The following is a 114,953-nucleotide window of genomic DNA, read 5'->3' as shown; positions in this document are numbered from 1 at the left end:
CATGCCCAGGGAGATCCTGGGCATGGCGGGCTCCGGTCAGGGCGTGCAGGGTGTGCAGGGTGTGCACATGGTGCCGCTCACCGATGCCTGGGCGCGGCGGCAGTTCGCCATCTGCTTCAGGGACGGCAGCCGGCTATCGCCTGCGGCGCGCACGCTGGTGGACTATCTGGCCGGGTGCGCCCAGGCGGGCTGAGCCGGCCTTGGGAGTTATCACGATTAATTGAAGTTTGCGTGATACATCCGCTACAGGGTCCCTCCAACAATGGGACCCATGAACACCGCCCTCATCACCCCCCAGCCGGCACAGCCCCAGGATGGCCAGCGCATCCACCCGCTGTGGCTGCGCCTCACGCATTGGCTCAATGCGCTGGCCGTGATCATCCTGGTGACCAGCGGCTGGCGCATCTACAACGCGGCGCCGTTCTTTGATTTCAGCTTTCCGGGCTCGATCACGCTGGGCGGCTGGCTGGGCGGGGCGCTGCAATGGCATTTCGCGGCCATGTGGCTGCTGGCGTTCAACGGATTGCTGTACCTGCTGCTCAACATCGCCAGCGGCCGGTGGCTGCGCAAGTTCTTTCCCGTCAGCGTGCAGGGCGTGCGCCAGGACCTGGTGGCCGCCCTCAAGGGCCGGCTGTCGCACGCCGACCCGGCCCGCTACAACCATGTGCAAAAGCTGGCCTACCTGTTCGTGGTGCTGGACCTGGTGGTGATCGTGCTGTCGGGCCTGGTGCTCTGGAAGTCGGTGCAGTTTCCGCTGCTGCGCGAGTTGCTGGGCGGCTATGAATCCGCACGGCGCGTGCACTTCTTCGGCATGGCTGCGCTGGTCGCCTTTGTGGTGGTGCACCTGGCAATGGTCGCCCTGGTGCCCCGGACCTTCCTGACCATGATCCACGGCCGTGCGCCCAAGTCCCCATGAAAATCTTCAAAGCCCCTTCCCTGCCCGGCGTCGATGGCGCGGCCGTGGTGCGCGAGGCACGCTCGCTGATCGCCCGCAAGCTCGACCAGCCCGCACGCCGCGCCTTCTTGCAGCGCTCGCTGACGCTGGGCGGCCTGTCCCTGCTCACGGGCTGCAGCATCAGCGATGACAGCCACGTCGAGGCCGCGCTCAGCCAGGTATCGCGCTTCAACGACCGCATGCAGGGCCTGCTGTTCAGCCCCACGCGGCTGGCGCCCACCTATTCCGCAGCCGAGATCACGCGCCCCTTCCCCTTCAATGCCTATTACGGAGAGGACGAGGTGCGCGAGGTGGACGGGGCCAGCTGGCGCCTGGAGGTGACCGGCATGGTCGCCGACCGCCATGCCTGGACCCTGGCCGAGCTGCGCGCCATGCCGCAGGACGAACAGATCACGCGCCACATCTGCGTGGAAGGCTGGAGCGCCATAGGCCGCTGGGGCGGCGTGCGCTTTGCCGATTTCCTGCGCCACATAGGCGCCGACATCAGTGCCAAGTACGTCGGCTTCAAGTGCGTGGACGACTACTTCACCAGCATCGACATGGCCACGGCCCTGCATCCGCAGACGCTGATGGCATTGACTTACGACGGGCAGCCCCTGCCGCCCAAATATGGCTTTCCGATGAAGCTGCGCATGCCCACCAAGCTGGGCTACAAGAACCCGAAGCACATCCAGGCCATGTTCGTCACCAACACCTACTCCGGCGGCTACTGGGAAGACCAGGGCTACAACTGGTTCGGAGGCAGCTGAGCGGCCTTCCAAGCCGCTGGGCCGCCAACGAAGGTGCGAGGCCGGGCCCATCCAAAGCCGGCCGTTTTGCAATCCCGCAAACCGCTAATCCAAAGGAAGACTCAAATGACCAAGCTCACCACCACCCTGCTCGCCACCTGCCTCGCCCTGGCCGGTGCCACCACGGCATTCGCTGCGGATGAGATGGCGAAGGACGGCATGTCCAACGGAGCCATGTCCAAGGATTCGATGTCCAAGGATGGAATGAAGAAGGACTCCATGGCCAAGGACGGGATGAAGAAGGACTCGATGTCCAAGGACGGCATGCACAAAGATGGCATGCACAAGGACGGCATGTCCAAGGATGGAATGAAGAAGGATTCCATGGGCAAGGACGCCATGTCCAAATAAGCAGACGGACTCGCCTGATCCGTCTGGTGCCCTCCAGGCGGTCGGGCCGTCGGGGCTGCTGGGGCTGCTTGGGAAGCTACCTGGCGCTGCCGGTCAGGCAACCAGGCACAGAGCCCGGTCCTGCCTGCGCCCCGAATGCCCGCTCTGCAACAGAAGCGGGCCGGCGGGCTTCAGCGGCGCTGCGGAGGACGCGGGCCCGGTGCGCCGGAGCGTTGCTCGATGTGGCGGAACGTGAGGCGACCCTTGTTCAGGTCATAGGGCGACATTTCAAGCGTCACCTTGTCGCCGGCCAGCACGCGGATGCGGTGCTTGCGCATTTTTCCGCCGGTATAGGCGATGAGCTGGTGGCCGTTTTCCAGCGTTACGCGGAAGCGGGAATCAGGCAGCACTTCGTCTACCCGGCCTTGCATTTCGATCAGTTCTTCTTTAGCCAATGGGACTCCTGTGAGTACATGTTGAAAGGGTTGCGTCGCCGCAAGTTGCTGGTGCAGCACCATGCTGCGGCCTTGGGCCAGCGCAGGATGACCGCTGCACGCAGGCAGCGGAGCATCGAAAAAGGGAAAAGAGGACCCTGCAGGTGGCAGGGAGAGTGCGGACCCGGGAGGTGGGTTGGATTCGCGTGGTGCTCGCCGTTGAGAGTGACAGTTGCGGACCTCGTCACAGACTTTGTGACAGTGGGCGGCTAACGGCAGCCCGGAGACCGCGAAGGTGTCAGACGGGCACTGAGGAGGCGAACAACAAGGACAGCACCTCCATCAGTATAGGTGAATTGCCGGCCGCGCGTTGAAGCGGCGCCGGGTACCGCACCTGTACGGGACGGCATTTTCCCTGTCGCGACTGGGGCAATTCGCAGTCGAACCGGAAGTAGTGCCCTCTCTTGGTGGTTGCCGCGGCATCGAAGCGGCCGCCGGCGGCCCGCCTCATGCCTTTCACCTATCCCAGCTTGGGCAGCAGGTTGAACAGCAGCACCATCAGCAGGCCCACAAAGGACACGATGGACTGGACCACGGTAATGGTCTTGGTGGCCTCGCCCATGCTCATGCCGAACGACTCCTTCACCATCCAGAAGCCCGCGTGGTTGGCATAGTTGAAGAACAGCGAGCCGCAGCCGATGGCCAGCGCCAGCAGCGGCACGTTCAGCGAAGGATCGGAGGCCGCCAGCGGCGCCAGCAGGCCCGCCGCGCCCACGATGCCCACGGTGGCCGAGCCGGTGGACACCGACAGCAGCATGGCGATCATCCAGCCCAGCACCAGCGGAGGCATGGCGAACTGCTGGGTCATGTGGACGATGGCATCGCCCACCTTGGCGCTGGTCAGTATCTGCTGGAAGGCGCCGCCGCCCGCAATGATGAGCATGATGCCGGCGATGGGCTTGAGGCTCTGGCCCAGCGCGTCGCGCAGCTTCTCGGCATCGGCGCCGCGGAGATAGCCCAGGGTGATGGAGGCAAACACCACGCCCAGCAGCATGGCCACCAGCGGATTGCCCAGGAAGGCCGCCGCATGCAGCAGGCCCGAATCCTTGGGCAGAAGCACCTCGGCCAGCGCATGCACCAGCATCAGCAGCGCGGGCAGCAAGGCGCACAGCACGCCCATGCCGATGCTGGGCGCACTGCCCTCCCCGCCTTCCTTCTTGCCTGATGTGAACTGCTCCAGCAGGGCTGCATCGGGGCGCGTGCTCATGCGCGGCGTGATGAAGGCGCCGTACAGCGGGCCACCCAGCACCATGGCGGGAATCACGGCCAGAAAGCCGTACAGCATGGTCGGGCCGACCGTGGTGTGCAGCGTGGCAATGGCGGTGAGCGGGCCCGGGTGCGGCGGCACCATGCCGTGCATGGCGGCCAGCGCGGCGATCACGGGCACGCCCACATAGACATAGGCCGATCCCTTGAAGCGCTCATTGCTTTCCAGCTTGCGCGCCACGCTGAAGATCAGCGGCAGCATGACCACCAGTCCCACCTCGAAGAACATGGGAATGCCGATCACGAAGGCCACCAGGGTCATGGCCCAGGGAATCATGCGCTCGGACGTGCGCTGCAGGATGGCACTGGCCAGCCGCTCGGTGGTGCCGGAGTCCGCCAGGATCTTGCCCAGCATGGCGCCCAGGGCAATCACCACGCCCACCGCGCCCAGCGTCTTGCCGGCCCCGTTGGTGAGGTTCTTGACGATCTCGCCCGGCGCCATGCCGGTGGCAAAGCCCACGCCGATGGAAACCACCAGCAGCGCCAGCAAGGGATGAAGACGGATGCGCGAGACGATCAGCGCGACCAGGACCAGCACGCTGGCCAGCGCGATGAGCAGCAGTTGGGTATCGAATGAAGACATAGGAAGCTTGGAGTTGTGATTCTTGGCGTTGGACCCCGCCTGCGCGCTTGCGGCATGCGGCATGCCGCAAGCGGTGGGCGGTTTCCAATCGCTACAAATCGTATGCCTGGGCCTGTCGGCGGGTTGTAGGTTTCAGGCTTGTTCACAGAGTTCGCGCTGGCGCCGGTCCACAATCGTGTCTGCCGGGCAAGCCCGGCGCTGCCATCCCGGAACCCATGCGCATACACCATCCCCCCGTACCGGAGCTGCCCGGAATCTCCCTTCGCCAGATCGAACGCTCGGACATCGGCGCCTGGTACGCCTACCTGAGGCTGCCCGCCGTCACCGAGCACACCAGTTGGAACCTCGCCTCAGGCGACGACCTGCTGCCGCTGTTCGATGCGTTCGAGTCCCCGTCCGCCGACTCCCAGCGCCGCCTGGCCGTCGTCGATGCCCGCAGTGGCCGGATGGTGGGCAGCATCGGCTTTCACACCATCTCCGGCGTGAACCGCACCGCCGAAATCGCCTACGACCTCGCCCCGGAGTACTGGAGACGCGGCATAGCCAAGGCCCTGTGCGCGACAGTGACCCGATGGGCCTTTCAGGAATACGGCTTCATCCGCATCCAGGCTGCGGTGCTGGAGTCGAACCAGGCCTCGGCCAAGGTCGTGCAGGCCTGCGGGTACCGGCATGAGGGGCTGCTGCGTTCGTTCAGGCTGGTTCGCGGGATGCCCAGGGACTATGCGCGGCTTGCGGCAGACGAATGAGCGGGCGATAAGCCCAGGCATCCCCATGCACTCCTGCAGCGATCCTCACGCGACCCGCACTCTGGACCTCATCCCCAACGATCCTGTCCAGCCCGAGTTCCAGCGCCTGGTGGACGATGCGCGCGCAGCCATCGCCAGCGCCCTCGGCGAGGCGCTGGACAGCCTCTACCTGTATGGCAGCGTGGCGCGCGGCTGCGCGAGGGCGGGCTTCTCGGACCTGGATCTGACGATCGTGCTGGCCCGCCCCCTGTCCAGGCAGGAGAGCGCCCAGCTGGAGCAGTTGCGCCAGGACCTGCAACTACGTCACAAAGAAGTCGTGAAGATCGATTTCGACCTGGGCACACGGCAAGAGGTGCTGGACCCGGCCCATCTCTACAGCTGGGGCTACTGGCTCAAGCATGAGTGCCGCTGTATCCATGGAGAAGACCTGGCGCAGCAGTTTGAGGCGTTCGAGCCGTCCAGGGCGATTGCACAGGCCGTCAATGGCGACTACGTGCAGGTGCTGAACAACTACCTGCAGCGCATTGCTGCAACCCGGGACGACATGGAGGCCCTGCGCCTGCAACGCGAAGCCGCACGCAAGCTGATCCGGGCCACCAATGTGCTGCGCCCCTGCTGCGGGGGCTTCTGGCCGCGCACGCTGGAGGAGTTCGCCGATTGCTTTGCGCAGCTCCATCCGGAAATGGCGCAGTCCGTGGCTTTCTTTCTGGCGCAGGCAAGGACGCCCGAGGCACCCAGAGCTCGTTTCAACGCAGAGCTTTCGGCCTTCATCAGCTGGATTCGGCGCCAGCGGGCTGCATCTACGGCAGTCTAGGTACCGGGCAACGCCAGGCCCCAAGCCGCCAAGCACCTGATACGCAACAAAACCTTCACTCCTCCGTCACCGCACCGTCACGCGCAGCGGGTGCAATGTAAACGTTTTCAAGAAATCGTTTACATCCATGAGCATCACCGAGGTTGCACGCCGCGCGGGACTGTCCGTCGCCACTGTTTCGCGGGTTTTCAATTCGCCGGAGGTGGTCAATGCGCAAACGCGCAGCACGGTGCTGCGCGTGGCGCAGGAAGTGGGCTATGTGGCCAATGCCAGCGCCCGCACGCTGCGCACGCGCAGCAGCAAGGTGCTGGGCGTGGTGCTGCCCACGCTCACCAATCCGGTGTTTGCCGAGTGCCTGCAGGGCATTGCCTCGCAGGCGGCGCTGCGCGGCTATGCGATTTCGCCCTGCACCACCGAATACGACCACGCCGGTGAAGACGCGGCCACCACGCGGCTGCTGGCCAGCGGGGTGGATGCGCTGGTGCTGGTGGTCTCCAACCCTGGCGATTCGGCGGCGCTGGCGCGTGTGCGCCAGGCCGGCAAGCCCTATGTGCTGGCCTATCACCACACCCATGAGCATGCCTGCGTGGGCGTGGACAACACGGGCGCCGTCAGGGAGCTGGTGCTGCGCCTGGCTGCGGCAGGCCACAGCCGCATCGGCATGGTCACGGGCCAGTTGCGCGCGTCCGACCGCGCCCAGCAGCGCTGCCGCGGCTATGCGCTGGGCATGCAGGCCGCAGGCCTGTCGCCGCTGCCCGTCTGGGAGGTGCCCTTTGCCGCCACCGCCGTGCAGATGCTGCAGCAGCACCTGAGCGAGCAGGCTCCGCCCACGGCCATTGTCTGCAGCAACGATCTGCTGGCGATACGCACCATCCGCGCGGCATCGCTGGCCGGGTTCCGCGTGCCTGCGGACCTGAGCGTGGTCGGCTTTGACGGGATTGCCATGGCGGGCGATCTCACGCCTTCGCTGGCCTCGATTTCCCAGCCCAACCACGACATCGGCTCGGCCTGCGTGCGCCTGCTGTGCGATGCGCTGGCGGGCAAGAAAACACTGGCCGCGCAGGACAGCCTGTGCCTGCCGCATGGCTGGCGCAGCGGCGAGTCCTGCCGGCTTTGAAACCAACAACAGCGGCCCGCGCAAGCCAAGGCCGCGCCCTTCCCTTCCCAACGCTCCCCCACCTCTTCGAGTACGCACCATGAAACTGACTGCCCTTCCCTTCAAGCTCTCCTTCAAGCCCTCCATCAAGCGCCTTGCCCTGCTGGCCGCCACCACCGCCGTCTGCGGCACGGCGCTGGCCCAGAGCGCCATCTGCTACAACTGCCCGCCCGAATGGGCCGACTGGGGCACGCAGATCAAGGCCATCAAGGCCGATACCGGCATCACCGTGCCGCCCGACAACAAGAACTCCGGCCAGTCGCTGGCCCAGCTGGTGGCCGAGAAGGCCAGCCCCGTGGCCGATGTGACCTACCTGGGCGTGACCTTCGCCATCCAGGCGCAGAAAGACGGCGTGGTCGCCGCCTACAAGCCCGCCCACTGGGACCAGATTCCCGCCGGCCTCAAGGACCCCAAGGGCGAGTGGGTGACCATCCACTCGGGCACGCTGGGCTTCATGGTCAACAAGGCGGCACTGGGCGGCAAGCCCGTGCCTCAGTCCTGGGCAGACCTGCTCAAGCCCGAATACAAGGGTCTGGTGGGCTACCTGGACCCGGCCTCGGCCTTCGTGGGCTATGTGGGCGCCGTGGCCGTGAACCAGGCCATGGGCGGCACGCTGGACAACTTCCAGCCGGCCATCGACTACTTCAAGAAGCTGCAGAAGAACGAGCCCATCGTGCCCAAGCAGACCTCGTATGCGCGCCTGCTGTCGGGCGAGATCGGCATCCTGCTGGACTACGACTTCAACGCCTACCGCGCCCGCTACAAGGACAAGGCCGACGTGGACTTCGTGATCCCCAAGGAAGGCACCGTGGTCATGCCCTATGTGATGAGCCTGGTGAACAAGGCGCCGCACACGGACAACGGCAAGAAGGTGCTGGACTATGTGCTGTCCGACAAGGGCCAGTCCATCTGGGCCAACGCCTACCTGCGCCCCGTGCGCGACGTGGCCCTGCCCAAGGAAGTGGCCGGCCATTTCCTGCCCGGCAGCGAGTACGCACGCGCCACCTCGGTGGACTACCAGAAGATGGCCGATGTGCAAAAGGGCTTCTCCACGCGCTACCTGCGTGAAGTGCGTTGAGCCCGGCGGACTGCATCGTGGGCATTCCCTCCCAAGCGCCAGGCGACTGGCGCGCCCGCGCGCTGCTGCTGGCCTGCAGCGCGCCGGCCGTGGCCTTCTTTGCCGCGTTCTGGCTGCTGCCGGCCGGCCTGCTGCTGGCGCTGCCGGCGCGTGAAGGCTGGCGCACCTACTTCGCCACGCTGACCGACACGCTGTACCTGCAAAGCCTGCTGCAGACGCTGGCCCTGTCGCTGGCCGTGACCCTGGCCACGCTGCTGATCGGCGCAGTGATGGGCATTGCGCTGGCGCGCCACCGCTTCACGGGGCGCGGCCTGCTGCTGTCGCTGCTGACGCTGCCGCTGTCGTTTCCGGGCGTGATCATCGGCTTTTTCATCATCCTGCTGGGCGGTCGCCAGGGCGCGCTGGCCGATCTGTCGGTGGCCCTGGGCGGCGAGCGGATCACCTTCGCCTACGGGCTGCTGGGCCTGTTCCTGGGCTACCTGTACTTCTCGCTGCCGCGCGCCATTGCCTCCTACACGGCAGCGGCCGAGGCGCTGGACCCGCACCTGGAAGAGGCCGCGCGCTCGCTGGGCGGCAATGGCTGGCGCGTGGCGCGCGATGTGTGGTGGCCGCAGCTGCTGCCCACCACGCTGGCCTGCGGCGCCATCGTTTTCGCCACGTCGGTCGGCGCCTTCGGCACGGCCTTCACGCTGTCGAGCAAGTTCGAGGTGCTGCCCATCACCATCTACAACGAGTTCACCAACTACGCCAACTTCGCCCTGGCCGCCAGCCTGTCGATCAGCCTGGGGCTGATCACCTGGCTGGTGCTGTGGCTGTCGCGGCGCTGGGCGGGTCCCGCCGCCACAGGAGTCTGACCATGCGGACCACACAAAAAATGCCACCGCTGATGTGGCTGGTGACCGCCACCGTCACCCTGTTCATGCTGGCGCCCATGCTGCTGTCGGTGCTGGCCGGCCTGGTGCAGAACTACGGCCAGGGCCTGGCCAGCGGATTGACCACGCGCTGGTTGGCCGAGGTCTGGGCCGGCTACGGCAATACCGTGCTGATGTCGCTGCTGCTGGCCTGCGCCTGCGTGGCCATGACCTTGGTGCTGGGCGTGCCCTGCGCCTATGCGCTGGCGCGCAGCCGCTCGCACTGGGCCCGGCATTTCGAGGAGCTGCTGACGCTGCCCGTGGCGATTCCGGGCCTGGCCAGCGCCCTGGCCCTGCTGCTGGCCTATGGCAGCGTGGCCGCCTTCCGCCAGAGCTTTGCCTTCATCCTGGTGGGCCATGTGGTGTTCACCCTGCCCTTCATGGTGCGCATGGTGGGCTCGGCACTGCGCCGCCAGGAGCTGGTGGCGCTGGAGGAGGCTGCGCGCAGCCTGGGCGCCTCGTTCACGCAGCGCTTCCTGGGCGTGCTGGTGCCTGCCGTGCTGCCCGCCATCGTGGCCGCCTGCCTGATGGTGTTCACCCTGTCCATGGGCGAGTTCAACCTGACCTGGATGCTGCACACGCCGCTGACGCGCACCCTGCCCGTGGGCCTGGCCGACAGCTATGCGTCCATGCGCATCGAGGTGGGCTCGGCCTACACCCTCATCTTCCTCATCGTCATCCTGCCCGTGATGTGGCTGCTGCAGGCGCTGGGGCATTTCATCGAGAAGCATTATGGAAAGTAACAGCGTCGCCATCGACATCCGGCAGTGCGCCAAGACCTATGCCGACGGAACGCGCGGCCTGCAGGCCACCGACCTGCGCGTGGAGCCCGGCGAGGTGCTGGCCCTGCTCGGCCCCTCGGGCTGCGGCAAGACCACGCTGCTGCGCATCATCGCGGGGCTGGAGACGCCGGATGCGGGCAGCCGCATCGCCTTCGGCGACACCGACGTCACCCGCGTGCCCATAGAAAAGCGCCAGGTGGGCATGGTGTTCCAGCACTACGCGCTGTTCCCGCAGATGAGCGTGCAGGCCAACATTGGCTACGGCCTGCGCATACGCGGCGTGTCCGAGCAGGAGCAGCGCCGCGTGGTGGGCGAACTGGTGGACCTGGTGCGCCTGAACGGCCTGGAGCACAAGCGCCCGGCCGAACTGTCCGGCGGCCAGCGCCAGCGCGTGGCCCTGGCCCGCGCCGTGGCCTCGCGCCCGCGCGTGCTGCTGCTGGACGAGCCGCTGACCGCGCTGGATGCCAAACTCAAGGAAACCCTGCGCGACGAGCTGGCCCAGCTGCTGCGCCAGCTGCGCATCACCGCCGTCCACGTCACGCACGACCAGCAGGAAGCCATGGCCATTGCCGACCGCATGGCCGTGATGCAGGCAGGCCGCATCCTGCAGGTGGGCGACGGCGAGAGCCTGTACCGCCGACCGGCCCATCCCTTTGTCGCCACCTTCCTGGGGCGCGTGAACCAGGTCGAACGCAGCGAAGACGATGCGCGCAGCAACCGGCTGGCGCTGGCCGGCATGGAGCTGGCCTGCCCGGCCGAATGCACGGGCGCGGCCCGGCTGCTGCTGCGCCCTGAAGACATCGAGGTCTGCGCCGCCGGCACGCCGGGCGCCGTGCCCGCATCGGTGGCGCGCCGCGTCTTCCTGGGCGACCGCCTGCAGCTCACGCTGGAGCTGGCGGGCCACACGCCGCTGATGGCCGACGTGGCCCGCGACCACGCCGCGCAATCGGGCGACCGCGTGGCCTTGCGCATCGCCCCCCACCAATGGATGCCCAACCATGCCCAAGCCTGAAAGCCATCGCACTTCCCGCCCCTCCATGACCACCTTCCTGGCCCAGCTCACCGACCTGCATATCCGCGAACCCGGCCGCCTGACCTACCGCCGCATCGATACCGCCCAATACCTGGAGCGCACGGTGCAAAGCGTGCTGGCCCTGCCGCAGCAGCCGCACGCCGTCGTGATCACGGGCGACCTGACCGACTTCGGCCGGCCCGCCGAATACGCCCACCTGCGCAGCCTGCTGGCGCCGCTGGGCGAGCTTCCCATCTACCTGCTGCCCGGCAACCACGACGACCGCGACGCGCTGCGCACCGCCTTTCCCGAGCACACCTGGCTGCGCAGCGAAGGCTTCATCCAGTACGCCGTGGACATTGGCGATCTGCGGCTGATCGCGCTGGACACCGTGGTGCCGGGCCACAGCGAGGGCGCGCTGTGCGAGGAGCGCCTGCAATGGCTGGAGCTGCAGCTGGCCGCCAGCGAGGGCCGCCCGGTGGTGATCGCCATGCACCACCCGCCCTTCGAGACCCTGATAGGCCACATGGACAAGATCGGCCTGCTGCAGGGTGCCCAGGCACTCGAAGACCTGGTGCGCCGCCACCCCAACGTGCAGCGCGTCATCTGCGGCCACCTGCACCGCAGCATCCAGGTCGGCTTCGGCGGCACGGTGGCCATGACCTCGCCCGCGCCCGCCCACCAGGTCTGCCTGGACCTGGCGCCCGACGCCGCATCGGCCTGGACGCTGGAGCCGCCCGGCTTCATGCTGCACGCCCTGCCGCACGGCGGCCGACTGGTCAGCCATGCCGTGGCCAGCGGGCAATTCGACGGGCCGCATCCGTTCTGGGATGCGGACGGGCGGTTGATCGACTGAGCCCGGGCCGGCGCGCCCTGGCCGCGTCAGCGGCCCGCGCCGACCCGCTGGCGCCGCCCCAGCCCCATCCATCCGATGGCTGCAGCCAGCAGGCTCAGGACCACAAGGGCTGTGTGCTGCAGCGTCGGCACGGGGGTCACCTGGCCACCGCCGGGGGGAGCCGCCACCGTATTGATGGACGCGGAAGCCATGCACGGCACCGTTCCCACGACCTGCCCTGCTTGCATGCACTGCACCGACGGGTCCCCGGCATCCACCGTGGCCACATTGGTAATGGTTGCGGGCGCCGGGTTGGACACGCTGGCCATCACGGTGAAAACCAGCGAGTCTCCTGCCGCGAACACGGGCACCGTGACTGCCAGCGATCCGGAGCCTGACGCCACGGGACATGGCGTGCTGGCACCGGGCGTACAGGTCCAGGTGGCGCGCTCCAGGCCGGCAGGCAGGCTGTCGGCAATCTGCGCCTGGGTGGCGGCCACGGTCCCCGTATTCCTGACGGTGATGGTGTAGCGCACCTCCTGCCCCGCCTGCACCTGGCCTGCGGGCGAGATGCTGTGGGTCAACGACAGGGCAGGATGCACGGCCTCCCTGTGCCAGGACATGACGTTCTGGTTTTGCACGGGCGCCCCGGTCCACGCAACGGACACGCCGTTGCCGGGTATCTCGTAGGTCCCCAAACAAGTGTCGCTCTCACCCGAATAGCTGACCTGCTGGGATGTTTCCGAGAACAAGGAAGCGCACATCGCGTTGTTCATGGCACCCACCTGTTCCGTGGCCATTTCAAACCGGCTCAGCATATCCACATCATTGGGAGATCCACCCGGGCCAATTTGATTGATGGAGCGGTGCGGATTGTTCCCCGTCAGCCAGCGTTGAAGGTGGATTCTGTTTCTCACGATATTGGACCCACTGTCCGTGGAAACCCTGAATATGAATGCGCGCACATCCGGATCGGAACTGCTGTAGGTGTTCAATCCGTCCGAGAAACTATAGGAAGTCACCAGCGCCCTTATCTCGCTCTCGTCCAGATTGGGCTGCAAGGGTGCGGCCGTTTCAAACCAGCCGGCCAGGCGGGCGGTCCTCGGAAAATCCTGGCATGAGCCGTGAGACCCCAGGGGACAGGCCGTGCGATCCTGGAAATCCGAGTAGGAGGTTCTCATCTCCCCGTAGTAACGGGTCACTTGCGCGCTGGCGGGGGGGCAGGCCGAGAGTGCTGCGCCGGCCATCAAGGCAGCCATGAGGGCGTGATTTTTCATAGAACTCCCAGTGATAGATAGATTTACGCTATCAAGGTATCACTGGTATTGAACTTTAAAAATCACCAATCCCCTACAGCCACCATCCAATGACAAATATTTGCAATCCCACCATTGGAATTGAACTCCAGGTTGTCGTCCTGTTTACTTTTCAACGGAGAGCGCCGATGAATGCGGAACTGCATAACAACCCATCTGCCGCCCAATATCTTTCTTGATTGGAATGCACAATACCCAATTTGAATCGAATATATTGTGACAAAAGTTTCAAATAGTAAATGACAGTGATGAATGGCGGTAGATCCGAACCTGGAACGCCGAGGACGGCGCCCTCACCGGTCCACAGGCAGCGCCAGCGTCTCCTTGACCTCTTCCATCACCACATAGCTGTGCGACTCGGCCGGCACGGGCAGTTTCTTGAGGATGTCGCCCAGCAGGCGGCGGTACTCGCGCATGCCGCCCAGGCGGGCCTTGACCAGGTAGTCGAAGCTGCCCGAGACCAGGAAGCACTCCAGCACGTCGGGCACGTGCAGCAGTTCCTGGCGCACCTTGTCGAAGACCTCGCCCGACTTGGACGAGAGCTTGATCTCCACGAACACCAGCAGCGTCTTGCCCAGCGCCTCGGGCGACAGATGGGCGTGGTAGCCGGTGATCACGCCATCGCGCTCCAGGCGGCGCACGCGCTCCGAACAGGGCGTGGCCGAGAGGCTGACCTGCTCGGCCAGTTCGGTCATGGAGATGCGGCCGTCCCGCTGCAGGATGTCGAGGATCTTGCGGTCGGTGCGGTCGAGCACGCGGTTTTCACTTTTGGCGGCCATGGCTGCGATTCCCGGGGCTTATCAATCACTGGAGAGTAGCAATATTTCAGTGGTTTCCACTGCCTCATCGTCAATAGACTTTGATTTCATCTTGTTGACCTGGCGGTGAATCGTATGAAAGTCCTTGTTCTTGGCGGCGGTGTCATCGGCGTGACCAGTGCGTACTACCTGGCGCGGGCCGGTGCCGAGGTCACAGTGCTGGACCGGCAGAATGCGCCCGCGTCCGAAACCAGCTTTGCCAACGCAGGCCAGGTATCGCCCGGCTACTCCACGCCCTGGGCGGCGCCCGGCATTCCGCTCAAGGCCCTGAAGTGGATGCTGCAGGAACACGCGCCGCTGGCCGTGCGCCTGGACGGCAGCCTGTTCCAGCTGCGCTGGATGGCGCAGATGCTGCGCAACTGCTCTGCCCAGCGCTATGCCGTCAACAAGGAACGCATGATGCGCGTGGCCGAGTACAGCCGCAGCTGCCTGCAGCAGTTGCGCGCCGATACCGGCATCGCCTACGAGCAGCGCACGGGCGGAACGCTGCAGCTGTTCCGCACCCAGGCCCAGCTGGACGCCGTGGAGCGCGACGTGGCCGTGCTGCGCGAATGCGCCGTGCCCTTCGAGCTGCTGGACCGCGACCAGCTCGCCCAGGTGGAACCCGCCCTGGCCCAGGCGCGCGACCGGCTGACCGGCGGCCTGCGCCTGCCCAAGGACGAGACCGGCGACTGCCACCGCTTCACCAATGAATTGGCCCGCATCGCCACCGGCCTGGGCGTGGAGTTGCGCTTCAACCAGAACGTGGATGGCCTGGTGGTCGAAGGCGGCCGCATTGCCGGCGTGCGCGTCAATGGAGAACTGCTGACCGCAGACCGCTACGTGATGGCCTTCGGCAGCTACTCGCGCCAGGCGCTGGAGCCGCTGGGGCTGGACCTGCCCGTCTACCCCGTCAAGGGCTATTCGCTCACCGTGCCGCTGGGCAACCCGGCGCTGGCGCCGCAGTCCACCGTGCTGGACGAGACCTACAAGATTGCCGTCACCCGCTTTGACGACCGCATCCGCGTGGGCGGCATGGCCGAGCTGGGCGGGTTCGACCTGCGCCTGGACCCGCGCCGCCGCGCCACGCTGGAGCTGGTGGTCAACGACCTGTTCCCGGGCGGCGATGTGGCGCGCGCCAGCTTCTGGACCGGGCTGCGGCCCATGACGCCGGACGGCACGCCCATCATCGGCGCCACGCGCTATGCCAACCTGTTCCTGAACACCGGCCACGGCACGCTGGGCTGGACCATGGCCTGCGGCTCGGGCCGGCTGATCGCCGACCTGATCACCGGCCGCAGCCCGGAAATCAGCACCGACGGCCTGGCCCTGGACCGCTACACGCACCGGCCGGCCCGGCACCTGGGGGGCAGTTCCACCCCCGTCTCCGCCTGAGCGCAAGACATCTTGAACACTTGAGGCAGCCTGCCCCGGCCCTGCTGAACGGGCCGCTACCCCAGCGTCAGGTCCCGCAGCGCGGACATCAGCGGCGACCAATGGGCCTTGGGGTGGCTGATGAGAAGCCAGCTGCGGCGCGTGCGCAGCTCGGGGATGGGCAGGGACTGCAGGCGCTCGGGATTGCTGCGCAGCACATGGCTGGGCACGTAGCACAGCAGGTCGGTCTGGCCCACGATGTCGATGGTGGCCTCGGTGTTGTGCTGGATCTCCAGGGCCACGGTGGGCGCGCCCAGGCCCTGGGCCGCGAAGGCCTCATCCACCACCTTGCGCACGGCGGCGCCCGGTGCCGGCAAGGCCCAGGAGTAGCCCTGCAAATGCCCGAACCTCAGGCCCTGCTCCAGCGCCAGCTGGAACAGCGGGTGGCGCGGCCGTGCGGCGGCCCATAGCTCATCCTCGCCGATGACCACCTGGGCGCAGCGCGTGGCATGGCCCGGGTAGGACGGCACCACGGCCAGGTCCAGGCTGCCGTCAAGCAGCGCGCGCTCCAGGTCGTCGGACTTGCCCACGGTCAGCCGCACGCGCAGGCCGGGGCGGCGGCGCAGCAGCTCGGCCACGGCCCGGGTGGCGCGGCTTTCCGAGGTGGCCTGCGTGAAGCCCAGGCGGATCAGGCCCACATGCTGGGCCTGGATGTCGCTGGCGGCGCGCATTGTCTCCTCATGCCGCAGCACCAGTTGACGCGCGGGCTCCATGAACAGCTGGCCGCTGCTGGTCAGCGCCACGCCATGCGTTCCGCGCGTGAACAGGGCCGCTCCCACGCCCTGCTCCACGCGGCGCACGATCTTGGAGACGGCCGGCTGGGTCAGTTGCAGGGCAGCGGCCGCACGCCCGAAATGGCCATGCTCGGCCACGGCCAGAAAGCAGGCCAGCTCGTTATAGGCAAATCCCGTCATGCCATTCCTTGTCAACGAAGAAAAACGAGAAAGCTTGCTACCTTGCCGAGCAAAGCCATTCCAGATGTGCATCGATTTTCGCTGGTTTGGTTATCACCAAGACAGGGCTTGTGGCTAGAGTTTTGGCATGGAAACTTTTTGAGCCACATCATGAACCCACCAAACATCGTGCTCATCGTCGCGGACAACCTGGGCTGGGGCGAGCTGGGCTGCTACGGCGGCGGTGCGCTGCGCGGCGCGCCCACTCCGCGCATCGACCAGCTGGCCTGCGAGGGACTGCTGCTGCAGAACTTCAATGTGGAAAGCGACTGCGTGCCCACGCGCTCGGCCCTGATGACGGGGCGCCACCCCATCCGCACGGGTGCCCTGCAATCGGTGCCGGCCGGGCTGCCACAGGGCCTGACGCGCGGCGAGACCACGCTGGCCCAGCTGCTGTCGGCCCAGGGATATGCCACGGCGCATTTCGGCAAATGGCATCTGGGGGACATTCCGGGCCGTTATCCCTCGGACCGGGGTTTCGACGAGTGGTACGGCATTCCCCGCACCACGGACGAAAGCCAGTTCACCGCGACCACGGGCTACGACCCCCTGGTGGCGCCCCTGCCCCACATCATGGAAGGCCGCGCGGGCGCGCCCTCGGACGATGTCAAGGTCTATGACCTGGAATCGCGGCGCAACATCGACGCCGAGCTGGTGGAGCGCTCGCTGGACTTCATGCGCCGCAACCACGCCCGGGACCGCCGCTTCTTTCTGTACCTGCCCCTGGTGCACCTGCACTTTCCCACGCTGCCGCATGCGGATTTCGCGGGCCGCACCGGCCAGGGCGACTTTGCCGACTCCATGGTGGAGATGGACCACCGCGTGGGCCAGATCTCGGACGAGATCGACCGGCTCGGCCTGCGCGAGGACACCCTGTTCATCTTCTGCAGCGACAACGGCCCCGAGTTCCGCCAGCCCTACCGCGGCACGGCCGGCCCCTGGCGCGGCACCTACCACACGGCCATGGAGGGCAGCCTGCGCGTGCCCTTCATCGCACGCTGGCCGGGCCGCATCCAGGCCGGGCGCACCAGCAATGAAATCATGCACGTGACCGACATCTTCTCCACCCTGGCGGCGGTGGCGGGCGCCGCCGTGCCGCAGGACCGGCCCATCGACGGCCTGGACCAGACGGCCTTCCTGCTGGGCGAGCCCCGGTCCGCGCGCGAGGGCTTTCTCTTCTACATCAAGGACCAGCTGCGGGCCGCGAAGTGGCGCGACTGGAAGCTGCATTTCTACTGGGAGCCCGAGGTCAACGAGAGCAAGGGCAAGCTGGAGTCCCCCTACCTGTTCAACATCGTGCGCGATCCCAAGGAGGAGCATGACGTGCTGATCTTCAACACCTGGGTGCTCAACCCCATGCTGACCATGGTCCAGCGCTTCAACGAAAGCTGCAAGGCACACCCCAACACCGCGCCCGGCGCCCCCGACCAATGACCTGCGCACCCCTACCCGCCCCGCAGGCCAGCGGCCGCCTGCCGACCACCCGCCGCCATGCACTGCGCCCCCTTGCCGCCGCAGCCCTGCTGGCCCTTGCACTGCCCACGGCCCGCGCGGCCGATTCCCCGGCGCACGCCCCGCAGGGCAAGCCCATCACCTGGATCGTGGGCTTTGCGCCCGGCGGCAGCCTGGACGTGCTGACCCGCCATGTGGCCCGGCAACTGGAGGCCAGGGCCGGTGTCAGCGTGGTGGTGGAGAACCGGCCGGGCGCCTCGGGCGCGATCAGCCTGCAGGCGGCGGCCAAGGCGCCTGCCGATGGCCTGACCCTGGTCTCCGTGCCCGGACCGCAGCTGTCCGGCCCACGCCAGCCCGAGGTGGGCCGCGAGCTGACCGCCGTGGCCGTGATGGCCCGGGGCGCCATGGTGCTGGTGGGCCCTGCCCCGGGTGCGGCCGGCAGCCTGGGCGAACTGGTAGCCGCCATGAAAGCCAAACCGGGCCAATGGAGCTACGCCAGTTCGGGCACGGGCACCTCCCAGCATCTGGCGGGCGAACTGCTCAACGCCCTGGCGGCCACCAGCATGGTGCATGTGCCGTACAAGGGCGGCGGGCAGGCCGTGACCGATGTGGTGGGCGGGCAGATCCCCCTGGCCATGCTGGGCGTGACGCCCGTGCTGCCGCACATCCAGTCGGGCCGGCTGAAGGCCTATGCCGTGACCAGCGCCACGCGCATAGACAGCCTGCCTGATGTACCGACCATGCGCGAGGCCGGCGTGCCCGGCTACGAGGCCACCCAGTGGTATGCCGTGGCCGTGCCCTCCGGCACGCCCCCCGAGCGGCTGGCCCAGCTCAACCAGTGGATCAACCAGGCCATACAGTCGCCCGAGCTGCGCCCCACGCTGCAGGCCGCCGGGGCCGTGGCCACGCCCATGTCCCTGTCCGAGATCCAGCGCTTCATGTCCCAGGACAACGCCAAGTGGAAGAAGCTGGCCGCAGACCGGCGCCTGGCGCTGGACTGACCCCACAGCGCCGGGCCGCGCCAGGCCGGGCCACGCCAGGCCGGGCCACGCCGGGCCGGGCCGCCACCCCCTTTCAATGCGCCGAGAACCCCAGCAGGTACTCGTAGCTGAGGCTGGTGGTGCGCGCATCGCCTGCCACGGGCAAGCGCACGATGGCCAGCAGCTGGTTCATGCCGGCACGCGGTGTGACGGTCACCAGGCCGTCGGCATCGGTTGCCAGTGGGGGGCCGCTTTCTCCCAGCGACACGCGCACGCCGGCCCGGGGCTGGCCGTCCAGCAGCACCTGGAATTGCTGGGGCTCGCCCGCGTGGGGCGAGCGGCGGGTCCTGGCGATGATCTCCAGGGTCTGGCCCAGCTTCTCGCGGGTGACCGGGCCCCATTCGAGGATGGTCTTGTGGAACTTGAGCGCATGCACGCCGCTGGTGGCACCGGGGTTCTCGGTCATGGGCTTTTCGACCATCGGCCCCTCGCCCACGCGGCTGAAAAAGCCGTTGTCGAAATGCGCGGCCAGCAGCGCGGCCTTGCGGGCCGGCGTGGCGCGGGCGCCGCCGGGCACGGGCTGCACGGCCACGTCGATGCGGCGGCCGCGCGCGTCATAGGCCTCAACGCTCTTGAGCTTGCCGGCCGCAAAGTTCTCCAGCTGGCCCTCATGACCGCCGAACTGCACGGTGTAGGCGCCGTCGGCATCGGGCTCCAGCCAGACGTTGTGGGCCTGGGCCAGCGGCGCGCAGGCCAGCAGGACCACGAATGCGGCGGTTGCAACGGATGCGAAACAGGGGTTGGATTTCATTTTTTCCTCCTCAAAACTGTGTCTGCACGCCGACCTTGAGCGTGCGCGGCGCGCCGGGCGCGAACAGCGGCACGCCGCGGATGACCGAGGCCGACGTGGCATAGGCCTTGTCCCCCAGGTTGGAGACCACGGCGTAGATGCGGCTGCGCGCCGAAGGCAGGCGCCAGCTCAGGCCCAGGTCCCAGGTGGCGTAGCCGCCGTAGAACGCGCTGTTGTCGGCCGTGACGGCATAGCGGCCCACGCGGCGCCAGGTGAGCGTTCCCTCCCACTGCGCCACCGGGCGCCAGGCCAGGCCCACGGTGGCGGTCTGCCGGGGCACGCCGGCCACCTGGTTGCCGACAAGGGCCGGGTTGCCGTTTTCGGTCACGCGCGAATGGGCGCTGCCCCAGGCCAGTTGCAGGTCCAGGTTCTTGCGCACGGCCCACAGCGCGCTGGCCTCCACGCCCGTGCGGCGCGTGGCGCCGAAGTTCTCGTACACGCCAGGCGCCACGTTGCGGATCTCGCCCGAGGACTGCAGCCGATAGGCCGCCACATCCAGCACCAGGCCCGGCATAGGCTTGATCTGCGCGCCCACTTCAGTCTGGCGGAAGATGTTGGGATCGAGCTGCGCGGCGCCCAGCGCGTACTTGGCGAAATCGCTGGCCAGCGCAAATCCTTCGGACCAGCTGGCGCGCAGCAGCACACCCGGCGCCACCTGCGAGCGCAGGCCCAGCTTGGGGCTGGCATGCGCCGTGCGTGCCAGCGGGCCGCAGGGGTCGCTGCCCGCCTCAGGGCCGTTGGGACGGCAGCCGCCCGTGAAGCGATCCCAGCGCAGGCCGGCGGACAGCTGCAGCAGGCGGTGAACGGGCGCATCCACCTCTGCAAAGGCCGAGAGGGTGTTGAGCCTGGAATTGCGGTCATCCAGGGCAGCGCCGGTGCGCTCGCGCCACTGCAGGCCATCGTAGAACTGGTAGTCGGTGGACTCGCGCACGGCCTCCAGCCCAGCCACCCAGTTGATCGGGGTCAGCGCCGTGACATGGCGGCCATTGAGGCTGGTGCCGGCACCGTAGACGGCGCGGTCATAGCTTTCCTCGCGCTGGCGCCACTGCAGTGCGTCGATGGGCCGGCTGAACCAGCGCGTGAAGCTCTGCTGCGTGGTGTAGGCATGGCCCAGCCAGGTCAGCCGGGGCGAAAGCGCGTACTGCACATCGGCGCGCAGCGTGGCGAAGTTCTTGCGCGTGCCATCGTTCATGGCGCGCGGGTCCATGCCTTGCGGATCGCGCGCGAACTGCCCCGCAGTCAGGTACGAAGGCGAGTCGCCCTCACCATGGTGCAGCCGTGCCGACAGCGCCACCTCCAGCTGCGACGAGAGCCGCTTGCTCCAGCGCAGGGATGCCGTGCTGCGCTGCATTTGCGACTGCGCGCGGAAACCGTCCGTGCGGTAGTGCTGGGCCGCCAGGTTCAGGAACTCGCCATCGCCCGGCTTCAGCCCCAGCGCCGCCTGAGCGTCCAGCGTGCCGTGCGAGGCCAGGCTCACGTCGGCCTCGCGGTAGGGGGTGTAGTCGCCCTGCTTGCGCGTCTCTATCGCCATCAGCCCTGCGCGGTTGAAGTTGCCGTACAGCGCGGACACGGGACCCTTGTAGATGCTGATGCGCTCCATCTCCAGCGGCACGATCACGCCCAGGTCCACATAGCCATCGGCATGCGACATGGCTTCGTTCAGGGGAATGCCGTCCAGCACCACGCCCACGTCGCCGCCATGGCCGCCACCGCCGAAGCCGCGCATGACGATGGCGTCACCCACGCCGGACAGCTGGTAGTTCTGCACATTCATGCCGGGCACCTGGCGCAGCAGCTCCTGCGGATGGCTGGCATGGGCGTTGGCGATGTCCTCTGCCTCGATCACCGTGGTGGTGTAGGCGGCCGAGGCACCACGCGCGGTCTGGCCCTTGACCTCGACGGGCTGCAGGCTGGCCGCGGCATCCGTCGCCTGCTGTGCACCAGCCTGGGGAATGGCGGCCAGGCCCAGCAGGCCGGCCGCCGCAATCTGGTGCAAGGCGCAGGGCCGAGAAGGAATTTTCAGAGGATGTGTCATGCGGGTCCAGGAGTTGTATGAAGAAAAAAGCAAACTTCATACCGACCTGCGTGACAGGGGCTGCGCAAGGCGCCCGGCCCCGGGCTGGCTCAATCGTCGTGCGAATGCGGATGGTGGTGCGCGTGATCGTGCCCGCCAGGCTCTGCCTTGCGCGCCATCACCACGTTGAGCTGGCCATGGTGCACGCCGCGCTCGGCCGTGATGGTGTCGGCAAATCGCCGCACGGCGCTGGCCGGGCCGCGCAGCATCACCGTCTCTATGCACTGCTCATGGTCCAGGTGCACGTGGGTGGTGGCCATGTGCAGTTCGTGGTGGTCATGCTGCAGGCTGGCCAGGCGCTCGGACAGGTCGCGCTCGTGGTGGTTGTAGACATAGGACAGGTTGGCCACGCACAGGCCGTCGGCGTCCTCGCGCTCGCGCACCTGGGCCAGGTGGGCGCGCAGCACGTCGCGGATGGCCTCGGAGCGGTTGTCGTAGCCGCGCGCGGCGATCCATGCGTCGAAATCACGGGCCAGGTCGTCGTCGATGGAGATGGTGAAGCGTTCCATGGGCAGCAGAAGTGGGGGAAACAGGTGGCGGGAACAAAAAAGGTCGGCATCACGCAGGATGTGCCCGGCCATTGTCCGGCCATCCAGGCCGGTGCCCTGCATGCAACACCCGCGCCAATCACTGTCGGCGCAGGCTGGCAATAGCGACAAACCACCACGGTCATGCTTTGTTCACATTCGCGCAATATCCGGTTACCCTGATCGAGGTTGCGCAGTGCGCACCGTCGATCGCTGAAAGGGGCGCGGCATGCAGTATTCATTCGATCAGCTTCTGGACATGCTGCTGTCCCTGCTGGAGGCTGCGCCCGCCTGTTCCTCGCGCGAACAGTCCTTCGAGCAGCTGCGCACGCTGTGGCTTCAGACCCACAGCTATTTCGCGGCCCCCGAGACCGAGCTGCGCCGCATCAGTACACGCCGGCTGGAAGACTTTCACGGCTGGAAGGACCTGGACAAAGACCCCTGCTACCTGGACCACGATCCCGGCAACGGCAGCGCCCTGCGCATCTACCTGCACCGCGATGGCGGCATGGTGATACAGCGCCTGCAGGGCGATGGCCGGCAGATCCTGTTCTCGCGCCTGGGCGTGCAGTTGCAGCCTGCTAGCTGAGCCTGCGCCCGGCCTGCGGGGCCAGTTGCTCCGGGGAAGACACGGCCCGGCCCTTGCGCTCCAGCAGCCACAGCACGGCCAGCGCCGTGACCACCGCCAGCCCCGCCAGCAGCAGCAACAGATCGTGGAAGGCCGCGCCGTATACCTGCGCAAGCAAGCCGTCCTGCCCCGGCAGCGCCTGGGCGGCGCGCGCCAAATCGGCCTGGGCCAGTTGCCCGGCCATCTCGCGCCGCAGGCCCGCATTGGGCGACAGCCCGCCAAGCTGCCCCTCCACCAGCACCGCCAGCACGGCGCCCGCCACGGCCAGGGCCACGCCGTCCGCCGAGATGCGCACGGTGTTGAAGATGCCCGTGGCCATGCCCACGCGGTCTGGCGCCACGGTGCTCACGGCCAGCCCGTCCATCAGGCCCCAGGGCAGGCCAATGCCGGTGCCTATCAGCAGCAATGGCAGCGCCAACGCCGGACCGGCGCCCTGCCCGAAGGCAGCCGCCAGCCACCACAGGCCCGCCGCGGCCAGCAGCAGACCGGCCGCCGACAGTCGGCCCGGGCTGATCCAGCGCGCCAACAGGCCCACCAGCAGGGCCGCCAGCAGCGGCACCACCAGCAAGGGCGCCGCCAGCCAGCCCATCATGCGGCCCGCCGCCAGCGGGCTGAGGCCCTCCACGCCAATGAAGCGTCCGGGCAGCATGACCACCAAAGAGATGAACAGAAACGCCGGTGACGCCGCCAGCAGCTGCACGCCCAGAAAGCGCGGCTGCGAGAACAGCGACAGATCCAGCAACGGACGGGCCACGCGCCGCTGCACCGCCACGAAGACCACGAACAGCACGGCGGACAGCGCCAGCGGCCCCAGCACCTCGGCATGGAACCAGCCGCGCTCGGGCACCATCAGCACGCCGTAGGTGAAGCCGCCCAGGGCCAGGGTGAACAGGGCTGCGCCCAGCCAGTCGGGCCGGTCGCCAGAGACGGCTTCATCGCGCCGCGCGCTGGCCATCACCATGGGCAGGCCCAGCAGCGCCACCAGCCCCGTCCCATGGAACACCCAGCGCCAGCCCAGGCTGTCCACCATCAGGCCCGACACCCAGGGGCCGAAGGCCAGGCCCAGGCCAAAGGTCGTGCCCAGCAGGCTGAAGGCCCGCATGCGCGCCGCGCCCTCGAACAGCGGCGCCAGCGAAGACATGGCCGCCGCAAAGGCCACCGCCCCGCCCAGCCCCTGCAGCAGGCGCAGCCCATCGGCCCAGCGCAGATCGGTTGCCAGGCCCACGCCAAAGCTCAGCAGGCCGAACCAGGCCAGCCCCAGCAGCCACAGGCGGCGCCGGCCATGGATGTCGGTCAGGCTGCCGGCCACCATCATGGCGCTGCCGTAGCTCAGGATGTAGGCATTCATGATCCAGCCCAGCTGGGAGGGCGTGCCGCCCAGCTCGGCATGGATGGTAGGCAGGGCCACGGCCGGGCCTGTGAAGCTCAGGGGAATCAGCAGCCCCGTCAGGCAGACGGCCAGCAGTTGCAGCCATTTGAGGGGGCTGCCGCGAGAGAGGGAAGACATGGTTTGTGCGCCATTTCAAGAAACGACCGCCAGCGTAGGCCCGCCTTCATCTGAGACAATCCATCTTCATTTCCGAACACTTGAGACACTAGAGTCTCAAATTATCTTCTTCACACACCTCTTCACACAGCACATGGAAATAGACAGCCTGGGCAGCATCGGCCTCTTTGTGCGCGTGGCCGAGCGGCTGGGCTTCTCTGCCGTGGCGCGCGAGCTGGGGCTGTCGCCCTCGGCCGTGGGCAAGGCCGTGGCGCGGCTGGAGGAGCGCCTGGGCGTGCGCCTGTTCAACCGCAGCACGCGCACGCTGGCACTGACGGCCGAGGGCGAACGCTTTCTGGAGCGCTGCCGGCGCATCCTCTGCGAGGTCGAGGCCGCGCAGCAGGAACTGCGCCATGCGGGCGAGCGGCCCCAGGGCCGGCTCAAGGTCAGCCTGCCACGCCACTGCGGTTTGTTCGAGCAGGCGCTCTCGGACTTCCTGCTGGAGTACCCCGAGGTCGAACTGGACCTGAATTTCTCGGACCATCTGGTCGATGTGATCGGCGACGGCTTTGACGTGGCCATACGCGCCGCGCCGCTGCAGGACTCGGGCCTCAAACACCGGCGGCTGGGCGGCTTCCGGCGCGTGCTGGTGGGCTCGCCCGCCTATTTCCAGCGCCATGGCAGGCCGGCGCAACCTGCCGACCTGGCCCGCCACCAATGCCTGCACTACCGCTATCCGGCCACCGGCCGGCTGGAGCGCTGGCCCTTGGGAAATGACGACGACACCGCCCCGCCCGCGCTGCCCTCCAGCGTGGTCTGCAACAGCGTGGAGATGCGCATCTTCCTGGCGCTGCGCGGCCAGGGCATTGCCTGCCTGCCGGACTTCACCGTGGCCCGCCAGCTGGAGCAGGGCCTGCTGCAGACCGTGCTCGACCCGTTCACCGCCAACGCCCAGGGCACGGTCTGGATGGTCTGGCCCCCGGGCCGCGACCTCTCGCCCAAGGTCAGGGCCTTTCTCGAATTCATGGCGCACAGGCTGTTTGCCTGAACCGGGTCAGCGCATCCGCTCAGCCCCGCAGTTGCGAGACGGCCCAGGCCGCGATGAACAGGCCCAGACCGAACACCGTGTGCGCCATCAGGCTGCGCAGCCGCGCCACGGCGGGCTTGGGTGTCTTGCGGGCAAACAGCCCCGCCCCCATGCACGGCTGCAGCGCCAGGAAGGGTGCGGCCACGGTGAACACGCCCCAGGCCAGGGCCGGCCACAGCGTGGGCGCCCGGGCCCAGCCCTCACCCGCCAGGGCCATCAGGGCTGCCGCAAAGGCCACGCCGATCGCATAGTGCGCCACCCAGCCCAGGGCCTTCTCACCCGCCACCGGCGCGGACCGGCCGATGCCGGCATGCACCAGCCGGCCGCGCGGCAGATGGCCCAGCCAGCGGCCCACCATGGCGTAGTCCAGCGAAGGCACGCCCCACAGACGCTGCAGCAGCAGCGCCCACACATCCATCACCAAGGTCGCGCCTGCGCCCGTCAGCACGGCGCGCAGCAGGAATTCCGACACATCCAACATGTCTTTTCACTCTCTTGCAGGTTTGCAGCGGCCTCCTTGGATGCCACCGCATGCACAATGAACAATACATTCAATTAATTGATTGAATGTTTGCGTGATGCTAGGCTATCCCCCATGAATTCGTCAAGCAGCCCTGTACCGATCGAGGCCTTCCCCGACCTGGCCGACCTGGCGCGCATCCTGGGCCATGCCCACCGCCTCACCTTGCTGAGCCATGCGGCCGAAGGCGAGCAGCCCGTGGAGCGCCTGGCCGAGCTGTGCGGGCTGTCCGTGGCCAACACCTCCCAGCACCTGCAGCACCTCAAGCGCGCGGGCATGGTGCTCACACGGCGCGAGGGCAAGCATGTGCTGTACCGGCTGGGCGACGGGCCCATCACCGGCATCATCGATGCGCTGCACGACTATCTGCGATTCCGCCACGCCGAGATCCGCGCCGTGGTCTCCGACAGCCTGCGCCAGCGTGACCGCCTGCAAGCCGTTGCGCTGGACGAGCTGCTGCAGCGCATGCAGATGGACGACACCATCGTGCTGGACGTGCGTCCTCCAGCGGAATTCGCCCAGGGCCACCTGCCCGGGGCCCTCAACATTCCCCTGGAAGCGCTGGAAGGCGAGCTGGACGCGCTGCCGCCCGACAAGGACATCGTGGCCTATTGCGGGGGCCAGTACTGCGTGCTCTCGGCCAATGCCGTCACGGCGCTGCGCGCCAGCGGCCGGGAGGCGCGGCGCTTCGAGGCAGGCTTCACCGGCTGGCAGCAGGCCGGCCTGCGCGTGGAGGCCGGCGCCTAGCGCAGCAGCCGCGCCAGCCCCTGCTCGAACCGGCCATGCAAGGCCTGCGCGCCCTCGCCCGACAGGGCCAGAGCCAGCGCATGGCCATGCGTGTAGTCGATCAGCAGGTCCAGCAGCACGGCGGCATCGCCCTCGTTTTCGCCGGGCTCGCACTGCTGCACCTCGCCGCGCAGCCGCTGCGTGAAGGCGGCCAGCGAATCGGTGAACAGGGCCGGGTCGCCCAGAATGCAGACCGTCAGCGCCGGATGGCGGCGCACGCGCTCCATGTAGCCCACCAGCAGCGCCTGCACGCGCTGCGCCGGCGCAAGCTCGGGCTGCGGTTCGGCCAGCGGCTGGCCATGCACGCGCTCCACCAGGCTGCGCATCAATTCCTGCTGGTCGCCCACATGGTGGATCACCGACATGGGCGTAATGCCCAGCTGCCGCGCCAGCGGCCGCAGGCCAAAGCCCTGCGCGCCCACGGCCTCCAGCAAGGCCAGCCCGGCATCCAGCACCTGATCACGGCTGAGCGAGCGCCCGGCCGAGGGGCGCCCGCGCCGTGCAGCCTGTGCAGTCGGTACAGCCCCTACAGCCGGTACAGCCGGCTCACTCATCGCCGCCACCGTTGCGCACCATGACCCGGCCGCCCGCCTCCACGCGGTAGCGCGTGCTCACCATGCCGCTGGGATAGGCCTGGGAGGCCAGGCACGTCAACCGCAGATCGCAGCCAATATCGCCAAACAGCGGCCGCCCCGCGCCAATCAGCACGGGCACGCGGGTGATAGTCATCTCGCCCACCTCACCCGCCGCCAGAAACGCGCGGATCACGGCTCCGCCGTCGATATAGGCGCTGCCCCAGCCCTCGGCCCGCAGCTCGGCCACCAGTTGGGCAGGCTGGGCGGACGTGATGCGCAACTTGCCGCGCAGGTGCACAGGCACATCGCCCGAGCCCAGCGTGCGGCTCATCACCACCACGGGCTTGTCGAACGGCCAGGACTCGAAGCCGAGCACGCTTTCATAGGTGGAGCGGCCCATGACGATGCCGTCCACCGTCTTCATGAAGGCCGCATAGCCGTAATCCTCGCCGCCATCGCCCCCGGCCGGCAGCCAGTCCAGCGAACCATCGGGCCGGGCAATGAAACCATCCACCGAAGTGGCGATGAAGACCTTGCCGAATGCATTGCTGAGGGCTTTTGCGGGTGCCATGGCGATCTCTCCATCCAATTAAACATACACCGTATGATAAATAATCCGCAGCCCCTTGCCAACCGTTCCCATGCTCAGGCACCGCGCGAAGCAGACCACTGCACCGCCAGCACGCTGGCCAGCACCACCAGCAGGCCCAGGAAAGACATGCCCGTCATGGACTGCGACAGCAGCGCCCAGCCCAGGACCACGGCGGTGAGCGGGCTCAGCAGGCCCAGCGAAGACACGGCCACCGAAGGCAGGCGCCCGATGCCGCGAAACCACAGCACATAGGCCAGCAGCGCGCCGGCAAGACACAGGTAGGCATAGGCGCCCAGCTGGGTGAGCGACAGCGCGGGCAGCGGCGCATCCACCCACCAGGCCAGCGGCAGCAGCATCAGCCCGCCAAACAGCAGTTGCCAGCCCGTCAGCGCCAGCACCGGCAAGTCCACGCGCCAGCGCCGCGTGAGCCAGGTGCCGGCCGCCATGCACACCGCACCCGCCAATGCCGCCGCCATGCCCACGGGCTCGAACACCGTCTGCGGCGACAACAGCAGCACTGCCATGCCCGCAATCCCGGCCACGGCGGCCCACAGCGTCAGCCGCGCGGGGACCCGCCCGTCCACGCCCCAGGCCAGCGCCATCACCAGCAGCGGCTGCACGGCACCCAGCACGGCCGCCAGCCCGCCCGGCAGCCGGTAGGCCGCCACGAACAACAGCGCCTGGAACACGCCGATGTTCAGCGCGCCCAGCACCAGCAGCCGCCACCAGCCCGAACCCGCTGGCAGCCGCCGCGTGAACAGCACCAGCAGCAGCCCGGCCGGCAGCACACGGATCAGCGCAGCCGTGAACGGACGGTCTGGCGGCAGCAGTTCGGAAGTGACGATGTAGGTGGAGCCCCAGATGGCGGGCGCCAGCGCGGTGAGCAGGATGTCGCGCCAGGACATGGCGGGGCTGGCCGAGGGTGCGGAAGAAGAGGATGGCGAGGAGGACATGGCATTTATCTTCAATTCAAGACAAATCCATTATGCACGACTTATCTTAAAATCAAGACAAATGCCGAAACCCACCCTCCCCCGCCTTCCCGACCGGGTAGACACCATCCTCGAACAATGGGCGCGCGAACGCCCCGACCTGGACGCCAGCCCCATGGGCCCCATAGGCCGCATCAAGCGCTGCGCCGCCCTGCTGGAGCAGCGGCTGGAAGAGTGCTTTGCCCGCTTCGGCATGACCATGTGGGAATTCGACGTGCTGGCCACGCTGCGCCGCTCGGGCGCGCCCTTCTGCCTCACGCCCACGGCCCTGTTTTCCACGCTCATGGTCACCTCGGGCACCATGACCCACCGCATGAAAAGCCTGGAGACGCGCGGCCTGGTGCAGCGCCTGCCCAACCCGCAGGACGCGCGCAGCATGCTGGTGCAGCTCACCGACCAGGGGCTGGAGCTGATAGACCGCGCGGTGGAAGCGCACCTGGACAACGAGCGCGCCATGCTGGCGCCCATGCCCGTTGCCGAACTGGCCGCGCTGGACCAGCGGCTGTCCCTGCTGCTGCGCGTGCTGGAGGGCGGGCCTGACGAGGGCACCCGCCCGGCCCCCTGAACTGGCGATGGTCGTGGTGCTCAGCCCTTCGTCATGACCCGGGAACGCTTTTGGCAAAAGATGTGCTTCCCTTGAAGCACATCGCAGGCACCCAGCCGCTTCTCGATACGCCATGGCAGGAATTGCTTACCCGCATGTCTCAAGACCTGCGCAACAGCCCGCATCCTGGACTCGGCTGGGCAATGCCAGAAAATCCTGATCACGCAAGCGCGATCCACAGAAGACCATTGGCTTTCCCACAATCTGCTGCAAAAACCTTGGCGTCGAATTTTGTAGCCAGATGTAATGATTTCGCCAGAGATTTCCACTAAGATGTCCATTCCAACGGTGAAATGGCGATAACAGATTCTCAAACGACTTTGATACTCCCTCAACGCACTACACCATCTTGATAATGGTTTACTAATCTCCCGCCTTGGATACAAAAAGCTGCCACAGGCTGAATGCGCGCGATTTTTAATCGTCCAATGTTCAGGCTTTTTCCGGCTGATCCTTTACCGCACAATTTTCACACGAATGGCATGACGTCAGTTTACTCAGGCGGTAAACAGGCGGTTTAGCGAGTTATTCAATCTTTCAAACGGCACTGTGCAAAGCAGTCTCGCCGAGGCTTCGGCGTGGAATAGCCCTATGGCATCGGCACATAAAAAATGGGAGACATACCATGGATAGATCGGAAATAGTTTTAGCAAATAGCGAATGCCATCTCGATGCTGCGCATCCAATAGCAGATGAAGTCATCGCGTCTGCACTCACCGCGCGCGAAATCGATGTACTCGAAGCGATGGCCAAGGGCCTCGGCTGCAGGGACATTGCGCACACGCTGGGCATCAGCGAACACACGGTACGCAAGCACCGCAGCAATATGTGCACGCGGCTGGGCCTGCGCAATGCCGTAGAACTCGTCACGCATGCCAAGCGGCACGGCTGGTTGAGCGCTGCCCGCTCACCGCTCCCTCTGTCTCCCCGCGAGCAGGAGGTGATGGTGCACGTGCTGGCGGGCCAGACCAGCAAGGAGATCGCACGTTCGCTTTATCTCAGTGACTTGACCGTGCGCAAGCATCGCGAAAACATTCTGCGCAAACTGGGCCTGACAAGCACCGCCCAGTTGCAGACATTCGCGCCAACGGCAACTCGCAATGGCGGCAGCATCTGATATCCAGGCCAGCGTGCATCGCCTGTCCGTACTCACCGAATACGACATTGGAAGTATTCCATCCTCCTGATGCAATTGGGCATGATGAGTCCAACGAATACTTATGACGGCTTCAGCAGGCGCCAGTGCATTCCAGGTTTGCGCGGTTGATATGGAATATCCGCGCGAGCCTTGAAAGGCTGCAAAGGCTCATATCCCTTCACCTCTTCGCCTCTACGGTCAGCGTCCGTCGAGGCATCTTCCCGGCGCCCACGTGTCGGATTCCTGCACGCAACTCAAAGGAGTATCCCGCCATGAACCACTCTTCGCGGTCACCACCTGAGATTTCCCCCAAGCACCCCATGCCTTAGGCCCAATACCGGGCAATCATTCTCATTGGCAAAGAAAAGCGTTCATGACTTCAAACCTCATGCCGCTCCCTATCCACTCAATTTCAGGAATTGCACGCCATGTCAGATCAAGCCATGTTCAGCCAGTTGTACAACGCCCTTGTCGATAACCTCGGCACCCCGAATTTCCAGTTGCTTGGCACCCCCAAGGACTTCAGCTGGGGCACGGCTCCGACCGGGCAATGGGACGCGGCGGCCTATCAGGTCGTCAGCGGCATGCCGCAGTGGTCTGCGATCGGTCAGTACGGCAGCCTTGATGCGACGCTCTTCGACGCCGTTCGCCAGATCTTCGGTCACGTGACATTCAAGGTCAGCCCCGAGCAGCAGGCCGATCAGACAGCGCTGGCCAACCTGTGCGTCCAGAAAAGCAATGCGATCGTCAAGGCCAACAGCGACATGAACCAGGTCTACCTGAGTTCAAAGCAGAACGGCGGCTTGATATTCGCGGCCCGCTACCCTGACATCAACACGTGGATCAGCAACGCGCCGGAGGCTACTGCCTACGTTGCCACCATCCAGGCGGCCACCAACGCCTACAACCAGGCGGTCAAGATGAAGATGGAGCTGGAGCGGGCCAGCATGCCCAGCGATCTGCAGCGCGCCATCGACATGATGCAGACGCCGTCGGGCGACCCCGCCACGAACAACGCACCGGCAGGCTGGACCAAGGTGCCGGATGGCGCGGGCATCCTGCGCTGGCAGCCGGACTTCCACATCGACACGAACGGCGCGGACTGGCGCGCATCGCTCAGCAACGGCAGCGCAGGCGCGTTCTCGATCGCGATGAAATCTTCGCAATCGAGCAGCGACTTCAAGTCCTCGTTTGCCAAGGGCTCGACCAGCGTTGGCAACTTCTTCTGGAGCGTCAACGCATCGGGCGGCTGGAGCAAGTCCGACCTGTTCAACCAGGACTCGAGCTCGGCCGTGAAGATCAGCTGCGAGTCCTCCACCCGCGTGAAGGTGAATCCGGGCGACTGGTACCCGGGCGGCTTCATGAGCGAACTGGCCAAGGCACAGCAGGGGCCGAACGGCCAGGGCTACACCATCGTCGCCCCGTGGGTGGCAAACGGTGGCCCGGGATCGAGCTCCCTGTTCGGCCCGAACGGCATCGTCGCGGCACGGGTGTCCGAGCTGCTGGTCGTCTACAAGCCTTCGTTCGAGATCACGATGAGCGCCAACACCTATCAGCAGAACAAGCAGGCCTTCGAGGCCAGCGCGGGTGTGCGTATCGGACCCTTCACCTTCGGTGGCACGGGCGGTCACCAGTCCGAGTACACCAAGAGCACCGCACAGGCCAATACCTTCAAGGGAAGCAGCACCTCGGTGAACCCGCAAATCATCGGCGTGATCGTCGACTTCCCGGGCATCCACTGACCTGAAGACCAGCGGGTGGGCGGGACTGGCGGGTCCCGCCCACCCCGCTCACCCCCGTCAACCGGAGACAGCGTTCATGAACGTGATCCATCAGTTCCTCGGCGGCCTGGCTGATCTGGTGCCTCCGCCCCCAAGGGCCCCAAGCGTACCGAGCGGGCCGAAAACCGGCATGGTGTTCAAGCGCTCGGCATCCATTTCGGCGCCGCTGGTGCGGGGGCAGATGCTGATGCCGGTGACCGCGTGGAACTGGCCGGATCCAGTGACCGGCACCATGGCCGACGCGCAGTTTCTCTTTGCAGACACGGTGCCCCAGTCCGCTGCCAATGGCGCGCTGTACCAAGCGTCGGGGCGCAGCTTTTCGCAGGGATACAAGACCTTTCTGCAGGTACTCGAAGCCTGCAAATTTCCCTATCAGTCGATGCTTGCAGGCGCCATGCAGAAGATGGCAACGCCTGCGGGCGAACCTGCATACTCGCCCACTCCGGTGGGATGGACCAAGGTGTACGAGACCGGCTACCTCCAGTGGAAACCGATCTGGACACTGCCCAAGAGTTCGTCGGAGTGGAGCGCAGCAGTGGCTGTCGGCACGATCGCAAACCCCGGCACCTTGCGCTTGAATCTCAACGACACATCCGGCGCAGGGCCGCAGGCTCCGGCGTCTTTGCAGGCCCTGGACGCTTCCGGCCGCGTCCTTGCGCTACCCGCAGCTTCGCTGGAGACGGTCACGATCACCTCTGAATGCTGGGACCAAGTGCCGATCTACCCCGGCAGCTGGTACGACGCCTCGATGGTGGCGCTGGGTCGCGGCCTGGTGCCGGATGCAGGCGTATTCTTCGGGCCTGGCGGCCTGATGGCGTGCCGTGTGTCAACTTTCTACGTCGCGTTGAAACCCCGCTTCGACTTCACTGCCGCAGCGCCGATACCCGCCTCGCTGCGCCAGACGCTGGACGAGGCTGACACCGTGCAGGCCATGGGTGTGACGGTTCAGCGAGCAAGCGGAGACGGACAGCCAAACCAGGCCTTGCGCCTCGTGAACACGGACCCTGCCCCCGTCATCGTGGCCGTGAGCCTTGAAACCTTGGCGTGATTCGTCACGTCCACCGCCATATCCACCGTCATGTCCACCGTCATGTCCACCGTCACCCCAGCCCCCGTCTACCAACGATAGGTGGCCGTGGCCACTGCCTGCCGCAGCTCGCCGTAGCGGCAGCTGCCTGCGCTGCAGTTGCTCAGATAGGCCTTGTTGCCCAGGTTGCGCAGGTTCAGCGCCAGGCTCCAGCGCTGCAGGTCGTAGGCGACCAGGGCATCCACCACCGTGTACGAAGGCAGCGGGGCCGCTGCCGACTCCTGGTAGCCGCGGTTGGAGCCCATGTAGCGCGCTCCAATCCCCACCCGCAAGCCGGTTGCAAAGCGGTAGTCGGCCCATACCGACAGCTGGTTGCGCGACACCGCCTGCATCTGCTTGCCAACCTCCGAAGGTGTGCTGCTGGCCGTGACGATGGCCTTGGGCGTATAGGTATAGGCCGCGATCACGTTCAGGTTCTTCAGCGGCTGGAACGCGGCCTCCAGCTCCAGCCCGCGCACCGCAATCTCGCCGGTCTGCCGGGGCAGGAACTCCGGCGTGTAGGTGATGTAGTTCCTGCGGCGCAGATCGAAGATGGCGGCGCTGTAGCGGCCTTTTCCATCTGTCGGCACATAGCGCACGCCGGCCTCGTACTGGCGCCCGGTTTCGGGCTTGAGCGGCGTATTGGTCTCCGGGTCCATGGTCACCGTGGGCGAGAACGACTCGGAATAGCTCACATAGGGCGCCCAGCCGCTGGGGTGCAGATAGACCAGCCCCGCGCGGCTGGTGAACTTGTGGTCGTTGATGCGCGTGCGGCTGCCGTCGATATGGCTGCTCACCGTGGCCGAGGCGCTGTCATACCGGCCCCCCACCGTGGCCACCCAATCGTTCCACTTGATCTGGTCCTGCAGGTAGATGCCCGTCTGTGTCAGCCGCGTGCGGGCGTCGAACCAGGGATCACCGGGCACCACATCGTTCGTATACACCGGCGCATAGCCGTCGATGCCCGACACCGTGCCCGCGTTGTAGGTGCGCTGGTCATTGCGCGAGCCCTGGTAGTCCAGCCCCGCCAGAAACGTGTGCTGCCAATCGCCCAGCCGCAGCTTGGCCTGGGCCTGGTTGTCTATGGTCAGCAGCCGCGCCCGCTCCTTGCTGCCGAACGGAAAGCGGTTGAGCCGCCGGAAATTGGCCGGGTCCAGCGGGTCGGCAGGGTTGACGATGGCGAAATCGCTCTGGTTGTAGACCTGCTGGTAGTCCACCTTGATGGCGCCGTAGCGCGCGTTCTGGCGCAGCGTCCAGGTGTCGTTCAGGCGGTGCTCGAACAGATAGCCCAGCATCCACTGGTCCTGATTGAAATGGTCGAATCCCGGCTCGCCCACATAGGTGCCCGGCGAGAACTTGCCGTTGGGATTGGGCAGCAGCGTGCCCACCTCGGGAAAGCTGCCGTAGGAGCTGCCATCGCGTATGCGCAGATAGTGCGCCAGCACGGTCAGCGAGGTATCGGTGGAGGGCTTCCACGTCAGCGAAGGCGCCAGGTACACCCGGTCATTGGGCAGGCCGCTGGCCTGCAGCTCGGCATCGCGCACCATGCCGGTCACGCGGTACTGCAGCGTGCCCTGCGCATCCAGCGCCCCCGCCAAATCCCCGCCCACCTGGCGCCGCCCATGGTTACCCACCTGCACCTGCAGCTCACGCAGCGGCTCGCCCGTGGGCCGCTTGCTGACCACGTTGACCATGCCGCCCGGCCCCGTCTGCCCATACAGCACCGAGGATGGGCCGCGCAGCACCTCGATGCGCTCCGTGCCGTAGTTCTCCGTCTGCCACACGGCCCAGCCGTTGTTGTTGCGCAGCGGCAGGCCGTCCAGGTAGTAGCCGGGCGTCTGCGCATCAAAGCCGCGGATGATGGTCCAGTCAAAGCGCGAATCCGCACCCCAGGGCGACACATTGATGCCCGGCGTATAGGCCAGCGCATCCTTGAGCCGCAGCGCCCCGCTGGCGTTGATGAAATCCGAAGTCACCACCGAGATCGACTGCGGCGTCTCCTCCAGCGGCGTATCGGTCTTGGTGGCCGTGGCGCTGCGCCGGGCCACATAGCCGGGCACCGGCCCCGTGGCCGTCTCGGCATCCACCGCCCCGCTCACGGTCACCGTAGGCAGGCGCGGAATCTCCCTGGCTGCCGGAGACACTGCCTCAGGCGCGGGCTGCGGTGCGGCCCGCAGCACATAGCCGCCGGGCGTCCTGGCCAGCGCATAGCCGCTGCCACGCAGCAGTACGCCAAAGCCTTCTTCCACGCCATGGCGGCCCTGCAGCCCGGGGGAGCGCAGGCCGCGCAACTGATTGGCATCGATGGCAATGGCCACGCCCGCCTGCAGCGCAAAGCGGTTGAGCGCATCGGCCAGCGGGCCGGCAGGTACGTCATAGGCAATGGGCTGCGCGGGGGCCTGCGCGACCGCGGCCCCCGTTCCCGTGGCAGCCAGCGCCGCCACCGCAGCGGCGATGGCGATCCTGGCGAACCGCCCGGGCAGCGACGGGGGGCGGCTGCGGCCTGCGTTGATCGGCAATGGCATGGCAGAGGATTCCTTCCTTGGTTCGTTGGTGTCTTCCAGGGCTTGACGCACGAACTGCGGAAAGGCGAACCGGATCGGCAAAAGAATTTTGAAATCGTCCCCTCAGGACCCGGGCGCATCCACCAGCACCAGCCACGGTGTCAACGTGCGAATGCGCAGCTCGGGAAAACTGCTCATCAGCAGCTGCAGCGCGCGGTCCGTATCGTCAAGCGGCAGCACGGCGCTCACGCGCAGGTGGTGGATCTGTGCGCTGTCGTAGCGGATATGGCCGGGCCGGTGGCGGGCCAGCGCATCCAGCACCTCGGCCAGCGGCTGGTCGCTCACCACCAGCTGGTGCTGGCGCCAGGCATCCGCCAGGCCCCGGGCGTCCATGGCCTGCACGGGCCCCAGGCCGTGGTCCGTGATGCGTACACGCTGGCCGGCATCCACCGTGGCGGAGTCCTGGCCGCCCGCAGCGGCCTGCGCCGCCACGCGCGACTCCAGCACGCTCAACACCGTGGCATCGGCCTGCCGGTCCACCACAAAGCGCGTGCCCAGCGCACGCAGGCTGCCCTGCGCCGTCTCCACCACAAAGGGGCGCGATGCATCACGGGCCACATCGACCAGAATCTCGCCCTGCACCAGCTCCACCGTTCGGCGTCGCTCGTCATAACGCAGGTTCACCGCGCTGCCACTGGCCAGGGTGATGCGTGTGCCATCCGCCAGCGCCCGGGTCTGCCACTGGCCTGTGGCCGTGCGCAGGTCCGCCATCAGATAGCCCGGTGGCCAGGCCTGCAATGCCACCCAGGCCGGCAAGGCCAGCACGGCAGCCAGCATCAGGGCCGCGCCGGCACGCCGCGTGCGCCGAGCCCGGCGTGTCTGCCCAACCTGCTTTCTTCCAGCGCTGCCCGACGCATCCAGCGCCGCACGGGCTGGCCGGCTGCCGGCCGGGCCGCTGCGCGCAGCCTGCAGGCGGTCCAGAAACTGCTCCATGTCCAGGGCGGCGGCCGCATGGCGCGGGTCGGCACGCTTCCATGCTTCAAAGCCCGCGCGGGCCGTGGCGCATTCGGCCTCGTCATCGCCCGTCAGCGCCACAAGCCACTGCGCCGCCTGCTCGGCCAGGGCATCGTCATCCGGCCCTGTGCCGGGCATGCGCTCCGCTCTACCGGACATGCTCGGCCACGGCAGGGCAATGGGCGCGGCAGTGCAGCAGCGCCTGCACCAGGTACTTCTGCACCATGCGCGTGGAAACACCCAGGCCCTGTGCAATCTCGGCCTGCGGCTGCTCGTCCAGGTAGTGGCGCAGAAACGCCTCGCGCGGGCGCTCGGCCAGCCCCTCCAGCGCAGCGCCAATCTGCTCCAGCGCCTGCACCGCCATCAGGATTTCTTCGGGCGCCGGATAGCCGGGCAGGCTTTGCGCCACCAGCGCCAGCTCATCCAGATAGGCCTGCGCCATGGCCTGGCGCCGCGCCCGGTCCACCAGCAGCCGCCGCGCCGTGGTCGTCAGGTAGGCCCGCGGTTCCGCCATGCCCAGCAGCGCATCGCGCGACGCCAGGATGCGCACAAACGTGTCATGCGCCACATCGGCCGCATCAAACGCATTGCCCACCCTGCGCCGCAGCCAGCCGCGCAACCAGCCATGGTGGTCGGCATAGAGGGCAGCCATGCGTTGCTGCAGCGCGGATTCGGTGGAAGACACGGTTTCTTCTGCGCTGCGCCCGGGGCAAGGCGGCAGCCGCAGCGGCGGAATTGAGAATGAAACGCATTCTATCGAGACAGAACGCATGCGTATCAGTCTGCGGCGTGGCCACAACGGGCGCGGTGGCAGGCATGGACCGGCGGGCAACGGTGCGGCGGATACGGCCAAGCCAGTCCAGCGCACCGCCATGTGCCCTGCCCCACCCTATCGCAAACCTTCCGCCTGCAGCGACTGGCGCACGGCAGGCCGCTCCCGCATCCGCGCGTACCAGGCTGCAAGATGCTCCAGGCCATCGAAACGAATGCTCGTCTTGTAGACCGACTCCAGCCACGGCGCCTGCCCCCACTGCGTAAGCGCGTACAGATAGGCATCGGCCACGGTGAAGCCATCGCCCATCAGGTAACGCTTGCCGGCCAGTTGCGCGTTCACCCAGGCATACCGCTGCTCCAGCTTGGGCTTGGCCGTCTCCACGCCGTACTTTCCCGCCGCCACTGCATACAGCAGCGGGATGAAGCCCTTGTGGATCTCCGAATTCAGAAAGGCCAGCCACGCCAGCAGCCGATAGCGCTCAAGGCTGCCCTGGACTGGCACCAGAAGCGACGCAGGCCGCAGGTCCGCCAGGTACTGCAGAACGGCGGGCCCTTCCCGCAGCAGGCTGCCGTCGTCCAACTCCAGCAGGGGGACGTAGCCGAACGGGCTGAGCGCAAGGAAGTCCCTGCCGTCTTCCGTCTGGTGGGTCTTGTGGTCCACCCGGACCAGTTGGAAATCAAGCCCCAGCTCGTTCAGGACAATGTGCGGCGCCAGCGAACAGGCGCCCGGCAGGTAATACAGCTTCATGGAGTTTCTCTGGTGATGGAACAAGGGGCCTGCGCGTTCAGGCACAGCCCCTGGCCAATGTCATGCACCAGGGATAAATCTGGAAGAAGGCAATAAAACGGCCCATAGGTTAAAAAAATATACCTGCCGCCTGCCTATGATGAATGTGCTATGAAATCCAACATCTCCGGCTGCTCCGTGGAAGAAGCCATGCGCCTGCTGGGCGGCCGCTGGAGGCTGCTCATCGCCTCCTACCTCATCGACGGCCCCCGCCGCTTCAACGACCTGCGCCGCGACATGCCCGGCATCTCCCAACGCTCCCTCACCCTGGACCTTCGCGCGCTGGAGGAAGCGGGCCTGGTCAAGCGCACGGTCTACCCCACGGCGCCGATCAAGGTGGAGTACGAATTGACCCAGGATGGGGAGCGGCTCAAGCCGGTGGTGGGGGTGATGAAGGAGTTTGGGTTGTGGGTGAAGGGGAAGGCGCCGGCCTGACGAGAACTGCGCCGGCTGGTTGTCTCCATCCGCCCCCCTGCTGACAGGCAGGCCCCATCGCCGCATGCACTGTGATTTGAAGAACAACGACCATGACGAACAAGCCTTCCGAGCAGGCATCCCGCGCCGAGTACGCGCGACGGATCAATCGCGTGCTCAACTACATCGATGCCCACCTGGATCAGCCTCTGGATGGCGCACATCTGGCCGACATCGCCAATTTCTCACGCTTCCACTTTCACAGAATTTTCGCGGCATGGATGGGAGAAACGCTGGGCAGCTATGCGCAGCGGCGACGGCTTGAGAAAGCGGCGTTCCGGCTGTCCTGCGGCAGCAAGGAAACCGTGCTTGAAACCGCGCTGGCCACCGGCTTCCAATCGGGCGAAGCATTTGCGCGCGCCTTCAAACTCAAGTTTGGCTGCACGCCATCGGCCTGGCGCTCCACCACGCTTGAGCGGCTGAAAACCCAGGCGGCCGCCATCGGACAGCCGCAAGGCAGCCAGGAGAGCAATCCTGATCAGGTCTTCGGCAATCTCCATCAGACAGACCCATGCGCGTTCGGCGAACCTCAGGGCTCTTGTCACCTGAAGGAAGAACTCGCCATGGACGTCCGCATCATTGATCTACCCAAAGCACATGTCGCCTATCAACGCTTGATCGGCCCCTATGGGCCAGCCATAGGCCAATTCTGGAGAGGCACCATTGCGCCGTGGATGCACTCCAATGGCCTCAGCGATCAAACGTGCTACGGCATAGGCTATGACGACCCCTCTCTCACACCCGCCAGCAAATGCCGCTATGACGCCTGCGTGGAAGTCCCCGCGCATTTCATCGCCAGCGGCCAGGTGGACACCCAATCCCTGCCGGGCGGCCGTTACGCCGTGGCGAGATTCAAAGGGAAGCCCGAGGGCCTGGCCAACGCCTGGATGTGGCTGACGCGTGAATGGATGCCGTCCAGCGGCATGCAATGCGACGACCGGCCTTGCTTTGAGATGTTTTCTGCGGTCACCGCAATGGATGCCGACACCGGCGAGTTCTGCTGCGACATTTGCATTCCGGTTCGGGCGCTGTAAAGCGACTCAAGCCGGTTGAGGTTTGACGAATGTGTTGGGTTGGCCAGGTGAATCCACTACCCGCTGCAGGCGTTGGACCTTAGCCGTCAGGTGTCGGCGTCTTCCGGCAGCCGAGGACATGCTCTCAATGTCAGCTCTGTGGCAAACAAGCGCCACCCAAAAGTGATGCAGAGAGAACTGCTTTAGTGGGGCAATAAGCAACAGTAGGGACCGAGAGTCAAGGGACTATCTCATGGGCCCGATCGCATGTCAGTTGCCTGCATTTACAGCCCGCCTTGGCAGGGCGTTCTGTCGCAGTCGGAACTGGCCCTATCATCAGCTAGCCTGCGGTCGAGGTAGCCAGCCGCGTGGCGGCTGCCAGTGCCCAAACCGCTCCAGCTTGCAACGCAATCGCAACCGACATGATGAAGCTGGCAACATGATGCCCCATGTCCAGTCCTCCCCCTGATGCAGACAGCCCGTCCGCCGATGCATATTCCGGCCGTCATCATGGCGTTAACCCGCGCAAGATCGGCTCGTCCATCGAGCGGCACCGTGCTTCCCCCGAGTTCAGCTGGGAGCAGCATAGGCGCCGACGCGTCCACGCTTTCGGCCGCAGCCTGATGACCCGCAAGGCGGTGTACCTTGACCTGCGATTCTGGATCGGTTTGCGCGATGCAGCGCGTTTCGAAACGCCTGGGGTGATGATGAGTCTCCTGTGTGCTTTGCGCGGCGCCGTGGCTGCGGGCCAGATGTTTTGCCCGATTACCGATAGCACCTTTCTGGAGATGTTCAAGCAGGCCGATCCGCAGTCGCGCGCCGCCACAGCCGACTTGATCAGCGAACTGAGCCTTGGCGCCACCCTCCTCACTTATGACATGCGCGTAGGCACCGAGATCGCGCACTACGTGCATGCGGCCCGAACGCCGGAGGCGGTCGATCCGCTGCGCGAGCTGGTGTGGTCCAAGCCCGCCTATGTGATGGGCTTCGTCGATCCGGTGTCGATGGCCTTCGACCCAGCCACCAGCCTAGCCATGCGCAAAGCCTTTTTCGACCACATGTGGGACGACGTCACACTAATCCAGGTGTGCGACATGCTCGGCGACAAGTTCGTGGATGCTGACCCGCTGCGCTTTCGCGAGACCACCCGCTTGGTGAACGAGCAGATCCGCACCCATGCGGACAGCCTCAAAAACATGAAGACTGCCTACCAGCACGAACTGGTCGGCGTGCTGGACCTCTTTGCCGGTCAATTGGCCACCATCCTTGCGCCCACACTACCGCCCGAGGCGGGACCCTTGCCCAAGGAGGGAACACCAGAGCGCGCGGAGGTCGATCTGCAGTGCCTGGCGTTCTTGGTGGGCGCCTTTGGAACGGAGGCGGGCCGGAAAGCCCTGCGCACGCTGCACATCAACGCCACCCTGCATGCTGCCGTGCGGTGGAACAAGGGGCAGGCGCTGAAGGCCAATGACCTGTTCGATTTTCAGCACGCCTGTGCGGCGCTTGCCTACTGTGACGCCTTCTTCACGGAAGGCCCGTTATGCACGCTGGTGAGCAGGCCCGACCTGGGGCTTCTTGAGCAGTTCGACTGCTTCGTGAGTGCGGACGTCGCGGCGTGCCTGGCCTACGTCGAAGGCGTGGTTCGCGACACGACTTCCTATGATGAGTTGAAGCCGACTTAACGCCCACCATGCCATCGCCTGAACTCACCGGCGGCGCCGGATTTACCTTTGAGGATGCCGCCGCGGCTTGCTACCTCACGGCCCTCGTCAGCGGCACCACCGCGCCGGGCCTGGATGCACGTGTGGTGCAGCGCGTCGCGCAGCAGCAGGCGGGTGCCGGGGAGCCCCTCGACGATGTGATCGTCGATGCCCTCGCGCCGGCCGACAACTCCCTGATGCGCCTGTCGCTCCAGATCAAGCGATCGTTGACGGTTTCAGACGCTGCCAGCAACACCGACTTCCGCGAGGTGATCCAGCGCAGTTGGCAGACGTTGCAGAAGACTGATTTCCGCGAGCACGTCGACCGGGTAGGTGCGGCCGTGGGAAATATCTCCGATGACGCGTACCGCAACTTCACCACCGTATGCGAGTGGGCGCGCGCCTCCGAGTCACCGGCTTCCTTCTTCCAGCGATTCGGCGGCGGCGGTGGGGCGTCGCAGGCGCACCAGGCAATCGTCGATGCCGTACGTACCTGCGCACTGGCCGATGCCGGCTCGCTGCCGGACGAAGCCCTGCATCGGCTGCTGTCGCACCTGATTCTCATCAAGTTCGATCTGTTGCATGAAGGCTCGACCACGGAGGCGTCCGTCCTCGCCGGCTTGCAGCGAGCGCTGGCGGCTGTGCAGCAGGGACGGGCGCAGGATTTATGGGGCCACCTGCGGCAACTCGCGCGTGATGGAGCGGGCCGCAGGGAAGAGTTCAGCCGCGCTTCGGTGCTGCGGCGCTTGCCCAGCGGCTACCGTTTCGCCGGCGTCCCGGCCTTGGCCGGCGACCTGCAGGTGTTGCGCGAGAGCAGCCGCCACTGGCTGGCGCAGCAGGCTCACGACATTGGCGGCGCGCACGTTGATCGGATCGATCTTCGGGCGGCCTTGGCGGTCGAAATGGGTCGCCACCGATTGACGCTGATTAAGGGTTTGCCAGGCACCGGCAAGACAGTCCTGTTGCGCGACCTGCTGGTGCGGTGCTCCACTGATGGAACCACTCTGTTGCTCACGGCGAACCGGCTTTCCGGTGGCAGCTGGGCCGAAAACGCTGTTGCGATGGGGCTTTCCACCGTCGCCATCGAGCCGCTGCTGGTTGAAGTCGCGGCAACCGGCCACGCGGTTCTGTTCATCGATGGCCTGGACCGCATCGCGCCGGAGCAGCGGGCGGTCGTCACCGACCTTTTGGGGCAGATCCTGGCCAGCCCGGCGCTTGCCGAATGGCGAATCGTCGCGACGGCGCGAGACGCAGGCATCGAGCCGCTGCGCAACTGGGTGCCCCCGGCACTGATCTCGGGCAGCGGTGTCGGCTACGTCGATGTCCGGGACTTGTCGGACGACGAGGCGGCGGGGCTCGTCGCGAGCCTGCCCGCGTTACGCCCGCTCTTGATCGGGGGCGACGACAGGGTTCGGTCGCTCGCGCGCCGTCCGTTCTTCGCTTCGGTGCTGGCCAGGAACCTCACCAGCGCGGCCTACCCTGTGGGCTTTGTGCCACGTTCCGAGCTCGACCTGATCAACGCGTGGTGGGCGCGTGGCGGTTACGACGCGCATGACGCGCAGGTTTTGGCGCGGCAGCAGGCCTTGATCGAACTCGCGCAACGCAGTGCACCCGATCTCGGCCGGGACATTCGAATTCGTACCCTTTCACCGGCCACGCAGGCTGTCCTTCCGGCGTTGCAGCTGGATGGGCTGGTGCAGCAAGTCCGGTCCGGCCTCACGGCGCAGTTCGCGCATGACATCTTTTTCGAATGGGCGCTTCTGCACCTGCTGCTCGACGAAGGTGAGAACTGGATTTCCGTCTTGACGGCCGCCGGAGAGCCGCCCGCGCTGGCGCGAACGGTAGAGCTGCTGTCGCAGACCATGTACGGCGAGCCGGCGGCGTGGGCGCAACAGCTGCAAGCGCTTGAGGCGCCCACCTTGCGACCGCAGTGGTTGCGGGCATGGCTCATCGCACCGGTGTTTTCCCCCGATTTCAATGAGCACGCGGAATCCTTCACGGGGACTCTCTCGGCGCAAGAGCACCGGCTACTGCGCAAGCTGCTGGTGTGGGTGCGGGCCGAGAAGACGACCACGAATCCGCTTGTGCTGTCGGGCCAGATGGGTGGCGAAAACCTGACCTCGACCGATCGCATCCGGATCGCCGACCTGCTCGGGTGGCCATCGGACTTCGGTGCCTGGGGCCGCCTGCTGACCTGGGCGCTCGACCATGCCGCCGAATTGCCGGACGCCTGCCTGCCCGATCTCGTGGCGCTGTTCATGACGTGGCAGGTGCCGCTGATGGACCTCCCTAACCCGATCTCACGGCGGATCGTGGACCAGTGCGCTGTCTGGCTGCACGCGATCGAGGATGTCCGCGCGTCCCCGCGGTGGTACTCGGCAGACGAAGAGGGACCCGAAGCGCCGGCCGTGCGTGCGCCTTCGGGCCTCGATTCGGAACTACGATCCCTTGTGCTGCGTGCAGCGCGCTGCTTCCCCGAGGTGGTTCGCGCCTACCTGGTCAAGATTGAGCCGATCGAGCGGTTCAACGAGTCTTCATTCCAAGAGGTAATGTCGCACGCGCCACTGCTCGCGCAGACCCATCCGGAACTGTTGGCGCAGGTCGCCCGCAGGAGCTTCCTGAACGAGCTGCCGGATGACCAGGCGTCCAGGGAGCGGCAGGAGTCGAGGGATCGCGCGGCCCGTATCGCCGCCATCCGAGCCAAACCGGAGGCAGAGCGGACCCGCAACGAACAACGCGCGCTCGACCACTTGCCGATATCGATCATATCGAGCCGGTCATTTTCGAATCATGATTGGGACCGACTGTCGATCGGCGGCGACCTGCAAGGGTACTTTCCGGCATCGCCGATGCGCGAGCCGTTCTATGCACTGTTGACGCACGCACCTGCCGTCGGGCTCGCCTTAGTGCGCGACTTGGCGAACCACGCGGCGTTGGCCTGGCGCCAGCTACACCGGCACACTCGGCGCGGCGGCACGCCTGCCCCGCTCGTGCTGGCATTTCCGTGGGGTCGACAGAACTTCTGGGGGGGGGCTCACCACTACGTGTGGGCGCGTGGCCATGGGGGGCCAAATGCGGTTCAGTGCGCAACGATGGCTTTGGAACGTTGGGCACTTGGGCAGCTATCTTCGGGCCAGCCCGCGACCAAAGTCTTGCGCGAGGTGGTGGAGGGTCACTCCAGTGTCGCTGTGTTGAGTGTGGCGATGCTCGTCGCCTTGCGATCGAGGGAGGTCTCTGTCGTGAGCCTGCCGCTGGTGGCCAGCCACCGGCTGTGGCGTCTGGACGTGGGGCGCAGTCGGCAGGAGCGACAGCTACGCTCGGCCGGTCTCATCGGCTTCGATAGCGACGACATGCACCACAAGGCGGTCGTCGAGGCGGGCAACTTGCCGGAGCGAGGCATAGACATCCGCTGGCTTGCGCAACTCTTTGCGCTGGGGCCGGACACGGCGCTGCGCGGGGCATTGCGGGCCGCCCTGGATCGTTTCCCTGCCGAACTGGAGCCGGAGTACGAAGAGCAAGCGCAAAGCGAAGAACTTTTGGCCGAGCTGCGCCGCGATGCGGAGTTGTGGGCCGAGTTCGGCCGCGAGGAAAACTACGTCCCCGTCCCAATCGCCGGCCGGGACGACGTGGTCGGCATCGAGTTGCGCAGCGCCCGGCATTCCTCTCCGGACATCCTGGCGGCACGGCAGCACTACGAAGAGGTCTCCCGTGAGTCGCAGCTGTGGTTGTGGGTGGAGAAGTGTTTCGAATCGGACGCGTTGGCGCCGGGTTTGTCGATTACCGAAGCCGTTGAGCGCGCGACGGCGATGGCCACGGCGGTCGCCGCGGGAACGGCGGCGTCGCTGATGCCGGACCATGCGGTGGCGCATGGTTGCATCGCCGGCACGGCGGCGGTCGTGATGTGCTTCGACGGGCCGGCTGAACACATCGACTGGGCTCGCGCCACGCTAAAGGACTATCGCGACCAAGTGGAGCCGCCCCGGGACGACATTTTCGCCAGGTCCCGGATTCCCTGGCACCCGAAGATGCTTGTGGCCAGGGCCCTAGCGGCCGTCCTCCGAGGCGGCAAGGCGCACGCAACTGATCGCGAGGCGCTCTACCGGTTGGTGACGCACCCTCTCGAGGTGGTCGCGTTGACGGCGCTCGATGGAATTGCCAGTTGCTGGGCACATGATCCGCATTTCGCCTGGTGCGGCTTCAACCTCGGGCTTCGCCTTGCGCGCTACCGACGCGCGTCCGGCGATCACAGGCTTGATGCACCGGCCCGCGCTCGATTGGAAGAGGTGCGCAGGATGCTTGCCTTGTCCGAGGCGATGGACGACCTGGTATCCACCGAGAGTTTTCCGTCGTGGGTGCAGCCCCTGCCGTCCTGGACGCAGGCCCCACGGGAGGCCGGGGATGTGCGCCGGCACCAGGAAGAAGATGGATGGCGCCGATCGGACGATATCTGGCTCAGTGATTTTGCATCGGAGGTGTTGAAGCGGGTCCCGGTAGCGGCTGTCATGCAGAGCCCGGCGAGGGATCGCTACGTCGAATCTTTGGAGGGGTTCGTCGATTGGACCCTGGACACCATAAACCCTGCGTGGCGCACGGAACAGCGTCGCGGCAGGGGACGTGACAGTTCGGACCAGTTTCAATGGCAGCGCCAATTGGGCCGGTTGTTGGCAGGCGTCGCGGAGCAGCTTCCTGCAGCAGAGTTTCGCGCCAAGTTGCTCACGGCCATCCTGGATCAGCCCGACGAGACAGCGATGCGTATACTCGCCCCGTTTACCAGCGCCCTTGCCGCCTCTGCCATCTTAGATGCGCCTCGTATGGATCCAGGCGTGCTGGGCATTCTGGACACAGTTCTTGTCCGGGTGCTGGAGCACCGCGACTTCCGCCGGTCCGGGTACGGCTACGGAAGCATCAGTGGCTTCGACATGCCCGAATTGATCAAGGTATTGCTGTGTGTAGCCATCGATGGCGCGAACGGGGCTACCCGGTTCGCCAACGGGCGGTGGGATGACCTGCCACAAGTGCTGCCGCTGGTGGACAAACTTTTCCGGAAAGGTGGCTGGATACCGTACGTGGCGACCCAGTTCATGAACCTGTGCGAGCGCGCAGGCGCAGCGTATCCGGCAGAGGTCTTTGTCGACCAGATCCTCGCGCAACTGGTGGATGGGCGCCTGCCCGAGGGGTGGCGAGGCACGGGCATTCCGGCCGCGGTGGCGGCACTCGTGCAGGCTCATGCGGACCGCCCGCAGCCCTTGCCGGCGGAACTGGCGAGGAAGTTTCTATATGTCCTGGATGCTTTGGTAGATCTCGGCGACCGTCGCAGCGCTGCGCTGCAGCAGATGGAAGCCTTCCGCGGCGTGCGCCTGCCCCCACGCGAATGAGTTAGAGGATGAGTCGGCTACCCCCTAATGGATTGCGCGGGTTCAGCGCAGTTGCTAATCGAGCATTGCACCTGACGATACGAGCTCTTGAGGCATCCCGCCAGAGTAATGCGAGTTGGCGCCGTCGTCCCCTAAATGCTGCTACAGAGCACACTCCGGGCTCACGGTTCGGTCACGGAGAAAGACATAGAGGAAAGGTTGGCGCGATCCATCCCCGAGACGCTGCGCGCTCGCTTCAAGCGGCTGGAGGGTGAGTGTGACAAGGCCTTCAACGCGGTACTACCGACTCTGGATATGGCAAGTATCAATCCCGAAGGTCCGCGCGTCCGTGCTTTCTAAGCTAAATTCGACTCTATGAGCACATGGATACCTTTGGTATTTCACGGCTTCAGCCCTCTCAGCGGACTTGCAGATTCAGAAACATCAGGCATAAATTGGCTATGGACGAAAGAAAATTAAAAGAGGCCGCAGCTTCCCTATTGAAAGACATGGAAGCCACATCCGCCCGCATGCGCGAGCTGATCGTCGCTATGCCCCCGCATGACTTGCTCGGCTACATCTACGCACAGCGCATGATGAAATCGATGGAAGACCAAAGCGCCGCCGAGGAGCAGTGCCAAACAGACGTCCCTGATGACCTGATTAACGAAAACCAGTTCTTGCTGGAGTACGTACATGCAGTTCTCGCGTCAGATCCCGCACCTGCGGAAATTAAATTCGATGAAAGTCAGTGCGCAGAGCTATTTGAGCTTGGCCGCAAACTGCGAGAGCGGGCTATGTTGTTCGCCATGGTCACATCTGCTGATACCGAAGATGGAATCTTCGGCCCCCACACCGCAGAGATTGAATTTCGCGCTAAATCCACTTGGGTGATGATGCGCGGAAATCGCTACCAAGTTTTGGAGGGTGAGTTCTACCGCTATGTGCTGGCGCCTCACAACGATATCCTAGAAGAAGTGTATGGCGTTGGCGCTGCCTATATCGGAGACGGTTTCCAGGCTATGGCCGACGCCACGCGTTCGGGGCATGCCGAAGCCAGCATGGAGATGATGAAGCAGTGTGAGGCGGCTTATGCCTTCGCTGCGGCACAGGGCAGGCCTCTGGAAGACGCCATGGAGACATGGGTTGCGGCCAATGCAAAACAGGCAGAAGCCGCTGGGCAGGCAATGGACGACATGTTTCGGGGCGGCATTGCCAATGTGAGCCGTCATACGAAACTACCACCGACGCTGCTTTCAGACTTGGCGTACCAACGCGGTGAAGAAACCGACTTCTTCGCTGCGGGCGATTTTTCGGGGACACCCTACCGGACACTGCCAGCTCGGAAGAAACCCCTAATACAGCTTGGGGCGGATTACTACGCCGTCGATCCGTGTTTCGCTCGCGATGCGGGGTATCGTGCTCTTCTCTACAACCTGCTTCGGCGAAAACCGGGCTACAAGAAGACCTTTGAGGATCGCCAGAAGACGATGAGCGAAGCTGCCTTCGCTGACATTCTTTCCGCTCAGCTTCCCGGTGCCATCGTTTTTCAGGAAATTTACTACAAGGACCCTACCAGCAAGCAGTGGTCCGAAAATGACACACTCATCCTGATTGATGACGTGCTGTTTTTAGTTGAGGCCAAGGCCGGTGCGGCCGCTTCCATAGCATCGCCAGCGCTTGATTTCCGCCGCCACGCCCAATCTGTTCAGGATTTGGTAATTAAAGCGCACAAGCAGTGTGAGCGTTTCTTCAATTACCTAAATTCCGCGGATGAAGTGCTGCTCTATCGCTTGGAGAACGGTAAATACGAAGAGTGTGGTCGTGTCCGCCGCTCCGACTACCGAGTGATGTTGCCAATAGGGTTGACGGTGGAGTCTTTTTCGCCCTTTTCTGCATACTGCAAGGAATTACCGCAAGTTGAGCCGCTACTCGGGAGGCATGCCTTTGTTTCGCTATCTATTGACGATCTATTTGTCCTCAAGCGACTCTTGCCCACACCTGGCGAGTTCACCCATTACATGGAGGTGCGACAAGCCGTTGCGGGGCTGCGCCAAGCTCATCTCTTCGACGAAATTGACCACCTTGGCGCGTACCTGAAAAAGAACCGTTTCGATCAGGATATTGCTGAGCAACTAAAGAGCGGCACAGGGAAGATTCTTATCTGGGACGGCATGAGCAATATGGTTGATAGTAGCTTCGAGGGTGAAGACTGGGAGACTAGGCCGTTTCCGACGCAGGACTTCCCAGATGAGGTGCGGAAGCTGCTTGTGGCTCTTGACGTAACCCGAGCGCATGGTTGGCTGTCTGCGGAGAGTCATATCCGTGATCTGGGAAGCGAAGGCCGAAGAAATCTGGCCAAGATGCTCACTGACCTTCGTCAAACACTAAGTCAGCATCCCACCCGTTACTTTGTTCTGACTGGGGAAGGAGGCCCGCTCTTCGTATGGCTACAAAAAAATGGCCAGCCAATTGACTGGGCAAAGGTAAATGATAAGGCTAGTGCAGCTTCCCTAGCCGTTAAGGCTTCTAATGTGGTCGGCGTCCTTGCAGAGGCTAGTTCTGATGGAACCTATCACCAGGCCCAAGCGTTCTCAGTTCACATACCAATAGAACGAACGGAAGAAAACACCCCAATCTATGAAGACGCAGCCCGAATGGCACGCCCAACACGGGCGGTGAGTCTCAAGCAACCGGAAAACACCGCACCTCTCTGGAAGATAAAAAGACCTGGTCGGAATGATCCGTGTCCGTGCGGTAGTGGCGCAAAATTCAAAAGGTGTCACGGTCAATAACAGCGAGCGGAAACTGCTCAGCAACCAGTCGCTACGCATGTCTCTTTTGAGCCAATAGCAGTCGTACGACTGATCAGCAGCGAGTGACGGCACCCAGCCTGAAGCCGTCGTTCAACCGCCTGCGGTGGCCTACTGCTGACGCACAGGCCTTGAACGACTGAACTGCCAAGAAACCAAAACAGTGACGTTGCCCTCGCAATTCACTGCAAAGCCCCTCATTCAACACGTCCCTGCACCCTCCATCCAGCACGCCTACGTAACAGCTTTGAGCGTCTCCCGCACGCCCCACCTGCTACGATCCCCCCCGGTGCTCAACACACCTTCATAGGCGGAAGTCACTCCCGAAAGTCAGTGGCGTTTCGTCCATACGCTTTGTCTTGCCCTGCAATCCAGGGCAAGTCTTGTTTATGGCCGGGCTGCCCGCCGCTGCATAAAGCCATTGCGGCAAAGACAGACGGGCAACCCTATGACCGTGTTGACATAGGAGGCCATTCATGGCTTTGCGATCCCCCTCCCGTGCCGTCCCCGCAGACGACATCACCCCCCAAACCCTCCACTTCGGCAACATCCCGATCCGCGCGTTCTCCAAGAACGGCGTGACCTGGCTTCTTGCCAAGGATGTGTGCACCGCCCTGGGAATCTCCCGCCACAAGCTGGCCACCGGCAAGCTCGCTGAGGACCAGCGCTGCACCGTCCGCCTTGCCAGCGAGCCCGGCCGCAAGCCCAGGCGCGAAGCCGTGGCGGCCGTCAACGCGGACGGCTTGCATGCACTGATCCAGGCCAGCCCCTCCCCTGACACCAAGCGGTTCAAGCGCTGGGTGCAGCGCAAGGTGCTGGCAGGCACGGATGCATCAACCAAAGGCAGCAAAACCAAGCGCAAGACCAAGCCCGGAGGCGATGACAGACACCAGCCCCAGAGCCTGATCCCGGGGCCTGCGCCCAAGGTCTTGCGCCGCATCCGCACCTGCGATGACCTGTCTTTCACGCGGCGCAATGCGAAGGGGGAGCGCATTCAGTGGTTTGTGCCGCCGCGCGTGAACAGCGGGCATGAGCACTACGGGATTGGAGAGATCTGGTTCAGCGAGGTGGTGGAGCTGGCCCGCCACAACCCCAGGCATGCCTATGACGCCATGCGGTTTGCGGGGCCGGAGATGGCGCGGTACTGGAACCATGGGCACCCTGACGGCTTCTTCGACCGCATGGCGCGTTGGGCGCTGGGGGCCATTCTTGCCAATGCGCAGGAGCCCATGCTGCCGTTCGAGCTGCCCTGCCTGGGCTTTGCGCCGCTGGAGGGCATGGAGGCCATGCTGGCGACTGCGGCTGCGCCCCGGCCGCTGCCGGACCATGTGCAGGAGGCCATCGACAGGCAGGCCTGGCAGGAGGCGGCCGAGTGCCAGCGGCATTACTACGAGCGCCGCCGCCGTGACCTGATGGCGCGGCACGACTGACGCGGGCGTCAAATGCCACTCCTTTGCCCCAGGAGTGGCCAGCGGCTGGCCGGGCAGTGTTCCGGCGCCTTGATTCCGAAGTGGGTGAAGCCTGGTATTGCGAAGTGACCAGGGCAGGCCAGAGCACCCCGCAAAAACTGTGGATGAGCGATGTGCCCGGCTTCATTGACCGCCGCGACTATTTCAAGACCGCCGAGATCAGCGGCAATAGCTACATCGTCAAGAGCCGCCTGGGCCGGGTGGTCTTCGAGACTCCGCTGGCGTAGCGCCAAACTGCCCCGGCCATTTCCTTTGCTGGAGCGCGCTCAGGGCAAATCGATCTTCAGCCCGCGTCCGGTCTGCACGGCCACGTAGTGCGCATCCTTCAGGGCCCGGGCCAGCTCTGGATCGGTCTCGTCGAACTCCTTGACCGCAACGCTGCCGATGGTGATCTGGTGCAGCCTGGAGCGATCCAGGCCCCGGTCCAGCAGCACCGCACGCACGTATTGCAGCTGTTGCGCCAGGTGCTGGAAGACATCGTGCCCTGGCAGGGCCAGGGCACGTTGGGCCACCAGCGCCAGGGCGCGATCGATGTATTCAAGGGGCGTCAATGGGATTCAACCGGTTCATGGAGTGGCTGCAGAGCATGCCAGAGCGCCGCGGGCCTGAGAGGGCGGGCCGCTGGAGCCAGGGGCTCCAGGCTCCCGTGGCCTCACCCGGTGGCTCTCAGAAATTGTCCCAGTCGTCATCGGCCGTGGAGGCCATGGCGACGGGCTTGGCGGCGGCCGTTTTTGCCGGGGCGGCCGATGCTGCGGGCTTGGCCGCAGCAGCGCTGGGCGCCAGGGCCGGGCCACGGGGGATTGCGGCGCTGGTGGTTTGCGTGGCGCTCGCTGCGCGGGCCGCAGTCTGCAGCGGCGCACCGCTGCCGCCCGGCAGCCTGAAGACCGAGACCACGCGCACCAGTTGATCGGACTGGTGGCGCAGGCCTGCAGCGGCGCCGGCCATTTCCTCGACCAGGGCCGCGTTCTTCTGCGTGGTCTGGTCGATGTGGGTGATGGCCTCGGCCACCTGGGCGACGCCGCTGTTTTGCTCGGCGCTGGCGTGGCTGATGTCCGAGATGAGCTGGGTGACCTTGCGGATTTCCTCCATGGCCTGCTCCATGGTTTCCCCGGCAAACGCGGCCTCCTGGTTGCCGGTGTGGATTTCGGCGACGCTGTGGCTGATGAGCTGCTTGATTTCCTTGGCGGCCTCGGCGCTGCGGCCTGCCAGGGCGCGCACTTCCTCGGCCACCACGGCAAAGCCCCGGCCATGCTCGCCCGCTCGGGCCGCTTCCACGGCGGCGTTGAGGGCCAGGATATTGGTCTGGAAGGCAATGGAGTCGATGACGCCGATGATGTCGGCGATCTTCTTGCTGCTGGCGTCTATGCCCTGCATGGTCTGCACGACCTTGCGCACGGCCTGCCCGCCTTCGGTGACGACGCGCTGGGCCTCGCGCGTGATGCGGTCGGCCGATTGCGCGTGATCTGCGTTGTGGGCCACGGTGGAGCCCAGCTCTTCCATGGCGGCGGCGGTCTGCTCCAGCGCGCTGGCTTCGCTTTCGGTGCGGGCGGCCAGGTCCTGGTTGCCCTGGGCGATTTCCGCGCTGGCCAGGGCCACGCTGTGGGCCTGTTCGTTCACGCTGCCGACCACGCGCGTCAGGCCCGAGCTGGTGGTGTTCATGGCTTCCAGCAGGTGGCCGATTTCATCCTGGCGGTCGCTGGCGATGCGCACGGTCAGGTCGCCATCGGCAATGGCGTAGGCCATGTGGCTGGCCTGCTTCAAGGGGCGCACGATCATGCGGCGGATGAGCCAGAACCATGCCGCCGACAGCAGCAGCACGGCGCCCAGGCCCATGAGGGCGAACTGCAGGACCAGGCTGCGGGTCTCGGACACGGCTTCGTCCACGTAGGCGCTGGTGGCAATGACCCAGTTCCAGGGTGCGTATTGGCTGAAGACGACCAGCTTGTCGCGGGCCTGGGTTTCGCCCGGATTGGTCCAGGGATAGGCCATGCTGCCCTGCTTGCGGTCCAGCATGTCGCGGATGAAGAAGCGGCCATCGCCGTCCTTGGAATCGCTCATGTTCTGGCCTTCCAGGGCGGGATGCACGACCAGTTGGCCGCGCTGGGGGCCGTCTTCGGCATTGAGCACGTAGTAGTAGCCGGTCTGGCCCACCTTGAGCGCGCGGATGGAGTCCTTGAAGTGCTCCAGCAGTTGCGAGAAGTCCTGGCCCACGAAGGCGATGCCCACGGTGGCGCCGGAGGCGTCCTTGAGCGGGCGGTACTGCGTCATGTACTGGCGGCCGAACAGGTGGGCCAGGCCCATGTAGCTTTGGCCGGCCTGGATGGCGGCATAGGCGGGATGGGCGCGGTCCAGCCGGCTGCCCAGCACGGCCGCGCTCTGGTCGCCTTTCTCGTTTTTGAGCGTGGTGGCAATGCGCACGAAGTCGCCCTGCCCCTGGGCCGCAAACACGGTGGCCACGGCGCCGGTGCTGCGCGTGAAGGCCTGCAGGTGCGCATCGTTGCCGTTGAGCGGCTGGCCGTCCAGGCTCAGCACGGGTTCGCCGCCGCTGGTGTCCAGGCTGAGCGTTCCCTGCAGGCTGCGCGCCAGGCTGTCGGCCAGGAACTGGGTGCGCTGGCGCAGCTCCTTGTCGGTGGACTCGACGAAGTTGTGCAGCATCTGGACGCCCTGCTGCATCTCGTTGTGCATTTTTTTCTGCAGGGACTTGCTCACATCCCAGGCAATGCCCAGCACCAGCAGCGCCAGGATGGCGGCGACCCAGACAAAATTGGTGAGTGACAGCTTTGCGCCCAATCCTTGGCGGCGCCAGAAACGTTGACCGATGTGCATTGATGCATCTCCTGTGCGGCGTTGTGCGCCGCTGTTGTGCGCGCACAGGCGGGGAATGCCTGCGTGCCAAGCCATGCTGACCAAAGTCAAGCCCTGGTGATTCATGGGCCGAAGCGTATCGACGCTGCCGCATGCGGGATTTGAGATGGGTCAAGGAAGTAACCAAGTGTTGCAACGACAGCGCCCGGCCATCGCGCCCGGCTTCGGCTGGGTGCGTCGACAATTCCGGTTCCACCGCTTTGTCTGCCGTGTCCCATGTCCAATGCCCGCCTCCCCTCCTTCCGGTTCCTGATCGGCTTCGAGGCCGCAGCCCGCCTGGGCAATTACTCGCGCGCGGCAGAGGAGCTGTGCATTTCCCAATCCGCCGTGAGCCACCAGATTGCGCAGCTGGAGCAGCAGTTGGGCCAGCCGCTGTTCCGCCGCAAGGGGCGCGGCGTGGAGCTGACGGTGGCGGGCCGGCTGCTGCTGGACAGCGTGGGCAAGTCGCTGGACCAGATCCGCCACGGGCTCAGCCGCATAGAGACCTACATGGACGACAGCCTGGTCACCATCGTCTGCCCCGCCCCCGTGGCCAGCGGCTGGCTGCAGCCGCGCCTGGACGGCCTACTGCAGCGCCACCCCCAGCTGTGCCCCATCGTCTCCACCGACGAGACGGCGCGCTACATCGACGAGCTGGATGTGGACATCGCCATTACCCGCGAGCCGCTGCGGCAGACCGATGTACTGCAGGTGCCTCTGCTGGCCGACGAGCTGGTGGCCGTGCGCGCACCCGGGCCGCACACAGGCGCCGGCCTGCTGTGCCTGGAGGAAGACCTGACCAGCGACCGCACCGGCCCCTTCATCCGCCAGCACCTGGGCCAGTTGCACAAGACCGCCATCTACGACGACGCACGCCTGCTACTGGACGCGGCGCTGCGCGGGCGTGGCTGCGCCGTGGTGTCGCGCCTGCTGGCGGACGAGGCACTGGGCACGGGCCGGTTGCAGTTGGTGGAAGGCATTCCACCCTTTGCGCTGGGCCGCCTGTGGATGTCGCGCATCGAGGGGGAGCCTCGCATGGCGCTGGTGCGCGAGGTGTTTGACTACCTGGTGGAGCAGGCGGTGCCGCTTGCCAAATCATGAGCTGGGTTGATTGATTACGGCAAAAGATATCAATTTTCAGAATGAATACGGGCTCGGACAATCGCAGCATTCCCCCAAGCACCTGCTGAAGACACCATGCCTTACGCCCTTTCCCGCCGCTGCCTGCTGAACTGCCTGGGCCTGTCGCCCATGGCGGCCCTGGCCGGCACCGCCGCCGCCCGCTCCACGGAAGCCCGTGCCGAAGGCAGCCGCCAAGACCCGGACAGCCTGGCGACCTGGCACATGCCCGACGAGGGCGACCCGCACCAGTCCACCTGGATGTCCTTCGGCCCCAGCGAGAGGGTCTGGGGCCGCCGCCTGCTGGAGCCCGCGCGCGAGCACCTGGCCGGCATTGCGCGCGCCATTGCCGCCTTCGAGCCCGTGAACATGCTGGTGCGCGAGCGCGACTACGACCTGGCCGCGCGCCTGTGCGGCAACCGCGTCAAGCTGCATGTGCAGCCCGTGGATGACCTCTGGATGCGCGACACCGGGCCGGTCTTCGTGCGCAAGCTGGGCAGCGGCACTGGCAGCAGCAAGGGCGAACTGGCGGGCGTGGATTTCAATTTCAACGGCTGGGGTGAGAAGCAGGCGCATGACAACGATGCCGAGGTGGCGGGCTTTGTCACCGAAGCCGCCAACGTGCGCTACCTGGAGACCGCGCTGGTGCTGGAGGGCGGCGGCATCGAGGTGGACGGCCAGGGCACGGCCCTCATCACCGAAAGCTGCGTGCTCAACCCCAACCGCAATCCGGGCCTGTCGAAAAGCGCCTGCGAGGCCGAACTCAAGCGCCTGCTGGGCCTGCGCAAGATCATCTGGCTGCCCGGCATTGCGGGCCGCGACATCACGGACGGGCACACCGACTTCTATGCGCGCTTTGCCTCGCCCGGCGTGGTGGTGGCGGGCCTGGACGACGACCCGGACTCCTACGACTACGCCGTCACGCGGCGCCACCTGGACATACTGCGCCAGGCCACAGACGCGCGCGGCCGCAAGCTCGACGTGCAGGTGCTCAAGGGCCCCTCGTCGGTGCGCAGCAAGCTGGAGTCCAGGGAGTTCGCGGCCGGCTACATCAACTTCTATGTGTGCAACGGCGCCGTGATCGCCCCGCAGTTTGGCGATGCCCGCGCGGACGCCAACGCCCGCTCCCTGCTGCGCGAGCTGTTTCCCCGCCGCGAGGTGGTGCAGCTGGACATCGATGCGATTGCCGCCGGGGGCGGCGGCATCCACTGCACGACACAGCAGCAGCCGCTTTGATGCGCGCCGTGCGGCAATAAGAATCGTCTTAACCTGGGCTGCGCAAGGCCGGGCAAGACTGGAGAGCGGTATATCGATCCGTTTTTTCCAGAAATGCAGCCAAAGAGAACGTCCCAGAAACTGTGCGACCCGTGCTACGAATTGCTGAGCAATACAAGCCTGTCAACGCCCCACCCCGGACTGAGGTTCCGCTTTTATTCACTGGAGCAGGACGCCAATTTCGTGAACTATGGCTGCGTGCATTGCCAGGCGCCCCTGGCGATGAAGACAAGCCGGCGCGGGGCACTTCTGGGGTTTCGCCTGATGTCGTCCGAACCGTACTATCCCCTGGGTGAGGGGGACATCGAGGACGGCGGCCAGGCGCAAGGCCAGGCGCTAAAAGGGTGACCGGCTTGTGCAGCCCGCAGGCCGGTCAGTCGAAGAGATGGTGCTCGGCGCAGAAGGCCGCCAGGTCCTGGTTGCTGTCCACGTTCAGCTTGCGCATGGCGGAGTTCTTCTGGAGGCTGACGGTCTTGACGCTGCGCCGCAGGCGTGCGGCGATTTCGGTGATGGACTCGCCATTGGCGAAATGCCTGAGGACTTCGAACTCGCGCGGCGAGAGGCTGTTGGCGCGCTCGGCCAGGAAAACGGACCGCTCCTGCCTGGGCGTGTCGGCCTGGAATGAGGGCGAATAGTAGCGGGCATTGAGGCGGACACACTGCAGCGCCGCCATGATCTGGGTGAGCGGCTCTTCCTTGAGCAGCACACCGGCGACGCCGGCGTCATACAGGGCCGAGATGATCATGGGGTTGGAGACGGTCGTCAGCACCAGCACCTTGATGTCCGGGAAGTGGCGTATCAGATAGTCCACGTAGCGCAGGCCATCGCCATAGACATCGTCGCCCGGCATGGAGTAGTCGGTCAGAACCACGTCCAGCGGGTTCGATCTGGCGTATTGCATCAAGGACGATGGCGTGCTGAACGTGGCCACGACCTGGAGATTGGGGTCCTGCTCCAGGAAGTCCTTGACGCCAAGCAGGACCACGGCGTGGTCGTCCACGACAGCAATGCGCAGTTTCAGTTTCATGGGATCGCAAGCAAAGGGTTAGGGCTGGGGCAATTGCGCCATCATGGCGCGAAGGTCAGCCAAGAGGTCGGCCAGAAGGACTGACAGCGCGGCCTGCAGGCCGGGCTCCCGGGTTCCGTTCGGGAGCTGGTCCTCCAGCGACTGGGTGCGCGCGGCAAGCTCCTGCATCCTGGCCAGCAGCAAGGCGCCGCGCATGCGATGCAGCGCCTGCGCGGCCAGGTCGGGCCGGCGCTCATCCAGGCCACGGGCCAGCATTGCGATGTCGTCGTTCATGCACTGCACGAAGACCTGCCTGTGCGTCTTCAGTACGTTGGGCTCCGACAGGGCCGCAGGCTGCAGGGTGTCCCCCACCGGGGTACCGGCCTGGGCAGGCGCCGGACGGAGCCGCTTTTTCGGCGCGAACTTCTCCAGGGTGCGGACCAGCGTGCGCAACGGGATGGGCTTGACCAGCCAGGCATTCATGCCGGCATTCAGGCAGCGGTTTTCCTCGTCCAGCATGGCATTGGCGGTCACGCCGACGATGGGGCAGGCAACGCCCTCCGCACGCAGCCGCTCCGCCAGTTCGTAGCCGTTGAGGTAGGGCATGTTCACGTCCGTCAGCACCAGATCGTGCGGGCTGATGTCCCACAGCGCCAGCGCCTCCTCCCCATCGTCGGCGACCGTGACTTCGCAGCCCAGGCTCTCGAGCTGGCCGCGCAGCGTCACCTGGTTGACGGGATTGTCCTCGGCGACCAGCACGCGCAGGTCGAACAGGGGCAGATCGGAGCCGGAGCCGGCCGAGCGCTGTGCGCCGCCGAGCACTTGCGCAATGCCCAAGCCGATGCTCAGGACGTTGTGCCCATCGATGCCCCGGTTGTCCGCCGAGGAAAGGTTCAGGTGCGGCCCGGTCCATCCGGGCGCGGGGCTGTCCGCCGGCAACAGGACGTCCAGCAGCAGTTCATCCTTGTCCGCGGCCACCGGGGCGGCGCCCGCCGCGCGGGCCTGGCCGCCCCAGCGCTGCAGCCAGGCACAGATGTTGTCCGTCAGTTCCGGGTGGGGAGTGCGCACCGCGATGCGGGCACCCTTGAGTTCGGGCGCCTCCTCCTCCTCCTGCGCGACGGTCTCCAGCCCCAGCTCGAACCAGAACCGGCTGCCCAGGCCGGGCTCGCTCCAGACCTCGATGGAGCTGGACATCATCCGGGCCAGGCTCCAGCAGATGGACAGGCCCAGGCCCGCTCCACGGGCAGTGCGGCTGCTGTTCTTGACGAGATAAAAGGGCGTGAAAAGCTCGCCATGCAGGGATTTTTCTATGCCCACGCCCGTGTCGCAGACCTCGAACACCAGCCGGACCTGGGAGGCCGTTCCCGGCACGCTGCGCAGGCGGACGATCACATGGCCGGCCTCCGTGAACTTGATGGCATTGCTGATGAGATTGCCCAGGATCTGGCGGATGCGCACCGCATCGCCCAGCACCGACTCGGGCACCTGCGCGTCCACGCAGGAAAACAGCAGCAGGCCGTTTTGCTGCGCCATGGCGGCATAGGAGCTGGTGCAGTTTTGCACCAGCTCCCGGGGATTGAACGGGGCCTTTTCCAGCTGCAACTGGCCCGCCTCAATCTTGCTGGTGTCCAGGATGTCGCTGATGATCTGCAGCAAGATGGACGAGGAGGCTTCGATACGGTCCACATACTTGCGCTGCAGCTGCGTGAGCTCGGTCAGGCCCAGCAGCTCCAGCGTGCCCAGCGCGCCATACAGCGGCGTGCGGATCTCGTGGCTCATGGTCGCCAGAAAGGTGGACTTGGCCTCGTTGGCCTCGTCCGCCGCGATTCTTGCCCGCTCCAGATTGCTCTCGATTTCTGCGCGCGCACTGACGTCGGCAAACACGCACAGCGTCACATCCTGGCCCAGGTAGCGGGTGGGCGCGTAGGCCACGTAAAGCGTTCGGCCCTGCGCGGTGACCAGTTGCTCCATGGTTCCTGCGGCCCTGGCGTGGACAATTTCATCCAGCGCTGCCCTGTTTTCCGGCGAGCCGGGGCGCAGGTAGCCATCGGCCGAGTGCAGCCACTCCTGCACCAGCGAGTTGCTGAAGATGATCTTTCCACTGCCGTAGGCGACGAGGCAGACAGCCACGGGGGCGGTTTCGATCAGCGTCCTGTTGAATTGATTGCTCTCGACGATGACCCGCTGCGCTTCCTGGGCAGGCGCAATCACCTTGCGGTTGAACCAGCGGGTATAGGCAATACCGGCCAGCAGGCTCAGCAGCAGGGCCAGCACCAGGCCGGCAGAAGGGGCGAACAGCCGGCCCTGGAAAAAGGTGGCGTAGTCCACCTGGTAGTAGCCGGTCCACCGGCCGGAGGCATCCTCGGTCTTGAGGATCAGGCCATTGCGCGTGTACCGCATCCCCGCCTCGTCCACCTGCGGCACCGGGCCGGTGCCCATGAGCACGCCGAAATCCCGGTGCTCCAGCCAGAAAAGATGCCTGGGCAGCGTATGGATGGATCTTTCTATGGCGCTGATGCGCTGGCGGCTGAAAAGGATGGCGGCGTAGATCGGGCTTGTGGCGGCTTCGTCGCCGGCATCGATATGGCTTGAAAAGCCGGCTGCGACCATGCCGATCATCTTTTCCGGGAACTGGGGCGACCGGAACCAGACGATCTCCTGCGCCGGCGCCGTGGAGCCGGCGCCCGGCCGGGCATCGGCGGCCCTGGCCCGCAGATGCGCCTTGACGGCGGCAATCGTGCTGTCGAACATTTCCTGCGTGACGCTCTCGTTGCCTATGGGCACGTCGATGGCCGGCACGCCGATGCTGATCGCCCCGTCCTCCTTGGTGAAGAAGGCAGCGGCTGCAGGGAAGTAGGAGCCTGCCCAGAAGGAGGAATAGCCCGCGGCCAGGGAGCTGCCCAGCGAGAAAAGCCGGTCCGGGAGCGTGTCGCAGGCCGCGCGCGCAGAGCATTGCAGTGAAAAGGGAATGCCGCCGATGGCCTCACGGCCACGGAACATGCGGTAGTCCGCCTGCGCAGGAGCGGGCACGTCGACGATGGTGGCTACTCTCTGGTCCGGCAGCGCTTTCCAGGACTCGTTGCGGCCCTTGAGCCGCCGAAGAAAGATCTCCTGCTCGTCCAGCGAGCCGACGATGGCGGAGAAGTTCAAGGCCAGGCGGCCCTGCTCCTGCTCGAAGATCCTCTCCGAGCCCCACAGCAGCACGGCGATGAGGAAGATCGCAAGGGGAAGCACTCCAAACAGTACCCGGTTCTGCCAGCGTGTGGTGCGTGTGATCTTGCTGAACGGGGAGTCGGGCATGGACGCCTTGCGTGCTTGGGTCAGGTGGGGTTGCCTTGGTGTCGGGGTTCGGATGCCAGCATAAGGGCAAATTCGCTGGCGGGCACCGCGGCGGACAGCAGATATCCCTGCACGCAATCGCAGCCGATGCTGCGCAGCAACTCCAGGTCCTGGGTGGTCTCCACCCCTTCCGCCGTCACCGTCAGGCCCAGTTGCCGCCCCAGCTGCACCGACGATGTCAAGGCGGCTGTGCGCACCTCGTCACCCGCGGCGCCGGCCACGAAGGCCCGGTCGATCTTCAATTCGGTGAAGGGCGTGGAGATGAGGCTGTACATCGAGCTGTAACCCCGCCCGTAGTCATCCTGGGCCAGGCCGAAGCCTTTGAGCCGCAGGCGGCTCGCGCACATGTAGTAGTTGGCAGGTATGCCGACGGCCTGGTCCTCCAGCAGCTCGAACGTGATGTTCTCCGCAGCGATGCCGCACCGGGCCGCCATGTCGTGCAACTCATCCGGCAGGCCGATATCGTCCAGCAACGGTATCGGCAGGTTGACGGACACAGGCACGACATGTCCGGCACTGCGCCAGGCCAGGTGCGCCGACATGGCGTCTTCCATCATCCGCACCAGCAAGGCATGGTCCAGGCCATGGAACCGGATGGCGGACATGAACGAGCCCGGCATCATGAAGCCGAACTGCCGATCGTTCCAGCGCGCCAGCGCTTCCACACCGACGGTGTGGCCCGTGAGCAGGGATTTCTTGGGCTGGAACCAGGCCTGTATGGTTTTCTCCTCCAGCGCCTGGATCAGGTGTGCCTTGGCGAAAATCGGCCGTTCCTTGATGCCTGGAGCGCTTTTCCTCTCGTATGCACGCAAGGACCTGAGTTGTCTGGCCAAGACCTGGACATGGTCCGCACCGAACGGCTTTTGAAACATCCCGATGACGGAAAAGCCGGACTCCTTGGCCATGAGACTGACACTGTTCATCAACCGGCGCGAGCAGGAGCTGGATATGACGAGCATGGGATGCAGGCCACGCTGGCTCAGTTCATTGATGAACTGCAGGCCGTCCATGTCGGGCATTTTCAGGTCGGTGATGACGAGGTGGAACCCGCCATCGCGCAGCATTTGCAGGGCATCGCGTGCGTTGCAGGCAATGTGCGTGTCCACGATTCCCGCCTCCATGAGCAGGCTGCGCGTGTGCTCGCAGCACAGGGCGTGGTCGTCAAGAATGAGTACTTTGAATGTCGACAGCATGGGATCAGTTCCTGCATTGCTTGATGTGGTTCAGGGTGGTGCGCAGCACCGCCAACGTGAATGGCTTGCACAGCAGGCTGTCGAAGCCGGCCGGCAGTCCGTCGCCCTGCCCTTGCGCCTGCGTCTGCGTCTGCGTCTGCGTCTGCCCCTGCGGCTGCGCATTGGCCGTCAGCCCGACGATCGGGCGGCCGTAGCCACGCTTTCTGAGCGCACGCGCCAGGGCCAGGCCGTCCAGCAGCGGCATGTGCAGATCGGTGAGAACGGCGTCGAATTCGAGCAGGCCGGGCATGGACAGCGCGTCCTGCCCATTGCTGGCCTGCTGGACCTCGCAGCCCAGCACCTGCAGTTGCTCTCGCAAGATGATTCTGTTGATGGGGTTGTCCTCGACGATGAGCACACTCAGCCCCATCGGCTCGTGGACCGGGGGAACGGCGGCGTACAGGTCAGGGCGCGCGCCCGGCGCAATGCCCTGCTGGGCCATGCCCAGCGCCTGGCCCACGGCCAGCACGCCAGGCATGCTGGTTTCCCACACACGGGCCTGCAGAGTTTCGCGGGGGACCTCGCCCGGCGCCAGCGCCAGAACGCATTTGCCCGTCCATTGCGGACGGCGCACCGACCGTGGCCAGGCTTGCACCAGCACCGCCTGTTCATTGGGGCCCTGCACCTGCTCCCGGTACGGCTGGGCCATGGCGCCCCAATGCCGCAGCCAGGCGCACAGGTTGTGCACGACTTCCGGAATGGCGCCATCCACGTAGACGGTGTGCGGCAACAGACTGGGCACTGCCTCATAGCCTGCCGCGCTCTCGCGCGGCAGGCGCAGTTCGAATGACACGCAGGTCCCCAGTCCCGGCTGGCTGGCGGCCGTCAGCCGCCCGCCCATCTCCTGGCTGAGGCGCAGGCAGATGGACAGCCCCAGGCCCGCGCCCTGGACCTGCTGCTGCGTGGCCGCATGGGCACGGAAGTACGGGTCGAACAGGAAGGGCTGCTGCTCCGGGTCGATGCCGATGCCCGTGTCCTGCACCTGGAACCGCAGGTCGGTGCCTTCCTCGCTCTCTCCCATGACCTGCAGGCGGATGGCCACATGGCCGGAGAACGTGAACTTGATGGCATTGCCCACCAGGTTGTCCAGGATCTGCCGCAGCCGCAAGGCATCGCCCACCAGCAGGGGCGGCGTTTTCACATCGGAGACGGCATACAGCTGCAGCCCTTTTTGCTCGGCACGCGACAGCAGGCCTGCGGCCACGCTGTCGAGCAGTTCGGTGGCCGAGAACGCATGGGCCTCCAGTTGCAGCCGGCCCGCCTCGATGGCCGACAGGTCCAGGCTGTCGTTGACGATGCGCAGCAAGGAGGCCGACGCCTGCTGCATGGCTCCCAGGTAGCGGGTCTGTTCGGAAGGAGCCCTGGACAGCGCCAGCAGCTCCAGCGTTCCCAGGATGCCAAAGAGCGGCGTCCGTATTTCATGGCTCATGGTGGCCAGAAACTGCGTCTTGGCCTGGCTTGCCGATTCGGCGCGCAGCTTGGCATCGACCAGCGCTGCCTGCGCCTGCCTGAGCGCCGTCACATCGCTGACCAGGCAAAAAACCACCGGCTCGCCTGCGTGGCTGGTGTGCGTGGTGCTGACCTCCACCAGCCGGCCGTCTCCCAGCACCAGCTCGCGCCGGCCCTGCTGCGCACCCTCGGCAACGGCATGCTCGAACCACGAAGAATCACTGCACACCCACTGCCGTGCCAGTCCGTTGGACAGCAGCAGGCTGCGATCGCTGCACCGCACCAGCGCCAGGCCCACGGGGGCCGTGTCCAGCAGCTTTCGGCAGAGCGCATCACCGGCGGCGCAGGCGCAGGCGCCTGCCCGGCTCCAGGCCGATGCCGGCACGCCGCGGCGCAGCCGCCGCACGCACCATGCAAGTGCAGCCATGAAGGCAAGTCCCAGCGACACGGACCCCAGCAGCAGCCAGACATGGGCCCTGACCAGCTGCCGCGCGGGCTCCCAACGGGCTGCAAGCCATCCGGCGTTGTTCGCGGATTTGCGCAGCAACAGGGATTCGGGAAGCGCCCGGCCTGCCTGCATCAGTGAATGGTGCGGCCCGGGCTGGCCCTGCGGTGCGCTGGCGCGCCACGGCCAGGCATAACCGGCTTGCGTGTGGATGGCTGCGTGCGTGGCCCCCACCGCAGCGTCCAGCAGCAGGAAACATCGGTCCATGAAAAACAACTGAATGTCTCGCACGGGCACATGGCCCAGGCTGCGCGATGGCGTCGCCGGGGCGGTGTCGTCCCTGCCGCCGTGACCGGCACAGGCCAGCATGGCCATGATCGCCAGTGCAAATGCCATCAAATCACGCCGTGCCAGGGGCAGGCACAGCCTGTGTTGTATCGATCTGGAAGAAAACAAGAGAGCTTGAAACTGGCGCATTGCCAAATCTTAGGAATCAAAAGGAGAATTTGGTCTAAGAATTTTCTTAATACTGAAACCTCTTGCACGCCGCCTCGCCAAAGAGCGATTTCAAGCATCGATCCGCCATCGGAAAATCGTCAACTCTCTTTGAAGATGCCATTATTCCTGTCACTTTAAGAAAATTCTTAAACCAATATTCCGATGCCCTGGAGATCATTGCCGGATTGATTCATCGACAAAGGCTGCTCCGTTTCTGTCCACCCCTGTGATATTGCACACAGACGTCGCGCATGCAGAATGCCAGCGCTATTTCACGTCCTGTATTGCGCAATATCCAGAATGCGTTTCGGCAGCCCATTTCAGGGGAAGTAAAAATGGCAATGAGGATATACAGGCGACGATTCACTATCAGGCAGGCAAGCAGGCCGCTGCGCCTGCTCGCCCTGGCGTTGCTCTTGCAAGGCTGTGTCGCCACGGCCCATGCATGGACCGTCGTGGTGGACAGCGCCGCCGACGCAAGCGGCCCGTGCGCCAGCACCGGCCTGGGACCCTGCTCCCTGCGCGACGCCATCACCTACGCCAACGCCAACCGCAACAAAGGGGGCGACAACCGCATCGAGTTCAGCATCGGTGCGGGGGGAGAGCAGACCATCGTCACCCAAAGCAACTGGAATGGCAGCCTCATGCAGCCCATTGCACCGGCCACATCACTGACGGTGGACGCCAGCACGCAACCCGGCTATGAGGACCACTTGCCACGCCGCCCCCTGATCACGCTGCAGGCAGGCAGCTCCGAGTTCGGTACAGGGCTCGAGCTGGCAGGCGCCATCACGGTGCGCGGTCTGGCGATAGGCGGCTTCAACACCGCCCTGGCGGTGACCGGCGACGGCAACACCGTGCTGGGCTGCCATATAGGCGTTGACGCATCGGGAACGGTCGCCATGGGCAATCGCAGCAACATCCTTGTCAACTCCGGCAACCGCAACCGCATCGGTAGTCTGGATGTTGGCGGACGAAATGTCATTTCCGCGGCGGAAAATTCCGGAGTATGGCTTTCCTGGCCGGGCGTCGGTACAGGAAACATCATTCAGGGAAATTACATAGGCACCGATATCACCGGCAATGTGGCCCTGGGAAACCAGGGAAATGGCATCAGCGTGGCATCCGAATTTACCGGCACGCTGATCGACAGCAACCTCGTCTCCGGCAATGTCAGGGAAACCGGTGGTTCATCCGGGATTTCCATTTCCGGCTCGCACACGCTGGTGACCCGCAACCGTGTCGGGACCAATGCAGCCGGCACGGCCATGATTGCCAACAATGGGCCAGGCATTGCCGTATTCTTTTCGCCGGAAGGCGGACATCGCATTGGCACAGGCCCTGAAGACGGCAACCTGGTTGCCGGAAACAAGGAAACGGCCATTGAATTGAATGGAAACTACGCCGCACGCAACTCGAATACCCTGATTGCCGGGAATATCGTGGGAACCAGTCTGGATGCCAGCACCATGCTGCCCAATCAATGGGGCATCGTCATCAAGGATTCGGACGAGGTGACCGTGCGCGGAAACATCGTCGGTGGCAGCAAGGCGTCCGGCATACAGTTCCAGGGCGCCGGCAAGAACAACCTCGTGCAGGGCAACTACGTGGGCGTCAGTCCCCAGGGAACCGCCCTGCCCAATGGGGAAGGCGTTTCCTTTTTCCAGAAGGCCCATGACACCCTGGTCGGCGGTGACGACGCGGCACATGCCAACGTGATTGCGCACAACAGGCTGTTCGGCGTGGGATTGCGGGGGGACGACGTCAAGGGCGTCTCCATGCTCGGCAATGCCATCTACGGCAATACCGAGGGAGGCATCGCACGAACCAGCCTGGCCAACGGAGATCCTGCCGATCCGGTGCTGCTCACGGTGACGCCCGACGGCCTGTCCGGCACGCTGGACAGCGTCGCCAACGAGAGCATGCGCATCGAGTATTTCTCGACGCCCAGGCTGCCCGACGGGCTGGTGGAGCGCGCCGCCGGCAAGGTTCTGCTGGGCTCGCAGACCGTGACCACCGATGCCTCCGGCCATGCGCCCTTGGCGTTCAAGGGCGCCATGCCCCCGGGCGACCAGGCCGCTGTCACGGCGACCGCCACCCGGATTTCCACCGGCGACACCTCGCGCTTTTCCAACGCGATGGCGGCCAACGCCGCCCCCGTGGCGCTGCCGCAAGCCGTCACGACGCCGCAGGATACGGCGCTGTCCATCACCCTCGCTGGCACGGACTTCGAGTCGGACCCGCTGCGCTTCGAGATCACCACCGGCCCCGCCCATGGCGGCATCAGCGGCTTCGATCCCCAGACGGGCACGCTGGTCTACACGCCGGCGGCCGGCTACTCGGGGTCCGATACCTTCGCCTTCACGGTATCCGACGGGCACCAGAGCGCTGCCGCACCGGCATCCGTGTCCATCGAGGTGATCGCTGCCGATCCTCCCGACCCGGGCCCGGGCACCGATCCCGACCCCGGTCCGGGCACGGACCCAGGGCCCGGTCCCGGCCCCGGAAATGTCCAGGCCGTTCCCGGCCTGGGCAAGGGCGGCATGCTGGCGCTGCTGTGCGGCATGGCCTATCTGGCCAGCCGCAGGATGAGGAAAAGGCAGGCCTGAGCCTGCAGCGGGCGCAGAGGCCCACGCGCAAACGTCAGGCCGGCAGCCAGCGCAACCAGCTCGGCCGCCAGGTCAGGGTGAAGGCAATGGCCAGGGCGGCAGCGGCCAGCGTCATGATCCAGACCAGGGAGGCCATGGAGGCATGGTCCACCGCCAGGCACAGTCCCAGCGAGGCGGCCAGCCCCGAGACGCCCAGCCAGCGCAGCAGCCTGACCTTGCCATCGGGCTGGGGCATGTCGCCGTGCACCTGCTCCCAGTGCACGTCCTTGGCCAGCGCGAACCAGCCCATGCCGGCCAGCGAGGCGGCAAAGGCGGCGGCCAGCAGCAGTGCGTCCATCAGTCCCTCAGACATGGGCCACCTCCGCAGCGCGCGAGGGCATGGCGGGCACGGCGCGCGTCTTGAGCTTGCGCGCCACCACCACGGCCAGCACGGCGCTGGCCAGCATGAACAGGTCCACGCCGGCCACCGGCCAGTAGCCCGCGCCCAGGGTCTTGAACAGGTGGTCGCCCGTGGTCAGCCAGTTCAGCAGCACGGCCGTGACGGCCATGGCGGCCACGGTCCAGCACTGCTCGCGCCAGGCGGGGTTGGGCAGGCCCCGGGCCACGGGGGCGCTGCGCACAAAGGCATGCGCCATGGCCAGCAGCCAGGCGGCCCAGAAGAAATAGCGCTCCATGTCGCCCCGGCCCGGCCAGCCCTGGGGCATGGCCTCGGGCAGCAGGCGGTTGGAAATCAGCATGCCCAGGGCGGCCACCAGCATGCCGGTGACGGTGGTGACGGCCAGGGCATCGACCACGCGCGCGCCCTGCACGCCCTGCTTGGCGTGCTGCTTCTTGCGCTTTTCCACGAAGAAGACGAAGCCGGTGGCAATGCAGGCGCAGCCGGCCAGGCCACCGAGCACGTACAGCCAGCGCAGCAACCAGTGGCGGAAGTGCTGCAGGTGCAGACCGGTGAGGAAGGTGTTGAGGCTGTCCACGGCCGTGCGCGGCGGGTCTTCGCGCAGCAGCGCGCCGGTGCTGGCCTTGAAGTGGATGCCCTCGCCCGTGAGCGCGATGCGGTCGGTGCCGGCGCGGTAGACGCTGACGTAGCCATTGGCATCGCCCACATGGGTGACGGACAGAAAGCCCACGTCGCCGGCCATGCCCTTGGCAGCCCAGCGGCGCTGCGCCTCGGCCACCATGGCGTCCACCGAGGCCACGGGCGCGGCCACTCCGGCGCGGTCGTGCGGCAGGCCGGTTTCCTCGGCCTCCATTTTTTCGTGCAGCTCGTGCAGCGGCTCCAGCTGGGTGTGGGTGATGGGGAAGTAGATGCCCGCAAAGATCACCAGCCCCGTGAAGGCGAAGAAGAAGTGAAAGGGCAGCGCCACCACGCCCGTCATGTTGTGCAGGTCCAGCACGCTGCGCTGGGTGGCCTTCTTCGGACGGAAGGTGAACAGCTCGCGGAAGATCTTGCGGTGCATGACCACGCCGCTGACCAGGGCCACCAGCATGATGAGTGCGGCAAAGCCCACGATCCAGTAGCCCAGGCCCATCCAGTTGAGCGTCAGGCTGTAGTGCAGCGGGTAGAAGAACTGGCTGCCGATCTTGAGGTGGTCGTCCGGCAGGGACTCGCCATTGCGCGGGTCGATGGTGCGCATGGCCCAGATCAGGGTCTCGGGCTTCTTGGCGTTGGCCACCTCGTAGCCGGCGAACAGGCCCAGCACCGGGTCGCGGTGCGTGGTGTAGGCGCCCCAGCGCTGGGGCGTGTCGAAGCGCTCGGGCAGCGGGCCGTTGACCTCGCCGCGCATGGCCTCGCGCGCCTGGGCGTTGGGCTGCATGGACTCGAAGACCGGCTTGAGGATCTGGTCGTACGAGGGCATGGGCGTGGGCTCGAAGCGCGAGGCCGGAATGGCCCAGCGGTCGATCTCGCGGTCGAACACCGACAGCGCGCCAAAGAAGAAGGCGGCCATGAGCACGAAGCCGAGCACCAGCCCGAACCAGGTGTGCAGCCAGGCCATGGAAAGGCGGAAATTCTGGAACATGGGAAGCGATCTCCGGATCAGGGCAGCAGCATCTGCTGGAGCAGTGATGCGCAGCCGGTCATGACAATGCCGCCACCGGCCAGCACGGCCCAGACGCGCGGGAGGCTCTGGGCGGCAAAGGCCCAGAGGAACACCGTCAGAAACACCAGGAAGCCGAGGATGTAGCCCAGATGCTCGGCATCGTGGAACTCCATTCCGGCGGCAAACATCAGCACGACGCCCAGGGCGATGAAGCCCCAGGTGAAGGCATAGCCGCCGAAGACGGCAGCCGCAATGCGAACCAAAATAGTTTTCATTTACACAGAAAAATACAGTTGTGCACCAAGTTCTCGGGGCGCATTATCCCCGAGGGTTGTTAAAACCTGTAATCGGCTGTGGTCTGTGGCGCCTGTCTTCTCTGCGTGGCGTCTCTAGGCAGCCTGGCCTGCCGCCTGCGCCTTGGCCTGCGGCGCCGAAGGCTTGAGCGTGGGCGGCGCGAACTGGAAGGTGTGGGCGCTGGCCCCCGGCCAGTAGAGCTTGAACACGCTGTGCTGCTTGTCCAGCGGCCCCAGCAGCGCGCCGGGCTCCACGCGCAGGACCAGGTTGGCCAGCTGCCGCACCTCGGTGTCGGAGATGCGCCGCACGATGTGGTGGGCCGTGATGTCGCAAGGGTGCTCCAGGCCCGCAGCCTGCACCAGCTCCTGCAGCGCATGCAGGGTCTTGTCGTGGAAGTTGGCCACGCGCGTGGCCTTGTCGGGCACGACCAGGGCCTTCTGGCGCGCCGCATCCTGCGTGGCCACGCCCGTGGGGCAGTGGCCGGTGTGGCAGTTCTGCGCCTGGATGCAGCCCAGGGCCATCATGAAGCCGCGCCCAGCGTTGCACCAGTCGGCGCCCAGCGCCATCATGCGCGCGATGTCGAAGGCCGTGATCACCTTGCCGGCCGCGCCGATCTTGATGCGGTGGCGCAGGCCCACGCCGATCAGCGTGTTGTGCACCAGCAGCAGGCCTTCCTGCAGCGGCACGCCCACGTGGTCGGTGAACTCCACCGGCGCCGCGCCCGTGCCGCCCTCGGCCCCATCGACCACGATGAAGTCCGGCGTGATGTCCGTCTCCTGCATGGCCTTGACGATGGCGAACCACTCCCAGGGATGGCCCACGCAGAACTTGAAGCCCGTGGGCTTGCCGCCCGACTTCTCGCGCAGGCGGGCGATGAAATGCATCATCTCCACCGGTGTCTTGAAGGCGCTGTGGCTGGACGGGCTGATGCAGTCCACGCCCACGGGCACGCCGCGCGCGGCGGCGATCTCAGGGGTGACCTTGGCGCCCAGCAGCATGCCGCCGTGGCCGGGCTTGGCGCCCTGGCTGAGCTTGATCTCGATGAGCTTGACCTGCGGGTCGGTGGCGTTGGCGATGAATTTTTCTTCGTTGAAGCTGCCATCGTCGTTGCGGCAGCCGAAGTAGCCCGAGGCCACCTCCCAGATCAGGTCGCCGCCGTGCACGCGGTGGTGCTGGCTGATGGAGCCCTCGCCCGTGTCGTGCGCAAAGCCGCCCATCTTCGCGCCCTTGTTCAGCGCCAGGATGGCATTGGCCGACAGCGCGCCGAAGCTCATGGCCGAGATATTGAAGATGCTGGCGCTGTAGGGCTGGGTGCAGGGCGAGGCGCCTTCATCGGCGCAGCCGATGGTGATGCGGAAGTCATGCGAGGCCAGCTTGGTGGGCTGCATGGAATGGTTCACCCATTCATAGCCCTGGGCCGTGACATTGAGCTGCGTGCCCAACGGGCGGCTGTCCGGGTCGCCCTTGGCGCGCTGGTACACCAGGGAGCGCTGGGCGCGCGAGAACGGCAGCGCCTCATGGTCGGACTCGATGAAGTACTGCCGCATCTCTGGCCGGATGAACTCCAGCAGAAACCGCAGGTGACCGATGATGGGGTAGTTGCGCAGCACCGAATGGCGCACCTGGGTCATGTCGCGCACGCCCAGCAGCGCCAGCGCGGCGCACACGCCAAAGCCCAGCCACCACCACAGCCCTCCCCACACCAGCGCCGCCACCAGCAGCCCCGCGCTGCCGACCAGGCTCAGGCAGAACGTGGTGTAGCGCAGCGGCACCCATGCGGGCAGGCGATGAACCGGGGAGGCAGACGTTGACATGGCGTGGGTCCTTGGGGGCGTGTTGACGATCTTGTGCATGCCGCGCCGTCGAGGGCGCGCTGTGCACAAGGGTAACGCAGCGACGCCGCGAATTCCCCGGCATGGCCGGCACCCTGGGCCGGAGCCGCCGACACATCTCAATTGACAGCAGGAATCCCCATGGCGTTGAGCGTGGGCGTCGTCATCGTGCCGGTTCTCTGCAGCCCCTTGAGGTCCTGGAAGTAGCGCAGAGCCGTGCGCGTTCCCTCGTTCATTACCCCGTCAATCGGCCCGTCATAGAGACCAAGGTTCTTGAGTTTGATCTGCACCCTCATGATCTGAAGCCGCAGCTTCTCGGGGTGCGTCAATTCCTCGCGTGACGACGCTGCCCCGGTGGTGCCTGGATAGGTCTGTGGTGCTTTGCTGGCGCCCGGAGTGTCCACCAGATGATTGGAAGTGGTGCCTGAGGATGGCGCATAGCGAGAAGGAGCGGGTGCCGAGTAAGCCGGTGCAGGCACAGGGCTGGGCGCCACATACGCCGGAGCCCGGTAGCTGGAGCTGCTGCCGCCAGAGCCTGAGTAGTGCGAACTGTGGCTTGAATGGGAACGATGGCTTGAATGCGAGCGGTGGCCCGCAAAGAGATTGTCCATTTCCCTGTTCAATGGGCGCAGCGGAACAGCGCCAGGGCCTTCCAGAGGCTCCAGCTCAACCGCCGTTGCAGGCGCGGCCGACAGGCTCTTGGTTGCCAGCAGCGGCAGTCCCGCGACGAACAGCGAGATGTTGCGGATAAATTTGCTCATGCGGTTACCTCGATAGCGTCCAACGCCTTCAGCGGCGCTGGCTTCCAGCCTTTCTCATGCCATGCAAACAGACCCGCGCAGCGGGACTTCACTGCGCATTCCGTGCACTCCGGGGCATATACGTTCTTCCAGTCGGAGATGCTGCGATGCGCGAGCGGCCACAGCGGCCTTGGCAAGACACAGAGCGGCAAATTCATGAACAGTTGGGGGACGCCATGCCGGCGAAGCACACGCGACGATTGCTCAAGCGTTGCGCCCCAATCGCTTAGATCCACTTCGCACAGCTGTCGATTGGCCAACGCAAAACCTGTCGGCTCGCAGCCCATCCATGCCAGTTCATTCACGAACGGCAGGTTGCGACCGATGAAGCCTGCCAACTCGGGAAGGATCTCCAGCACGGGCTCTATCAGTACGGTTCGCAAATGCACCTGTTGTCCATGGTCTTGAAGCGCCAGCAGGCCCGCGATTGTTTCGTCGAATGCGCCAGGAGACTGCACCACGAAATCATGGACAAAGTCCGCGTGCCCATAGAGTGGAATCAACCAGCGCACGGTCGTGTCCAGGCCGCCCAGGATGCTCGCTGCGGTTTGTGCATTGCTGAACAAGCGTCCATTGGTCAGGACTTCCACGCGCGTTTCGGGCAAATGGGCAGCAATGGCATCCAGAACACGCCTAAGACCATGGCCCAGCAGCAGCGGCTCCCCTCCCGTCAGTCCCAACACCCTTGGGGCGCGGCGCAAATGGCGGATGGCGTCAATCGCCTCATCCACCAGCCAGCTGTCATCCGCTGTTGTCGGCGGCTGCGAGCACATGAGACAGTAGCTGTTGCAGCGGTTGGTCATGAACAGCGCATGGTGCGAGTCTGCCTCTCTCAACAGCACCACAAGCTCGGCTCTGCTGGCATGCGGGACCACGACATCTCCGGCCTGCAGATCGCAGGCCTGCACCCAGCAAAGATTGGACAGGCCTGACTTTCCCAAGTCATCCACGCGGCGTCGCTCCTGCTCCGACTGCACAAGGACGAGAAAGCGCAAATGCGGCAACCACTGTGCCGCCACATCGTTGAAGCTCACCACCCGGTGCACCACAGGCTCGCAGCCCGGCTGCAGCAATGCCTTTATCCGGCGCATCAGGCCGCCCCCTCGCCGACAGGCTGCGCCCAGCGGTGCAGCAGATCCTGGCATGGCTCATCGGCGCCATGCAAAAGCCTGAACATGGCGTCGAACAAACCCATGTGACGCTGGCAATGCTCGGTGTCCTCGGCCGGCACCAACAACTTGCCGAACTGCGCCTGTGCGTCCACAGGATTGGGCGCACAGAACATGCTGTAGGCGCATTCGCGGCACGCCGCCATTGCCTGTGTCTGGCTGGATTCGACAAGGCTGCGCCGCACCTCGGTCTCCAGCAATGCGCTCATTGGCGTGCCTATGCGCCCCATGCGCAACGATGTATCGCCAGTCTCTGCAAGCATGCGCGCCTCATCGCTGGGATAGACATGGCCGTCATAGTTGTAGACCAGCACACTGCTGCCTGCGCCTGTGGGACTCTGCAGATCGACGTAACCTGCGTCGAAGGTGGAAAGAATCTTGTTGAGCAGGATGCTGGCATACACCTCCCTGATCTCGACTCCTTGCGCGTTCCAATGCAGAACGCGCGACAGGCCTTGTTGATAGAAGCGGAAGAACTCGCCCACGGAGTAGCCCAGCAAGGCCTGATTGCGCTTGGCAAAGCCATAGCTGCTCAATGGCCGCAGGAAAATCTCCTTGAAACCCAGCCGCACGTACTCGTCAACAATGGCATCGGCATGTGCCAGCGATGCCTTGGTCGTGGTCATCAATGCAGATACTGAATCAGGCCCGATCAACCGTCTTGCCATCGCCACCCCGGCAAGCGTGCGCGCATGGGCGTTGCGCCCAGGAATTGGCCGATTGCGGTTGTGAATGCCAGGAGGCCCGTCGATGCTGGTGGAAAGGTATACGCCGTGCGTCTTGAAAAATTCACACATCGCCGCATCCAGCTGGTGCAGCGTCGAAGCGATGACAAACCGGATCTGGCGCCCCTCGGATGCATTGCGCTGATGGATGCGCACGATTGCGCGCTGGACCAGATCGAAACGCAGCAGAGGATCACCCCCCTGAAACTCCACGGTCAGGACACGGGAAGGACTTTCAAATACGGTGTCGCAGGCTGCATCCAGGTCAGGCACCGACATGGTGTGGCCCTGATCGTCCAGAGCGCGGCTGACCTGGCAATAGCGGCACGAGTGAGCGCATTGCAGCGTGGGAACAATGATGTGCAGGGCGGGCCCGCTGGAAACCGTCTCGCGCTTGGCTGCCCTGCGCGAAGCCAACAGCCTGCGCATACCCTTTGCGGAGTCGTTGCTGCCCAGTAAAAATCGGGCCCGCAACTCGGCTTGGCGGCGCAAGGGCAGCGTTGATGGCCTTTGGTTAAATTGCTCGAATTCCGCTGCCGAGAAGAATGCATGGTCACCGCTATCTGCCGTAGCCACGATCACATCATCGGACAGGCGCCGGCTGCGAAACGCAAGGACTTGAGGTGCATATACTGCACCGTATGTGCCGCTATGGGACATGGCAAATTCGCATGCACGATGCATGCTGTGCATTGGTGCTTGCCAATGACCAAAACCTTGAATTGATGCTCATCGCCACGGCGTCTCCTTGTCAGTTTCTTTTTCACACCATGAATAAACATTTTGCAACATCCAGGTGCAAGAGGTTTTTTCTCAGGAATTGGCAACGCAATGGATTGCGTATTGCCCGATTCCCATTCATGGATTGCGAAACTGTCAGAGACCTTGATCTGCCATGTGCTGGCCTCCGGTTTCCCGGACGCCATGGCCCATCAGACAGCGCGTGGCTTTGCCGCCGGCAGCACGAACCGGAAGCTCGCCCCCTGCCCCGGCTGGTCCACCAGTTCGATGCGGCAGCCGTGCAGCTCCAGCATGCGGTGGACGATGCGCAGGCCCAGGCCGCCGCCGCGGCGGGCGCCGCCTACGGTGAAGGGCCGCTCGAACAGGCCTTCGCGCAGATCGGCCGAGATGCCGGGGCCGGTGTCGGCCACGGTGACTTCGACCGCGTTGCCCGCTGCCGCCAGCGCCACCTGGATGCTGCCGCCGCCGGGCGTGTGGCGCAGCGCGTTGTCCAGCAGGTTGCCCAGCACGCGCTCGATCATGCCCAGGTCGGCCTGGACGACGGGCAGCCGGGGCGGGAAGTCGGCCCGCAGCGCCACCTGGCGCGCCTCGGCACGCAGCTCGAATTTCTGGAACACGTCCTGCACCAGGTCGGGCATGGAAAACGGCTCCGGCTCGGGCTGGACAAAGCCGTACTCCAGGCGCGCCAGCTCGAACAGGCTTTGCGCCAGCTCGCCCACCTTCTGGCTCTGGGCCAGGGCAATGCCCAGGTAGCGGCGGCGTTCGGTGGCGTCGAGCACGGCGTCCTTGAGCAGCAGCGTTTCCAGGTAGCCGTGCAGGGACGACAGCGGCGTGCGCAGGTCGTGCGAGACGTTGGCGATGAGTTCGCGCCGCTCCTGGTCCTGGCGCGTGAGCGCCCGCCACTGCTCGCCGATGCGCGCCACCATGCGGCGGTAGGCCGAGTCCAGCACGGCGATCTCGTCACGGCTGTCCTGTGCGGCGCCGGGCTGGGGGGGCGGCAGGTCCGGGGGCGCGCCATGGATGTCGAAGCCGGCCACCTCTTCGGTGAGCCGGCGCAGCGGCCGCGTGATCAGCGCAAAGGCCACCAGGCCCGCCACCAGGCACAGCAGCGCCACCATGCCGATGGACCACAGCGCCGTGCTGAGCACCGAGTTGGCCGAGCCCTGCGCCACCAGCTGGTCATGCGCCTCGCCCTGCAGCACCACGTAGATGAAGCCCACGTCCTTGCCGTTGACGCGCAGCGGCGCCGCGCTGAAGACCTTGCGGCCTTCGACGCTGCGCGGGTCGTCGCCCAGGATGGGCAGGGTGCCGCCTTCCAGCAACCGGTGCACGGGCGCCAGGTCCACGCGCTCGCGGCGCACGCGGCCATCGGGGGCGGCATGGCCGGCAATACGGCCATCGGCGTCCAGCAGGTAGACCTCCACGCTGGGGTTGACCAGCATGAGCTGGTTGAAGAAGCTGCGCACGGCGCCGGGCATGAGGCCGTTGGCGTCGGTCAGCTGGGCGTCGCGCGCGATGCTTTCGGCCACGTCGCGCGACAGGCCCTGCACCACTTCCAGCTCGTGCATGCGGCTGGCGCGCAACTGCATCCAGGCCGAGGTGCCGCTGCACACCAGCAGCAGCACGGCAAAGACCAGGGACAGGCGCTGGGTCAGTGTCAGGCGCAGCTTCATGTCAGGCGCCCTCCCCCGCCTCGGCGAACTTGTAGCCGCGCCCCCAGACAGTGAGGATGCGCGCGGGCTGGGCCGGGTCGGCCTCGATCTTGGCGCGCAGGCGGTTGATGTGGGTGTTGACGGTGTGCTCGTAGCCTTCGTGCTGGTAGCCCCAGACGGCGTTGAGCAGGTCCATGCGCGAGAACACCTTGCCGGGCTGGCGCGCAAAAAAATACAGCAGATCGAACTCGCGCGGGGTCAGGTCCAGCCGGGCACCATGAAGCCGGGCATCGCGCGCCACGGGGTCCATGGCCAGGCCGGCAATGGTCAGGCTGCCGGACTCCAGCCGGGCATTCTGGGCCAGCGCCTCCACGCGGCGCAGCAGCGCCTTGACGCGCGCCACCAGCTCCAGCACGGAAAACGGCTTGGCCAGGTAGTCGTCGGCGCCGATCTCCAGGCCCAGGATGCGCTGCACCTCGCTGGAGCGCGCGCTGATGATGATGATGGGCGTGTAGCGCGCCATGGCGCGGGCGCGGCGGCAGATCTCCAGGCCATCCACGCCGGGGAGCATGATGTCCAGCACCAGCGCGTCCCAGCCGCCGCGCTCCAGTTGGCGCAGGCCATCGTCGCCACGCGCGCAGTGCATGACTTCCAGGCCTTCGTCGCGCAGGTGCAGCGTGAGCAGGTCGGCGATATGGGCGTCGTCCTCGACGAGAAGTACGCGGCGCGTGGCGGTCATCGGATGCGGTTTCCTGGAAGTGGCGGGAGTGGCTGCCATTGTGCGCAATACCGGGGCCGGGAGTTATCACGAATCTTTGAACTCTGCGTGAAGACTTCGGGAGGCCGCCGCCCTAACCTGACTGGCATCGCATCGTTTTCAGACGCAAAGAACCTTCAGGAGCACACCATGACCACCAGACGCCATCTTCTGTGGACTGCAGGCGCCGGCACCACCGCCGTGCTGGCGGCCAGCCTGTTCCCGCGCCGCGCACCGGCCGCCGCCTCCAGCGAAATCTTCGAGGTGAGCTACAGCGACGCCGAGTGGCGTGCCCGGCTCACGCCCGAGCAGTACCAGATCCTGCGCAAGGAAGGCACGGAGCGCGCCGGCACCAGCCCCCTGAACAAGGAGCACCGCGCCGGCACCTTTGCCTGCGCGGGATGCGCGCTGCCGCTGTTCTCGTCCAAGACCAAGTTCGACATTGGCACGGGCTGGCCCAGCTTCTGGCAGCCGCTGGACAAGGCCGTGGCCACGCGCCAGGACCGCGCCTACGGCATGCTGCGCACCGAGGTGCATTGCCGCCGCTGCGGCGGCCACCTGGGCCATGTCTTCGACGACGGCCCCAAGCCCACCGGCCTGCGCTACTGCATGAACGGCCTGTCGCTGACGTTCACGCCCCAGCCTGCCTGAACCCGGGAGCCACGCCATGCTGCTGATCGTCCTGGCCTATCTGGGCGGGGTGCTGACCATCGTCAGCCCCTGCATCCTGCCAGTGCTGCCCTTCGTCTTTGCACGCGCCGACCAGCCCTTCGCCAAAAGCGGCCTGCCGCTGCTGGCGGGCATGGCGCTGACCTTCGCCCTGGTGGCCTCGCTGGCCGCCGTGGGCGGCGGCTGGGTGGTGGCCGCCAATGAATACGGCCGCTGGCTGGCCCTGGGCCTGGTCGCCGTGTTTGCGCTGACCCTGCTGTGGCCCGGCCTGTCCGAGCGGCTGACGCGGCCGCTGGTGGCGGCGGGCTCGCGCCTTTCCGAGCGTGCCCAGGGCACGGACGGCGGCGCCCGCCCCGGCGCCTCGCTGCTGCTGGGCGTGGCCACGGGCCTGCTGTGGGCGCCCTGCGCAGGCCCCATCCTGGGCCTGATCCTCACGGGCGCCGCACTGCAGGGCGCCAACACCACCTCCAGCCTGCTGCTGCTGGCCTATGCGGCCGGTGCGGCCACTTCCATGGCGGCGGCCCTGCTGCTGGGCGGCAAGGTGTTTGCGGCGCTCAAGCGCATGCTGGGCGCGGGCGAATGGGTGCGGCGCGGGCTGGGTGCAGCCATGCTGGCCGGCGTGGGCGCGATTGCGCTGGGGCTGGACACGGGCGTGCTGGCGCAAGTGTCCACGGCCTCCACCGGCGGCCTGGAGCAAAGGCTGGTGGACCGCCTGAGCGGCAGGCCCGAGGGTGGCGCCATGGCCATGCAGGCCGGTCCCGCAATGATGGCCGCCGTGGACAGGGGTGAGGGCTCGGGCCAGGGTTCGGGTGCTCGCCCGGCCATGATGGCCGCAGGCGGCGCCATGCGCTTGGCCGGCGGCCCGTCCCGCGCCGCCCTGCCGGACGAAGGGCTGGCACCTGCGCTGGACGGCGCCACCGACTGGCTCAACTCCACCCCGCTGACGGCCGAACAACTGCGCGGCAAGGTGGTGCTGGTGGATTTCTGGACCTATTCCTGCATCAACTGCCTGCGCACCCTGCCCTATGTGAAGGCCTGGGCCGAGAAATACCGCGACCAGGGCCTGGTGGTGGTGGGCGTGCATGCGCCGGAGTTCGCCTTCGAACGCAAGCTGTCCAACGTGGAAAAGGCCATCAAGGACCTGGGCATCAGCTACCCCGTGGCCGTGGACAACGGCTACAAGATCTGGCGCGCCTTCAACAACCAGTACTGGCCGGCGCACTACTTCATCGATGCCCAGGGCCGCATCCGTCACCACCACTTTGGCGAAGGCGGCTATGCCGAGTCCGAGCGCGTGATCCAGCAACTGCTGCAGGAAGCCGGATCGAAGCAGGTGGACCAGGGCCTGATCGACGTGCAGGCCCAGGGCGTGCAGCAGGCAGCCGACATGGCAGCCGTGCGCTCGCACGAAACCTACCTGGGCTATGAGCGCGCCGAGCAATTTGCCGCCACGCCTGCCGCCGTGCACGACCAGGCCACCGCCTATGCCACGCCCGAGCGCCTGCCGCTGAACGCCTGGGGCCTGAGCGGCCAATGGACGGTGGGCCCGGAAAGCGCCACGCTGGACGGCGCCACCGGCCGCATCACCTACCGCTTCCAGGCACGCGACCTGCACCTGGTGCTGGGACCCGGCAGCGATGGCAAGCCCGTGCGCTTCAAGGTGCTGATCGACGGCAAGGCGCCCGGCGCCTCGCGCGGCATGGACGTGGCCGCCGACGGCAGCGGCAGCGTGACCGAGCAGCGCCTGTACCAACTGGTGCGCCAGGACGGCGGCGCAGCCGAGCGCACCTTCAGCATCGAATTCCTGGACCCCGGCATCTCCGCCTATGCCTTCACCTTTGGCTGATCCCTGGCCACTTCACTTTCACCGGAGAGACACCATGATCAACGATTCCACCCTCGCCACCGCACCCCGCCGCCGCGGCCTTCTCCAACTGCTGACCGGCAGCGCCGTGCTGCTGGGCGGCGCCCTGCTGTGGCAGGGCAGCAACCTGCAGGCGGCCGAGCAGGCCGTGCGCATTCCACCACCCGCGCAGGATGCGCCCGCCACGGGCCAGGGGCCGCAGAAAGCCATCTTTGCGGGCGGCTGCTTCTGGGGCGTGCAAGGCGTGTTCCAGCATGTCAAGGGCGTGCAGCGCGCCGTCTCGGGCTACAGCGGCGGCACGGCGGCCCAGGCCTCGTATTCGGCGGTGAGCAGCGGACGCACCGGGCATGCGGAGTCGGTCGAGGTCACCTATGACCCGGCCCAGGTCAGCTACGGGCAGCTGCTGCAGATCTACTTTTCCGTGGCCCATGACCCGACCCAGCTCAACCGCCAGGGGCCGGACACGGGCACGCAGTACCGCTCGGCCATCTTCGCCACCGACGCCGCGCAGCTCAAGACCGCCCAGGCCTATGTGGCCCAGCTGGACGCGGCCAAGGTCTTCGGCAAGCCCATCGTGACCCGGCTGGAGGACAAGCCCAGCTTCTTCCCGGCCGAGAACTACCACCAGGACTTCATGACCGAGAACCCGCGCCATCCCTACATCGTCATCAACGACCTGCCCAAGGTGGAGCAGCTCAAGCAGCTGTTCCCGGGCAGCTACCGCGCCGAGCCGGTGCTGGTCAAGCAGGCCGCCCGGCAGATGTAGCGTCTGCGCAGCACGGGTGCGGTGCGGGTGCGGTCCAGGTGCCTGCAGGCGTCGGCGGCGGCTGCCGTATGAGACATTTGCGGCATGCCTCCCAGTTCGCTTGATGCACCCGCAGCCCCCCTCCCGCCCACCCGCGCCGAAGCCCTGCGCTACTGGCTGAAGCTGGGCTGCATCAGCTTTGGCGGGCCGGCCGGGCAGATCGCCATCATGCATGAGGACCTGGTGGAGCGGCGGCGCTGGATCTCGGAGGGGCGCTTCCTGCATGCGCTCAACTACTGCATGCTGCTGCCCGGCCCCGAGGCGCAGCAGCTGGCCACCTACATCGGCTGGCTGCTGCACCGCACCTGGGGCGGCATCGTGGCCGGCGGGCTGTTCGTGCTGCCTTCGCTTTTGCTGCTCATCGCCCTGTCCTGGATCTATGTGGCCTTCGGCCATGTGCCGGCCGTTGCCGGCATCTTCTATGGCATCAAGCCGGCCGTGACGGCGCTGGTGGTGCAGGCGGCCTGGCGCGTGGGCTCGCGCACCCTGCGCAACGGCTGGCTGTGGGGCATTGCCGCTGCGGCCTTCGTGGCCATCTTCGCGCTGAAGCTGCCGTTTCCGCTGATCGTGCTGGCGGCCGGCGCACTGGGCTACCTGGGGGGCAGGCTGGCGCCGCGCCACTTCGCCCCTGCGGGCGGGCACGGCCCGCGCGGGGGCAGCAACGGCCCGGCCGTCATCGACGATGACACGCCCACACCGGCCCATGCACGGTTCAGCTGGCGCTTTTTCAGCCAGGTGCTGGCGGCCAGCCTGGGGCTGTGGGCGCTGGCGCTGGGCCTGCTGGCCGCCGCCTTCGGCTGGCAGGGCGCGCTCACCCAGATGGGCTGGTTCTTCACCAAGGCGGCGCTGCTGACCTTTGGCGGCGCCTACGCCGTGCTGCCCTACCTCTACCAGGGCGCCGTGGACCACTACCACTGGCTCACGGCCACGCAGATGATGGACGGGCTGGCCCTGGGCGAGACCACGCCGGGGCCGCTGATCATGGTGGTGTCCTTCGTGGGGTTCCTGGGCGGCTGGAGCACGCAGGTGTTCGGCCCCGATGCGCTGCTGCCGGCCGGCGCCGCCGCCGCCCTGGTCGTGACCTTCTTCACCTTTTTGCCGTCCTTCGCCTTCATCCTGCTGGGCGGCCCCTTCATCGAGTCCACCCATGGCAGGCTGGGCTTCACCGCGCCGCTGACGGGCATCACGGCCGCCGTGGTGGGCGTCATTGCCAACCTGGCCGTGTTCTTTGCCTGGCACGTGCTGTGGCCGCAGGGCTGGGCGGGTCCCTTCGACTGGCCGTCCGCACTGCTGGGCCTGGCTGCCGCGGCCGCGCTGCTGCGCTGGAAGGTGGGCGTGATCCCCGTGGTGGTGGGCGCGGGGCTGGCCGGCCTGGCGATCACGCTGGCGCGCCAGGTTGGATAGGAAAGGCTGCGGCATGGTATCGACCACGGATGGGCATTTCAGTTGGCTGCGCTGCCGCACCGCAGGCGTGGAGGCCGTGGCCGCCGACACGGCGAGGCACTTTGGGCGGCACGCCCACGAGCAGTACGGGATCGGCTTGATCGAGCGTGGCGCGCAGAAATCCGCCAGCGGGCGAGGTCTGTACGAGGCCGGGGCTGGCGACCTCATCATGGTCAACCCCGGCGAGTTGCATGACGGCATGCCCCTGGGCGATGGCGGTCGCGCCTGGCGCATGCTCTACCTGGAGCCCTCGGTCGTGGCCGGGCTCATGGCGGACATGGATGGCGCAGGGCCAGCGACCGGCTTCGAGTTCAGCCAGCCCGCCGTGCGCGACCCGCGCCTGGCCGCGTGTTTTCAGGCTCTGTACCGCAGGATGACCGGCAGCGGCGAGGCAACGGACGCCCTGGACCTGGACGAAGCCCTGCTGCAACTGCTGGGCGGCATGCTGCAGCGCCCTGCCCCGGCGCCCCGCGCACCGGCCCCCATCACACTGGCCCGCGCCCGGATGGACGACGATCCCGGTGCACCGCTGACCCTGGGCGCCCTGGCCCACGAGGCGGGCCTGAGCCGCTACCAGTTCCTGCGTGCCTTTGCGCGCGCCACGGGAATGACGCCCCATGCCTATCTGCTGCAGCGGCGCCTGCACCAGGCGCGCAGGCTCATCGCCGTCGGCATGCCGCTGGCCGAGGCCGCCGCGCACAGCGGCTTTGCCGACCAGAGCCATATGACGCGCCTGTTCGTGCGCAGTTTCGGCATGGCGCCCGGCTTCTACGCCAGGGCAGCCAAGGCCTGCGCTGCGTGACGCGCTGCAATTTCCTTCAAGACCACGCAAACCGGCCTGGCGAGGATGGAGATCACACCCCCTCTCCACTCACAAGGCCTGATCTTGCAGTTCTCCTACTCACCCGCCATCTCCCGCGACTTTCCTGAACTGGCCTCGCAGACCTTGCTGCTGCGCGGCCTGTCACCCGACGTGCCCGCACACGCCGTGATCGCCCCCTTCATGGCACAGGCCAGGCAGAACCTGGCCTGCACCCCGGAAAGCGAGATGCCATCCATTCAGGCCTGGCGGCGCGGCTTTGCCAGGATGGGCCTCAAGCCCACGCAATACCGCTGCGCCGCCGAGGCCCTGCTGCGCCGCTTGCGCAAGGAAGGAGATCTGCTGGGCCTGCATCCGCTGGTGGACCTGTGCAATGCGGCCTCGGTGGCCTTTGCCATTCCCGTGGCCGTCTTCGACCTGGACCGCATCAGCGGCTGCCTGCAGGTGCGCCCCGCAACCGGCAGCGAGGTCTACGAGACCTTCTCGGGCGAGATCGAATATCCCGAGCCCGGCGAAATCATCTTCGCCGACACCGCTGGCCGCGCCCACGCCCGGCGCTGGTGCAACCGCCAAAGCGGCCACTCGGCAGTGCGCGAATCCACAGTCAACGCGCTGATCGTGACCGAAGCGCTGCACGCCACGGGCAAGGCGGATACGCGGCAGCTGGTGGAAGCATTGCAATCGGCGGCCGGGCGGCTGTGGCCCGAGGCCGTTTCACACCGAAGCAACCCCTCGCAGGCCGCCCTGGCCTGAGGCGACCGGGGCCGTTGGCGCCCCGGCGTGAAAGGGGCTAACACGCTGCGCGGACTTCCCGCAAGCAAGACCGCACGCGTATCGCACCGCCCTGCACATCGACTCGCAGATCTCTTCAAGACATGCTTTGTTGCTATCAAAATGATACCAATGCGTTGCATGCTACATACAAATGAAAAGAAAAAGCAATCATTCTCATTGTCATTCTAGAATCCGCACCCGCCATGACAGGCTGCGCCGCTGGCCACAGGCCGGCAGCAGCGCCGACGCACCCAGAGCACGCCCCACGGCACAGGTTTCCCAGCTCTCGACCATTGACCATGCTTATCCAAAGACTCTCGCGCACGGCAGTTGCGCATGCCGCCCTGCTTGCCCTGTGCGGCGCCGCCCACGCGCAGGCCCAGCCTGAAAACGCTCCCGAGGCCACGCTCGCCCCGGTCACCGTGAACGCAGGCACCGAGAAGGAAAATCCCACCGGAGCCGTGGTGGGCTTCACCGCAAAGCGCGCCATCTCGGCCACCAAGACCGACACGCCGCTGATCGAGACGCCCCAGGCCATCAGCGTGGTCACGCGCGACCAGTTCGAGGCGCAGGGCGTGCAGACGCTGCGCCAGACCACGGCCTACAGCGCGGGCGTGGTGTCCAACTATTTCGACAGCCGGGTGGACAGCTTCTCGGCACGCGGCGGCAGCGTGAGCCAGTACCAGGACGGGCTGCTGCGCACCTACGGCACCTACAACACCAGCCGCCCCGACCCCTACACGCTGGAACGCGTGGAGTTCCTGCGCGGCCCCTCTTCCGTGCTCTACGGCCAGGGCAGCGTGGGCGGCGTGCTCAATCTGACCAGCAAGCGCCCGCAGGCCGAGGCGCTGCGCGAGGTGCAGGTGCAGATGGGCAGCTACGGGCGCAAGCAGATCGCCACCGACCTGACCGGCGCCGTCACCGAAGACGGCCAGTGGCTGTACCGCCTGGTGGCCGTGGGCCGGGAAAGCGGCACCCAGGTGGACCATGTGAACGACGACCGCCTGGTGATCGCGCCCAGCCTGACCTGGCGGCCCAGCGCCGATACCTCGCTCACGCTGCAGGCGCTCTACCAGAAGGACAAGAGCGGCTCGCTGATCGGCTTCTTCCCCTGGCAGGGCACGCGCCTGCCCAGCCCCTACGGCCAGATTCCCACCAGCACCTTCATCGGCGAGCCCGGCTGGGACTCGTTCGACACAGAGAACAAATCCTGGGGCTACCTGTTCAGCCACCGCCTGAACGCGGACTGGACCGTGCGCCAGAACCTGCGCCGCACCATCAGCGACGTGGACTACCGCTCCATCTACACCAGCTTCACCGCCATCCCCGGCCAGGGCCGCCCTGCGCGCCCGGTCTTCAACCCCGACAACCGCAGCGTCTACCGCGATGCCTCCTGGCAGGTCAACGGCGGGCGCATGCTGGTGATCGACACGCAGCTCGAAGGCCGGCTGCGCTGGGGCACGGCCGAGCACACCGTGCTGGCCGGCATGGATGCGCAGCGCAACAGCACCAGCCAGTCCACCTGGCGCGGCCTGACCGCGCCGTTTGACGTCTACAACCCCGTCTACGGCAATTTCACGCCGCCCACGGCCTCGCAGCTGGTGCGCCAGCCGGGCGTGTCGCAAAAGCAATTGGGCTTCTACGCCCAGGACCAGATCAAGTGGGGCCGCTGGACCGCCACCCTGGGCCTGCGCCACGACAGCGCGCAGACCGATACCGAAGGCCGGCCCGCCTCCGCCGTGGACGAGAAGGCCTGGACCAAGCGCGCAGGCGCCACCTACCAGATGGACGGAGGCTGGGCGCCCTACCTGGGCTACTCCGAGTCCTTCCAGCCGCTGGGCGGCGTGGATGTCTACGGCACGCCCTACAAGGCGCAGCGCGGCGAGCAATGGGAAGCCGGCGTGAAATGGCAGCCACCGGGCCAGGGCCTGTCGGCCTTTGCCGCCGTCTACACGCTGCGCGAGAAGAACCGCAAGACCACCGACCCGGCCAACCCGCTCAACAGCCTGCAGATCGGCGAGGTCAAGGTCAACGGCTTCGAGGCCGAGCTCACCGCCAGCCTGGCGCGCCACTGGGACGCCACGCTCGCCTATGCGTACACCGACGCCGTCATCTCGCGCAGCAATGGCGGCGACCAGGGCCAGCGCGTGACCAGCGTGCCGCGCCACACGGCATCGGCCTGGCTGACCCACCGCTTTGCCAGCGAAGGACGCGGCGGCTGGAGCCTGGGTGCAGGCGTGCGCTACACGGGTTCGCAGTGGACGGGCACCAGCCTGGTGGACACGCCTTCGGCCACCCTGCTGGATGCCATGGTGTCCTATGACGCAGGCCCATGGCGCCTGGCCTTCAACGTGGTCAACCTGACCGACAAGGTGCAGATCACGCAGTGCCTGGCACGCGGCGACTGCTTCTACGGCCAGCGGCGCACCTTTGCGGTGACGGGAACTCACCGCTTCTGAGGACCGCCGCCGTGCGCCTTTCACAGCGCAGGCAGCTCAGGCAGGCAGCTGCCTGAAGCTCCTTCGGTCCGCCGTGCTGCCAAACGATGCGCAGCCCGACAGCACGGCGGGCGAAGGCGCGGTGGTCGACAGCGCCTCGCTGCACAGCCGGGGCAGCTGGCTGTGCTCGTCTTCCAGGGCCTGTGTCTGGATCATGGGGGCCATGGCCACCACGTTGCCGAAGATGGTGGCAAAGGCCACGTCGGCCGCGTCACGGCCCGTGCCAAAGCGCATGAAGCCCATGGGAATGGCCGTGCCCGACGCATCGAACAGGTACCACCTGTCGCCCAGGTAGGCTTCCACGTAGGCATGGAAATCGGGCGGGCCCAGTGCAGGATCGGCGCCGTAGTCCGTGCCGGTGGCAATGCGGGCGGGAATGTTCAGCGCACGGCACAGGGCGATCATCAGGTGCGTGAAATCGCGGCACACGCCCACCTGCTCCACCAGGGTATCGACGGCCGAGGTGGACGAGTTGCTGGTGGCAGAAGCGAAGGTCACCAACTCCTGCACCCACTGCTGTATGGCCAGCACGCGCGAATAGCCGGGCGCCAGTTGGCCGAAATTGCGGAAGGCCAGCTGCATCAGCCGGTCGGACTGGCAGTAGCGGCTGGGGTAGATGTACGGCAGGACCTCCAGCGGGATGCAGCGCACCGGAACCTCGCCCAGCGCCGCCGGATCCTCGCGGTGGTGCGCGATGCAGACGGTGGCCGTGTAGGTCAGGTGCAGTGGGCCTGGGTTGGCATGCAGGCGCATGAAGCGGGTGGAGGTGGCGGGCTCGGTGGCAATGTCGGGCTCCACGGGCTGGCTGAGCACCAGACGCTCGTTCTCCACCGTCTGGTGCGAGGTGTGGGCCGCATGGATGTTGAACACGAAATCGGCCCCGGCCGGATCGCGGATGTCATAAGCAAGATCCACCTGGATCTGCAGCCGGATCGCTGCGTTGGCCATTGTTTGTCCCTGGTTGGTGTGTCTGATCGCCACCATGGTGCGGGCAGCCACGCCCGCAGGCCGTAGGCCCCTGCTGAAAAGCCTGTAGTGCTTGGCAGGGACAGCGCGTGCGCCGGGCAGGAGGCCCGCCTGGGGTGCAAACTCGGCTAACATCGGCGCCGCCCCGCATGGCGCAATGCCTGTGGCGGGGGCATCCACCAGCCAGGAACAGCCAAGGAGACCGCTAGATGGCGGAGATCATCGAGATATCGCGGGCGGCGCTGCACGAGCAGGTGGCGGACCGTTTGCGGTCCATGCTCATCGAGGGGCGCATCGCCCCGGGAGCCAAGCTCAACGAGCGCGAGCTGTGCGAGCAGCTCGGCGTCTCGCGCACGCCGCTGCGCGAGGCCATCAAGCTGCTGGCCGCAGAAGGCCTGGCCGACCTGCTGCCCAACCGCGGCGCCATTGCCGTCAAGCTGAGCGAGGCCGATGTCATGCACGCCTTCGAGGTGCTGGCCGGCATCGAGGGCCTGTCGGGCGAACTGGCCGCGCAGCGCATCACCGACCAGGAATTCGCCGAGATCCGCGCCCTGCACTACGAGATGATGGCCAGCGTGGCGCGCGCCGACGTGTCCGCCTACTACCGGCTCAACGCCGCCATCCACGCGGCCCTGAACAGCGCTGCCAAGAACCCCGTGCTGACGGAGACCTTCCAGCGCATCAACAACCGCGTGCAGTCGCTGCGCTTTCGCACCAACCTGGACACGGCCAAGTGGAAGCAGGCCGTCAAGGAGCACGAGGCCATGATCGAGGCCCTGGGCGCACGCGACGCCACGGCCCTGCGCGAGCTGCTGGTCACCCACCTGCACCACAAGCGCGATGCCGTGCTGGCCATGCTGCGTGCCGAGGCCCTGCAGCCGCGCAAGTCGCGCTGAATCCAAGGGCCTCTACCGCTGCGGCGCGGCCCCCAGCGCCGCAATCCCCGCCCGCGCCACCTCCGCATCCTCGGCCGGCTTCACCCCGCTGACACCCACGGCGCCCAGGCAGTGGCCCTCACTGGTGATGGGCACGCCGCCTTCCAGCAGGCCCTGCAGCGCGGGCACGCTCAGGTAGGCGGTACGGCCGCCATTGATCATTTCCTCATAGAGCCGGCTTTCCTTGCGGCCCAGTGCTGCGGCGTGGGCCTTGGCCGGTGCGATGTGGGCCGAGGCCGGCGCCGCGCCGTCCAGGCGCTGCAGCCACAGCAGGTGGCCGCCGTCATCGGCGATGGCGATGCAGACGGCCCAGCCGCGCGCCGTGGCATGCGCCTCGGCGGCCTGGGCGATGGTCTTGATGTCCTGGAGGTCCAGGCAGGGCTTGTGCTTCATGGGAGTGCCTTGTCTTGTGCGGTAGGGAGGATGGCGGTCAGCGGGCAGTCAGCGGGCGTCCAGCAGGCTTTCCAGCAGCCGCGCCACATGCACAGCTTCGCGCGCCGCGCCGTCGGCGATCTGGTGGCGGCAGCTGGTGCCGTCGGCCACGACGATGGCCTCGGGGCGCTGGCGGATGGCCGGCAGCAGGGCCGCCTCGGCCATGTCCATGGAGACCTGGTGGTGGCTGGCCTCGTAGCCGAAGCTGCCGGCCATGCCGCAGCAGGAGCTTTCGATGAGCTCGGGCTGGGCGCCGGGAATCAGCCGCAGCACGTCGAGGATGGGGCTGACGGCGCCAAAGGCCTTCTGGTGGCAATGGCCGTGCACGAGGATGGGCGCCTCGGCGGCGCGCAGCGGCAGCGCGAAGCGGCCGGCCTTCACTTCACGGGAAATGAATTCCTCGAACAGCAGGGCCTGGGCGGCAACGGCCTGCGCAGGCTCGCCCAGGCCCATGACCAGGGCTTCGTCGCGCAGGGTCAGCAGGCAGGAGGGCTCCAGGCCGACGATGGGGATGCCGGCGCGGGCCAAGGGCGCCAGGGCGTTGATCAGCGCACCGGCGCTGGCCTTGGCCTGCTCGACCATGCCGGTGGCCAGGTAGGTGCGGCCGCAGCAGTGGTGGCCGCCGCCTTCTTTGGCGGACTTGCTGGCGGTGTGCAGCGCATAGCCGGCCGCCTGCAGCACGCGGGCGGCGGCCAGGGCGTTTTCGCTCTCGAAGGTGCCGTTGAAGGTGTCCACGAAGAGCACGGCCACGCGCTCGCCGGCCGCCGCGCGGGCCAGGGCCTGGTTGCGGTCAAGAAAGGTATGTGCTTCGGGCGCGCGCCAGAAGGTGTCGTTGCGCCAGGCCGGCAGCGAGCGCCTGGCGGAAAGGCCCAGCAATTTTTCGCCCAGTTGGCGCAGCACGGGCAGGCGGTTGCGCAGGTTCAGCAGCCAGGGCATGCGGCTGGCCGTGGCGGCGTAGCGCGGCAGATGGGCGACCAGCCGGTCCTTGAGCGTGTGGCCATGGCGGGCCTTGTAGTGGGCCAGGAATTCCACCTTCATGCGGGCCATGTCCACGCCCGTGGGGCAGTCGCGCCTGCAGCCCTTGCAGCCCACGCACAGGTCCATGGTGTCGTGCAGGGCCTCGCTGGTGAAGGCGTCAGGCCCCAGTTGGCCCGAGATGGCCAGGCGCAGGGTGTTGGCACGGCCGCGCGTCAGGTGCTGCTCGTCGCGCGTGACGCGGTAGCTGGGGCACATGGTGCCGGCGTCGAACTTGCGGCAGTGGCCGTTGTTGTTGCACATCTCCACGGCCTTGGCAAAGCCGCCGGTGACGTCGCCGCCCGTGCCGGGCGCCGTGGTGACTTCGGTGACCGGGTCGGCCTGCACGTTCCAGGCAGACCAGTCGAGCACGGGCGTGATGGGAATGCGCCGGTAGGGCCGGGGCGTATCGGCGGGCGCAAAGCGGAACAGCCGGCCATCGTCCATCTTGGGCGTATCGATGATCTTGCCGGGGTTGAAGAGGCTGTCCGGGTCGAAGTGTTGCTTGATGGCGCGCAGGGCCTCGGTGATGGCGGGCCCGAACTGCCAGGCAATCCACTCGCCGCGGCACAGCCCGTCGCCGTGCTCGCCGCTGAAGGCGCCCTTGTATTTGCGCACCAGTTCGGCCGCTTCCTCGGCAATGGCGCGCATGCGCGCCGCGCCGTCGGTGCGCATGTCCAGGATGGGCCGCACATGCAGCGTGCCCACGGAGGCATGGGCGTACCAGGTGCCCCGGCTGCCATGGCGCGCGAACACTTCGGTGAGCGCATCGGTGTACTCGGCCAGGTGCTGCAGCGGCACGGCGCAGTCCTCGATGAAGCTCACGGGCTTGCCGTCGCCCTTGAGGCTCATCATGATGTTCAGCCCCGCCTTGCGCACTTCCCAGAGGTTTTTCTGGGCCGCTTCCTCGGGCATTTCCACCACGCTGCCGGGCAGGCCCAGCTCGCCCATGAGTTCCACCAGCTGGCGCAGCCGCGCCAGCAGCGCGGCGCGGTCGTCGCCGGCGAATTCCACCAGCAAGATGGCAGCCGGGCGGCCGATGAGTGCGGTCTCTATGGTGGGCTTGAAGGCCGGGTTGGCCAGGCCCAGTTCGATCATGGTGCGGTCCACCAGCTCCACGGCCGTGGGGCCCAGCTTCACGATGTGCTGGGCCGAGTCCATGGCCGCGTGGAAGGTGGGAAAGTTCACCACCCCCAGCACCTTGGCACGTGGCAGCGCGCTGAGCTGCAGGGTGAGCGAGCGCGTGTAGGCCAGCGTGCCCTCGGCGCCTATCAGCAGATGGGCCAGGTTGACGCTGCCGTCGGCCGTGTAGGGCCGCTCGCTCTGGTTGTCGAAGATGTCGAGGTTGTAGCCCGCCACGCGGCGCATGACCTTGGGCCAGTGGGCGTGAATGTCCTCGCGATGCTGTTGCGCCAGCCCGTGCACGAACTGCGCAATGCGCGCCGCGCGGCCCGTGGCCTGGGCGACGGGGCCGAAGTCCAGCAGCTCGCCATCGGCCATCCAGGCGCGGGCACCGCGCACGTTGTGCACCATGTTGCCGTAGGCAATGGAGCGCGAGCCGCAGGAGTTGTTGCCCGCCATGCCGCCCAGCGTGGCCTGGGCGCTGGTCGATACGTCCACCGGATACCACAGGCCGAGCTTCTTGAGCCGGGCGTTGAGGTGGTCCAGCACCAGGCCGGGCTCGACCTCGGCAATGCCTGCATCGGGGTCCACCGAGAGGATGTTGCGCAAATGCTTGCTGTTGTCGATCACCAGGGCCGCGCCCGTGGTCTGCCCGCACTGGCTGGTGCCGCCGCCGCGCGGCAGCACGGGCACCTTCAGCTCGCGGGCGATCTGCAGGGCCGTGGCGATGTCTTCTTCGCAGGTGGGCACGAAGACGCCCACCGGCATGATCTGGTAGATGGAGGCATCGGTGGCATAGCGCCCGCGCGAGGCGGCGTCGAACAGGACCTGGCCGCGCGTGTCCGAGCGCAGGCGGCGCGCCAGCATCTGGCTGACATCGTCGGGCGGCAGCACGGTGCCGGGGCCGGGCACGGTGTCGTCGGGGGAAGCGGCAAGGCGGTGCGTGGATTCCATCAGCATGGCGGCTCTCATTCGTTCATGGTTCGTGGGTAGATCTGGCCTGCCTTGAGCAGGGCGATGACGGTGTCGCGCTTGTGCTCCAGGTGGGCCACCAGCACCTGGCGCAGCGCGGCGGCATCGCGCGCCTGCAGCGCCTCCAGCATGCGTTCGTGCTCCTGGACGGCGCGCTTCCACTTGGCCGCGTCCTGGTTGGTGCGAAAGCGCAGCGACTGCACGCGGGCGTTGATGCGGCCATAGGTCTCGGCCAGCACGGGGTTGGCGGCGGCGCGGTTGATGGCCGAGTGGATCAGCGCATTGAGCCGGTAGTAGCCGGACAGGTCCTGGCGCGCATGGCTGGCCAGCATCTCGAAGTGCAGGGCCCGCACCTCGGCCAGTTGCTGCTCGCTGATGCGCTGCGCGGCCAGCTCGCCCGACATGCCCTCCAGCCCCGCCAGCACCTCGAAGGTCTGCAGCACATCGGCCTCGCCCAGGCGCACGGCCACGGCGCCGCGGTTGGGCACCAGGTCCACCAGCCCTTCGGAGGCCAGCAGCTTGATGGCCTCGCGCAGCGGCGTGCGCGAGACGCGCAACTGCTCGCACAGCGCGCGCTCGTTGAGCTTGGCACCGGGCGGTATGCGCCCCTCCACCAGCCAGGTGCGCAGCCGCGCCGCTACCTGGTCGTGCAGGGCAAGCCGCGAAATCTCGATGATCTCCGCCATGGATTCTCCTGGTCGAATGAATTTTGCATTCATTTTTACGCAAGCATTTCTCAAGGCATTCATGGTTATCACCAAGGCATTTATGAATTTTGAATGCAAAAATTCGCAAACACCCTCCCCCGCAGACCGACCTGGCATTTCCTTGAAAAGGACGCACCATGCTCACGCTCGACAACCATCCCACGGGCCGCCACTTCCTCCAGATCCCCGGCCCCAGCCCGGTTCCCGACCGCATCCTGCGGGCCATGAGCCTGCCCACCATCGACCACCGGGGGCCGGAGTTCGGCCAGCTCGGCCTCAAGGTGCTGGCCGGCATCCAGCAGGTCTTCAAGACCCGGCATCCGGTGGTGATCTATCCGGCCTCCGGCACGGGCGCCTGGGAGGCGGCCCTGATCAACACGCTCAGCCCTGGCGACCATGTGCTGATGTTCGAGACCGGCCACTTCGCCTCGCTGTGGCAGAAGATGGCCACGCGCCTGGGCCTGTCCACCGAATTCCTGTCCTATGGCGGCAGCGACGAGCACCTGCCCCAGGCGCCGGGCTGGCGCCATGGCGTGCAGGCCGGGCTGATCGAGGCGCGGCTGCGCAAGGACACGGAGCGCCGGATCCGCGCCGTGTGCGTGGTGCACAACGAGACCTCCACGGGCGTGACCTCCGACATCGCCGCCGTGCGCCGGGCCATCGACGCGGCGGGCCACCCGGCCCTGCTGCTGGTGGACACCATCTCGGGCCTGGCCAGTGCCGACTACCGCCATGACGAATGGGGCGTGGATGTGACCATCAGCGGCTCGCAAAAGGGCCTGATGCTGCCGCCCGGCATCAGCTTCAACGCGCTGTCGCCACGCGCGCTGGAGGCCGCCAAAAGCGCCAAGCTGCCCAAATCGTTCTGGGCCTGGGACGAGATCGTGGAGATGAACCAGACCGGCTACTGGCCCTACACGCCCAACACCAACCTGCTGTACGCCCTGTCCGAATCGCTGGACATGCTGCTGGCCGAAGGGCTGGACACGGTGTTTGCGCGCCACCAGCGCTGGGCGGCCGGCGTGCGCGCCGCCGTCCAGGCCTGGGGCCTGCCCATCCAGTGCGCCGATCCGCAGGTCTACTCGCCCGTGCTCACCGGCGTGATCACGCCCGAAGGCGCGGATGCCGACGCCCTGCGCCGCCTGATCCACACGCGCTTCGACCTGTCGCTGGGTGCGGGCCTGGGCAAGCTCAAGGGCCGCATGTTCCGCATGGGCCACCTGGGCGACAGCAACGACCTGACGCTGCTGGCCATGGTGGCGGGCGTGGAGATGGGCCTGAAGCTGTCCGGCATCCGGCTGGCCGGCAGCGGCGTGCAGGCGTCCATGGACTACTTCGCTGCCCACGCCGCAGCCGGTGCGCTGCGCAAGGCCGCCTGAACCCATCGGCCCCGCGCCGAAAACCCTTGGCAGAGCCGGAGCACATGGCTCGCCCCCTTGATCGTGGATTGCACCAATACCAGGAAATAACAGGAGACAAGAGACATGACATCGCCCCGCAACCGCCTGGCGGCAACTGCCGTCGCCACCCTCGCCGCCACCGCCCTCTGCGCCCTCTCAGCCCCTGCCGCCTGGGCGCAGTGGAAGCCCGCCAAGTCCGTCGAACTCGTCGTGCCGTTCTCGGCCGGTGGCGCCTCGGACCAGATGGCACGCGTGATCCAGGCCATCGTCACCAAACACAAGCTGATCGAGCAGCCCGTGGTCATCCTCAACAAGGCGGGCGCCTCCGGCGCCGAGGGCATTCTGGATGTCAAGGCCTCGGCGCGCGACCCGCACAAGCTGCTGGTGGCCTCCACGGCCATCTTCACCCTGCCCATGGCCACGGCCCTGCCCTTCCAGTGGCGCGACCTGAATCCCGTGGCCATGATTGCCCAGGACCAGTTCGTGCTCTGGGTCAATGCCGAGACCGGCTACCAGACGCCCGCCGACTACCTGGCCGCAGCGCGGCAGGCCGGCGGCAAGTTCAAGATGGGCGGCACCAGTTCCAAGCGCGAGGACCAGATCATCACCGCCAACATGGAACAGGCCGCCGGCGTGAAGTTCACCTACATCCCCTACAAGGGCGGCGGCGAGGCCAGCACCCAGCTGGTGGGCAAGCACATCGACTCCAACGTCAACAACCCCAGCGAGTCCATGGCGCAGTGGCGCGCGGGCCAGGTGCGGGCGCTGTGCGTGTTCGACACGCAGCGCATCGAGTACACGGCCAAGGTCACGGGCAGCCAGGCGCTGTCGGACATCCCCACCTGCAGGGAGCAGGGCCTGGATGTGCAATACACCATGCTGCGCGGCTTCTTCCTGCCGCCCGGCACCACGCCCGAGCAGGCGCAGTTCTATGCAGGCGTGATGCAAAAGGTGGTGGCCACGCCCGAGTGGAAGGAGTACCTGGAGAAAAACGCGCTCAAGCCCGAGTACATGACGGGGCAGGCCTTCGTGGACTTCCTGGCCAAGGACGAGACGCGCCACCTCGACATCATGAAGAAGGCCGGCTTCCTGTCGGCCAGCGTGGCCGCCGCCGCCAAGTGAGGAGCCGCGCCATGGACACCGCCATCCACCTTGCCCCGCCCTCCTCCAATGCAGCGGCAGCAGCAGCCCCGGGCCAGCCCGCCAGCGCGGCCACCGAATCCATCCCCGCCACCGAAGCCCAGGCCCCCGGCCTGTCCCGCCGCCATGTGGAGTACGGCGTGGCCGCCGTGCTGCTGGCGCTGGCCGTGCTCGTGGTCTGGGACAACCAGCGCATTGGCGCGGGCTGGAGCGACACCGGCCCGCAGGCCGGCTACTTCCCGCTGCGCGTGGGCGCCGTGCTGGGCATCTGCGCCATCGCCGTCTTCGTGCAGGCGCTGCGCAGCCGCAGCCAGGAGCAGTTCGCCAGCTGGCTGCAGCTCAGGCGCGTGGCCCAGGTGCTGCTGCCGCTGACGGCCTACATCGCCGTGATCGCGCCGCTGGGCATCTACGCGGCCTCGGTGCTGTTCATCACGGGCTTCATGGTGTTTGCGGGCCGCTATCCCTGGTGGAAGGCCGTGGCACTGTCGGGCTTCACCAGCGTGCTGCTGTTCTACGTCTTCGAGATCCAGTTCAAGGTGCCCCTGCCCAAGGGTCCGCTTGAAGCCTGGCTCGGCTATTGACCCCTGTCGCCGCCACGGAGCAACACCATGGACGAACTCCAATACCTTGCGCACGGCTTCGCGGCCGTCACCACCTGGCAGAACACGGGGCTGATGCTCACGGGCATCCTGTTGGGCATCGTGGTCGGCGTGCTGCCGGGCCTGGGCGGCCCCAACGGCGTGGCCATCCTGCTGCCGCTGACCTTCGGCATGTCGCCGACCTCGGCCATCATCCTGCTGTCGTGCATCTACTGGGGGGCGCTGTTCGGCGGCGCCATCACCTCGGTGCTGTTCAACATCCCGGGCGAGGCCTGGTCGGTGGCCACCACCTTCGACGGCTATCCCATGGCCCAGCAGGGCCACGCCGGGGCGGCGCTGACCACGGCCTTCACGGGCTCGTTCATCGGCGCCATCTCGGGCGTGATGCTGATCACCTTCCTGGCGCCGGTCGTGGCCTCGTTCGCGCTGCAGTTCGGGCCGCCGGAGTTCTTTGCGGTCTTCTTCCTGACGTTCTGCTCCTTCATCGGCATGGGCAAGGAGCCCAAGGCCAAGATCGTGGCCGCCATGGCCGTGGGCCTGCTGCTGGCGGCCGTGGGCATGGACACCATCTCGGGCGACCTGCGCATGACCTTCGGCTCCACCGAGCTGCTGCGCGGCTTTGATTTCCTGGTGGTGGTGATCGGCCTGTTCGGCATCAGCGAGATCCTGATGACCATCGAGGAAGGCCTGGCCTTCAAGGGCAAGAAGGCCTCCATCGACCTCAAGGTGGTGTTCAGGACCTGGGCCCGGCTGCCGCGCTACTGGCTGACCATGCTGCGCTCGGCCCTGGTGGGCTGCTGGATGGGCGTGACGCCCGGCGGCGCCGTGGCGGCCAGCTTCATGGGCTACGGGCTGGCCAAGAAGTTCTCGCGCGACCCCGACAGCTTCGGCAAGGGCAACCCCGAAGGCGTGCTCGCCCCCGAGACCGCCGCCCACGCGGCCGGCACCTCGGCCCTGCTGCCGATGCTGGCCCTGGGCATTCCGGGCTCGGCCACGGCGGCCGTGCTGCTGGGCGGGCTGATGATCTGGGGGCTGCAGCCCGGCCCGCTGCTGTTCACCGAGCAAAAGGACTTCGTCTGGGGCCTGATCGCCAGCATGTACCTGGGCAACATCGCCGGCCTGGTCATCGTCATGGCCACCGTGCCGCTGTTCGCCGCCATCCTGCGCGTGCCGTTTTCCATCGTCGCGCCCATGATCCTCATGGTCTGCGCCATCGGCGCCTTCACCGTGCACGGCAACGCCACGGACATCTGGCTCATGCTGGTCTTCGGCGTGGTCGGCTATGTCTTCAAGAAGCTCGACTACCCGCTGGCGCCCATGGTGCTGGCCATCGTGCTGGGCGACCGCATGGAAGACGCCTTCCGCCAGAGCATGCTCTCCAGCCAGGGCGAGCTGGGCATCTTCTGGCACAACGGCCTGTCGGGCACCATCACCACGCTGGCCCTGCTGATGCTGGTGTGGCCGCTGCTGGGCAAGTTGCGGGCGGTGGCGTTCGGGGCGAGGGCAAGGGCTGTGGCGGCCTGAGACGCTAATCCCTGTACCGCTTCTTGCGAAACGCCAGCCAGGCGGCGATGACGGTGAAGGCGATCACGATGGACACCACGATCCAGAAGCCGTGCTCGTGCTCTGCCAGCGGTATGCCGCCCACGTTCATGCCGAACAGGCCGGCCAGGATGTTGATGGGCAGGGCAAGCACGGTGACCACGGTCAGCACGAAGAGGCTGTTGCTGTTGTCCTCGTTCACGGCGGCGGCCACTTCTTCCTGCAGCAGCTTGATGCGGTCCTGCAGGGTCTGCATGTCGCGCAGCATGAGCGAGAACTCCTCGCTGGCGGCGGCCAGGCCGCGGCGGTCGTCCTCGCCCATCCAGGCGGGGGGCTGCTGCAGCAGGCGGAACAGCGCGGCGGGCTCGGGCGCCAGCAGGCGCTGCAGGCGCACCAGCAGCCGGCGCAGCCGGCCCAGGTGGGCGCGCGGATGGTGGTAGCGCTGCGCGATGATGGCGTCTTCGATGTCGTCCACGCGCGCCGTGGTCTCGCGCACCACCTTGACCAGCACGTCGGCCTGGGTGCGCATCAGGTGTTCCAGCAGCTCGGCGGTGCTGGCGGGGCTGTCGCCCTGGCGCACGCCGGCACGCAGCGCGTCGACCGAGCGCAGCGGCTGGGTGCGCGCGGTGACGACCAGGCGCTCGTCCAGGCAGATCCACAGCGTGGCGATGTCGGCCGACTCGAAGTTGAACTCGAAATTCACATCGTTGAGCACGGCGACCAGGGAGTCATCGGAGCGCTCGATGCGCGTGGAGGCCAGGCCCTCGCGCAGCGTGGTGTAGAAGACTTCGGGCAGCGCGGCGTGGCGCTGCAGCCAGCGCAGGGACTGGGTATTGGCCAGGTTGAAGTGCAGCCACAGGAAGTCGCGCCGGCCGGGCTCGGTGAGCGGACGCTCTGCGCCCAGCCACTGCGCGGCCGACTGCGCCGTCATGGCCTCCACACGCCGCTGCGTGTCGCAGAAAAACCGCCAGCCGCAGATCAGGCCTGCGTCTTCATTGGCCTGGGCCAGGGGGGAGGCTGCGTCAGTCATGGATGGGTGGGGCACCTGCGGGGAGTGGCCTGCGCGGGCCGGACAAGTGCGGGATTCTTGGCCGCCTCCATGACAGAGGTGTGACAACTGTCACGGAGTCGTCATCCGAAGTGCCTGCCCCCCAGTCGGGGGTGCGGGGCAGGCCTCAGCACATCACGACATTCTCCAGCGTGAACGACAACGGCGTGGACCCGGCGCCCGCACCGCCGCCTCGCATCACGATGTCGGCGCGCGAGATGCCCAGCAGGGAGATCTCGGTGTTGATGTCGCTCAGGATGGCCGAGTTCATGACCTGGCCCTGCTCGATCTGCGAGACCACGCCGATCCAGATGGTGGGCTTGAATTCGAACACGGCCTTTTGCTGGGGGGCAATCGCGGTCTTGACGGCCAGCAGCCGGCCGTCCTTGTAGCAACTGGCATTGATGGCGCCCCGGGGCAGCGAGTTGAGCACCTGCACTTCGTTGGAGCTTGCGCCATAGCCTGCGGGCGCCAGGCGATCGCCGCTGCTGCTCAGGGACAGCTGGAACTGCTGGCCGAACTGCGCCTCCAGCTGGGGCGTGTGGTTGCCATAGCTGTCGCTGGCACCGACCTGCAGGCCCAGCGGGAAGGTGAATGGGTGGTTGTCGCCTTGGCCGCAGTACTTGATGACCCGCCAGGCCACGGCCAGTTCCTCGAAATCGCTGGCCACGTTTTTCTGGAAGATGACGATCTGCGAGTTGTTTGCGTCGTTCGATTGATTGACGAAGTTGAGTTGAACGCCCATGCATCTCTCCTGATGGATCAAAAAAGCGCTGCGGCGCTTTCTGCTGCCCCGCCGTGCGGGCGCAAGCGCACTGTAGGGAACAACGATCCTTCAGAAAATTACGCCTGATTACATCCCGCTCCCTCCACCGGGAACGGCCCAGACCCGCCCGCCGCCCACGGCAAAGCACTGGAGGCCAGGACCGGGCGGCAGGCTGGCCATGCCGGTGAACAGGCCGAAGGCCGGCAGCAGGGTGAAGCCGGCATGGACGGCAAAGCACGGCAGGCGCAGCGCATCTCGCCCCGGGCCGCGCAGCACGACGGCGGGGTGGACATGGCCGGCCAGCACATGGCAGGCAGGAGCCTCCTGCGGGTAATGGCAGCCCGCGAATGGCCCCAGGCGCCAGGGCTCGTCCACCACGCCGATGCCCAGCGCGGACGGCGGGTCGCCCGCATGGCTGTCGTGGTTGCCACGCACCAGCACCACCTCCAGCGCCGCGTGGCGGAGTCGCCAGTCGGCCAGGGCGGCCAGCACGGACGGCGTGCGGGCCTGCGCGGCATGCAGGAAGTCGCCCAGAACGACCAGCCGGCGCACCGGCAGGCCCTGCAGCAGCGCCGACAGCCTGTCCAGGTTGCCCTGGGTGGTGCCGGCCGGCACGGGAATGCCGCGCGCGCGGAAGGTGGCGGCCTTGCCCAGGTGCAGGTCGGCAATGAACAGCGTGCCCTGGGCGGGCCACCACAGGGCGTGCTGGGCCAGCAGGTGGACGGGCTCGCCCGCCAGGAGGATGCCCAGGCTGCCGGCCAGGGCGTCGGGGGAAAAAGGACTTGGCAACGGTGCGTGGCCTTTCATCAGCGGTGCAATGGTTCTACAGCAGCGGCAAGGGCCGCGAGGGCTTGCGCACGCGGCGCGGGCGGTGGCTGGCGGCATCGGCCTCGGGGCCATCGGTGGCCTGCAGCGAGAAATCCAGCGTGCGGCGCACGGCGGCCGTATCCTCGTCCACGGCGGGGGGCTGGTCTGCCTTGGGCTTTTTCCGTGGACGCAGCGGTGGATCGGGCGGGACCAGGTCCTGCGTGCGCGGCTCGCTGGCTGCCCCGCCGGCGTCTGCCGCCTCGTGCAGCTGGGCCAGCATGCGCGCGATGCGGTCGGCCAGGTGCTCGTTGGTGAGCTTTTCGCGAAAGCGCTCCACCATCAGCGGAAAGGCAAACGGGCTGGGCCGGCGCAGCGCGCTCACTACCAGCTGCTGCGCCTGCATGCGGCGCAGCGCGGCCAGCAGCTGGGCGACATCGAGTTCCTGGCTCAGCACTTCCTCATCGGCCTGGCGCAGCAGCAGGTTGCTGTCGTCGTACTTGCGAAACACCTCGAAGAACAGCTGGGCCGAGGCCTGCAGCTGGCGCGCGCTGCGGCGCTCGCCCGGGTGGCTCTGGAAGATCAGGCCGGACACCCGCGCTATCTCGCGGAAGCGCCGCCTTGCCATCTCGGTGGCGTTGAGGCTGGCCAGCACTTCGTGCAGCAGGGCGTGGCGGGCGTCATCGCCCGTCAGGTGGGCGTCGTCGGCGGCCTGGTCCCAGTGGCGGTTGGCATTGGCGGTGTTGCGCGTGGCGACCGCCTGGCTGGCGGACACGCGCCCGGGCACTGCCACGGCCTGGGCCGGCTCGGCGCGCAGCAGTTCGGGCAGCATGGCGGCCCAGTCACGCTCGGTGGCGCTCAGCAGCTCCAGCCCGTAGTCGTTGACGGCGATGGAGAAGGTGCCCGTCTCGCCCTGCGCGGCACGCCAGGCCAGCAGGCTGGCCAGCCCCGTATGGGCATGGCGGCCCGCAAAGGGGTAGAGGAAGAGATGCCAGCCTTCGCGCGTGCGCAGGGTTTCGGCCAGCAGCGTGCCGGGCGTGGGCAGGGCCGACCAGCGCTGCTGCACCTCCAGCAGGGGGCGCACGCAGCGCAGCTCGGGCGAGTGGTAGTCGCCCGCTGCCGCCAGCGCCAATTGCTGCACCACGAAGTCGGCCAGCACGGTGGACAGCGGCATGCGCGCGCCCGCCCAGCGCGGCACGGTGGGCCGCGTTCTGGCGGCGCGGCGCACGTAGGCGGTCATGTCCTCGATGCGCACCAGCTCCAGCACCTGGCCCGCGAAGACAAAGGCATCGCCGGGCGACAGGCGCGACAGAAAGCTCTCTTCCATGCTGCCCAGCCGCGCGCCGTGCAGGATCTGCACGCTCATGCTGGCGTCGCTGACGATGGTGCCGATGTTGGCGCGGTGCCTGCGCGCCAGCCGCGCGTCGGGCATGCGCCAGATGCCCTCCCCGTCGGGCCGCACGCGCTGGTAGTCGGGATAGGCGGCCAGCGAGGGGCCGCCGCGGTGCACGAAGTCCAGGCACCACTGCCAGACCGCAGGCGCCAGCCCGGCGTAGGCGACGGCGCGGCGCACTTCGGCATACAGCTCATCGGGCACGAAGCCGCCGCCCAGGGCCACGGTGGCCAGGTGCTGCACCAGCACGTCCACGGGCTGGCGGGGGCTGGCGCGCATTTCCACCTGCTGCGCGCGCACGGCGGCGCGGGCGGCGGCGGCCTCCACCAGCTCCAGGCTGTGCGTGGGCACCAGGGTGATGCGCGAGGGTCGGCCCGGCGCATGGCCCGAGCGGCCCGCGCGCTGCAGCAGCCGTGCAATGCCCTTGGCCGAGCCGATCTGCAGCACGCGCTCCACGGGCAGGAAGTCCACGCCCAGGTCCAGGCTGCTGGTGCAGACCACGGCCTTGAGCGTGCCGGCCTTGAGCCCGGCCTCCACCCATTCGCGCACACCCCGGTCCAGAGAGCCATGGTGTATGGCCAGCAGGCCGGCCCAGTCGGGCCGGGCCTCCAGCAGCGCCTTGTACCAAAGCTCCGCCTGCGAGCGCACATTCACAAAGACCAAGGTGGAGCCTGCCGTGGCCTCCAGCTCGCGCACCACGGCCGGCAGCATGGCCAGGCCCAGGTGGCCGGCCCAGGAAAAGCGCTCGGGCCGGTCGGGCAGCAAGGTGTCCACCACCAGGCGCTTGTCCACCTGGCCCTGGACCAAGACGCCGGGCCGCGGCTGGCCATCGTCGTCCAGGCCCAGCAGGGTCTGCATGGCTTCGTCCAGATTGCCCAGCGTGGCCGACATGCCCCAGACGCTCAGTTGCGGGCTCCAGCCGCGCAGCCGCGCCAGGGCCAGCTGCAGTTGCACGCCGCGCTTGTTGCCCAGCAGCTCGTGCCATTCATCGGCCACCACCAGGCGCACGGAGCCCAGCAGCTCGCGCGCATCGGCCCGCGCCAGCAGCAGGGACAGGCTCTCGGGCGTGGTGACCAGCACGGTGGGCAGCTGGCGCGACTGCGCGCTGCGCTCGGCGCTTCCCGTATCGCCCGTGCGTGCGCCCACGGTCCAGCGCGCCAGCGCGGGATGGCCCTGGGCCAGCGCCTGCAAGGGCGTCTGCAGCGCCTTGAGCGTGTCGGCCGCCAGGGCGCGCATGGGCGTGATCCACAGCACCGTCAGCGGCGCGGCGGCGGGTTTTCTCCTGCTGGATGGGGCCTGGGCAGGCGCCTTGGAGGCCTGCGCAAAGGCCTGCAAGGCGCCCAGCCAGACCGCATAGGTCTTGCCTGCGCCCGTGGTGGCATGCAGCAGGCCGCTGTGGCCCTGGGCCAGCGCCTTCCACACGGCGCGCTGGAAGGCAAAGGGCTTCCAGCCCCGTGCGGCAAGCCAGGCGGTGGCGAGGGGGTGGGGGGAACGGGTGGCCATGGCGCGGTGCGTCAAGGGTGGGTCACGGGTCGGTCATTCATCGGTCACGGGTCGGAGTGCGGCAGCAGGGCGGCCAGCGTGTCGATGGAGTCGGCCTCCTGCACAGGCTTGTCCTCGCGCCAGCGCAGCATGCGCGGAAAGCGCACGGCAATGCCGCTCTTGTGGCGTGCGCTGCGCGCAATGCCCTCGAAGCCCAGCTCGAACACCAGGGTGGGCCGCACGCTGCGCACGGGGCCGAAGCTCTCCACCGTGGTCTTGCGGATGACGGCGTCCACGCGTGCCATTTCGGCATCGGTCAGGCCCGAATAGGCCTTGGCGAAGGGCACGAGGGCGCGGCCCTCGGTGCCGGGCGGCGCGTTCCAGACGGCAAAGGTGTAGTCGCTGTAGAGGCTGGCGCGACGGCCATGGCCGCGCTGCGCATAGATGAGCACGGCATCCACGCTCAGCGGATCGATCTTCCACTTCCACCACACGCCGCTGTCCTTGGTGCGGCCCACGCCGTAGGCGGCATCGCGGGCCTTGAGCATCATGCCCTCCACACCCAGGGAACGGGCCTGCTCGCGAAGTTCGGCCAGGGCCTGCCAGTTGTCACCTGCCAGCACGGGGCTGGGCAGCAGCGCCGGGTGCGCCACCAGGGCCACCAGCCGCTCCAGCCGCGCGCGCCGTTCATGCTGGGGCAGCGCGCGCAGGTCCTGGCCGCCCTCCTCCAGCAAGTCATAGGCCAGCAGCACCACGGGCAGCTCGCGCAGCAGCTTGGGGCCCAGGGTCTTGCGGCCTATGCGCTTTTGCAGGTCGGCAAAGGGGCGCACATGGGCGGGCGCCTCGCCCTGCTGCGCGGCCCAGACGACGATCTCGCCGTCGATCACGGTGCCCGCAGGCAAGGCATCGCCCATGGCCTGCAGCTCGGGGAAGCGCTCGCTCACCAGTTCCTCGCCGCGCGACCAGATCCAGGTGCCCAGCGCGTCACCGCTGCCGCGCCGCACGATCTGGGCGCGTATGCCGTCCCATTTCCACTCCACCACCCATTGGGACGGCGGGCCCAGCACGGCGTCGAACTGCTCCAGCGGCAACTGCAGCGGATGGGCCAGGAAGAAGGGATAGGGGTGGCCACGGGCTTCGCCCGAATGCGCGTCATCGCCCTCTTCCTCGCCTGCCACCAGCCGCAGGTAGTCGGCTGCCCCGGGCCGCGCGCCGATGTGGGTGTAGCCCATGAGCCGCTGGGCGATGCGCTTGGCATCCACCCCGCTGACGGCCGCCAGCGCCTGCGTGACCTGCAGCCGCGACACGCCGACCCGGAAGGCACCAGTGATCAGCTTGAAGTAGACCAGCCGCTCATCGGCCGCCAGCCGCGCCCATTGCATGCGCAGCGTATCCGCCAGCGCCTCGGGCGCCATGCCGCGCAGCGGCAGCAGGTGGTCCGTGACCCAGGCGGCCAGGCCCAGGTCGTGCGCGTCACCGGGTGGCGGCAGCAGCAGCGCAATGGTTTCGGCCAGGTCGCCCACGGCCTCGTAGCTTTCGTCGAACAGCCATTCGGGCAGGCCGGCAGCCTCGCGCGCCAGCTCCTTCAAGACCTTGGTGGGCACCAGCTGGCGCGGCTTGCCGCCGGCCAGGAAGTAGACGGCCCAGGCCGCATCGGCAGGCGCGGCGGCGCGCAGATAGGCCTGCAGCGCGGCCTGCTTGTCGCGGCTGGCGGTGCTGGCGTCCAGCGCGCGGTAGAGGGCGGCGAAATCCTTCATGGCGCGGGCGCCTCGTCCGGTGCAGCCTGGGCGGCGGGAGCTTCGTCCTCATCGCCGTATTCGGTCTGGAAGGCTTGCGCATCCAGGCCCTGCTCGCGCAGCCAGCGCACCAGCACCGCCACGCTGCCATGCGTGACGAAGACACGCTCGGCGCCCGTGGCGCCTATGGCGTACTGCAGGCCGGGCCAGTCGGCATGGTCGGACATGACAAAGCCCCGGTCCACGCCACGGCGCCGGCGCGTGCCGCGCAGCTGCATCCAGCCGCTGGCAAAGGCATCGGAATGGCCGGGAAAGCGGCGCATCCACGGCGTGCCCTGCGCCGAAGGCGGCGCCAGCACCAGGGCGGTCTTGAGCAGCTGTGCATCCACGCCGGGGTCGGTCACGCGCAGCGTGGGCGTCAGGTCCACGCCTGCGGCGCGGTACACGGCATTGAGCGGCTCCACCGCGCCATGCACGACGATGGGGCCGATGCGGCGGTCCACCCCGTGCAGGATGCGCTGGGCCTTGCCGAAGGCATAGCACAGCAGCACCGAGGGCCGGCCCTGGGCCGCATTGGCTTGCCACCAGGCGTTGATGTCGGCCATGAGCTCGGGCTGGCGGGGCCAGCGGTAGATGGGCAGGCCGAAGGTGGATTCGGTGATGAAGGTGTCGCAGCGCACGGGCTCGAAGGGGGTGCAGGTGCCATCGGCCTCGGTCTTGTAGTCGCCCGATGCCACCCAGACCTGGCCGCCATGCTCCAGCCGCACCTGGGCCGATCCCAGCACATGGCCGGCCGGGTGCAGGGAGATGCGCACGCCGTGGTGATCGATGGCTTCGCCATACGGCAGGGTCTGCAGCGTGATGTCCACCCCCAGCCGTGCGCGCAGCACGCCCTCGCTGTCGTCATGGGCCAGGTAATGGGCGTGGCCGGCGCGCGCGTGGTCGGAGTGGCCATGCGTGATCACGGCCCGGTCCACGGGCCGCCAGGGGTCGATGTAGAAGTCGCCGGCCGCGCAGTACAGGCCTTCGGGGCGGGCCACGATCAGGTCGGCGGCCATGCGGAAACGGGGAAAGCAGTGATCATGTCCCCATGCTAGTGGGGCGGTCGCCGCGCGCACGCTGGCCCGGAGCGCGGCAGGCTGTCAGCCTGCACCTACCCGCGCAACGAATGACCGCAACCGGTCCGCAGGGCCGGTCAAATCGGGGAAGATAGCGCCCTCTCAACCCACACACATCCACACGCCTTCATGAACAACTCCGTCGTACGCATGTCCAATCTCTTCCTGCAGCTGGGCCTGGATGCCAGTGACCAGGCCATTGCCGATTTCATCCGCGCGCACCAGCTGGCCGCCGATGTGGATGTGGTGGATGCGCCCTACTGGAGCGACGCGCAGCGCCAGTTCCTGGCCGAGCAGCTCAAGGCCGATGCGTCGTGGTCCATCGTCGTGGACCAGCTCAGCGAGTCGCTGCACGAAGACGCGGTCAGGCAGCGCGCTGCCCGATAGCACGGGCAGTCAGGCCGCCAGCGGCTCGGGCACCGTGATGTCCACGCTGTGGCGGCCGTCCACGCTGGTGGCCACGGTGCCGGTCACGGTGACGCGGCGCACCACGCGGTGGGCATCGCCGTAGTCGTTGATGGCGTAGTGCTGCGTGGCGCGGTTGTCCCAGATGGCCACGTCGCCCTGCGCCCACTGCCAGCGCACGGTGTTCTCCAGCCGGATGATGCGTTCGTTGAACAGCTGCAGCAGCGCCGTCGATTCATTGGCGCGCAGGCCCTTGATGCGCTTGGCGAAGTGGCCCAGCAGCAGCGCCTTCTCTCCGGTCTCGGGGTGCACATGCACCAGCGGCTGCTCCGACTCGATGGTCTTGCGCGTGAACACCTTGCGGTAGCTGGCGCGGCCTGCGGTCTCGGTCTGGCTGGCCGCGTTCTGGCGGAAGTTCTCGGCGTAGTCGTAGTCGTTGCCATGCACGGCCCACAGCTGCTCGGCCAGTTGCCTGAGCGGCTCGGGCAGGCCCTCATAGGCAGCCACGGTATTGGCCCAGACGGTGTCGCCGCCATGGCCGGGCAGCGTGACGGCGCGCAGCACGCAGACCTTGGGAAAGGCCGCCTTGAAGGTGACGTCGGTATGCCAGGAATCGGCGCGGCCGCCATGCTGGGAATTGAGCTCCAGAAAGGCCGTGCCGTCCGGGGCAGGCACGGTGGGGTGCGATTCGATCTCGCCGAACAGCCGCCCGAAGGCCTGGTGCGATGCATCCGTCAGATGGTGCTGGCCCCGGAAGAACAGCACGCGGTGGCGCAGCAGGGCCGCATGGATCTGCGTGAACTGTTCGGCCGCCAGCTCGCCCGACAGCCTGGCGCCGTGGACCACGGCGCCTATGCGGCCGGACAGGGGCTGGATCTGCAGCGGCTGTTGCCGGTCCTGCTCCAGGTCTTGGGCCACGGTGCTCAGGTGGCTGGCTTCGGTGACAGCGTTCACGGCGTCTCTCCTCAGTGCTTGCATGGGTGGAAGCCCCCATGCTAGGAACCGCCCTGCCACGCCACAACGAAGCTTTTGGCGCATGGTTATGCGCAAGACAAGTGCATGCCAACCAGGGCCGTGCGCGTCACAAAACTGCAACAAGGAAAACGTAACATTCCTTAACAATTTTGCGATGTGCCTTCCATGGATGAGTCCCGCGCCTACCTGAGCGATTCCAGGCCACGTTTCCGCCCACCCAGCGCAGCGGACCTGTGTACCCCCGTTCCCTGCATGACCGCCGACGAGACCAACGAGAAGGTGCTCGAGGTCTTCACGCGCCACCGGGACCTGATCAGCCTGCCCGTGGTGGAGGGCAACCGCCCCATCGGCCTGATCAACCGCAGCATCTTCCTGTCCCAGTTCAGCAAGCCGTTTCGCATGGAGCTGTACGGCAAGAAGAGCTGCATCGCCTTCATGGACAAGGAGCCGCTGGTGGTCGATGCCTCCACCGACATAGACACCCTGACCGTGAAGACCGTGGAGTACGGCGAAAAGGCGCTGACCGATGGCTTCATCATCACGCGCGACGGCCTGTTCGCGGGCGTGGGCAACGGTCTGCAGCTGATGCGCGCGGTGGCGGACATGCAGGTGGCGCGCAACCGCCAGATCATGCACAGCATCGAATACGCCAGCGTGATCCAGCAGTCGCTGCTGCGCAGCTCGCGCGACTCCCTGGCCCGCGCCTGCCCCGGCGCCGACCTGGTCTGGGAGCCGCGCGATGTGGTCGGCGGCGACTTCTACCAGTTCAGCCAGGACGGTGATGGCTGGTTTGCCACCGTGGCCGATTGCACAGGCCACGGCGTGCCCGGCGCCTTCATGACGCTGATCGCCACCAGCAGCCTGAGCCAGGCCATCAAGGAGCACGGCCCGCGCGACCCGGCCGCGCTGCTGGGCCAGGTGAACCGCAGCGTCAAGCAGATGCTGGGCCAGCTCGACGGCAAGGATGGCACGCCCGGCTCTGACGACGGGCTGGACGCGGCCTGCTTCTGGTTCGAGCCCGCGCACCGGCGCCTGCGCTTTGCAGGCGCGCGTCTTGCGCTGTTCGTGCTGCGCCCCGGCGCCGAGGCGGTGGAGGTGCTCGATGGCCAGCGCAAGGGCGTGGGCTATGTGGACAGCGAGTTCGACTTCGCCTGGAACAACATCGACCTGGAGCTGCCCGCCGCCACCCTGGTCTTCATCACCACCGACGGCCTGATCGACCAGGTCGGCGGCCCGCGCGGCATCACCTTCGGCAAGAAGCGCGTGCGCGAGCTGCTGCTGGAGCAGGCCGGCCGCACGCCCGCCGAGATCAACCGCGCCCTGCTGGACGCCCTGCAGGCCTGGCAGGGCGAGCACCACCGCCGCGACGACCTGACCTTTTTCTGCTTCAGAACCTGAATGCCTCCCATGCCCTCCGCACAGATCGCCGACAAGTACGGCAGCTTCTTCCACCTGGCGCGCCAGCACCAGGTGATCTTCTACTACGTGGGCTACTTCTCGCAGAACATCGTCGCGGCCATGGCCGAGGCCGTGCGGCTGCAGCTGGAAGTGGCCGGCGTGCCGGGCCCCACGCGGCGCAAGCTGTTCTCGTCCTTTGTCGAGATGGCGCAGAACATCATCCATTACTCGGCCGATGCCCTGACCCCGCCCCACCTGGACGATGGCGAACTGCGCCACGGCGCGGTCTGCATCCGCCGCGAGGACGACGGCAGCTTCGTGCTGCTGTGCGCCAACCCCATCGAGCCGGGCATGGGCGAGGCACTGCGCGCCAAGCTCGACGCCCTGCGCAGCATGACGCTGGACGAGATCAAGAAGGCCTGCCGCCAGTCGCTGCGCGATGACGCGCCCGAAGGCAGCAAGGGCGCGGGCATGGGTTTCCTGACCCTGGCCCGCGATGCGCGCGAGCCGCTGCAGTTCGACTTCGATCCCGCCCAGACCGTGGACGGCCGGCCCGTCTTCTACCTGAAAGCCACGCTCTGAGCCGTCGCTCCGGCACCAGGCCTGGACAGGCCCGGCCCGCAGGCACGGACAACGCACCGAGATCACGCATGGACAACCTCTACATCGCACCGACTCCCAGTTCCCCGGAAGTGGACTTCCAGTTCGACACGCACACGCTGCACCTGCGTGGCGAGTCCTATCCCGAGAACGCCGCCGCCTTCTACGGCGGCATCCTGGCCCGCCTCAAGGACTACCTGGCCCAGCCGCAGCCGGCGCAGCAGCAGGCGCGCATCGAGGTGCACATCGCGCTAGCCTACTTCAACAGCTCCAGCACCAAGATGCTGTTCAACCTGATCGAGGCACTGAGCGGCGCCGCCGAGGCCGGCCGGCCCGTGGCCCTGCACTGGTACCACGACGAGGAAGACGACACCATCTGCGAGTTTGGCGAGGAGCTGCGCGACGACTTTCCCGCCATCGCCTTCACCAGCCACCCCGTGAAGGCGGCGTGATGGACACCGTGGCCGCTCCCGCGGACCTCTTCGATGCCGAGCACCAGGCCCTTTTGGCGGCCCGCGCCGCCCATGACCGGGGCGAAGAAGCCGGCGCCCAGGCCTGCCACCAGGCCCTGGGCGTGCTGCTGACCGCCTATGAGCGCCTGCTGCGCGAAACGCGCCGGCTGGTGCGCCGCAGCGACCGGGCCGAGCTGGAGATGACCCAGCTCAACCAGCGCCTGCAGGAGCTGGCCGGCGAGCTGGAATACCGCGCCACGCACGACCCGCTGACCGGCGTGCTCAACCGCGCGGCCATCATCGAGCGCGTGAACCGCCACTTCACCCAGCAGGGGCTGGCCCTGATCGTGCTGGACATAGACCACTTCAAGCGCGTGAACGACAGCTTCGGCCACCCCGTGGGCGACAGCGTGATCCTGGGCGTGGTGCGCTGCCTCAAGGCCGCCGTGCCGGCCACGGCCCACATCGGCCGCGTGGGCGGCGAGGAATTCACCGTGCTGCTGCCCCAGCACGACAGCGACGGCGCCGTGTGCGTGGCCGAGCAGGTGCGCGCCGCCATCGAGGCCCATCCCTTCGGCCTGCCCGACGCCAGCTGCATCACGGCCAGCTTCGGCGTGAGCTGGCGCCCGAGCGGCGGCCGCTTCGACGACGCCTACAGCCTGGCCGACGAGGCGCTGTACGCCGCCAAGCGCAGCGGGCGCAACCAGGTCGTGCGCGCGGCAGACCATGCCACGGCCTGAGCGGCGCGGACACAGACAGGGCTGAGGCATGAGTTTCGTGATGCGCGCACGGGCGCCCAGGGCGCCCGCCCCTGCTCCCGCCCTCCTGCAGCCGGCTCTGCAGCCGCCCCCGCCATCGCCCGTGCCCGGGCCTGAATGGCGGGTGCTGATCGTGGACAGCGACCCCGACGTACACGCCGCCTTCCGCCTGGCGCTGGAAGGCCACAGCCTGTTCGGCCGGCCGCTGGTGTTCCTCTACGCCCGCTCCGGCACGCAGGCGCGCAATCTGCTGCGCAGCGAGCAGGACCTGGCCGTGGTGGTGCTCGACGCCGTGACCGATGGCACGGGCGCCGGGCTGGACCTGGTGGACTTCATCCGCTACACGGCCGGCCTGCGCAACAGCCGCATCGTGCTGCGCACCGGCCGCCCGGGCCAGGCGCCCGACCTGGAAACCCTGCTGCGCTACGACATCAACGACTGCCGCACCAAGACCGAACTCACGCCCGACCGGCTGCTGGCCATCGTGGTGACCGCCGTGCGCTCCTACGAGCAGCTGTGCGCCATCGAGGCCAACCGCCGCAGCCTGGAGCTGATGGTGCGCTCCAGCGCCTCGCTGCTGGAGGAAACCAATCTGCACGCCTTCGCGCGGGGCGTGATCACCCAGCTGGCCACCTTGCTGGGCGTGGCCAGCGAAGGCCTGGTCTGCTCGGAGGGCACGCACCCGGCCGAGCCCTACCGCGTGCTCGCGGCCACGGGGCCATTCGCCCGGCTCATCGACCAGCCCATCGCCACCGTGCTGGCCTCGCGCGGGCTGCGCCTGCTGCGCCAGGCGCTGCAGACCCGCCGCAACATCTACGGCGTGCAGCGCGGCGTGGCGCTGTACATCGGCCGGGGCGACGAGCAGGACATGGCAGTCTTCATCGACGCGCCGGCCTCGCACAGCGCACTGGACCGCCAGCTGCTCGAAGTCTTCTGCGCCAACCTGCGCACGCTGCTGCACAACCGCGGCCTGCTGGAGCGCCTGCACCAGTCCGCCTACTTCGACCCCCTGGTCTGCCTGCCCAACCGCGCCCACTTCGTGGAAAAAGTGGACGAATGCGTGTGGCGCGGCACGCGTGACCATGTGCTGGCCCTGGTGGACATCGACGACTTCAGCGCCACCAACGACGTGATGGGCCACCGCTTTGGCGACCGCCTGCTCGAAGCCATGGCCCGCCGCCTGGCCAGCGCCCTGCCCGCAGGCGTGCTGCTGGCGCGCGTGGGATCGGACACCTTCGGCATCCTGGGCCCCACCGACGAGGTGGCCCTGGCCCAGTTGCTGGACTGCGCCCGCCAGCCCCTGGCCGTGGACGGCGTGCCGCACAAGGTCTCGCTGACCTGCGGCTACGTGTACCTGCCCCATGAGCGCCAGGCCGGCACCGACCTGGTCAAGGACGCCACCATCGCCCTCAAGCGCGCCAAGCGCGATCACCGCGGCCAGCTGCTGGAGTACTCCGAGCAGATGGGCATGGAGGCGCGCGACCGCGCCCTGCTGCTGTCCGACCTGCGCGCCGCCATCGACGGCGCCCAGCTTTTCCTGGTCTACCAGCCCCAGGTGGACCTGGAAACCCATGCCTTGGTCGGCCTGGAGGCCCTGCTGCGCTGGCGCCGGCAGGACGGCAGCTTCGTGCCGCCCGACCGCTTCATTCCGGTGGCCGAGCATTCGGGCCTCATCGTGCCGCTGGGCCAATGGGTGCTGGCCACGGCCTGCCGCACCATGCGCGAACTGCTGGACGCCGGCCGCGCCCCCAGGCGCATGGCCGTCAATGTCTCCACCGTGCAGCTGCAGGACCCGGGCTTTCTGCAGACCGTGAGCAACGCCCTGGCAGAGCACGGCCTGCAGGGTGCGCAGCTGGAACTGGAGATCACCGAATCCGTCGCGGTCCTGCCCACCCAGCTGCTGCAGGCCACGCTCAGCGCCCTGCGCACGCTGGGCGTGACCATTGCCATCGACGACTTCGGCACCGGCTACTCCTCGCTGAGCTACCTGGAGCGCCTGCCGCTGGACCGCATCAAGATCGACCGCAGCTTCGTGCGCCAGCTTGGCGAATCACAGGAAGCGCGCATCGCCGAAATGATCGCCCAGCTGGGCCGCAAGCTCGGCCTGCAGGTCCTGGCCGAAGGCATAGAGGACGCCAGCGCCTGGCAGGCCCTGCGCGCCATGGGCTGCCAGGAGGGACAGGGCTATCACATTGCCCGGCCCATGGACAAGGCGCAGTTGCTGGGCTGGCTGCACCGGCGCACTGGCGCACCGGAGTGAATGGCGCGCCGGAGTGAATGGCGCACCGGAGTGAAGGGGCCCCGTCGCCCATTCACGGCAGATGGGGCGCTATCACCTCGGCCAGCAGGCCGAAGCTGTGGCGGATCTCCTGCTCCGTCACGGCACCGTAGCCCAGCACCAGGCCCCGGGCCGGATCGGGCCTGAGCGAGTACAGGGACAGCGGCCGCGTGAGAACGCCCAGCTTGCGTGCCTGCCGCGCAATGGCGTCATCGTCCGAGCCGGGCGGCAGGCCCAGCACCAGGTGCAGCCCCGCGTCTCCGCCCTGCACGGTCACCGCCGTGCCCAGGCGCTGGCCTATCTCGTCGATGAGCACGCGCCGGCGCTCGCCGTAGACCTGGCGCATGCGGCGGATGTGGTTGACGTAGTGGCCCTGCCGCATGAACTGCGCCAGCACGATCTGCTGCATGATCTGCCCCTCCCGGAACAGCTCGCTCAGCGCGCGCGCAAAGCTGTCGGCCAGGTCGCTGGGCAGCACGAGGTAGGCCAGCCGCAGCGAGGGAAACATGGTCTTGGAGAAGGTGCCCAGGTAGATCACGCGGCCATGCTCGTCCAGGCCCTGCAGCGCCGGCAGCGGGCGCGAGGTGAAGCGGAACTCGCTGTCGTAGTCGTCCTCGACGATCCAGACCCGCTGGGCCACCGCGTAGTCCAGCAGCTGGCGCCTTCTGCCATGGCCCATGAGCACGCCGCTGGGGTACTGGTGCGAGGGCGAGATGAACATCAGCCGCGGCGGTGTCTTCAGTTGCTGCGGCGTGGGCGCCAGGCCCTCGCCGTCCAGCGCGATGGGCTGCAGTTGCAGGCCGGCCATGCGGAACACGCTGCGTGCGCCCCAGTAGCCGGGGTCCTCCAGCCAGACGGTGTCGCCAGGATCGGCCAGCAGCTGGGAAATCAGGTGCAGCGCCTGCTGGGCGCCGCTGGTCACCAGGATCTGGTCCGCGCTGCAGGCCACGCCGCGCGTGCCCTGCAAGTGCTCGGCAATGGCTTCGCGCAGCGCGGGATGGCCCGCACCCGTGGCATAGCTCAGTTGCAGCGGGTTGTGATCGCGCCAGGCCTGGGCGTGCAGGCGGCTCCATAGCGCGGCCGGAAACTGCCGCAGTTCGGGCACGCCCGGCGCGAACGCGCCCCACTGCAGGTGGCTGGCCCGCGCCCCGCCCACGATGGCGCTGCCGCGCCGCGACAGCGGCGTGCCACGGCGGCGCGGCAACGGCGGCTGGCTCACGAAGGCCGGCGCCACCTCGGCCACATAGGTGCCCCGCCCCACGCCGGCCTGCACCAGGCCCTCCAGCGCCAGTTGCTCATAGACCTGGACGATGGTGTTGCGCGCAATGCCCAGCGTCTGCGCCAGCTCGCGGCTGGTGGGCAGCCGCGAGCCCGCCGGCAGGGCCTTGCCCAGGATGCCTTCCTTGACGATGCGGTAGAGCTGGCGGTGGTTGTACTCGGCATCGCTACGTTGGAAATGCCGATTGACAAAGTCCGGAAGCGTGGCGTTTCCAACGCGGGAAATTGGTTCTCTCTTGTTCACGGTATTTGGTTCTTTTGTTGGGATCAATGTGAACATAGACTCGCCCCCATGTATAGCTATCGAAGGCGTGAAAGCCGAATATTTTTTCAATGATCCGCCTCCAGACACTTCAAAGACCTGTGCGTACCGCCTGGTTCCCTCCGCCCCTCAGTCAGCCTATGTCCTTGAAGTTGAAAGCTTTTCGTTGCGGCACCCTGCCGGCCCGGCAAGCCGCCTGCCAGGAGGTGCAGCCATGAGCACAGCCACCACCTTCGGCATTGCCGGCGTCCAGATGGAGGTTTGCGCCTTCGACAGCAACCTGGAGCGCATGGCCGGCTACCTGCGCCACATCCGCTCGCGTTTTCCCTGGGTCCGCATGGTGCTGTTCTCCGAGCTGGCGGCGCTAGGCCCCAAGCACGACAGGGCCGAGCCGCTGCCCGGCCCCACCGAGGACCGGCTGTGCGGGCTGGCCCGGGAAACCGGCCTGTGGCTGATTCCCGGCTCGCTGTTCGAGAGCGTGGCCGGCCCCGATGGCACGGTGGTCTACAACACCACGCCCGTCATCAACCCGCAGGGCGAGGTCGTCACGCGTTTTCGCAAGCTCTTCCCCTTCAGGCCCTATGAGCGCGATGTGGCCGGCGGCACCGGCTTTTGCGTGTTCGACGTGCCTGGAGCGGGCCGTTTCGGCGTGTCCATCTGCTACGACATGTGGTTTCCGGAAACCACGCGCACGCTGGTGGCCATGGGCGCCGAGGTGATCCTGCACCCCACCATGACGGACACCATCGACCGCGATGTGGAGCTGTGCATCGCACGCGCCTCGGCCGTCACCAACCAGGTCTATTTCTTCGATGTGAACGGCGTGGGCGACGGCGGCGTGGGCCGCTCCATCATCGTGGACCCCTCGGGCTACGTGCTCCACCAGGCCGACAGCGGCGCCCAGATCATGCCCATCGAGGTCGACTTCGCCCGGCTGCGGCACGAGCGCGAACACGGCCTGCGCAGCAACCTGGGCCAGCCGCTCAAGAGCTTCCGCGACCGCGACTGCGATTTCACCGTCTACCGCAAGGACGGCACCGACTTCCCCTACCTGCACAGCCTGGGAGCACTGGACAAGCCCCAATGACCTGACACGCCCCTTTTCCCAGCGATCGACATCAAGAGCACCACAAAGCCGCAAGCCACCGGGCGATGCGGCAAAAAACCAGGAGACAACGATGACATCCCGCCCCCCGACCGAAACGCGCGCCCGTGCCTCCCTCAGCCGCCACCGCAGCGTCTGGGAAATGCGTGCCGATGGCTGGATCAGCCTGGTGGACGATCTCAGCCGGCTGGCCATCCTGGCGCCCGAGCACCCCGAGCGTGCCAGCCGCCTGGCCCATGTGCAGACCATCATCGACGCACTGGCTCCGGTCGAAAGCT

At 66.8% G+C, this 114,953-nt stretch carries 97 protein-coding genes (2 of these 97 cut by a window edge); 53 read left to right on the top strand and 44 right to left on the bottom strand.

Translation table 11 applies throughout. From position 1 onward, the window contains the following. The 4 genes from AC57B5_RS03030 to AC57B5_RS03015 all read left to right on the top strand — a co-directional run. Positions 1–193 carry the 3' portion of a LysR family transcriptional regulator gene (locus tag AC57B5_RS03030; RefSeq protein ID WP_097202647.1) on the top strand. 731 nt of this gene lie to the left of the window's left edge, so the window shows 193 of its 924 coding nt (coding positions 732–924); the start codon falls outside the window, past its left edge; it ends in the stop codon at positions 191–193. 69 nt (positions 194–262) lie between these two features. Further along, positions 263–916 (top strand): cytochrome b/b6 domain-containing protein, encoded by a 654-nt coding sequence (locus AC57B5_RS03025; protein WP_496398692.1) that lies wholly within the window; start codon positions 263–265, stop codon positions 914–916. Beyond that, positions 913–1,704, top strand: coding sequence for a molybdopterin-dependent oxidoreductase (locus AC57B5_RS03020; RefSeq protein WP_496398691.1), 792 nt, complete (start codon positions 913–915; stop codon positions 1,702–1,704). Before AC57B5_RS03025 ends, AC57B5_RS03020 begins: the two co-directional genes overlap by 4 nt. A 105-nt stretch (positions 1,705–1,809) precedes the next feature. Next, positions 1,810–2,094 carry a pentapeptide MXKDX repeat protein gene (locus AC57B5_RS03015; protein ID WP_071955246.1) on the top strand — a complete coding sequence of 95 codons (285 nt, stop codon included), beginning with the start codon at positions 1,810–1,812 and terminating at the stop codon, positions 2,092–2,094. A 170-nt stretch (positions 2,095–2,264) separates the two neighbouring features. Here AC57B5_RS03015 and infA read toward each other — a convergent pair whose 3' ends face one another. Then, entirely contained in the window at positions 2,265–2,528 is a 264-nt protein-coding gene (infA, locus tag AC57B5_RS03010) for a translation initiation factor IF-1 (protein WP_012204971.1), read from the bottom strand. 499 nt (positions 2,529–3,027) lie between these two features. Continuing rightward, positions 3,028–4,416, bottom strand: a complete 1,389-nt coding sequence (locus AC57B5_RS03005; protein ID WP_496398690.1) for a GntP family permease — start codon at positions 4,414–4,416, stop codon at positions 3,028–3,030. 215 nt (positions 4,417–4,631) lie between these two features. Here AC57B5_RS03005 and AC57B5_RS03000 point away from each other — a divergent pair, with 215 nt between their 5' ends. The 8 genes from AC57B5_RS03000 to AC57B5_RS02965 all read left to right on the top strand — a co-directional run bounded on the left by AC57B5_RS03000 (position 4,632) and on the right by AC57B5_RS02965 (position 11,771). Next, entirely contained in the window at positions 4,632–5,162 is a 531-nt protein-coding gene (locus AC57B5_RS03000) for a GNAT family N-acetyltransferase (protein ID WP_496398689.1), read from the top strand. A 25-nt stretch (positions 5,163–5,187) separates the two neighbouring features. Beyond that, on the top strand, positions 5,188–5,976 hold the full coding sequence (locus tag AC57B5_RS02995; protein WP_496398688.1) for a nucleotidyltransferase domain-containing protein: 789 nt from the start codon (positions 5,188–5,190) through the stop codon (positions 5,974–5,976). Positions 5,977–6,103: 127 nt separating this feature from the next. Next, complete coding sequence (locus tag AC57B5_RS02990; protein WP_046239741.1) at positions 6,104–7,093, top strand: LacI family DNA-binding transcriptional regulator; 990 nt, start codon at positions 6,104–6,106, stop codon at positions 7,091–7,093. A 79-nt stretch (positions 7,094–7,172) separates the two neighbouring features. Next, a complete protein-coding gene (locus tag AC57B5_RS02985) occupies positions 7,173–8,210 on the top strand; it encodes an ABC transporter substrate-binding protein (protein WP_496398687.1) in 1,038 nt (345 codons plus the stop codon). Further along, positions 8,207–9,064: an ABC transporter permease gene (locus tag AC57B5_RS02980; protein WP_202759858.1), complete on the top strand. Its 858-nt coding sequence runs from the start codon at positions 8,207–8,209 to the stop codon at positions 9,062–9,064. Before AC57B5_RS02985 ends, AC57B5_RS02980 begins: the two co-directional genes overlap by 4 nt. 2 nt (positions 9,065–9,066) lie before the next feature. Next, positions 9,067–9,864 carry an ABC transporter permease gene (locus AC57B5_RS02975; protein ID WP_496398686.1) on the top strand — a complete coding sequence of 266 codons (798 nt, stop codon included), beginning with the start codon at positions 9,067–9,069 and terminating at the stop codon, positions 9,862–9,864. Next, positions 9,854–10,915, top strand: a complete 1,062-nt coding sequence (locus AC57B5_RS02970; RefSeq protein ID WP_013802897.1) for an ABC transporter ATP-binding protein — start codon at positions 9,854–9,856, stop codon at positions 10,913–10,915. Before AC57B5_RS02975 ends, AC57B5_RS02970 begins: the two co-directional genes overlap by 11 nt. Beyond that, positions 10,902–11,771, top strand: a complete 870-nt coding sequence (locus AC57B5_RS02965) for a phosphodiesterase (protein ID WP_496398685.1) — start codon at positions 10,902–10,904, stop codon at positions 11,769–11,771. Before AC57B5_RS02970 ends, AC57B5_RS02965 begins: the two co-directional genes overlap by 14 nt. Before the next feature lie 26 nt (positions 11,772–11,797). Here AC57B5_RS02965 and AC57B5_RS02960 read toward each other — a convergent pair whose 3' ends face one another. Further along, on the bottom strand, positions 11,798–13,027 hold the full coding sequence (locus AC57B5_RS02960) for an IPTL-CTERM sorting domain-containing protein (RefSeq protein ID WP_496398684.1): 1,230 nt from the start codon (positions 13,025–13,027) through the stop codon (positions 11,798–11,800). A 332-nt stretch (positions 13,028–13,359) separates the two neighbouring features. Then, a complete protein-coding gene (locus AC57B5_RS02955; protein ID WP_012204957.1) occupies positions 13,360–13,845 on the bottom strand; it encodes a winged helix-turn-helix transcriptional regulator in 486 nt (161 codons plus the stop codon). A gap of 114 nt (positions 13,846–13,959) precedes the next feature. Here AC57B5_RS02955 and AC57B5_RS02950 point away from each other — a divergent pair, with 114 nt between their 5' ends. Further along, positions 13,960–15,258 carry a D-amino acid dehydrogenase gene (locus AC57B5_RS02950; protein ID WP_492385249.1) on the top strand — a complete coding sequence of 433 codons (1,299 nt, stop codon included), beginning with the start codon at positions 13,960–13,962 and terminating at the stop codon, positions 15,256–15,258. Positions 15,259–15,314: 56 nt separating this feature from the next. On the opposite strand, the gene AC57B5_RS02945 is transcribed toward AC57B5_RS02950, so the two are convergent. Further along, positions 15,315–16,211: a LysR family transcriptional regulator gene (locus AC57B5_RS02945; protein ID WP_013802902.1), complete on the bottom strand. Its 897-nt coding sequence runs from the start codon at positions 16,209–16,211 to the stop codon at positions 15,315–15,317. Between the two features lie 150 nt (positions 16,212–16,361). Here AC57B5_RS02945 and AC57B5_RS02940 point away from each other — a divergent pair, with 150 nt between their 5' ends. Together AC57B5_RS02940 and AC57B5_RS02935 are read left to right on the top strand one after the other, a co-directional pair. Then, positions 16,362–17,684, top strand: coding sequence for an arylsulfatase (locus AC57B5_RS02940; protein WP_063327938.1), 1,323 nt, complete (start codon positions 16,362–16,364; stop codon positions 17,682–17,684). Further along, positions 17,681–18,703, top strand: coding sequence for a tripartite tricarboxylate transporter substrate binding protein (locus AC57B5_RS02935; protein ID WP_496398683.1), 1,023 nt, complete (start codon positions 17,681–17,683; stop codon positions 18,701–18,703). Before AC57B5_RS02940 ends, AC57B5_RS02935 begins: the two co-directional genes overlap by 4 nt. Positions 18,704–18,776: 73 nt before the next feature. On the opposite strand, the gene AC57B5_RS02930 is transcribed toward AC57B5_RS02935, so the two are convergent. The 3 genes from AC57B5_RS02930 to nikR form a co-directional block, all read right to left on the bottom strand. Beyond that, positions 18,777–19,493: a DUF4198 domain-containing protein gene (locus tag AC57B5_RS02930; protein ID WP_496398682.1), complete on the bottom strand. Its 717-nt coding sequence runs from the start codon at positions 19,491–19,493 to the stop codon at positions 18,777–18,779. A 10-nt stretch (positions 19,494–19,503) separates the two neighbouring features. Beyond that, a complete protein-coding gene (locus AC57B5_RS02925; RefSeq protein WP_496398681.1) occupies positions 19,504–21,528 on the bottom strand; it encodes a TonB-dependent receptor in 2,025 nt (674 codons plus the stop codon). A 128-nt stretch (positions 21,529–21,656) separates the two neighbouring features. Then, positions 21,657–22,115 (bottom strand): nickel-responsive transcriptional regulator NikR, encoded by a 459-nt coding sequence (gene nikR, locus AC57B5_RS02920; RefSeq protein WP_202759867.1) that lies wholly within the window; start codon positions 22,113–22,115, stop codon positions 21,657–21,659. Between the two features lie 247 nt (positions 22,116–22,362). On the opposite strand from nikR, the gene AC57B5_RS02915 reads away from it, so the two are divergent. Further along, positions 22,363–22,722 (top strand): hypothetical protein, encoded by a 360-nt coding sequence (locus AC57B5_RS02915; RefSeq protein WP_043825588.1) that lies wholly within the window; start codon positions 22,363–22,365, stop codon positions 22,720–22,722. Here AC57B5_RS02915 and AC57B5_RS02910 read toward each other — a convergent pair. Next, positions 22,715–24,268 carry an MFS transporter gene (locus AC57B5_RS02910; protein WP_496398680.1) on the bottom strand — a complete coding sequence of 518 codons (1,554 nt, stop codon included), beginning with the start codon at positions 24,266–24,268 and terminating at the stop codon, positions 22,715–22,717. The two genes, AC57B5_RS02915 and AC57B5_RS02910, sit on opposite strands and share 8 nt — an antisense overlap. A 139-nt stretch (positions 24,269–24,407) precedes the next feature. Here AC57B5_RS02910 and AC57B5_RS02905 point away from each other — a divergent pair, with 139 nt between their 5' ends. Further along, entirely contained in the window at positions 24,408–25,295 is an 888-nt protein-coding gene (locus AC57B5_RS02905) for a LysR family transcriptional regulator (protein WP_034398388.1), read from the top strand. 19 nt (positions 25,296–25,314) lie between these two features. Here the strand turns inward: AC57B5_RS02905 and AC57B5_RS02900 are convergent, their stop codons facing one another. Then, positions 25,315–25,815 carry a DUF2938 domain-containing protein gene (locus AC57B5_RS02900; RefSeq protein ID WP_496398679.1) on the bottom strand — a complete coding sequence of 167 codons (501 nt, stop codon included), beginning with the start codon at positions 25,813–25,815 and terminating at the stop codon, positions 25,315–25,317. A 114-nt stretch (positions 25,816–25,929) separates the two neighbouring features. Here AC57B5_RS02900 and AC57B5_RS02895 point away from each other — a divergent pair, with 114 nt between their 5' ends. After that, entirely contained in the window at positions 25,930–26,601 is a 672-nt protein-coding gene (locus AC57B5_RS02895) for an ArsR/SmtB family transcription factor (RefSeq protein ID WP_496398678.1), read from the top strand. Here AC57B5_RS02895 and AC57B5_RS02890 read toward each other — a convergent pair. The 3 genes from AC57B5_RS02890 to AC57B5_RS02880 form a co-directional block, all read right to left on the bottom strand. Continuing rightward, the gene (locus tag AC57B5_RS02890; RefSeq protein WP_496398677.1) at positions 26,598–27,194 is read right to left on the bottom strand and encodes a TetR/AcrR family transcriptional regulator; all 597 of its coding nucleotides are present in this window, start codon (positions 27,192–27,194) and stop codon (positions 26,598–26,600) included. The two genes, AC57B5_RS02895 and AC57B5_RS02890, sit on opposite strands and share 4 nt — an antisense overlap. Further along, positions 27,187–27,786: a dihydrofolate reductase family protein gene (locus AC57B5_RS02885; protein WP_496398676.1), complete on the bottom strand. Its 600-nt coding sequence runs from the start codon at positions 27,784–27,786 to the stop codon at positions 27,187–27,189. Before AC57B5_RS02885 ends, AC57B5_RS02890 begins: the two co-directional genes overlap by 8 nt. 74 nt (positions 27,787–27,860) lie before the next feature. Beyond that, entirely contained in the window at positions 27,861–28,712 is an 852-nt protein-coding gene (locus AC57B5_RS02880; RefSeq protein WP_496399425.1) for an EamA family transporter, read from the bottom strand. Positions 28,713–28,821: 109 nt separating this feature from the next. On the opposite strand from AC57B5_RS02880, the gene AC57B5_RS02875 reads away from it, so the two are divergent. The 5 genes from AC57B5_RS02875 (at position 28,822) to AC57B5_RS02855 (ending at position 33,370) form a co-directional block, all read left to right on the top strand. Beyond that, positions 28,822–29,364, top strand: a complete 543-nt coding sequence (locus AC57B5_RS02875) for a MarR family winged helix-turn-helix transcriptional regulator (RefSeq protein WP_063326454.1) — start codon at positions 28,822–28,824, stop codon at positions 29,362–29,364. Positions 29,365–29,435: 71 nt separating this feature from the next. Next, a complete protein-coding gene (locus AC57B5_RS02870) occupies positions 29,436–29,675 on the top strand; it encodes a hypothetical protein (RefSeq protein WP_496398675.1) in 240 nt (79 codons plus the stop codon). A gap of 353 nt (positions 29,676–30,028) precedes the next feature. After that, positions 30,029–30,520, top strand: a complete 492-nt coding sequence (locus tag AC57B5_RS02865; RefSeq protein WP_496398674.1) for a response regulator transcription factor — start codon at positions 30,029–30,031, stop codon at positions 30,518–30,520. A gap of 449 nt (positions 30,521–30,969) precedes the next feature. Beyond that, complete coding sequence (locus tag AC57B5_RS02860) at positions 30,970–32,283, top strand: hypothetical protein (RefSeq protein WP_123691540.1); 1,314 nt, start codon at positions 30,970–30,972, stop codon at positions 32,281–32,283. A gap of 76 nt (positions 32,284–32,359) precedes the next feature. Further along, complete coding sequence (locus AC57B5_RS02855; protein ID WP_207443774.1) at positions 32,360–33,370, top strand: hypothetical protein; 1,011 nt, start codon at positions 32,360–32,362, stop codon at positions 33,368–33,370. Between the two features lie 68 nt (positions 33,371–33,438). Here the strand turns inward: AC57B5_RS02855 and AC57B5_RS02850 are convergent, their stop codons facing one another. The 4 genes from AC57B5_RS02850 to gstA all read right to left on the bottom strand — a co-directional run bounded on the left by AC57B5_RS02850 (position 33,439) and on the right by gstA (position 38,428). Continuing rightward, positions 33,439–35,913: a TonB-dependent siderophore receptor gene (locus AC57B5_RS02850; RefSeq protein ID WP_496398673.1), complete on the bottom strand. Its 2,475-nt coding sequence runs from the start codon at positions 35,911–35,913 to the stop codon at positions 33,439–33,441. A 102-nt stretch (positions 35,914–36,015) separates the two neighbouring features. Then, positions 36,016–37,065, bottom strand: a complete 1,050-nt coding sequence (locus tag AC57B5_RS02845) for a FecR family protein (protein ID WP_496398672.1) — start codon at positions 37,063–37,065, stop codon at positions 36,016–36,018. Then, positions 37,055–37,591 (bottom strand): sigma-70 family RNA polymerase sigma factor, encoded by a 537-nt coding sequence (locus AC57B5_RS02840; RefSeq protein ID WP_043824270.1) that lies wholly within the window; start codon positions 37,589–37,591, stop codon positions 37,055–37,057. Before AC57B5_RS02840 ends, AC57B5_RS02845 begins: the two co-directional genes overlap by 11 nt. Before the next feature lie 204 nt (positions 37,592–37,795). Further along, the gene (gstA, locus tag AC57B5_RS02835) at positions 37,796–38,428 is read right to left on the bottom strand and encodes a glutathione transferase GstA (RefSeq protein ID WP_496398671.1); all 633 of its coding nucleotides are present in this window, start codon (positions 38,426–38,428) and stop codon (positions 37,796–37,798) included. Positions 38,429–38,578: 150 nt separating this feature from the next. Between gstA and AC57B5_RS02830 the strand changes: the two genes are divergently transcribed. The 7 genes from AC57B5_RS02830 to AC57B5_RS02800 all read left to right on the top strand — a co-directional run bounded on the left by AC57B5_RS02830 (position 38,579) and on the right by AC57B5_RS02800 (position 51,517). Continuing rightward, positions 38,579–38,902: a winged helix-turn-helix transcriptional regulator gene (locus tag AC57B5_RS02830; RefSeq protein WP_013802924.1), complete on the top strand. Its 324-nt coding sequence runs from the start codon at positions 38,579–38,581 to the stop codon at positions 38,900–38,902. Positions 38,903–38,994: 92 nt separating this feature from the next. Then, complete coding sequence (locus AC57B5_RS02825) at positions 38,995–39,975, top strand: AraC family transcriptional regulator (RefSeq protein WP_496398670.1); 981 nt, start codon at positions 38,995–38,997, stop codon at positions 39,973–39,975. Between the two features lie 428 nt (positions 39,976–40,403). After that, entirely contained in the window at positions 40,404–41,636 is a 1,233-nt protein-coding gene (locus AC57B5_RS02820; RefSeq protein ID WP_496398669.1) for a hypothetical protein, read from the top strand. Between the two features lie 8 nt (positions 41,637–41,644). Beyond that, positions 41,645–47,029: an ATP-binding protein gene (locus AC57B5_RS02815; RefSeq protein WP_496398668.1), complete on the top strand. Its 5,385-nt coding sequence runs from the start codon at positions 41,645–41,647 to the stop codon at positions 47,027–47,029. 362 nt (positions 47,030–47,391) lie between these two features. Next, positions 47,392–49,803 (top strand): YecA family protein, encoded by a 2,412-nt coding sequence (locus AC57B5_RS02810; protein ID WP_496398667.1) that lies wholly within the window; start codon positions 47,392–47,394, stop codon positions 49,801–49,803. A gap of 494 nt (positions 49,804–50,297) precedes the next feature. Next, positions 50,298–51,251: a BRO-N domain-containing protein gene (locus tag AC57B5_RS02805; protein WP_496398666.1), complete on the top strand. Its 954-nt coding sequence runs from the start codon at positions 50,298–50,300 to the stop codon at positions 51,249–51,251. A 143-nt stretch (positions 51,252–51,394) separates the two neighbouring features. After that, positions 51,395–51,517: a hypothetical protein gene (locus AC57B5_RS02800; protein ID WP_257759936.1), complete on the top strand. Its 123-nt coding sequence runs from the start codon at positions 51,395–51,397 to the stop codon at positions 51,515–51,517. A 39-nt stretch (positions 51,518–51,556) separates the two neighbouring features. On the opposite strand, the gene AC57B5_RS02795 is transcribed toward AC57B5_RS02800, so the two are convergent. Continuing rightward, positions 51,557–51,841, bottom strand: coding sequence for an immunity protein Tsi6 family protein (locus tag AC57B5_RS02795; RefSeq protein WP_096915977.1), 285 nt, complete (start codon positions 51,839–51,841; stop codon positions 51,557–51,559). Positions 51,842–51,956: 115 nt separating this feature from the next. Continuing rightward, on the bottom strand, positions 51,957–54,116 hold the full coding sequence (locus AC57B5_RS02790) for a methyl-accepting chemotaxis protein (RefSeq protein ID WP_496398665.1): 2,160 nt from the start codon (positions 54,114–54,116) through the stop codon (positions 51,957–51,959). A gap of 255 nt (positions 54,117–54,371) precedes the next feature. Here AC57B5_RS02790 and AC57B5_RS02785 point away from each other — a divergent pair, with 255 nt between their 5' ends. Further along, positions 54,372–55,235, top strand: coding sequence for a LysR family transcriptional regulator (locus tag AC57B5_RS02785; protein WP_496398664.1), 864 nt, complete (start codon positions 54,372–54,374; stop codon positions 55,233–55,235). 96 nt (positions 55,236–55,331) lie between these two features. Continuing rightward, positions 55,332–56,489, top strand: coding sequence for an agmatine deiminase family protein (locus tag AC57B5_RS02780; RefSeq protein ID WP_496398663.1), 1,158 nt, complete (start codon positions 55,332–55,334; stop codon positions 56,487–56,489). A 412-nt stretch (positions 56,490–56,901) separates the two neighbouring features. Here the strand turns inward: AC57B5_RS02780 and AC57B5_RS02775 are convergent, their stop codons facing one another. Genes AC57B5_RS02775 through AC57B5_RS02760 form a run of 4 tightly spaced genes read right to left on the bottom strand, consistent with a single transcriptional unit; the run spans position 56,902 to position 64,395 of the window. Beyond that, on the bottom strand, positions 56,902–57,555 hold the full coding sequence (locus AC57B5_RS02775; RefSeq protein WP_034392317.1) for a response regulator: 654 nt from the start codon (positions 57,553–57,555) through the stop codon (positions 56,902–56,904). 18 nt (positions 57,556–57,573) lie between these two features. Then, positions 57,574–60,834 carry a hybrid sensor histidine kinase/response regulator gene (locus AC57B5_RS02770; RefSeq protein ID WP_496398662.1) on the bottom strand — a complete coding sequence of 1,087 codons (3,261 nt, stop codon included), beginning with the start codon at positions 60,832–60,834 and terminating at the stop codon, positions 57,574–57,576. A gap of 20 nt (positions 60,835–60,854) precedes the next feature. Then, a complete protein-coding gene (locus tag AC57B5_RS02765; RefSeq protein ID WP_496398661.1) occupies positions 60,855–62,066 on the bottom strand; it encodes an EAL domain-containing response regulator in 1,212 nt (403 codons plus the stop codon). A gap of 4 nt (positions 62,067–62,070) precedes the next feature. After that, positions 62,071–64,395: an ATP-binding protein gene (locus AC57B5_RS02760; protein ID WP_496398660.1), complete on the bottom strand. Its 2,325-nt coding sequence runs from the start codon at positions 64,393–64,395 to the stop codon at positions 62,071–62,073. Between the two features lie 353 nt (positions 64,396–64,748). Between AC57B5_RS02760 and AC57B5_RS02755 the strand changes: the two genes are divergently transcribed. Next, the gene (locus AC57B5_RS02755; RefSeq protein WP_496398659.1) at positions 64,749–67,106 is read left to right on the top strand and encodes a cadherin-like domain-containing protein; all 2,358 of its coding nucleotides are present in this window, start codon (positions 64,749–64,751) and stop codon (positions 67,104–67,106) included. A 34-nt stretch (positions 67,107–67,140) separates the two neighbouring features. Here AC57B5_RS02755 and AC57B5_RS02750 read toward each other — a convergent pair whose 3' ends face one another. The 9 genes from AC57B5_RS02750 to AC57B5_RS02710 all read right to left on the bottom strand — a co-directional run bounded on the left by AC57B5_RS02750 (position 67,141) and on the right by AC57B5_RS02710 (position 77,097). Next, a complete protein-coding gene (locus tag AC57B5_RS02750; protein ID WP_043824291.1) occupies positions 67,141–67,458 on the bottom strand; it encodes a DUF3325 domain-containing protein in 318 nt (105 codons plus the stop codon). Continuing rightward, positions 67,451–69,124 carry a PepSY-associated TM helix domain-containing protein gene (locus tag AC57B5_RS02745; RefSeq protein WP_496398658.1) on the bottom strand — a complete coding sequence of 558 codons (1,674 nt, stop codon included), beginning with the start codon at positions 69,122–69,124 and terminating at the stop codon, positions 67,451–67,453. The genes AC57B5_RS02750 and AC57B5_RS02745 overlap by 8 nt, the downstream gene beginning before the upstream one ends. A 17-nt stretch (positions 69,125–69,141) precedes the next feature. Continuing rightward, positions 69,142–69,420, bottom strand: coding sequence for a hypothetical protein (locus tag AC57B5_RS02740; protein ID WP_013802944.1), 279 nt, complete (start codon positions 69,418–69,420; stop codon positions 69,142–69,144). A gap of 114 nt (positions 69,421–69,534) precedes the next feature. Continuing rightward, positions 69,535–71,253: an FMN-binding glutamate synthase family protein gene (locus tag AC57B5_RS02735; protein ID WP_099735148.1), complete on the bottom strand. Its 1,719-nt coding sequence runs from the start codon at positions 71,251–71,253 to the stop codon at positions 69,535–69,537. 137 nt (positions 71,254–71,390) lie between these two features. Then, the gene (gene hxsA / locus AC57B5_RS02730; protein ID WP_013802946.1) at positions 71,391–72,032 is read right to left on the bottom strand and encodes a His-Xaa-Ser repeat protein HxsA; all 642 of its coding nucleotides are present in this window, start codon (positions 72,030–72,032) and stop codon (positions 71,391–71,393) included. Next, on the bottom strand, positions 72,029–73,162 hold the full coding sequence (gene hxsC / locus AC57B5_RS02725) for a His-Xaa-Ser system radical SAM maturase HxsC (protein WP_496398657.1): 1,134 nt from the start codon (positions 73,160–73,162) through the stop codon (positions 72,029–72,031). The genes hxsA and hxsC overlap by 4 nt, the downstream gene beginning before the upstream one ends. Then, the gene (gene hxsB / locus AC57B5_RS02720; RefSeq protein ID WP_496398656.1) at positions 73,162–74,625 is read right to left on the bottom strand and encodes a His-Xaa-Ser system radical SAM maturase HxsB; all 1,464 of its coding nucleotides are present in this window, start codon (positions 74,623–74,625) and stop codon (positions 73,162–73,164) included. Before hxsB ends, hxsC begins: the two co-directional genes overlap by 1 nt. 272 nt (positions 74,626–74,897) lie before the next feature. Further along, on the bottom strand, positions 74,898–76,379 hold the full coding sequence (locus AC57B5_RS02715; RefSeq protein WP_496398655.1) for a sensor histidine kinase: 1,482 nt from the start codon (positions 76,377–76,379) through the stop codon (positions 74,898–74,900). Between the two features lies 1 nt (position 76,380). Next, on the bottom strand, positions 76,381–77,097 hold the full coding sequence (locus AC57B5_RS02710; protein ID WP_012204915.1) for a response regulator transcription factor: 717 nt from the start codon (positions 77,095–77,097) through the stop codon (positions 76,381–76,383). 168 nt (positions 77,098–77,265) lie between these two features. On the opposite strand from AC57B5_RS02710, the gene msrB reads away from it, so the two are divergent. The 7 genes from msrB to AC57B5_RS02675 all read left to right on the top strand — a co-directional run bounded on the left by msrB (position 77,266) and on the right by AC57B5_RS02675 (position 85,949). After that, complete coding sequence (gene msrB / locus AC57B5_RS02705) at positions 77,266–77,766, top strand: peptide-methionine (R)-S-oxide reductase MsrB (RefSeq protein WP_496398654.1); 501 nt, start codon at positions 77,266–77,268, stop codon at positions 77,764–77,766. A 16-nt stretch (positions 77,767–77,782) separates the two neighbouring features. Next, positions 77,783–79,630: a cytochrome c biogenesis protein DipZ gene (locus tag AC57B5_RS02700; RefSeq protein ID WP_496398653.1), complete on the top strand. Its 1,848-nt coding sequence runs from the start codon at positions 77,783–77,785 to the stop codon at positions 79,628–79,630. A gap of 34 nt (positions 79,631–79,664) precedes the next feature. After that, complete coding sequence (msrA, locus tag AC57B5_RS02695) at positions 79,665–80,414, top strand: peptide-methionine (S)-S-oxide reductase MsrA (RefSeq protein WP_496398652.1); 750 nt, start codon at positions 79,665–79,667, stop codon at positions 80,412–80,414. Between the two features lie 84 nt (positions 80,415–80,498). Beyond that, a complete protein-coding gene (chrA, locus tag AC57B5_RS02690; protein WP_496398651.1) occupies positions 80,499–81,857 on the top strand; it encodes a chromate efflux transporter in 1,359 nt (452 codons plus the stop codon). A 13-nt stretch (positions 81,858–81,870) separates the two neighbouring features. Beyond that, positions 81,871–82,698: an AraC family transcriptional regulator gene (locus tag AC57B5_RS02685; protein ID WP_319073006.1), complete on the top strand. Its 828-nt coding sequence runs from the start codon at positions 81,871–81,873 to the stop codon at positions 82,696–82,698. 84 nt (positions 82,699–82,782) lie between these two features. Continuing rightward, positions 82,783–83,469: a B3/B4 domain-containing protein gene (locus AC57B5_RS02680; protein WP_496398650.1), complete on the top strand. Its 687-nt coding sequence runs from the start codon at positions 82,783–82,785 to the stop codon at positions 83,467–83,469. Between the two features lie 320 nt (positions 83,470–83,789). After that, positions 83,790–85,949: a TonB-dependent siderophore receptor gene (locus tag AC57B5_RS02675; protein WP_496398649.1), complete on the top strand. Its 2,160-nt coding sequence runs from the start codon at positions 83,790–83,792 to the stop codon at positions 85,947–85,949. 36 nt (positions 85,950–85,985) lie between these two features. On the opposite strand, the gene AC57B5_RS02670 is transcribed toward AC57B5_RS02675, so the two are convergent. Beyond that, a complete protein-coding gene (locus AC57B5_RS02670; protein ID WP_013802957.1) occupies positions 85,986–86,936 on the bottom strand; it encodes a transglutaminase-like domain-containing protein in 951 nt (316 codons plus the stop codon). A 227-nt stretch (positions 86,937–87,163) separates the two neighbouring features. On the opposite strand from AC57B5_RS02670, the gene AC57B5_RS02665 reads away from it, so the two are divergent. Further along, entirely contained in the window at positions 87,164–87,850 is a 687-nt protein-coding gene (locus AC57B5_RS02665; RefSeq protein ID WP_013802958.1) for a GntR family transcriptional regulator, read from the top strand. Between the two features lie 12 nt (positions 87,851–87,862). Here AC57B5_RS02665 and AC57B5_RS02660 read toward each other — a convergent pair whose 3' ends face one another. Genes AC57B5_RS02660 through AC57B5_RS02650 form a run of 3 tightly spaced genes read right to left on the bottom strand, consistent with a single transcriptional unit; the run spans position 87,863 to position 92,115 of the window. After that, positions 87,863–88,282 (bottom strand): heme-binding protein, encoded by a 420-nt coding sequence (locus AC57B5_RS02660; RefSeq protein ID WP_496398648.1) that lies wholly within the window; start codon positions 88,280–88,282, stop codon positions 87,863–87,865. Positions 88,283–88,330: 48 nt separating this feature from the next. Further along, positions 88,331–91,417: an FAD-binding and (Fe-S)-binding domain-containing protein gene (locus AC57B5_RS02655; RefSeq protein WP_496398647.1), complete on the bottom strand. Its 3,087-nt coding sequence runs from the start codon at positions 91,415–91,417 to the stop codon at positions 88,331–88,333. An 8-nt stretch (positions 91,418–91,425) separates the two neighbouring features. After that, entirely contained in the window at positions 91,426–92,115 is a 690-nt protein-coding gene (locus AC57B5_RS02650; protein WP_012204897.1) for a GntR family transcriptional regulator, read from the bottom strand. Positions 92,116–92,273: 158 nt separating this feature from the next. Between AC57B5_RS02650 and AC57B5_RS02645 the strand changes: the two genes are divergently transcribed. From AC57B5_RS02645 to AC57B5_RS02630, 4 genes are all read left to right on the top strand, one after another. Further along, positions 92,274–93,515, top strand: coding sequence for a pyridoxal-phosphate-dependent aminotransferase family protein (locus tag AC57B5_RS02645; protein ID WP_496398646.1), 1,242 nt, complete (start codon positions 92,274–92,276; stop codon positions 93,513–93,515). A gap of 105 nt (positions 93,516–93,620) precedes the next feature. After that, positions 93,621–94,658, top strand: a complete 1,038-nt coding sequence (locus tag AC57B5_RS02640; RefSeq protein ID WP_239970867.1) for a Bug family tripartite tricarboxylate transporter substrate binding protein — start codon at positions 93,621–93,623, stop codon at positions 94,656–94,658. Positions 94,659–94,669: 11 nt separating this feature from the next. Beyond that, a complete protein-coding gene (locus tag AC57B5_RS02635) occupies positions 94,670–95,257 on the top strand; it encodes a tripartite tricarboxylate transporter TctB family protein (RefSeq protein WP_496398645.1) in 588 nt (195 codons plus the stop codon). 27 nt (positions 95,258–95,284) lie between these two features. Then, complete coding sequence (locus AC57B5_RS02630) at positions 95,285–96,799, top strand: tripartite tricarboxylate transporter permease (protein ID WP_209800398.1); 1,515 nt, start codon at positions 95,285–95,287, stop codon at positions 96,797–96,799. A 4-nt stretch (positions 96,800–96,803) separates the two neighbouring features. Here AC57B5_RS02630 and AC57B5_RS02625 read toward each other — a convergent pair whose 3' ends face one another. The 6 genes from AC57B5_RS02625 to AC57B5_RS02600 form a co-directional block, all read right to left on the bottom strand. Continuing rightward, a complete protein-coding gene (locus tag AC57B5_RS02625) occupies positions 96,804–97,847 on the bottom strand; it encodes a transporter (RefSeq protein ID WP_012204892.1) in 1,044 nt (347 codons plus the stop codon). A gap of 145 nt (positions 97,848–97,992) precedes the next feature. After that, positions 97,993–98,610 (bottom strand): hypothetical protein, encoded by a 618-nt coding sequence (locus tag AC57B5_RS02620; RefSeq protein WP_199135398.1) that lies wholly within the window; start codon positions 98,608–98,610, stop codon positions 97,993–97,995. A gap of 108 nt (positions 98,611–98,718) precedes the next feature. Then, positions 98,719–99,438, bottom strand: a complete 720-nt coding sequence (gene pdeM / locus AC57B5_RS02615; protein WP_496398644.1) for a ligase-associated DNA damage response endonuclease PdeM — start codon at positions 99,436–99,438, stop codon at positions 98,719–98,721. 16 nt (positions 99,439–99,454) lie between these two features. Beyond that, the gene (locus AC57B5_RS02610; protein ID WP_496398643.1) at positions 99,455–102,331 is read right to left on the bottom strand and encodes a ligase-associated DNA damage response DEXH box helicase; all 2,877 of its coding nucleotides are present in this window, start codon (positions 102,329–102,331) and stop codon (positions 99,455–99,457) included. A 44-nt stretch (positions 102,332–102,375) separates the two neighbouring features. Further along, positions 102,376–104,067: an ATP-dependent DNA ligase gene (locus AC57B5_RS02605; RefSeq protein WP_034392261.1), complete on the bottom strand. Its 1,692-nt coding sequence runs from the start codon at positions 104,065–104,067 to the stop codon at positions 102,376–102,378. After that, on the bottom strand, positions 104,064–105,104 hold the full coding sequence (locus AC57B5_RS02600; protein WP_496398642.1) for a ligase-associated DNA damage response exonuclease: 1,041 nt from the start codon (positions 105,102–105,104) through the stop codon (positions 104,064–104,066). Before AC57B5_RS02600 ends, AC57B5_RS02605 begins: the two co-directional genes overlap by 4 nt. 189 nt (positions 105,105–105,293) lie before the next feature. Between AC57B5_RS02600 and AC57B5_RS02595 the strand changes: the two genes are divergently transcribed. Then, positions 105,294–105,551, top strand: coding sequence for a DUF2789 domain-containing protein (locus AC57B5_RS02595; protein ID WP_012204886.1), 258 nt, complete (start codon positions 105,294–105,296; stop codon positions 105,549–105,551). Between the two features lie 9 nt (positions 105,552–105,560). On the opposite strand, the gene AC57B5_RS02590 is transcribed toward AC57B5_RS02595, so the two are convergent. Further along, entirely contained in the window at positions 105,561–106,523 is a 963-nt protein-coding gene (locus AC57B5_RS02590) for a TauD/TfdA dioxygenase family protein (protein WP_063326491.1), read from the bottom strand. Between the two features lie 186 nt (positions 106,524–106,709). Between AC57B5_RS02590 and AC57B5_RS02585 the strand changes: the two genes are divergently transcribed. The 5 genes from AC57B5_RS02585 (at position 106,710) to AC57B5_RS02565 (ending at position 112,012) form a co-directional block, all read left to right on the top strand. Beyond that, positions 106,710–107,942: a SpoIIE family protein phosphatase gene (locus AC57B5_RS02585; RefSeq protein ID WP_496398641.1), complete on the top strand. Its 1,233-nt coding sequence runs from the start codon at positions 106,710–106,712 to the stop codon at positions 107,940–107,942. 9 nt (positions 107,943–107,951) lie between these two features. Next, the gene (locus AC57B5_RS02580; RefSeq protein ID WP_496398640.1) at positions 107,952–108,524 is read left to right on the top strand and encodes a SiaB family protein kinase; all 573 of its coding nucleotides are present in this window, start codon (positions 107,952–107,954) and stop codon (positions 108,522–108,524) included. A gap of 68 nt (positions 108,525–108,592) precedes the next feature. Next, a complete protein-coding gene (locus AC57B5_RS02575) occupies positions 108,593–108,994 on the top strand; it encodes a DUF1987 domain-containing protein (protein WP_238002991.1) in 402 nt (133 codons plus the stop codon). Continuing rightward, entirely contained in the window at positions 108,994–109,734 is a 741-nt protein-coding gene (locus AC57B5_RS02570) for a GGDEF domain-containing protein (protein ID WP_012204881.1), read from the top strand. Before AC57B5_RS02575 ends, AC57B5_RS02570 begins: the two co-directional genes overlap by 1 nt. Before the next feature lie 28 nt (positions 109,735–109,762). Continuing rightward, complete coding sequence (locus AC57B5_RS02565) at positions 109,763–112,012, top strand: putative bifunctional diguanylate cyclase/phosphodiesterase (RefSeq protein WP_496398639.1); 2,250 nt, start codon at positions 109,763–109,765, stop codon at positions 112,010–112,012. A gap of 52 nt (positions 112,013–112,064) precedes the next feature. On the opposite strand, the gene pdxR is transcribed toward AC57B5_RS02565, so the two are convergent. After that, a complete protein-coding gene (gene pdxR / locus AC57B5_RS02560; protein WP_349613171.1) occupies positions 112,065–113,552 on the bottom strand; it encodes a MocR-like pyridoxine biosynthesis transcription factor PdxR in 1,488 nt (495 codons plus the stop codon). A gap of 232 nt (positions 113,553–113,784) precedes the next feature. Between pdxR and AC57B5_RS02555 the strand changes: the two genes are divergently transcribed. Both AC57B5_RS02555 and AC57B5_RS02550 read left to right on the top strand, forming a co-directional pair. After that, positions 113,785–114,657 carry a carbon-nitrogen hydrolase family protein gene (locus AC57B5_RS02555; RefSeq protein WP_013802975.1) on the top strand — a complete coding sequence of 291 codons (873 nt, stop codon included), beginning with the start codon at positions 113,785–113,787 and terminating at the stop codon, positions 114,655–114,657. Between the two features lie 91 nt (positions 114,658–114,748). Further along, positions 114,749–114,953: the beginning of an aminotransferase class I/II-fold pyridoxal phosphate-dependent enzyme gene (locus tag AC57B5_RS02550; protein ID WP_496398638.1), read on the top strand. Its footprint extends 2,699 nt past the window's final position; 205 of the gene's 2,904 nt are visible here — the first part of the coding sequence; the start codon lies at positions 114,749–114,751; its stop codon lies off the right edge, out of view.

Source organism: Delftia sp. BGA-UO-ETr-SB1 (assembly GCF_059567865.1).
The sequence above is the reverse complement of the archived record's forward strand: the minus strand, read 5'-3'. Positions and strand labels throughout refer to the sequence as shown.

Coding starts and splice junctions, on each gene's coding strand:
- AC57B5_RS02940 (WP_063327938.1), top strand. CDS start 16,362: ATGAACCCACCAAACATCGTGCTCATCGTCGCGGACAACCTGGGCTGG.
- AC57B5_RS02800 (WP_257759936.1), top strand. CDS start 51,395: ATGAGCGATGTGCCCGGCTTCATTGACCGCCGCGACTATTTCAAGACC.
- AC57B5_RS02710 (WP_012204915.1), bottom strand. CDS start 77,097: ATGACCGCCACGCGCCGCGTACTTCTCGTCGAGGACGACGCCCATATC.
- hxsB (WP_496398656.1), bottom strand. CDS start 74,625: ATGTCCCATAGCGGCACATACGGTGCAGTATATGCACCTCAAGTCCTT.
- AC57B5_RS03025 (WP_496398692.1), top strand. CDS start 263: ATGGGACCCATGAACACCGCCCTCATCACCCCCCAGCCGGCACAGCCC.
- AC57B5_RS02575 (WP_238002991.1), top strand. CDS start 108,593: ATGGACAACCTCTACATCGCACCGACTCCCAGTTCCCCGGAAGTGGAC.
- AC57B5_RS02955 (WP_012204957.1), bottom strand. CDS start 13,845: ATGGCCGCCAAAAGTGAAAACCGCGTGCTCGACCGCACCGACCGCAAG.
- AC57B5_RS02750 (WP_043824291.1), bottom strand. CDS start 67,458: ATGTCTGAGGGACTGATGGACGCACTGCTGCTGGCCGCCGCCTTTGCC.
- pdeM (WP_496398644.1), bottom strand. CDS start 99,438: ATGAAAGGCCACGCACCGTTGCCAAGTCCTTTTTCCCCCGACGCCCTG.
- AC57B5_RS02685 (WP_319073006.1), top strand. CDS start 81,871: ATGGTATCGACCACGGATGGGCATTTCAGTTGGCTGCGCTGCCGCACC.
- AC57B5_RS02780 (WP_496398663.1), top strand. CDS start 55,332: ATGCCTTACGCCCTTTCCCGCCGCTGCCTGCTGAACTGCCTGGGCCTG.
- AC57B5_RS02625 (WP_012204892.1), bottom strand. CDS start 97,847: ATGACTGACGCAGCCTCCCCCCTGGCCCAGGCCAATGAAGACGCAGGC.
- AC57B5_RS02895 (WP_496398678.1), top strand. CDS start 25,930: ATGAATTCGTCAAGCAGCCCTGTACCGATCGAGGCCTTCCCCGACCTG.
- AC57B5_RS02735 (WP_099735148.1), bottom strand. CDS start 71,253: ATGTCAACGTCTGCCTCCCCGGTTCATCGCCTGCCCGCATGGGTGCCG.
- AC57B5_RS02970 (WP_013802897.1), top strand. CDS start 9,854: ATGGAAAGTAACAGCGTCGCCATCGACATCCGGCAGTGCGCCAAGACC.
- gstA (WP_496398671.1), bottom strand. CDS start 38,428: ATGAAGCTGTATTACCTGCCGGGCGCCTGTTCGCTGGCGCCGCACATT.
- AC57B5_RS02805 (WP_496398666.1), top strand. CDS start 50,298: ATGGCTTTGCGATCCCCCTCCCGTGCCGTCCCCGCAGACGACATCACC.
- AC57B5_RS03020 (WP_496398691.1), top strand. CDS start 913: ATGAAAATCTTCAAAGCCCCTTCCCTGCCCGGCGTCGATGGCGCGGCC.
- msrB (WP_496398654.1), top strand. CDS start 77,266: ATGACCACCAGACGCCATCTTCTGTGGACTGCAGGCGCCGGCACCACC.
- hxsA (WP_013802946.1), bottom strand. CDS start 72,032: ATGAGCAAATTTATCCGCAACATCTCGCTGTTCGTCGCGGGACTGCCG.
- AC57B5_RS03000 (WP_496398689.1), top strand. CDS start 4,632: ATGCGCATACACCATCCCCCCGTACCGGAGCTGCCCGGAATCTCCCTT.
- AC57B5_RS02885 (WP_496398676.1), bottom strand. CDS start 27,786: ATGGCACCCGCAAAAGCCCTCAGCAATGCATTCGGCAAGGTCTTCATC.
- AC57B5_RS02700 (WP_496398653.1), top strand. CDS start 77,783: ATGCTGCTGATCGTCCTGGCCTATCTGGGCGGGGTGCTGACCATCGTC.
- AC57B5_RS02655 (WP_496398647.1), bottom strand. CDS start 91,417: ATGCTGATGGAATCCACGCACCGCCTTGCCGCTTCCCCCGACGACACC.
- AC57B5_RS02585 (WP_496398641.1), top strand. CDS start 106,710: ATGGATGAGTCCCGCGCCTACCTGAGCGATTCCAGGCCACGTTTCCGC.
- AC57B5_RS02715 (WP_496398655.1), bottom strand. CDS start 76,379: ATGAAGCTGCGCCTGACACTGACCCAGCGCCTGTCCCTGGTCTTTGCC.
- AC57B5_RS02810 (WP_496398667.1), top strand. CDS start 47,392: ATGGATACCTTTGGTATTTCACGGCTTCAGCCCTCTCAGCGGACTTGC.
- AC57B5_RS02595 (WP_012204886.1), top strand. CDS start 105,294: ATGAACAACTCCGTCGTACGCATGTCCAATCTCTTCCTGCAGCTGGGC.
- AC57B5_RS03005 (WP_496398690.1), bottom strand. CDS start 4,416: ATGTCTTCATTCGATACCCAACTGCTGCTCATCGCGCTGGCCAGCGTG.
- AC57B5_RS02785 (WP_496398664.1), top strand. CDS start 54,372: ATGTCCAATGCCCGCCTCCCCTCCTTCCGGTTCCTGATCGGCTTCGAG.
- AC57B5_RS02975 (WP_496398686.1), top strand. CDS start 9,067: ATGCGGACCACACAAAAAATGCCACCGCTGATGTGGCTGGTGACCGCC.
- AC57B5_RS02610 (WP_496398643.1), bottom strand. CDS start 102,331: ATGGCCACCCGTTCCCCCCACCCCCTCGCCACCGCCTGGCTTGCCGCA.
- AC57B5_RS02565 (WP_496398639.1), top strand. CDS start 109,763: ATGAGTTTCGTGATGCGCGCACGGGCGCCCAGGGCGCCCGCCCCTGCT.
- AC57B5_RS02910 (WP_496398680.1), bottom strand. CDS start 24,268: ATGTCTTCCCTCTCTCGCGGCAGCCCCCTCAAATGGCTGCAACTGCTG.
- AC57B5_RS02860 (WP_123691540.1), top strand. CDS start 30,970: ATGTCAGATCAAGCCATGTTCAGCCAGTTGTACAACGCCCTTGTCGAT.
- nikR (WP_202759867.1), bottom strand. CDS start 22,115: ATGGAACGCTTCACCATCTCCATCGACGACGACCTGGCCCGTGATTTC.
- AC57B5_RS02965 (WP_496398685.1), top strand. CDS start 10,902: ATGCCCAAGCCTGAAAGCCATCGCACTTCCCGCCCCTCCATGACCACC.
- chrA (WP_496398651.1), top strand. CDS start 80,499: ATGCCTCCCAGTTCGCTTGATGCACCCGCAGCCCCCCTCCCGCCCACC.
- AC57B5_RS02670 (WP_013802957.1), bottom strand. CDS start 86,936: ATGGCCAACGCAGCGATCCGGCTGCAGATCCAGGTGGATCTTGCTTAT.
- AC57B5_RS02675 (WP_496398649.1), top strand. CDS start 83,790: ATGCTTATCCAAAGACTCTCGCGCACGGCAGTTGCGCATGCCGCCCTG.
- AC57B5_RS02820 (WP_496398669.1), top strand. CDS start 40,404: ATGTCCAGTCCTCCCCCTGATGCAGACAGCCCGTCCGCCGATGCATAT.
- AC57B5_RS02845 (WP_496398672.1), bottom strand. CDS start 37,065: ATGTCCGGTAGAGCGGAGCGCATGCCCGGCACAGGGCCGGATGACGAT.
- AC57B5_RS02890 (WP_496398677.1), bottom strand. CDS start 27,194: ATGAGTGAGCCGGCTGTACCGGCTGTAGGGGCTGTACCGACTGCACAG.
- AC57B5_RS02635 (WP_496398645.1), top strand. CDS start 94,670: ATGGACACCGCCATCCACCTTGCCCCGCCCTCCTCCAATGCAGCGGCA.
- AC57B5_RS02930 (WP_496398682.1), bottom strand. CDS start 19,493: ATGAAATCCAACCCCTGTTTCGCATCCGTTGCAACCGCCGCATTCGTG.
- AC57B5_RS02775 (WP_034392317.1), bottom strand. CDS start 57,555: ATGAAACTGAAACTGCGCATTGCTGTCGTGGACGACCACGCCGTGGTC.
- AC57B5_RS02640 (WP_239970867.1), top strand. CDS start 93,621: ATGACATCGCCCCGCAACCGCCTGGCGGCAACTGCCGTCGCCACCCTC.
- AC57B5_RS02645 (WP_496398646.1), top strand. CDS start 92,274: ATGCTCACGCTCGACAACCATCCCACGGGCCGCCACTTCCTCCAGATC.
- hxsC (WP_496398657.1), bottom strand. CDS start 73,162: ATGCGCCGGATAAAGGCATTGCTGCAGCCGGGCTGCGAGCCTGTGGTG.
- msrA (WP_496398652.1), top strand. CDS start 79,665: ATGATCAACGATTCCACCCTCGCCACCGCACCCCGCCGCCGCGGCCTT.
- AC57B5_RS02600 (WP_496398642.1), bottom strand. CDS start 105,104: ATGGCCGCCGACCTGATCGTGGCCCGCCCCGAAGGCCTGTACTGCGCG.
- AC57B5_RS02985 (WP_496398687.1), top strand. CDS start 7,173: ATGAAACTGACTGCCCTTCCCTTCAAGCTCTCCTTCAAGCCCTCCATC.
- AC57B5_RS02880 (WP_496399425.1), bottom strand. CDS start 28,712: ATGTCCTGGCGCGACATCCTGCTCACCGCGCTGGCGCCCGCCATCTGG.
- AC57B5_RS02830 (WP_013802924.1), top strand. CDS start 38,579: ATGAAATCCAACATCTCCGGCTGCTCCGTGGAAGAAGCCATGCGCCTG.
- AC57B5_RS02950 (WP_492385249.1), top strand. CDS start 13,960: ATGAAAGTCCTTGTTCTTGGCGGCGGTGTCATCGGCGTGACCAGTGCG.
- AC57B5_RS02755 (WP_496398659.1), top strand. CDS start 64,749: ATGCAGAATGCCAGCGCTATTTCACGTCCTGTATTGCGCAATATCCAG.
- AC57B5_RS02765 (WP_496398661.1), bottom strand. CDS start 62,066: ATGCTGTCGACATTCAAAGTACTCATTCTTGACGACCACGCCCTGTGC.
- AC57B5_RS02935 (WP_496398683.1), top strand. CDS start 17,681: ATGACCTGCGCACCCCTACCCGCCCCGCAGGCCAGCGGCCGCCTGCCG.
- AC57B5_RS02650 (WP_012204897.1), bottom strand. CDS start 92,115: ATGGCGGAGATCATCGAGATTTCGCGGCTTGCCCTGCACGACCAGGTA.
- AC57B5_RS02875 (WP_063326454.1), top strand. CDS start 28,822: ATGCCGAAACCCACCCTCCCCCGCCTTCCCGACCGGGTAGACACCATC.
- AC57B5_RS02660 (WP_496398648.1), bottom strand. CDS start 88,282: ATGAAGCACAAGCCCTGCCTGGACCTCCAGGACATCAAGACCATCGCC.
- AC57B5_RS02855 (WP_207443774.1), top strand. CDS start 32,360: ATGAACGTGATCCATCAGTTCCTCGGCGGCCTGGCTGATCTGGTGCCT.
- AC57B5_RS02620 (WP_199135398.1), bottom strand. CDS start 98,610: ATGGGCGTTCAACTCAACTTCGTCAATCAATCGAACGACGCAAACAAC.
- AC57B5_RS02630 (WP_209800398.1), top strand. CDS start 95,285: ATGGACGAACTCCAATACCTTGCGCACGGCTTCGCGGCCGTCACCACC.
- AC57B5_RS02770 (WP_496398662.1), bottom strand. CDS start 60,834: ATGCCCGACTCCCCGTTCAGCAAGATCACACGCACCACACGCTGGCAG.
- AC57B5_RS02745 (WP_496398658.1), bottom strand. CDS start 69,124: ATGTTCCAGAATTTCCGCCTTTCCATGGCCTGGCTGCACACCTGGTTC.
- AC57B5_RS02605 (WP_034392261.1), bottom strand. CDS start 104,067: ATGAAGGATTTCGCCGCCCTCTACCGCGCGCTGGACGCCAGCACCGCC.
- AC57B5_RS02865 (WP_496398674.1), top strand. CDS start 30,029: ATGGATAGATCGGAAATAGTTTTAGCAAATAGCGAATGCCATCTCGAT.
- AC57B5_RS03015 (WP_071955246.1), top strand. CDS start 1,810: ATGACCAAGCTCACCACCACCCTGCTCGCCACCTGCCTCGCCCTGGCC.
- AC57B5_RS02570 (WP_012204881.1), top strand. CDS start 108,994: ATGGACACCGTGGCCGCTCCCGCGGACCTCTTCGATGCCGAGCACCAG.
- AC57B5_RS02960 (WP_496398684.1), bottom strand. CDS start 13,027: ATGAAAAATCACGCCCTCATGGCTGCCTTGATGGCCGGCGCAGCACTC.
- AC57B5_RS02825 (WP_496398670.1), top strand. CDS start 38,995: ATGACGAACAAGCCTTCCGAGCAGGCATCCCGCGCCGAGTACGCGCGA.
- AC57B5_RS02555 (WP_013802975.1), top strand. CDS start 113,785: ATGAGCACAGCCACCACCTTCGGCATTGCCGGCGTCCAGATGGAGGTT.
- AC57B5_RS02740 (WP_013802944.1), bottom strand. CDS start 69,420: ATGAAAACTATTTTGGTTCGCATTGCGGCTGCCGTCTTCGGCGGCTAT.
- AC57B5_RS02815 (WP_496398668.1), top strand. CDS start 41,645: ATGCCATCGCCTGAACTCACCGGCGGCGCCGGATTTACCTTTGAGGAT.
- AC57B5_RS02915 (WP_043825588.1), top strand. CDS start 22,363: ATGCAGTATTCATTCGATCAGCTTCTGGACATGCTGCTGTCCCTGCTG.
- AC57B5_RS02665 (WP_013802958.1), top strand. CDS start 87,164: ATGGCGGAGATCATCGAGATATCGCGGGCGGCGCTGCACGAGCAGGTG.
- AC57B5_RS02945 (WP_013802902.1), bottom strand. CDS start 16,211: ATGACGGGATTTGCCTATAACGAGCTGGCCTGCTTTCTGGCCGTGGCC.
- AC57B5_RS02580 (WP_496398640.1), top strand. CDS start 107,952: ATGCCCTCCGCACAGATCGCCGACAAGTACGGCAGCTTCTTCCACCTG.
- AC57B5_RS02850 (WP_496398673.1), bottom strand. CDS start 35,913: ATGCCATTGCCGATCAACGCAGGCCGCAGCCGCCCCCCGTCGCTGCCC.
- AC57B5_RS02990 (WP_046239741.1), top strand. CDS start 6,104: ATGAGCATCACCGAGGTTGCACGCCGCGCGGGACTGTCCGTCGCCACT.
- AC57B5_RS02900 (WP_496398679.1), bottom strand. CDS start 25,815: ATGTTGGATGTGTCGGAATTCCTGCTGCGCGCCGTGCTGACGGGCGCA.
- AC57B5_RS02995 (WP_496398688.1), top strand. CDS start 5,188: ATGCACTCCTGCAGCGATCCTCACGCGACCCGCACTCTGGACCTCATC.
- AC57B5_RS02790 (WP_496398665.1), bottom strand. CDS start 54,116: ATGCACATCGGTCAACGTTTCTGGCGCCGCCAAGGATTGGGCGCAAAG.
- AC57B5_RS02760 (WP_496398660.1), bottom strand. CDS start 64,395: ATGGCATTTGCACTGGCGATCATGGCCATGCTGGCCTGTGCCGGTCAC.